Origin of the sequence: Hoeflea sp. TYP-13 (genome assembly GCF_040932035.1) — a bacterium.
Taxonomy (GTDB): Bacteria; Pseudomonadota; Alphaproteobacteria; order Rhizobiales; family Rhizobiaceae; genus Hoeflea_A.
This window is the reverse complement of sequence record NZ_JBFRBB010000002.1, coordinates 397074-512416: the sequence shown is the minus strand read 5'-3', so window position 1 is coordinate 512416 and position 115343 is coordinate 397074. Positions and strand designations below refer to the sequence as shown.

The following is a 115343-nucleotide window of genomic DNA, read 5'->3' as shown; positions in this document are numbered from 1 at the left end:
CACACGGTGTTCTGCGTCTTGTGCTCGAACTTGACGGCGAAGTGGTTGAGCGCGTCGATCCGCATATCGGCCTGTTGCATCGCGGCACCGAAAAGCTCATCGAAACAAAGACCTATCTTCAGGCGGTTCCTTATTTCGACCGGTTGGACTATGTCGCGCCGATGAATCAGGAACATGCTTTTGCGTTGGCGGTCGAGCGCCTTGCAGATGTTGAAGTGCCGATGCGCGGCCAATTGGTCCGGGTGCTCTATTCAGAAATCGGCCGTATCCTGTCGCATCTGTTGAACGTAACGACTCAAGCCATGGACGTCGGCGCCCTTACACCGCCGCTTTGGGGCTTCGAAGAGCGCGAAAAGCTGATGGTGTTCTATGAGCGGGCCTGTGGTGCTCGCATGCACGCTGCCTATGTGCGCCCCGGTGGCGTCCACCAGGACCTGCCACCGGAACTCGTCGAGGATATCGGCAAGTGGTGTGATCCCTTCTTGAAGGTCTGTGACGATCTCGAAGGCCTTTTGACCGACAACCGCATCTTCAAGCAACGCAATGTCGATATCGGCGTTGTCAGCCAGGACGATGCCTGGGCATTGGGATTTTCCGGTGTTGTGTTGCGCAGTACGGGGGCGGCCTGGGATTTGCGCCGTGCGCAACCCTATGAATGTTACAGCGACCTCGATTTCGACATTCCGGTTGGCAAGAACGGCGATTGCTATGATCGCTACGTAATGCGCATGGAGGAAATGCGGCAGTCGGTTCGCATCATGAAACAGTGTGTCGAGCTGCTGCTGGGTTCCCATAAGACTGGACCAGTCTCGTCTATCGACGGCAAAATCGTGCCGCCCAAGCGTGGCGAGATGAAGCGCTCCATGGAAGCGCTTATCCATCACTTCAAATTGTATACCGAGGGTTACCACGTGCCGGAGGGCGAGGTTTACGCTGCGGTGGAGGCGCCGAAAGGGGAGTTTGGCGTCTATCTGGTTTCCGATGGAAGCAACAAGCCGTATCGCTGCAAAATCAAGGCCCCGGGCTATGCCCATCTTCAGGCCATGGACTACATCTGCCGCAACCACATGCTGGCAGACGTTTCCGCGGTGCTCGGTTCGCTCGACATCGTTTTTGGGGAGGTAGACCGCTAATGACCAGGACAATCGTGACCGCAGCCATGTCAATTGCCGCCGTATTCGGCGGTATCCAGTCCGCGGGCGCCCAGTCTTCAGGCGGATCTGGTGCAACCATGAAGTCCCTGCTTCAGCAGGGTTATGAGATCAAGGCAGCCGCCCCGAACGGCAGTAAATACGTTGTATTTATGCAAAAGGACAATTCGGCCTATGCCTGTGAGTTTGTAACCGTGACCTCTTCGCGTTGCGGTGCCATCAATAGTGAGGCCAATTAAGCATGTCCGTTCGCCGTCTTGCAGAAGATGCTGTTCAGCCCTCAGAATTCCGGTTTAGCCGCGACAATGCCGCCTGGGCCAAGGCGACGATCAAGAAGTATCCAAAAGGCCGGCAGCAGTCTGCCGTAATTCCCCTTTTGATGCGGGCGCAGGAACAGGACGGCTGGGTAACGCGGGCGGCTATCGAATCGATCGCCGACATGTTGAGCATGCCCTATATTCGCGCGCTCGAGGTGGCGACCTTTTACACGCAGTTTCAGCTCAAGCCCGTGGGCACGAAAGCGCACGTTCAGGTTTGCGGCACCACGCCATGCATGCTGCGTGGCTCCGAAGAGCTGATCAAGGTCTGCAAGAACAAGATCAATTCAAGCCAATTCGAAACCAATGAAGCCGGCACACTTTCCTGGGAAGAGGTCGAGTGCCAGGGCGCATGCGTCAATGCGCCGATGGTAATGATATTCAAAGATGCCTATGAGGACCTGACGCCCGAGCAGTTAGCCGACATTATCGACAGGTTCGAGGCGGGCGACGGTGACAATGTGACACCGGGACCGCAAAACGGCCGCCATCTTTCAGCTCCGGTCGGCGGACTTACCACACTTACGGATGAGCCGGCTGCTCAGCCGGCGAAGCCGGCCAGTGCACCCGCAACGGCAAAAGACAGCGAAGCTGCGGATGATGGCCGCCCGGCAGCCATGGACGAGCCGGACGAAAAGGATGACCTGAAACTCCTTTCCGGCGTCGGGCCGAAAATCGAGAGCCTGCTCAACTCCATCGGCGTTTTCAAATGGGAGCAGATTGCCGGATGGAAAGAGGCCGAGCGCGCCTGGGTCGACGGCTTCCTTAAATTCAAGGGCCGCATTGAACGCGAGGACTGGGTTAAGCAGGCCAACGCGCTGGCCAAGGGCGGTGTCGAGGAATATGTGCGTGTCTTCGGCAAGAAGCCGCGGTGAAGGGGTAAATAATGCTGCAGGATAAAGACCGCATCTTTACCAATATCTACGGCCTGAAGGACAAGAGCCTTAAGGGTGCGATGGGGCGCGGCCACTGGGACAATACCAAGGGTCTGATAGAAAAGGGCCGCGACTGGATCATCGACGAGATGAAGACTTCCGGTCTTCGCGGCCGCGGCGGCGCGGGCTTTCCGACCGGCCTCAAGTGGTCGTTCATGCCAAAGGAGCCCGGTGAGCGGCCGCATTATCTGGTAGTCAATGCCGATGAGTCGGAACCCGGCACCTGCAAGGACCGCGACATCATGCGCAACGATCCGCATACGCTGATCGAGGGCTGCGTGGTTGCCGGTTTCGCGATGGGTGCCCATACGGCATACATTTACATTCGCGGCGAATATATGCGCGAACGCGAGGCCCTGCAGGCTGCAATCGACGAATGCTACGACGCGGGTCTTCTTGGCAAGAACAACAAGTGCGGCTGGGACTTTGACGTATTCCTCCACCACGGTGCCGGCGCCTATATCTGCGGCGAGGAGACCGCACTGCTGGAAAGCCTTGAAGGCAAAAAGGGCCAGCCGCGGCTGAAACCGCCATTTCCTGCCAATGTCGGCCTCTATGGTTGTCCGACCACGGTCAACAATGTCGAATCCATTGCGGTTGCGCCCACGATCCTGCGGCGCGGCGGGGCATGGTTTGCCGGCTTTGGACGTCAGAACAACCATGGCACCAAGCTCTTCTGCGTATCCGGTCACGTCAATCAGCCGGCGACCTTCGAAGAGGAAATGTCCATTCCGTTCCGCGAAATGATCGACCGCCACTGCGGCGGTATTCGCGGCGGCTGGGATAATCTGCTTGCCGTCATTCCGGGCGGATCGTCCGTTCCGTGCGTACCCGCGGACCAGATTATCGATTGCCCGATGGATTTCGATGCTCTGCGCGATCTCAAATCCGGCCTCGGCACCGCAGCCGTGATCGTCATGGACCGGTCGACCGACATTATCAAGGCCATTGCCCGGCTAGCCTATTTCTACAAGCACGAAAGCTGCGGACAGTGCACGCCGTGCCGTGAGGGGACCGGATGGATGTGGCGCGTCATGGAACGCATGGCCACGGGCAATGCCCATAAAAAAGAGATCGATATGCTCTTCGACGTAACCAAGCAGGTCGAGGGCCACACGATCTGTGCACTGGGGGATGCAGCAGCCTGGCCGATCCAGGGTCTGATCCGGCACTTCCGTCCGGAGATCGAAAAGCGGATCGACGAATATACGCACAATGCCGGCAACGCACCGGCACTCGAGGCGGCAGAGTAATCAGGCTTCGGGCCGAAGAATAAGGTGGGGCGGGCAACCGCAGAACTGGACGAATAATGGCAAAGATCAAGGTTGACGGAAACGAGATTGAAGTGCCCGATCACTACACGCTGCTTCAGGCGTGTGAGGAAGCCGGCGCACAGGTTCCACGTTTCTGTTTTCACGAGCGGCTCTCGATCGCCGGCAACTGCCGTATGTGCCTGGTTGAGGTCAAGGGCGGTCCCCCGAAGCCGGCGGCTTCGTGTGCCATGGGCGTTCGCGATCTTCGTCCCGGTCCTGAAGGCGAGCCGCCTGAGGTTTTTACCAACACGCCGATGGTCAAGAAGGCCCGCGAAGGGGTCATGGAATTCCTGCTGATCAACCATCCGCTCGATTGCCCGATCTGCGACCAGGGCGGCGAGTGCGACCTGCAGGATCAGGCGATGGCATTTGGCGTCGATTCCTCGCGCTATCAGGAAAACAAGCGCGCTGTCGAAGACAAATATATCGGACCGCTGGTCAAGACCATCATGACCCGCTGCATCCACTGCACGCGTTGCGTCCGGTTTACGACTGAAGTTGCCGGGATTTCCGAGCTGGGGCTGATCGGCCGTGGCGAGGACGCCGAAATCACCACCTATCTCGAGCAGGCGATGACATCCGAACTGCAGGGCAATGTCATTGATCTGTGTCCGGTCGGCGCACTGACATCCAAACCCTATGCCTTCCAGGCAAGGCCGTGGGAGTTGAACAAGACAGAAACCATCGATGTGATGGATGCCTGCGGGTCGGCGATCCGCGTTGACACGCGCGGCCGTGAAGTCATGCGCATCATGCCGCGTATCAATGAGGCGATCAACGAGGAGTGGATTTCCGACAAGACCCGCTTTGTCTGGGACGGCCTCAAGACCCAGCGTCTCGACCGGCCGTTCGTCAAGCGCGACGGCAAGTTGCAGTCCGCCAGCTGGCAGGAAGCGTTTGCAGCCATCAAAAAGGCCATCGACGGCACGTCGGGCGAACGCATCGGTGCGATTGCCGGCGATATGGCAACGGTCGAAGAAATGTTTGCGCTCAAGCAACTCATGGCTTCGCTCGGATCGCAAAATGTCGACTGCCGTCAGGATGGAACCGCGCTTGATCCATCGCTCGGACGGGCAAGTTATCTGTTCAATCCGACGATCGATGGTATCGAGGACGCAGACGCGCTGCTGATTATCGGCGCCAATCCGCGTTTCGAGGCTTCGGTGCTGAACGCACGCATTCGCAAACGCTGGCGCATGGAAGACTTCCCGATCGGGGTCATCGGCGAAAACGCCGACTTGCGCTACAAGTACGAATATCTGGGCGCCGGCCCCGAGACGTTATCTGATGTTGTCAGCGGCAAAAACAAGTTTGCCGCCAAACTCAAGCGTGCAAAAAGGCCGATCATCCTGATCGGACAGGGCGCGCTTGCGCGTGCCGACGGTGCTGCAGTTCTTGCGCAGGCCGCAAAACTTGCAGTCGATGTCAAGGCGGTGACCGGTGAGTGGAACGGTTTTGCGGTTCTTCATACGGCGGCAAGCCGTGTTGGTGGGCTGGACCTTGGATTTGTCCCGGGTGAGGGCGGCAAGAACGCCGCGGCCATGCTGAACGATGCGGACGTTCTGTTTCTGCTTGGAGCAGACGAGCTCAACATGCCAGAGCGCACCAGCGGCTTTACTGTCTATATCGGCAGCCATGGCGACGTGGGCGCCCACCATGCCGACGTTATCCTGCCGGCTGCCACCTACACGGAAAAATCCGGCACCTACGTAAACACGGAAGGCCGCGTACAGCTCGGCATGCGTGCCGCATTTGCGCCGGGCGAAGCAAAAGAAGACTGGGCGATCCTCCGGGCGTTGTCGGATGTCCTGGGCCACAAACTGCCTTTCGATTCGCTGCTGCAGCTGCGCACGGCACTTTATGAAGTCCACCCGCACTTTGCGGAAACCGATGAAATAACGCCAGCCGATGCATCCGCCATCGAAAAGGTCGCTGCCCTTGGTGGAGAGCCAAGCGCGGCGGGCTTCGAATCGACGGTATCCGATTTCTACCTGACCAACCCCATCGCCCGTGCCTCGGCGGTCATGGCCGAGTGCTCGTCGCTCGCGCGTGACGCGGGCAAGATCGCAGCCGAGTGAGGATAAAGACAAAATGACATTGGACGCCTTTGTCACAACCTATGTTTGGCCGGCCGTGATCATGATCGCACAGTCGCTGTTGCTGCTGGTCGCGCTGCTGATTTTCATAGCCTACATCCTTTATGCCGACCGCAAGATCTGGGCGGCTGTCCAGATGCGGCGCGGACCGAATGTGGTCGGGCCGTGGGGACTTTTTCAGTCTTTTGCGGACCTTTTGAAGTTCGTCTTCAAGGAGCCGGTCATTCCGGCGGGCGCCAACAAGGGTGTGTTCCTGCTGGCGCCGCTGGTGTCTGTGACGCTGGCGCTTGCCGCCTGGGCGGTGATCCCGGTTGCCGAGGGCTGGTCGGTCGCGTCGATCAATGTCGGCATTCTTTATGTCTTTGCGATTTCGTCACTCGAGGTCTATGGCGTGATCATGGGCGGTTGGGCGTCCAACTCCAAATATCCGTTCCTCGGCGCGCTTCGCTCGGCTGCACAGATGGTCTCCTACGAAGTTTCTATCGGTTTCGTCATCATTACGGTCCTGTTGTGCGTCGGATCTCTGAATCTTACCGATATCGTGCTTTCACAGCAGGTGGGACTCGGCACCAAGCTTGGGCTGCCAAACAGCTTCCTCGACTGGCACTGGCTTGCATTGTTCCCGATGTTCATAGTCTTTTTTATCTCGGCGCTTGCCGAGACGAACCGGCCGCCATTTGATTTGCCCGAAGCCGAATCCGAACTCGTTGCAGGTTTTATGGTCGAGTACGGCTCTACGCCGTATATGATGTTCATGCTCGGCGAATACGCCGCCATCTGTCTGATGTGTGCGCTGACGACGATCCTCTTCCTCGGCGGCTGGCTGCCGCCTGTGGATGTGTGGTTCCTCAACTGGGTGCCGGGCATCATCTGGTTCGTGCTGAAAGCGTGTTTCGTCTTTTTCATGTTCTCCATGGTGAAGGCATTCGTGCCGCGTTATCGCTACGACCAACTCATGCGTCTTGGCTGGAAGGTGTTCCTGCCCATCTCATTGGCGATGGTCGTCATCGTCGCTTTTGTCCTCAAACTGACCGGCTGGTCCGCCTAAAGCGGGAGATAGAAGAACATGTCACTTGCACAAGCGGCCAAGTCGGTTTTCCTGAAGGAGTTCGTCGAGGCGTTTATCCTATCGATGCGCTATTTCTTCGCGCCCAAATCCACGGTCAACTATCCGTACGAAAAGGGACCTGTCAGCCCGCGCTTTCGTGGTGAGCATGCGCTGCGCCGCTACCCCAATGGCGAAGAGCGCTGCATTGCCTGCAAGCTGTGCGAAGCGATCTGCCCGGCACAGGCCATCACTATCGAGGCCGGTCCGCGCCGCAATGACGGGACACGCCGGACCGTGCGCTACGACATAGACATGGTCAAATGCATCTATTGCGGCTTCTGCCAGGAAGCTTGTCCCGTCGATGCGATTGTCGAGGGGCCGAACTTTGAATTTGCCGCCGAAACCCGTGAAGAGCTGTACTACGACAAGGACAAACTGCTCGACAACGGAGACCGGTGGGAGCGGGAAATAGCCCGCAACATGTCAATGGACGCACCGTACCGGTGATGTCTGGCGTGGATGGCCTGATGGTCGTCCGTATCAGGTCACGAGAGGTGGTGATCTGAAATTCGATCAGCCCTTCCGGCAACGGCGGGACTGAAACTTGAAATCTCGCGCCGGTCCTTGCCGGCGGCTCATTTTCGAAGATCCGTGCATTCTGCGCGGGTTTCGGGGGAAAGACAAAAAGGCACAGATCATGGGTCTCCAGGCTCTGTTTTTCTATCTGTTCTCGGCGATAGCCGTTGCTGCAGCGTTCATGGTGATATCGGCGCGCAACCCTGTGCATTCGGTGTTGTACCTGATCCTGACGTTTTTCAACGCGGCCGCGCTGTTCCTTCTGACCGGTGCCGAGTTTCTGGCGCTGATCCTGGTGGTGGTTTATGTCGGGGCGGTTGCCGTTCTGTTCCTGTTCGTTGTCATGATGCTTGATATCGACTTTACGGAGCTGCGGTCGGGCGTCATGGAATATGCTCCGGTCGGAGCATTGATAGGTCTCATCCTGGCGGCGGAACTCATTCTGGTTCTTGCCGGAAACGCATTTACCGTTGAGCCCGTCGCCAACGCGACCCAGCCCATACCGGATCTCAATCAGGTTCCGAATATTCAGGCTCTCGGCGACATTCTCTACACGGACTACGTTCACTTCTTCCAGGCTGCCGGCATGATCCTGCTGGTCGCCATGATCGGCGCGATCGTTCTGACCTTGCGGCACAAGGAAAACGTCAAGCGCCAGGATGTCAACAAACAGGTTGCCCGCACACCTGAGACGGCTGTTGAAGTCGTCAAGGTCAAGCCCGGGCAGGGCATATAGGCGGGGGTAGGAAAAAGGCATGGAAATCGGACTTTCCCACTATTTGACGGTCGGCGCCATTTTGTTCACGCTTGGCGTGTTCGGCATTTTTCTGAACCGCAAGAACGTGATTGTCATCCTGATGTCGGTGGAGTTGATCCTGCTTGCCGTCAATCTGAACTTCGTGGCGTTTTCCGAGCACCTCGGCGATCTGGTCGGGCAGGTGTTCGCGCTGTTCGTTCTGACGGTTGCGGCGGCCGAGGCGGCCATCGGACTTGCGATCCTCGTCGTCTTTTACCGCAACCGCGGCTCCATCGCGGTTGAAGACGTCAACATGATGAAGGGCTGACCGGACCATGTATCACGCAATTGTTTTCTTCCCGCTCCTGGGGGCCATAATTGCCGGACTGTTCGGCCGTTCCATCGGTTCGAAGGCGTCCGAATACATCACCTGCGGCCTTATGGTGATTGCGGCTTTCCTGTCCTGGATTTCGTTCTTCCAGGTCGCGCTCGGTCATGGTGAACTCATTCAGATACCAGTTATGCCCTGGATCGAAGCGGGCAGGCTGTCGGTTGAATGGGCCTTCCGCATAGACCCGCTGACGGCCGTCATGCTGGTCGTCGTCAATACGGTCTCCAGCCTGGTGCATATCTACTCCATCGGATATATGCACCACGATCCGCACCGGCCGCGCTTCTTTTCGTACCTCTCGCTGTTCACCTTCGCCATGCTGATGCTGGTGACCTCGGACAATCTGGTGCAGATGTTCTTTGGCTGGGAGGGCGTTGGCCTTGCTTCTTACCTGCTGATCGGTTTCTGGTTCAAAAAACCGTCCGCCAATGCGGCGGCCATCAAGGCATTCGTCGTCAACCGCGTCGGCGACTTCGGTTTCTCTCTGGGTATCTTCGGTCTTTTCGTTCTCTTCGGCTCCGTTTCCATGGACGTGATCTTTGCCGGCACTGCCGATTTCATGCCGACTGCGGAAGCGCGCAATGCCGATGCTCTGTTTGAGTTCATGGGCATAGAGATGAACCGCGCCGATGCGCTGACCACGGTGTGCCTGCTTTTGTTCATGGGGGCGATGGGCAAGTCAGCCCAGTTCCTGCTGCACACCTGGCTGCCTGACGCCATGGAAGGCCCGACGCCGGTTTCGGCATTGATCCATGCGGCAACCATGGTGACCGCCGGCGTGTTTCTCGTTGCACGCATGTCGCCGATTTTCGAATTGTCGACCGATGCGCTGACATTCGTAACGCTCATCGGTGCGGTGACGGCGTTCTTTGCCGCAACCGTTGGCCTGGTTCAGAACGACATCAAGCGGGTGATCGCCTACTCCACCTGTTCGCAGCTCGGATATATGTTTGTCGCGCTCGGCGTTGGCGCCTACGGCGCCGGCATATTCCATCTGTTCACCCACGCCTTTTTCAAGGCGCTCTTGTTCCTTGGTGCCGGATCGGTCATCCACGCCGTTTCAGACGAGCAGGATATGCGCCGCATGGGGGGGCTGCGCAAGCACATCCCGACAACCTACTGGCTGATGATCATTGGAACGCTGGCGCTGACCGGCTTTGGCATTCCGTTCACCGGAATCGGCACGGCCGGCTTTATTTCCAAGGATGCGATCATTGAATCCGCATTTGTGGGGCACAATGCTGCAGCCGGATTTGCCTTTGCCCTGCTGGTCATCGCGGCGACGTTTACAAGCTTCTATTCGTGGCGGCTGATCTTCATGACCTTCCACGGCAAGCCGCGGGCTTCATCGGATGTCATGCATCACGTGCATGAATCGCCGATGGTCATGCTGGCCCCGCTGTTCATATTGGCTGCAGGCGCGCTTTTGGCCGGCATGCTGTTTGTCGGTGATTTCTTTGGTCACCACTACGAAGAATTCTGGAAGGGCGCACTGTTTACGCTTCCGAGTAACCAGATCCTGGAAGAGTTTCACCATGTGCCAACCTGGGTGAAGCTGAGCCCGTTCATTGCCATGGTTGTCGGATTTGCCTTTGCCTGGCTCTTTTATATCCGCTCGCCTGAAATTCCGAAGAGGCTGGCTGCCCAGCACCATGGCCTCTACCAATTCCTTTTGAACAAATGGTATTTCGACGAGCTCTACGACCTGATATTCGTCCGCTTCTCCAAGTGGCTCGGACACTTCCTCTGGAAGCGCGGTGACGGTTGGCTTATCGACGGTTTTGGACCTGACGGTATCGCCGCTCGCGTTCATCAGATTACCAACCGGATGGTCCGTCTCCAGACCGGATATCTTTATCACTATGCCTTTGCGATGTTGATTGGTGTTGCTGCACTTGTCACCTGGATGATGCTCGGGAGTGCCGTGTAATGACCGACTGGCCGATCCTTTCTACGGTCACCTTTGTGCCGCTTGTCGGCGTGTTGCTGATATTGCTTATCCGCGATGACAGCGAGACGGGCCGGCGCAACATCCGAAACGTGTCATTGATCGTAACTTCGTTCAATTTCCTGTTCTCGCTCTATATCTGGGCTGAGTTCGATGATGCCGAGTCCGGCTTCCAGTTCGTCGAAAAGGCACAGTGGCTGGGCGAGGGGATTGCCTATCACATGGGCGTCGACGGCATATCGGTGCTGTTTGTCGTGCTGACGGCCTTCCTCATGCCGATCTGTATCCTGGCAAGCTGGGAATCCGTCCAGCACCGGGTCAAGGATTACATGATCGCCTTCCTGATCCTGGAAACGCTGGTCATCGGCGCCTTCTGTGCCCTGGATATCGTGCTCTTCTATGTCTTCTTCGAAGGCGGGCTTATTCCGATGTATCTCATCATCGGCGTATGGGGCGGAAAGAACCGTATCTATGCGGCCTTCAAATTCTTTCTGTACACTCTGGTTGGTTCGGTGCTGATGCTGCTGGCCATCATGGCGATGTACTGGAATGCAGGCACTACCTCCATTCCGTTCATGCTTACCGAGCACCATTTCCCGGAACACATGCAAATATGGCTGTGGCTCGCCTTCTTCGCATCGTTCGCGGTCAAGCTGCCGCTCTGGCCGGTCCATACCTGGCTGCCGGACGCGCACGTTGAAGCGCCGACGGCGGGGTCAGTGGTGCTGGCGGGTATTCTCCTGAAGCTCGGCGGTTACGGATTTATCCGCTTTTCACTGCCGATGTTCCCGATCGCGTCGGTTGATCTCGCGCCGTTGATTTTTACACTCTCGGTCGTTGCCGTCATCTGGGCTTCTCTCGTCGCGCTGATGCAGGATGACGTGAAGAAGCTGATCGCCTATTCGTCGGTTGCCCATATGGGCTACGTGAAGATGGGTATCTTCTCGGCCAATGCGCAGGGTGTTCAGGGCGCTATCTTCCAGATGCTGTCGCACGGGTTGGTGTCAGCCGCATTGTTCCTGTGCGTCGGCGTCATCTACGACCGGGTGCACACCCGCGAGATTGCGGCCTATGGCGGGCTGGTCAACAACATGCCGAAATACGCCGCCGCATTCATGGTCTTTTCCATGGCAAATATCGGGCTGCCGGGCACTTCAGGGTTCGTTGGCGAATTCCTCGTTCTAATCGGGGTTTTCCAGGTCAACAGCTGGATTGCAATCCTGGCGACGCTCGGTGTCATCCTGTCGGCCGCCTATATGTTATGGCTCTATCGGCGGGTCATATTCGGTGCGCTTGAAAAGGAGAGCCTCAAATCGCTGCTCGACCTGTCACGGCGCGAAAAGATCATCCTTTACCCGCTGGTCGCGCTGATCATCTTCTTCGGCGTTTATCCGCTGCCGGTATTCGACGTGACAACCGCCACCGTCGATGCGCTGATCATCAATTATAATGCCGCACTCGAAGCCGCCAGCGGGCTGGCGTCTGCGAACTGACGAAGGATTGTCACGACATGACAGTTGAACTCCTCGTATCAAGCCTGCAGCTCTCCATGCCGGAGGTCATTCTGGCCGTCGGCTCCATGGTGCTGCTGATGATCGGTGTGTTTTCCGGCAGCAAGTCATCCTCGTTGGTGACCGGCCTTGCGGTTGCGCTGCTGATCATTTCAGGGCTCTGGCTGGTTCTGGTTTCGGGAGAGGGGCTCGCCTATGGCGGTTCGTTCCTGCAGGATTCCTTTGCACGCTTCATGAAGGTCCTGACATTGATCGGCTCGATAACCGCGATGGTCATGGCCGTCGGCCACGCCCAGGAAGAGCAAATCGACCGTTTCGAGTTCCCGGTGCTTATCGTGCTGGCAACGCTCGGCATGATGCTGATGATTTCGGCCAATGACCTGATTGCGCTTTATCTCGGTATCGAGCTGCAGTCCTTGTCGCTCTATGTCGTTGCAGCAATCAATCGCGACAGCACACGCTCAACCGAGGCAGGCCTGAAATATTTCGTTCTCGGCGCGCTTTCCTCCGGCATGCTGCTATACGGCGCGTCGCTTATTTACGGCTTTACGGGCCATATCGGATTTGCGGAAATTGCCGACACGCTTGCCAGTGGCGACCGCTCGCTCGGCGTCATATTCGGCCTTGTGTTCCTGCTCGCCGGTATTGCGTTCAAGATCTCCGCCGTTCCGTTCCACATGTGGACCCCTGATGTCTATGAAGGCGCGCCGACACCGGTTACCGCTTTTTTTGCTGCTGCTCCGAAGATCGCGGCCATGGCAATGCTGGTGCGCATCGTAATCGAGGCATTTGAGCCGGTTGCTCCGGACTGGCAGCAAATCATCGTCTTTGTCGCGATTGCGTCAATGGTTCTTGGCGCGTTTTCAGCCATCGGCCAGCGCAACATCAAACGGCTGATGGCCTATTCGTCCATCGGTCACATGGGCTATGCGCTGGTAGGGCTTGCCGCGGGCTCGCAAGTGGGTGTTCGCGGTGTTGCCATATACATGCTGATCTATATGGTGACCACACTTGGCACCTTTGCCTGTATTCTCGCCATGCGCCGCAAGGAAGAAGGCAATGTCGAGCAGATCGATGATCTGTCGGGTCTTGCATCGACCAACCCGCTCATGGCGACGATCCTGACGATTTTCATGTTCTCGCTAGCCGGAATACCGCCCCTTGCAGGGTTCTTTGCCAAGTATTTCGTATTCGTTGCGGCTATCGAATCGGGCCTTTATGCCCTTGCCGTCATCGGCGTTCTGGCTTCTGTCGTCGGAGCCTACTATTATATCCGGATCGTCAAGATCATGTGGTTTGATGAGGCGAGTGCGGGTTTCGTGCCTGTTTCCGGCGAACTTCGCCTGGTGATGGGCGTTTCGGGCCTCTTTGTTTTGGGCTATGTGCTGATTGGCGGACCCATCGGTCAGGCTGCGGGCATTGCAGCGAAGACGCTTTTTGTAGCGGGGTAAATAGGTGAGCAGCCCATTTGCGGATTTCAGGCACATCGCACTTGGTGACGTTGATTCAACGAACCTTGAATGCCTGGATCGTGCGCGTGAGGGTGACGCCGGAAACCTCTGGATTACAGCCAATCGCCAGATGAAGGGGCGCGCCCGGCGCGGGCGAAGCTGGATTTCCGAGCCTGGAAATCTGTATGCGTCCCTGCTGTTGATCGATCCGGCGGCGCCGGCCGCCCTGGCCAGTCTGCCGCTTGCCGTTGCCGTTGCCGTGCATGGTGCAATTGCCCGTGTCATGCCGCAGGGCGCTGAGCGGCCAACAATCAAGTGGCCGAATGATGTACTGATCGGCGGCGCAAAGGTGTCAGGCATACTGCTTGAAAGCGAGAACCTGCCAGACGGGCGTTCGGCAGTTGTCATCGGGTGCGGGGTCAATGTGACGCACGCTCCAGACGAGGTCATGTATCCGGCAACGACGCTGCATGCGAAAGGTTCGTCGGTTTCGGCCGAGGAGCTGTTCGCCCGGCTTTGCCAGACGATGGCGGACGCCTTGGAACGCTGGGATGAGGGGCGCGGAATTTCCGCGATCCGGCAGACCTGGCTGGACAATGCGGAAGGCCTGGGCAAGGCGATCACCGTGAAATTGCCCGACCAGACGATTTCGGGAACGTTCAAGGATATCGATCAGTCCGGTTGCCTTGTCGTTGTCGACGAAGACAAAACTGTCCGAACCATTGCCGCCGGCGATGTGTTCTTCGGGCAGCCCTGAGTTCCGGGCAAGCGTCCCGAAAAAACGGCTTTACAAATAATGGCAAAAACCGACGAACTGGTATTCCTGCCCCTGGGCGGTGTTGGCGAAATTGGCATGAACCTCGCGCTGTATGGTTATGGTCCCGCAGGCCATCGCGAGTGGATCATGGTGGATTGCGGCGTAACATTTCCGGGACCGGAACTGCCGGGCGTTGATCTGGTTCTTCCCGAAATTCGCTATATCGAAGACGAGAAGATCAATCTCAGGGCAATCATCATCACGCATGCGCATGAAGACCACTACGGTGCCCTGGCGGATCTATGGCCGTATCTGGCAGTGCCGGTCTATGTGACGCCTTTCACCGCCGGCATGATGGAGGCCAAACGTGCCTACGAGCGCACGGCTGAGGAAGTGCCTGTCACCATTTTCAAGGCTGGCGAGACTTTCGAAGTCGGCCCGTTCGCTATCGAGGCGGTGCCGGTCAATCACTCCATCCCCGAGCCGGTCTCGCTGATCATAAACTCGCCGGCCGGACGTGTGGTGCACACCGGTGACTGGAAAATCGACGAAGCGCCGACGCTTGAGCCGCTCACTGATGAGAGCCGGTTCCGCAAAGCCGGCGATGACGGCGTTCTGGCGCTGATCTGCGATTCAACCAATGCCCTGCGCGATGGCGTGTCGCCGTCGGAAAAGGAAGTCAGCAAAAGCCTTGAGAAAATCATCACCGCGGCGAGGGGGCGTGTGGCAATCACGACATTCTCGTCGAATGTCGGGCGCATCCGTTCCGTCGCCGAGGCTGCGAGGGATGCCGGCCGGAAGGTTCTGCTGCTTGGAAGCTCCATCAAGCGCGTGGTCGATGTCGCAACGGATCTCGGCATTATGGAAGGGCTGCCGCCGTTCATCGACGAAGACGAATTCGGGTATATTCAACGTGACAAGATCGTCATCATACTGACCGGCAGTCAGGGCGAAAACCGCGCTGCACTTGCCAAGCTTGCACGTGATGAGATGCGCAACATCGCTCTAAGCGCTGGCGATACGGTGGTTTTTTCGTCGCGAACAATTCCCGGCAACGAAAAACCTATCCTTGATATCAAGAATGGTTTGATAGAGCAGGGCGTTCATATCATCACCGACGATGAGGCGCTTGTGCACGTTTCCGGGCACCCGCGTCGTAATGAACTCAAGCGTATGTATGAATGGGTCCGTCCTGAAATTCTCGTACCGGTTCACGGCGAGGCTGCTCATTTGAGCGGACATGCGGATTTTGCCGAGCAATGCGGGATTAAGACCGTACCGCGGGTTCGAAATGGTGACGTTTTGCGCCTGGCACCCGGACCGGCCGAGATCATTGACGAGGCGCCCCATGGCCGCATCTTCAAGGACGGCAACCTGATCGGCGACTTCGACGAAATGGGAATTGGCGAGCGGCGCAAACTGGCCTATGTGGGCCACATTGCCGTCAATGTGCTGCTTAACGGCAAAAACGAGCTGGTGCGTGATCCGGTGGTCAAGGCAAACGGTCTTCCCGAAGCCGACGACAATGGTGAGCTGTTGAGCTATCAGCTTGAAGAGGCCGCGGTGAGCGCCGTGGAGAGTATTCCGCGCGTGCGCCGCAAGGATCTCGGTATCGTGCAGGAATCGGTGCGCCGTGCCGTTCGCTCGACTGCGCGCGACATATGGGGCAAGAAGCCTGTCATGACGGTGTTCGTGACCCGCGTGTGAGACGCTGCACAAATAGGATGGAACGAAAATGATAGGCAAGTTGAACCATGTTGCGATTGCAGTGCCGGAGCTCGATGCTGCTGCGGCCCAGTACCGCGATATGCTCGGCGCAAGGGTTTCGCAGCCGCAGGCGCTGCCGGAGCATGGTGTGACCGTGGTCTTCGTTGAACTCGACAATACCAAGGTCGAATTGCTTGAGCCGCTGGGCGTGGGATCGCCAATCGCCTCATTCCTGGAAAAGAGCCCGGCAGGCGGTATGCACCACATCTGTTACGAGGTGGATGACATACTGGCGGCGCGTGACAGGCTGCAGGCCGGCGGTGCGCGGGTGCTCGGCGATGGCGAGCCGAAGACCGGGGCGCACGGCAAGCCGGTGCTGTTTTTGCATCCGAAGGATTTTTGCGGCACGCTTGTCGAACTGGAACAGGTATGAGCGACCAAATCGGGTTGCACCTGACAGGAAATAGCCAATGACATTCCTGACGGCATTTGCGGTCTATTTCATTATCTGGTGGATCACGCTGTTTGCGATCCTGCCGATCGGCGTTCGCACGCAGGCGGAGGAAAGCGACGTAACCCTCGGCACTGCCGAAAGCGCTCCTCTCAAACTGCAGATGCGCAAGAAACTGATCCTGACCAGCCTGGTAGCAGCCGCGATCTTTGGCGTTTATTACGCAGCCACGGTGTTTTTCGGATTTACCGTCGACTCCATTCCGCGCATCGTTCCGGATTTCTCGAAAGACTAGGGTTTGGCCGTGGTGCCTGAAGAACGACTTCAGTGGAGTACGAAGCACGGAAAGTGGCGGCGGGAATGCGAATGGGACGGGCCGGCTGAATGTGGCTTTCAGACCGAAGCCGCCGCTTATGGATGCCGCAGCAAAGGTCGACTCCGAGCCCTTCCATGCCGCTCGGATGGTATCGCAATCTGAGCAGCCAGATGATTCTTCAATTACCGAAGATGACCCATAGCCGACATTCAACAAGCCAGCCGTTCTAATTGCTCGCTACAATTAGATCTCAAGTACACATCAGTTTTGTCCATACCTCGTTTTGAGCTAATGTTTGTTCCATCGGGAGATTTTGGACAACACTGGTCAATGCCTCCCTTCGGGGCCGGAGGGAACAAATTGTCAGATATTGAGCGTTGGCTCGCAGAGCTTGGATTGGATAAGTACGTTTCTGCTTTTGCGGAAGCCGAAATTGAGTTCGCCGATCTAGCGCATCTTACCGATGAAGACTTGAAGGAACTTGGATTGCCCCTTGGTCCTCGCCGCCGCGTGAAAGCTGCAATCAAGAACTTTGACATCGGCTTTAAGACACATACCTCAGCACCCAAGAACATTGCACCCAAGCAACAGGAATCTGCCGGAACGCCGTCTGCATCGTCCTCCGAGGCTGAACGACGTCATCTGACGGTAATGTTCGTCGATCTCGTGGGATCCACGGAAATGGCGAGCAAGACCGACCCTGAAGACATGCGCACTGTCATTACCAATTATCAAGATACTGTAACTGGGATTGTCTCTCGTTTTGAAGGATTTGTAGCCAAGTTCATGGGTGACGGTGTGCTGTGCTACTTTGGCTGGCCACGCGCCAACGAGGATGATGCTGAGCGCGCCGTCCGCGCGGGCCTTTCGATCATTGACACTGTCAGGACATCACAGGCAACTGACGGTACGCCCCTTGGTACCCGGGTTGGCATTGCTACCGGCGTTGTCATTGTCGGCGACCTGATAGGCAGTGGAGCAACACAAGAGGCGGCAGTTGTGGGCGAGACCCCCAACCTGGCCGCGCGCTTGCAGGCAATTGCGGAACCAAACCAGTTGGTTTTACCAATTGAAACCCAGCGTTTGCTGGGTAACGCCTTTGATTTGATATCCATCGGCGCCCAGGAGCTGAAAGGTGTCGCTGCGTCAGTCGAGGCTTTTGTCGTTAAAGGTGAGATATCTGTCGAGAGTCGGTTCGCCGCGCACCAGTCTGGGACGCTGACGCCCATCGTTGGCCGGGACCGGGAGATCGAGTTGATGCTCGAACGCTGGGCGCTAGCCCGTTCTGGTCATGGGCAGATAGTCCTTGTGAGCGGTGAGGCCGGCATCGGCAAGTCTCGCATCACCCGCGCTGTGATCGACGAGATTGCGCAGGATGATCACATCCGCATGACCTATCAATGTTCGCCCTATCATGCAGACAGTGCATTTTATCCTGTCATTCAGCAGCTGTCATTTGCCGCCGGGTTCCTGCCTTCAGACGGTCCCGACGCTCGGCTGGACAAGCTGGAGGACCTGCTTGGAGAAGATCACGCCATACTAAAGCTCGTGGCCCCGATGATGGGGCTGGACGGAACTGAGAGATATGGCGCGCTTGACCTGACGCCCCCACAGCAACGCGCACAAACGATGCAGGCGTTGACCCGATTGTTGGTTCAGCAAGTTGAACAAAAGCCTTTACTGCTGGTTTATGAAGACCTGCACTGGATTGATCCAACATCGCTTGAATTGTTGGAAATCTCGCTGGATGCGATAACTGATCAGCAGATCATGATCCTCGCTACTGCCCGTCCCAGCTTTGACTACGGCTTTGGCGGGCACCCCATCGTCACGCGATTTGCGCTGAACCGGTTGGGCAAGGAAATGATCGGGGCCATTACCTCCAAACTGGCTGGGGGCAAGGCATTACCCGATGAGATCATGGAGGTTATCGCTCAGCGCACCGATGGCGTGCCACTGTTTGTCGAGGAACTCACCAAGACGATCCTTGAATCCGGCGCCCTTAAAGAGGACGGCAACCGTCTCGTTTTGAACGGCCCGCTGAGTACAATCGCCATCCCCACCACGCTGCATGACAGCCTGATGGCGCGGCTGGATCGGCTTCAGCCTATCAAGGAGGTGGCGCAGACTGCCGCATGTATCGGACGCGAGTTCAGCCACGGCCTGCTGGCTCAAATCTCCCGTTTGCCAGACACCGAACTGGCCGCGGCTCTGGACGGTCTGATCGAAGCGGAACTGATCTACCGGCGCGGCCTGCCGCCCGAGGCGACATATCTCTTCAAGCACGCGTTGGTCCGTGACGCTGCTTATGAAAGCCTGCTGAAAGAACGGCGGCGGGCGGTCCACACCCGGATTTTGGCGGCGTTGGAAAATGACCCAGACGTTGCACCAGAAGTGCTCGCTGTACATGCCGAAGTGGCCGGACTCACCGACAGGGCTATCGACCTGTGGGAGGCGGCCAGCAAGGCAGCCCTCGCACGGCCTGCATATGACGAAGCCATCTCGCATCTAGGACGCGCCATAGCGTTGATCTCTCCCCAGCTGGAGGACGATGCCTCCCTGTCAACTGAACGTGCGTTGTCTTTGCAGGTCCCGCTGGGCATGGCGTTGCTTGCCCGAAAAGGTTACGGCGCAGATGAAACCGTGGCCGCGTTCCAAAAGGCGCTCGCTCTGGCGGACAGGATTGGCGAAACCCCGATGCGATACTCAATCCTTTATGGCCTATGGGTCAGCACTGCAATCAGGGGCCAGCACGCCGACGCTTTGCTGATCGCAAGAGCGCTTGTTGAGCAGGCGGACAAGTCGCCGGATTCTGTGTCTCTTGTCGTCGCCAATCGTGTTACCGGCCTTTCGCACTGGTTCATAGGCGATTTCATGGAGGCAGATCGATATCTCGATGCCGCGCTGGCACACTTTGACCCGGTCGCGCATGCGGGCCTCGCCCATCGGTTTGGGCAGGATATTGGCGTCGCAATTCACATTTTCAAGGCATGCAACTTGTTGGTACTTGGCGAAACGAAACGCGCCTTGGAGCACGCAGAGGAATGCGAGCGTCTCGCTAAATCGACAGGCCATGTCCAGACGGTTTGCTATGCGTTTGTCGTGCGGTCCATTTTCGATCTGATGGCCGATGACCAGGCCGGCGTCCGGCGTTGTTTGTCCGAAATTGCACCAATTGCCCAGGAGCATAGTCTTACACTCTGGCTCGCCTATGTATCAGTGATCACCGAGATCACCGCGGCTCAAGATGGTGATAGAACCAGCGTACAGAGATACAAAATGGCCGATGCAGCCATAGTCGCGGAAAAGTGCACGTTCTTCGTATCTCAGTTTCGCATCAATGTCGGCTGGTCGGCCTTGGCCATGGGACTCAAGGAGGAAGCGGCTGAACTTGCCAGCATGGCTCACGACATCATCGAGCAGACGGGTGAGACTTACGCGTTGGCGGATCTACACCGTTTGAATGCGGCTTTGGCAAATGCGGATGGCGACAGTGTAGCCGCCGAAAGTCACCTCAGTTCCGCGCTTGACGTCGCCCGAAAGCAGGGTGCCAAACTCTGGGAATTGCGCGCGGCCATTGACCTTGCGCGCCTTTGGCAGGAACAGGGCCGCGCAGATGAGGCCATTGCGTTGCTAGATCCAGTTTATGACAGCATCGCAGACGGCGACTGCCCCGATGATCGGACCGCTGCCAAAGAATTTCTTGCAGTTTTGAAGGGTTGAACGAAGCGCCAAATAACCAGGAGCCGAAGGTCAGCCATTGGCACATTGCGCCACTCTAATCGCGTCGTTTGCGGAACAACAAACTAAGCAAACTGATGTCGGTTTGTCCGCACAGCGGCCATTGTCGCTGACACAGTATCGACTTTTGTCTCACGTCCGCTTTGGAGAAACACGCCGGAACACTTCGCAGTCGCAGCGAATGTCCCGCTGCGAAGCCTGACCGCTGGACATGTTTTTAGCGGTCTACGGCCTTCTCAAAATAGACCCGTTCGAATCCGTCTTCGCGGCGGCGTCCGGTCTCGCGATATCCGAGCGCCGGGTAGAGCGACAGGTTTTCGTGCATATGAATGTTCGTGTAGAGCCGAACGGTGTCCATGCCTTCGTTGCGGGCATATTCCTCAACAAAGGAAACGAGCTGGCGACCGTAGCCCATACCGTGGTGATCCGGGTGAACGGCGACATTTTCAAGAAGCACCGACCTGCCGGATTTGTAAAAGACGACGTAACCGCGAATGACCTGCACAGTGTCTGAATGCACAAAGACCTTGTGTTGACGGATTTGCTCCTCGAAGTCCGCGATCATCGGTGCGGGTGCACGGCCGATGCGGCTGACATAGATTTCATATGCCGCGTGTGCACAGTCGATGATCCGTTCGAGGTCATGCGCAGTTGCGCGGCGTATGTGATTATTTTGCTTGGCCATGTTTCCTGCAGAGCCATCGTGATAACGAAATATTGAACTACCAAAGCGTGCAAATCCAGCCGATTCAGGAAGTCGCAAGACTTGCCTGGTAGGGTTAATTGCCTGGATTTCTTAAATGAGCAGAGGTGTTGCTCAATTTTATCGGGGGCGGGATTTCCTCCCAGTATTTCAAATGGCCTTTCGTATTTTGGAAGTTTTTCGGCAATTCCTTACCGGCAACAGGATGCTTCCACGTGCAGGCTTTGCCAGGAAAATCTCCCTATTTGTCGCGGTTTTGGCAAGCACTGTACTCTTTTCATTTGTGACGGCGAGTGTCGTTCATTCGTTGCGCGAAAGTCAAAACCGCGAACGCCTGCAGGAACTTGCAGCTTCGACACTGCATCGGGCGGAACTTGGAGCCGACTATGCTTTCATTGCACTGACGGAACTGTCGGAAAGGTCTGATATTGTCTGCGGCCAAAATACGATCGAGCTGTTCCGAAAACAGATCCATCAGCGGGCGATCGTAAAAGACATCCGGATTGTCGACGCCCAGGGCATAACACAGTGTGCGGCCTTTCCGGATGTATTGGGCGCGGATCAGAAGCACCTTGATATGACTGCGCTGCAGAGTTCCCGGAACGATCATATCAAATTCATGCCTTTGACGCTGAACGGCCAACCGGCACTTGGCGTTCATTGGACGATCGACACCGACAGGGGCCTGGTCGCCATCGTCAATACCGATACCCTGGTATTCGATGTCCTTCCGAGTGCACTTCGAACGGGCAATGAGGTTCGGGTCATGCTGACCGACGGCGCTCTTATCGCATCTCACGCAGGCGGTAATCCGGGAGCGCAATCCTGCGCGGACCACATGGCTGAACCGCAGGTCTTTAGTGCCGCTTCCCGGCGCTATCCCCTACGGGCGCAAATCTGCATTGACCGTCAGCTCGTGGCCATGTGGAACAATCAGGTCAGCGCCGCCTATCCGGTTGGCGGCGGATTGCTTGGCCTGATTTTCGGCCTGTTGGCCGTGCGGGCCGTCACAGGTCACCGCAGCCTGACCTCTGAGATCGACGATGCACTGGCGGGCCGCGAATTCAAAGCCTACGCCCAGCCGATCTTTTGCCTGAAGAGTGGAGAAATCACCGGATGCGAGATATTGGCGCGTCGTGTATTGCGCGACGGCACCGTTATTTTGCCCGGTGACTTTATTCCGCTTGCCGAACGCACCGGCAGGATCGCGCCGATTACCTGGCAGATCATGGATGATGCACTGAACCAGTTAAGGCCGCTTCTGCGCTCAAACAAAAGATTTACGGTAGCGTTCAACATCTGCGCGCATCATATGATGCAGCCGTCCTTTACGGCTGACTTGCGCGCTCACGTGAGCGGTTCGCGGGTTGGTTCGCGCCAGGTCGTCATTGAACTGACGGAGCGCCATGAAATCAGCGACTTTGACCAAGCTTCGGCAACGATCGCCGAACTCAAGAAGATAGGCTATCGCGTCGCCATTGACGATGCCGGAACGGGGCATAGCGGATTGAGCTACATCCAGAAGCTCGGCGCCGATACGATCAAGATCGACAAGTTCTTCGTCGATCCGGTCATTGATGATCCGAGTGCGCGCTCGCTTATCAATATGCTTGTACGTCTGGCGCATGACCTTGGCATGTCGACTGTCGCCGAGGGTATCGAAACCCGGGAGCAGGCCGTTGCTCTTGCCGAGCTCGGCGTTGAAAGGGGGCAGGGCTATCTCGTTTCCAGGCCGCTGCCGCTGGATGCGTTTTTGCGCTTTGTTGCCGAACGCGACAATGGGCACCGTCGGTCGGCGGCCTAGACTGTTTCCTGATAAATTTGAAGCGTATCACTGTGGGAACGGACGCGGCATATAAAACCATGCCGAAAGTTTGGATTGCGCAAAAAAAAACAAGGCACGGAGCCTTGTATTAAAGTATCGCGTTGATCGTTTACCGGTGTTACTCGGCGGCTGCAGGTCAACCCGCGCCTTAGATCCATCCTCCCAAGACTTTGACCGCGGAACGGGCAAAGATCTTTTGTCTTTGCCTCATTGGTGCTGGAAACTAGCCGATTGTTTGGCTGCTGTCACCTGAAAAGTGACATTTTTATCGCTGTCGAGATATTTTTTTGTATCTGATGCGATTTACTGCCGCGACCGTTGATAGATGGCGTGTGTGCGGGGGCCGATCAATTGCGTTGCCGCCTTTCATTCTGATCGCCAAGCGGTTATGAGAACTGACGTTTTACCGCTATTTTGCCTGATTCCTGAATTAGGCGGAGCATTGCAACCGGACAACACGATGCGCCTTTCCCGCTATTTCCTTCCAATACTGAAAGAAAACCCCAAAGAGGCGGAAATCGTCTCGCACCGTCTCATGCTTCGGGCCGGAATGATCCGCCAGCAGTCCGCCGGTATTTACTCCTGGCTGCCACTCGGCAAGAAGGTGCTCGAAAAGGTCAACGACATCATTCGTGACGAGCAGAACCGCACCGGCGCAATTGAAATCCTTATGCCGACTATTCAGTCTGCGGAGCTGTGGCAGGAAAGCGGACGCTACGACGATTACGGCCGCGAAATGCTGCGCATTTCGGACCGACAGGACCGTCCGATGCTATACGGTCCAACGAACGAGGAAATGGTCACCGACATCTTCCGCAGCTATGTGCGTTCGTACAAGGACCTGCCGCTGAACCTCTATCATATTCAGCTGAAGTTTCGTGATGAGATCCGTCCGCGCTTCGGCACCATGCGTTCGCGCGAGTTTCTGATGAAGGATGCCTATTCGTTCGATATCGATCAGGACGCAGCGCGCCACGCCTACAACAAGATGTTTGTGGCTTACCTTCGCACATTCGCCCGCATGGGGCTGTCGGCCGTGCCGATGCGTGCCGATACGGGGCCGATCGGCGGTGATCTCAGCCATGAGTTCATCATCCTTGCCGATACCGGTGAATCCGAGGTCTATTGCCACAGCGATTATCTCGGTTTCGACATTCCGGGCGAGGAAACTGATTTCGAAGACAAAAATGCGCTTCAGTCAATCGTCGACAAATGGACATCGCTTTATGCTGCGACGTCCGAAATGCACGATGCCGATGCCTTTGCCCGGGTCAGTGAAGAGGCGAGACTTTCGGCGCGCGGTATCGAAGTGGGTCATATCTTTTATTTCGGCACGAAATACTCAGAGCCGATGGGCGCAAAGGTTATGGGGCCTGACGGCAAGGAACATCCCGTCCACATGGGCTCTTACGGCATCGGTCCGACGCGACTGGTGCCTGCCATCATCGAGGCTTCTCACGATGAAAACGGTATCATCTGGCCCGAGAGCGTAACGCCTTTCGATGCCTGCATTATCAATATGAAGGTCGGCGACGGTGCATGCGACAGCGCAAGCGAGAAGCTCTACAGCGAGTTGACAGCCGCCGGCCGGGACGTTGCTTATGACGACCGCGATGAGCGTGCGGGCGCGAAATTCGCGACTGCCGATCTGATCGGTGTGCCGTGGCAGATCGTTGTCGGTCCGCGGTCGATCGCCAATGGTGAAGTCGAGGTCAAAGACAGAAAAACCGGTGCCCGTGAAAATATGTCTCTGGAGGCTGCTGTTAACCGGTTTACCAGCGCCAGCTAAGGAGAAGCGATGAGCGGCGACATCGCGCAGATGACCGAAACGTCCAAGGCCAAGGGCGACAAGCCCCCATTTGCGGGTGCCTTCTGCGCTTATGAGCGCATGGTGGCATGGCGCTATTTGCGTTCGCGGCGCAAAGAAGCGTTCATCTCGGTCATTGCGGGTTTTTCCTTCGTTGGCATTATGCTCGGCGTTGCGACGCTGATCATCGTGATGGCGGTTATGAACGGGTTTCGCGGCGAACTCATTGACCGCATTCTCGGCGTCAACGGACACATGATTGTCCAGCCGATTGACGAGCCTTTTAAAGACTATGCCGGTCTTGCTAACCGGTTGGCGGCGGTCGAGGGTGTGCGCTCCGCTGTGCCATTTATCGATGGCCAGGCGCTTGTTTCCGGTTACAGAGATGTCGGAACAGGCGCGCTTGTGCGCGGTATACGTGCCGACGATCTGTCAAAGCTGGGCGGGGTCACCGAAAATATCAGGGCTGGAGATCTCGTTGGATTTGCAGCGGGCGAGGGGCTTCTTCTGGGCTCGCGTCTTGCGACAAATCTTGGCGTGAGCGTTGGCGATACGATCAAGCTGATATCTCCGGAAGGCGATGTAACCCCGCTGGGCGTCACGCCCCGCATCAAAACCTATCCCGTGTCGGGAGTCTTCGAAATCGGCATGTCGGAATACGACGCGTCGATGATCTTCATGCCGCTCGGTGAGGCACAGCTTTATTTCAATTCCGACGGCCTGGTGCAGTCGATTGAGCTGTTCGTCGACGATCCCGATCAGGTGGATTTACTGCGGCCGCTGATCGAGCAGGCTGCCGGCCGACAGATATTTATTTCCGACTGGCGCATGCAAAACAGAACGTTCTTCTCGGCACTTGAAGTCGAGCGCAACGTCATGTTCATGATCCTGACGCTGATTGTCCTTGTGGCGGCGCTGAACATCATTTCCGGGCTGATTATGCTTGTGAAGGACAAGGGGCACGACATTGCCATCCTGCGCACCATGGGTGCGACGTCCGGCGCGATCCTGCGGATTTTCTTCATGACTGGTGCGGCAATCGGGGTGACCGGAACAATTGCCGGATTTATCCTCGGCGTTGTGGTGTGCTGGAACATCGAGAGCATCCGGCAGTTTTTCTCCTGGCTGTCCGGGACGACTCTGTTCAATCCGGAACTCTATTTCCTCAGCCAGCTCCCGGCGGACATGAATGCCGGTGAAACGGTTTCCGTCCTGCTGATGGCAATCGGGCTTTCCTTCCTGGCAACGCTGTTTCCGGCCTGGCGCGCCTCGCGGCTCGATCCTGTCGATGCACTGCGTTACGAATAGGTATTATTGATGGGCGAAGCTGTTCTTCAGATCGAGGCCGTGCAGCGTCACTACGAGCAGGGCGACAATATTCTATCCATCCTGAAGGATGCGAATTTCTCGCTTAACCCCGGGGAGACGGTGGCGCTTGTTGCGCCGTCCGGTGCGGGCAAGTCGACGCTTTTGCATGTCGCCGGTCTGCTTGAGCATCCGAGTGCGGGAGAAGTTTATATCGGTGGGCGTGCGACAACCAAGCTTGACGACGACACCCGCACGGCGATGCGTCGGTCCGATATCGGTTTCGTCTACCAGTTCCACCATCTGCTGCCGGAGTTCACGGCGCTGGAAAATGTGATGATGCCGCAGATGATCGGCGGGCTTTCCTATAAGGAGGCGTCAGAGCGGGCCCAGCAACTGCTCGACTATCTGCGCGTTGGTCACCGCTCAGGTCACCGGCCGGCGGAGCTTTCCGGCGGCGAACAGCAGCGTGTGGCCATTGCAAGGTCCGTTGCGAATGCGCCGCTTATCCTCCTGGCAGACGAGCCGACGGGCAATCTCGATCCGACGACGGCAGGCTATGTGTTCGAGGCGCTTGATGCATTGGTGCGCCAGTCCGGCCTGTCAGCGCTGATTGCAACACACAATCACGAGATCGCTTCCCTGATGGACAGGCGGGTGACACTGGAAGACGGCAAGGTCGTCGAGTGTTGAATTGGCTTCCCCAAATAGTCATCCAGCGGGCTGAGCCGCCGCGCGCGTAGCGCCCGCAGCCCGCAATCTCGCATTGAAATAAGCCATCATTGGTTAACGGTGGCGGCGGCGCTTGCCCGTGTATTTAAGGCTTCCTTAAACACAATGCGCTATTCGCTTGACATGAGAACAAGATAAGAACAAAATAAAAACATAGACGGAATAAGGAGGAACATATGTTCGATTTTGCAAAAGACTGCGCTGCCTTCGCCTCCATGGTCATGTTTGTAACGAGCCTCACCGTTGTCATGATGGCGCTTTGATCCGGAGCGCCACCTTGGTAGAGATCACGCTCTGAAAAGCTTGTAGAGCCGGTCGAGGCCGAGGATGAACAGGCCCGCCACCAATCCCCAAAATGCCGACCCGATACCGAATGCGGACATGCCTGAGGCGGTCACCGCAAAGGTGGCGATGGCGGCTATGTGGTTGTCACTTTCCGCCATGCTGCGGCCGAGCGATGCAGCAAGTGCGCTCACCAGTGCCAAACCGGCGACAGTTGTGATGAGCGCCTTGTCGAAACTTCCGAATAGAGCAACAAGTGATGCGGCAAAAAGGGCGATCGCAACATTGCCCGCCGCATAAAGCGGTCCGCAGAGCCAGCGCTTGTCCTTGTCGGGATGGGCGTCGGGACCGGAGCAGACCGATGCTGTGATGGCGGCAAGGTTGGAGGCATGGGCGCCAAAGCCGGCCGTCGCCAGAGAAGCGAAACCGGTGACAAACAGGACAGGCCGCAGCGGCATTTCATAACCTGCGGCCTTCAATACGGCAAAGCCCGGCAGGTTCTGCGACGCCATCGTTACAATGTAGAGGGGAAGGCCGAGGCCGATCAGCGCATGAAATTCGAAGCGCGGCGTTATCCAGACGAGCCGCGATAAATGCAGGTCGCCGACCGGACCGGCCAACCCAAGGAGGTGGGCAAGAACAATACCGCCGCACAGAACAGCCAGCACCGCCCAGATGGGAGAGAATAGTCGCACGACGGCAAATATTATCAGCAGCGGAACGACGAGTTCGGGTGCCGATTTGAGATGTTCGAATACCGCCACCACGAAGGTGAACAGGATGCCGGCCAGCATTGCCGAGGCGATTGTCGTCGGGATACGCTCGATCAACGCGCCGAGCGGCCGGAAGGCGGCAGTCATCAGCGTCAGCACGGCAGCGAAGAAGAATGCACCGACCGCTGTCTCAACCGTTTCGCCCGATGTTGCCGCAATCAGAGCTGCGCCGACGGTGGAACTGGCGGCGATAACCGGTGCCCGAAACCGCAAACTCAGGATTAAGGTAATAGCGGCTTTTGCCAGACACAGAGATGCAACCCAGGAGGCGGTTTGCGCTGCGTCGGCACCGACAGCGGCAGCCGCCGCGAGCACGATGGCGATGGAACTGCCGAAACTGATGAACACCGCCACCAGCGCCGATATCACTATCGAAGCGCGCATCGATTCCCTCTTTTGCAACGTGCCAAAGTTACTGTGACAAGGCCTGCCGCGCCATCCGTTTTCTGCCCGGGCCGGGACATGAGAATCACTGCTGGCTGTTTCTGTCAGGCGTTGGCGCAGCGTTTTGGCGACGACGATAGATGGCCTCGAGAATATCACGCCCTGAAGCGTGCGCGGAGCTGGTCGACGCCGAGGATGAATAGACCCGCTACCAGACCCCAGAAAGCCGACCCGATACCGAATGCGGACATGCCTGATGCCGTCACCGCAAAAGTGCCGACGGCGATAAACCGGTCTTCGTCCTTTGCCATGCTGCCGCTGAGCGACGAGGCGAGGGCGCCGATCAGGGCGATGCCGGCGACCGTGGTGATGAGTGCTTTGGGAAAGCTTGCAAAAAGCGCAACCAGTGACGCGCCGAAAATTGCAATGACCACATAACCGGCCGCATAGAATGGACCGCAAAGCCAGCGTTTGTCCTTGTCCGGGTGAGCGTCCGGTCCGGTGCAGATCGACGCGGTGATAGCGGCAAGGTTTGTTGCATGGGCGCCGAAGCCGGCGGAAGCGAGGGACGCGATGCCCGTCACCGACAAAACGGGGCGCGAGGGCACGGTATAGCCGGAAGCCTTCAGCACCGCGAATCCGGGCAGGTTCTGCGAGGCCATGGTGACGAGATAGAGAGGCAAGCCGAGGCCGATGAGCGCCTCGAATTCGAAGCGCGGTTCTATCCATACGAGCCGTGATACGTGCAGATCGTCCAGGGGGCTGGTGAGGCCCAGGATGTAGGCCAGGGCGATGCCGCAGAACAACACGGCCAGCACCGCCCAGATGGGCGAGAATATCCGCACGACAACGAACAGGATGAGCAGCGGGACGACAAGTTCCGGTGCCGATTTGAGATGTTCGAACACCGCCAGGACAAAGCTGAAGAGAATGCCTGCCAGCATCGCCGAGGCGACGGAGGTGGGGATGCGTTCGATCAATGCACCGAGCGGGCGAAAGGCCGCTGTCAAAAGCGTCAGTATAGCGGCAAAAAAGAATGCGCCGACGGCGGTTTCGATCGATTCTCCGGAGGACGACGCGATCAGAGCGGCGCCGGGTGTGGACCAGGCGGCAACAATCGGTGCGCGGTATCGCAGGCTCAGGACAAGGGTGACGGCGGCTGTGGCAAGACAGATGGACGCGACCCAGGAGGATGTCTGTTCCGCATTCGCGCCGACCGCAGCCGCGGCGGCAAGCACGATGGCGACAGAACTGCCAAATCCGACAAGGACAGCCACCAGTGCCGATATCACCACAGATGCGCGCATCGTTCCCCCCTGTTTCGAAACGTGCTGAGGCTACTGGGATTTGGACCATCGCGCCAGTTGAATCGCGCTTGATATGTAACTGCTAAAGGGAGTACCGATATCGATTGCCACCGCTATAGTGATGAGCTGCCGGCAGCGATTCCATGTGGATTGGGACCACTGCCCGAGGGCCAGGCGGGAATTGATGCTAAGATCGAAGTTCAGCCGCGCCTTGTCCGGAAGCGCGCAACATCCGCAACGTAACGGGAATGCAGCATGTCCGAATCAGGTGAAACCGAATCCGCCATCCACCCAGCAGGGCCGCAATTCGTTCACCTGCGGGTTCACTCCGCCTATTCGCTGCTGGAAGGCGCGTTGCCACTGAAAACCATCATCTCGATGGCCGCGGCAGACAGGCAACCGGCAATCGGTATTGCCGACAGCAACAATCTTTTCGGTGCGCTGGAATTTTCGGTCAAGGCTGCAGGTGAGGGGCTCCAGCCCATCCTTGGCTGCCAGCTTGATATCGATATGGAGGACGGCGGCGGTGAGGAGCGTCGCGGTCACAAGGAACATCTGGCCGACCGGCCGTCTGTCGTCCTTATCGCCATGAACGCGGACGGATACACCCGTCTGGTCGATCTGGTCAGCCGGGCCTATCTTGACGGGTCGGGTGCCGAAGCGGTGCATATCTGCGCCTCGTGGCTGGAGGAAGGAACCGAAGGCCTTATCTGTCTGACCGGCGGGCAGACGGGACCGATCGACAAGGCGTTGTCCGACGAGCAGCCGCAGGTCGCAGCTACCCGCCTTGACTGGTTCAAGACGCATTTTCCCGGACGCTTATATATGGAACTGCAGCGCCAGAGCGGGTTTGACCGGGGACACGAGAACCGGGTACTGGGCCTTGCCTATGAACAGGCCGTGCCGATCGTTGCCACCAACGAGGCGTTTTTTCCCTCGCCTGATGATTTTGATGCCCACGATGCTTTGATGGCCGTTGCGCACAACGCCATGGTTTCGGATGACAGCCGCTTTCAACTGACACCCGATCACTATCTCAAGAGTCGTGCCGAGATGGTGGCGCTGTTCGAGGATCTGCCGGAAGCCCTTGAGAATTCTGTCGAAATCGCACGCCGCTGTTCCTTCCTTCTGGACACCCGCGCACCGATTTTGCCGCGCTTTACCGGAGCGACGGACGATCCGGAGGAAGCGCTGCGGGCAGAGGCCGCGGAACTGCGCCGACAGGCCGAGGAGGGGCTGGATCTACGTCTCGCCGAACTCGGCTTTGCGGAAGGGTTTGCCGAGAGCGATTACCGCGAACGTCTGGAAGTCGAACTCGGAATCATCGAGCGCATGGGGTTCCCAGGCTACTTTCTCATTGTTGCCGACTTCATCAAATGGGCTAAGGCGCATGACATACCGGTCGGCCCTGGCCGCGGGTCTGGCGCGGGATCGCTTGTCGCCTATGCGCTAACGGTGACGGATGTTGACCCGCTGCGTTTTTCACTGCTGTTCGAACGTTTTCTTAATCCGGAACGCGTGTCGATGCCGGACTTCGATATCGACTTCTGCCAGGATCGGCGAGACGAAGTGATCCGTTACGTTCAGGAAAAATACGGCAGACAACAGGTGGCGCAAATCATCACTTTCGGATCGCTGCAGGCGCGCGCCGCACTGCGCGATGTCGGCCGGGTGCTCGAAATGCCCTACGGTCAGGTCGACCGGATCTGCAAACTGGTTCCGAACAATCCCGCCAATCCAACGCCGCTGCACAAGGCCATCGAGGAAGAGCCGAAGCTTCGTGAGGAGGCGCAAAAGGAGCCTGTTGTCGGGCGTCTGCTGGACATTGCGCAAAAGATCGAGGGCCTCTACCGGCATGCATCGACACACGCCGCCGGCATCGTCATCGGTGACCGGCCGCTGTCGAAACTTGTGCCGATGTATCGCGATCCGCGCTCGGACATGCCGGTCACGCAGTTCAATATGAAATGGGTTGAGCAGGCGGGACTGGTGAAGTTCGACTTCCTCGGCCTCAAAACGCTGACGGTTTTGAAGACCGCAGTCGATTTCCTGCGCGATCGCGATATCGAGGTCAATCTGGGTGCGCTGCCGCTGGATGATCCGCAAACCTATGACATGCTGTCACGCGGCGAGACGGTCGGCGTATTCCAGGTGGAAAGTGCCGGCATGCGCAAGGCCCTGATCGGCATGCGACCCGACAGGATCGAAGACATCATTGCGCTGGTCGCGCTCTACCGCCCGGGACCGATGGAAAACATTCCGGTCTACAATGCCCGCAAGCATGGCGAGGAGGAAGTCGCCTCCATCCATCCGAAGATCGACTATCTGCTTGAAGAAACGCAAGGTGTGATTGTCTACCAGGAACAGGTGATGCAGATCGCCCAGGTCCTGTCCGGCTACTCACTTGGCGAAGCCGACATGCTGCGCCGCGCGATGGGCAAGAAGATCAAGGAGGAAATGGATAAACAGCGCAGCCGTTTTGTGAGCGGCGCGGTCGATAACGGCGTAACAAAACCGCAGGCCGATCTGATCTTCGACCTGCTTGCCAAATTCGCCAATTACGGCTTCAACAAGTCGCACGCCGCAGCCTATGGCATTGTTTCCTATCAGACGGCCTATCTGAAAGCGCATTATCCGGTCGAGTTCCTGGCGGCCTCCATGACGCTCGACATGTCGAATACCGACAAGATCAACGATTTCCGCCAGGACGCCGCCCGGCTGGGCATCGAGGTAGTGCCACCCTCGGTTCAAACGTCCTACAGGATCTTCAAAACCGGTGAAAACCGGATTTACTATTCGCTTGCGGCCATCAAAGGTGTCGGAGAGGCTGCTGTCGATCACATTGTTGAAGTCAGGGGCGGGCAACCTTTTGCAAATATTGAGGACTTTTTCCTGAGGGTGGATTCTAAACTGATCAACCGGCGGGTACTGGAGCACCTCATCTGTGCCGGTGCATTTGATTGTTTCGGCCGGGAAAGAGCTGAACTTGTCGGTGGCATCGACAGACTGCTTGGGCTTTCGCAGCGGGCGACCGAGGACCGGGTCAGCGGTCAATCCGATATTTTCGGCACGGGCGCGGCAACCGGACCGGAGGTGGTTCAATTTCCCAGCGTAACACCCTGGGTTCCTTCAGAAAAACTTCACCGGGAATATCAATCTCTCGGCTTTTATCTTTCAGCCCATCCGCTGGATACATACCAACAGCTTCTGGAAAAAATGCGGGTTCAGACCATTGGGGAATTTTCCAATGCGGTCAAACAGGGCGCGACGGCGGGGCGTCTCGCCGGTACCGTGACATCCAAACAGGAGCGCAAGACCCGCACCGGCAACAAGATGGGGATCATCGTTTTTTCCGATTCTTCCGGGCAGTATGAGGCCGTGCTGTTTTCCGAGGGGCTTGCGCAATACCGGGACCTGCTAGAACCGGGGAAATCGCTGGTGGTCACGGTCGACGCGGAGGAAAGACCCGAGGGAATCAGCCTGCGAATTCAGACTGTTCAGTCGCTTGAAGAACGCGCTGTTCAAACTCAGAAAGCCCTCAGGATCTTTGTGCGCGACAGCACGTCGCTGCAGCAGATTGCAGGTCACCTCAACACCAAGGGAGACGGCCAGGTCTCGTTTGTGGTGATCAAGGAGGACGGCAGGCGCGAGATCGAGGTTGAACTGCCTCAGCGCTACAGGATTTCGCCGCAAATCGCCTCCGCTCTAAAGACTGCGAAGGGCATTGTCGATGTTGAGCTTGTATAGGAGGCGTTTTCATGTCCACTGTTCCGCTGCAGGAAAATCCGGAATCCGATCCGCTGGTCAGGCAGGTCTTTGACGACATTCGTGCGACTCGCGGCAGCGATTTCATCAATCTTTTGTGGAAATATCTGGCCTTCGACCCACCTTTGTTGAAGCAGACATGGGAAGATGTGAAGTCGGTCATGGCGGAACCGTCAGCACTCGATCCGAAAACCAAGGAAATGATCTATGTGGCGGTTTCAATCGCCAATTCCTGTCGGTATTGCGTCCATTCTCACACAGCAGCGGCGCGTGCAAAGGGCATGGATGATGAGGAATATGCGGATCTGCTGAGGGTGATATCCACGGCTTCACGAACCAACGCTCTGCTCAACGGTTTGCAAATTCCGGTCGATCCGGAGTTCAACAGGGAGAATGATTAGTGGCCTATTCTATCGTCGCACCACATACCGGCGGCAGTGATGTATTGCGTGTGCAGGAGATCGAAATACCAACGCCAGGAGCAGGTGAGGTGCTGCTGCGCCACACCGCGATTGGCGTCAATTTCATTGATACATATTTTCGGACCGGGCTCTATCCGTGGAGTGTCGACAGCGATCTGGTGCTCGGATCGGAAGCGGCAGGCGTAGTCGAAGCGATCGGGGACGGCGTCAGTGGCCTGTCGGTGGGCGACCGCGTCGCCTATACGCTCGCCAACGGTGCCTACACGACCCACAGGACTGTGGCCGCGCAGCATCTGGTGAATATTCCCGACGGCGTCTCGGACGAAACGGCTGCGGGTTCCATTTTGAAGGGACTGACGGCGCGTTATCTGCTGCACGACAGCTATCCGGTTCAAAGAGGTCAGCATGTGCTGTTTCACGCTGCGGCCGGCGGTGTCGGGCTCATTGCGGGGCAATGGCTTGCTACCATGGGGGTCAGGGCGACCGGAACTGCAGGCGGTCCGGAAAAATGCGCCCTGGCAGGACAATACGGATATTCAGACGTCATCGACTATCGCTCTGAAAATTTTGTCGAAAAGCTCCGCGCTCTTGCCCCGAGCGGCGTCGATGTTGTCTACGATTCGGTTGGTAAGGACACTTATCCAGGTTCTCTGCAGTGCCTTAAGACACACGGCACTCTGGTCAGCTTCGGACAATCATCCGGGCCGGCGACCGAGTTCAAACTGTCGGATCTTGCCGCCGGCTCCTTCCATGTCACGCGGCCGATCCTCTTCCACTTCACGGCGCTGCCCGGATGGCTTGAAAAGGCCGCATCGGAACTGTTTTCGCTGATTGCCGATGGCTCGATCAAAATCAACGTGAATCAGACCTTTGATCTGCGCGACGCCGCCAAAGCCCATGATGCCCTCGAAGGGCGGCAGACGACCGGCTGCACGGTCTTGATACCCTAGCGGCCCTGTCTGTCTTTGGGATCGGGCGCGTCCCGGTCCCTTTGCGGACGGGCGCTTTTATGGCGGCCGAATGTATACCCCGTTTCGACAGCACCGCGGCCGAAGCGGTCGACAACCTTGTCGATCGCCCGTTCGGCCACTGCACGTTGCGTTGCCTTCTTGTCGACGAGGTCCGGCGGGTCTGCCAGATCCGCATTGGTCAGATCCGACACGCCTATGCCCAAGAGACGGTACTGCGTGCCGTCGAGTTCCTTTTCCAGAAGCGCTAGGCCGGTGTGAAAAATCCGGTCGGCCAGGCAGGTCGGATCGTCGAGACGGCGATTCCGTGTCCTGATCCTGAAATCCTTGCTTTTCAGTTTCAAAACAACCGTGTGACCGGCAATCTCGCTTTTCTTCAGCCGGCGCGCGACCTTTTCCGACAGAGACCGTAGCACGGCGACAAGGGTTTCGCGGTCCGAATGGTCGCTGTTGAACGTGGTCTCGGACGACACGCTTTTTGCGCTGTCACGCGTGTGGACCTGCCGTGCATCAAGCCCGCGGGAAAGGCGGTAGAGTCGCTGGCCTATGGCACCGTAACGGCGCATCAGGTCGCCTTCCTCCATTTTCTGAAGCTGACCGATCATGGTGATGCCGTCTTTTTCAAGCGTCGCCGCAAATGCCTTGCCGACGCCCCATATCGTGGTGACCGGCATATCCCGCAAAAACCCAACGGCTTCAGCCTCACCAATGACGGAGAAGCCGCGAGGCTTTTCCAGGTCGGAAGCGACCTTGGCAAGAAATTTGCAGTACGAAAGGCCAACGGAGACGGTTATGCCGATTTCCTTTTCCACACGCTCGGCGAATGCCGCCAGCGTACGGGCAGGGGGATTACGGTGCAGCGCTTCGGTTCCGGCAAGTTCGAGAAACGCTTCGTCGATCGAGATTGGCTGAACAAGCGGCGTCAGTTCCTCCATCATTTTGCGTACTTCACGGCCGATGCGGCTGTATTTCTCCATGTTCGGCTTGACCACTATCGCCTGGGGACAGGCCTCAAGCGCCTTGAACATCGGCATTGCGGATCTGACGCCGTGAATGCGTGCGAGATAGCAGGCCGTGGACACCACGCCGCGTTTTCCGCCCCCGATTATTACCGGTTTGTCGGCCAATTCCGGATTGTCGCGTTTTTCGACTGTTGCGTAAAATGCGTCACAGTCGATATGGGCAACAGTCAGCTTATAGAGTTCGTCATGACTCAAAATGCGCGGGCTGCCGCAGCCGGCACAGCGGCGAACCTTCTTGTCCTGATAGGCCAGGCAGTCACGGCAAAAGCCGAGATTTGGATCGGGATTGCTGACCGACATTGCTGCACCGGTGTAGAACAAAAGTTGAACGTATTCGGTTTACGCCGCATTGGGCTGTCGATCAAGCACCCATGTGATCGCGGATGATTTGCTCAATTTCATTCCAGTCTGCAGCCTGGGTGACATCATCGCCCGGGTGCGGCGCCATGGCGCGGAAATGGTCGTTGCTCATGTAGCAAATGGTGTGTGCATCCGGCGCGTGTTTTTTGACCGAGTGGAGATTGTAGATCATGTCGTCAATAAAGATCAGCGGATGATCGCGGTCGGCGTGTATTTCGTTTATGAGCGGCCCTTTGTCCTTTTCCGTGGCGATCAGCGGGTAGGTGAGGCCGTGCCTGTTGAGCAGCGAACGCCGAACCTCGTAATGGCGGGGCGGCATCGCGGTCAGGAATACGACGTCGGCAATGCGTGACAGGTTGGAAAGTGCTTTGTCTACACCGCCCGCCGGGGTCTGCCAGTCGATCTGTCTGGCGAAAAATTCGTCGAGGAGAGCGGCGACCGTCTCACCGGCCGCCGCCGTTCCATCATCCAGCGAGACGATGTTTCCGGTAAGGCGGAACGACCGTGGCAGCAGTTCGAATCCGCTGGCTTTCAAGAAGCCGTTGAACGGTGTCAGAAATTCCAGCACCACTTCATCGACGTCACACACAATCAGCGCGCGGTTTTTGAGCTCGATGTCGTCATGTCCCAGCGTTGGCCCGATATCGCTCATATGCTTGACTCGAATGGTGATTCACCGCCAAGGGCATGCCAGGCGCGGACAACCTGTTCGGGATCAACCTCGCGATCATCGCAATAGGCCATGAGTGTCGGTTCGTGTCCCATGAGGAAGCCGACTACACCGGCAAGGAAACCCGGCTCCGTGGCTGCTTCGCGCAGATTGTCCGCGCTGAGACCGGAAAGCGCAAGAAACCGCATCATCAGATCGTCATTACTGGCGATCCAGGTCAGAATATCGATGCCGAGCGCATTCGTTTCGATATTCTTTTCCGATTTACTTCGATTTAATTCCACGAATTTGCTTTTCTTCAACCAAATTGAACTAGCATGACTTTGGAGCAGATTGAGATTCTGTCTGCCGGCAGCATAATGTCTGGCGGCAGGAGAGCAAGTTTGAAAGCGGGCGGAGCGCGGGATATGCCTAAGCGTGTCATGATCGTCGAGGATAACGAGCTGAACATGAAGTTGTTCCGCGACCTCATCGAGGCGTCCGGCTATGAGACAGTGCAGACCAGGAATGGGCTGGAGGCACTTGACCTTGCTCGGGAACACAAGCCTGACCTTATTCTCATGGACATTCAGCTGCCGGAAGTCTCGGGGCTTGAAGTCACGAAGTGGCTCAAAGAGGACGACGAACTGCATACTATTCCGATCATCGCGGTGACGGCCTTCGCTATGAAGGGCGATGAGGAAAGAATACGACAGGGTGGCTGCGAGGCTTATATGTCGAAGCCAATTTCAGTTCCCAAATTTGTTGAAACCATAAAGAACTATCTGGGCGACGGATAAATCGAGGAAATACAGTAATGACTGCCCGCATTCTGGTCGTGGACGATATCCCGGCAAACGTGAAATTGCTGGAAGCGCGTCTCCTGGCTGAGTATTTTGACGTCGTGACCGCCACAAATGGCGAGGAAGCCCTTGCTATTTGCGCCAACGGGCAGGTGGACCTTGTACTTCTGGATATCATGATGCCTGGAATGGATGGCTTCGAGGTGTGCGAGCGCCTGAAGGCGGACAAGGCAACCATGCATATTCCGGTTGTTATCGTAACAGCGCTGGACCAGCCATCGGACCGCGTTCGCGGACTTCGTGCAGGCGCGGACGACTTTTTGACGAAACCGGTCAACGATCAGCAGCTCCTGGCGCGGGTCAAAAGCCTGGTGCGGCTGAAAGCGCTTACGGACGAGCTTCGCATTCGCGCGCAGGCCGCTCAGGATATCGGTCTGGATTTTCTGCTCAGTGACGGGATCGGCGGATGCAAGGGAAAGGCGTTGCTGGTTGACGAGCGGCGCAACTCACAGGATCGCATTGCGCAGATTCTTCGGAAAACGGCAGATCTGACAGTCGTGTCCGATCCGCAAAAGGCCCTATTCGAGGCCGCCGAGAACAATTACGAACTCGTGCTCGTCAGTACCAATTTCGCCGACTACGATCCGCTACGGCTTTGTTCACAGCTTCGCTCGCTGGAAAGAACACGATTTGTGCCGCTGCTGCTTGTATGTGATCAGGGTGAAGAAAATACCGTCAATCGCGCCCTTGAACTGGGCGTCAACGACTACATTATCAGGCCGGTGGACCCCAATGAGCTGATCGCGCGCTGCAACACCCAATTCCGCCGCAAGCGATATAACGACCATCTGCGCACCAGTGTTCAAAATTCAATTGAGCTTGCAGTCGCCGACCCTCTCACGGGCCTCTACAACCGGCGCTATCTCGATACACACATGCAGCTCCTGATCGAGCGCTCCATTGCCAGGGACCGCCTGCTGTCGGTGCTGGCTGTCGACCTGGACCGTTTCAAGTCAGTGAACGACACCTACGGGCATGATGTTGGCGACGAGGTGCTAAAGGAGTTTGCCAGGCGCATCCGCCAGACGATACGCGGTATCGATTTGGCGTGTCGGCATGGCGGCGAGGAGTTTATCATCGTCCTTCCGGACACCGAGGGTGCCATCGCTGAAAAAGTTGCCGAGCGTTTGCGGCGCGAGATTGCAGACGTTCCATTCACCGTCGGCGTGGATGAGCAGCAACTCAACATTACTGCGTCCATGGGTGTGGCATCGCTGTCAGGATCACAGGAAACGCCGGCCACGCTCCTTAAGAGGGCGGATGTTGCGCTGTATGAAGCCAAGGCAAGAGGCCGCAACCGAGTCGTTGCCAGAGCCGCCTGATCGTGTCGAAAGTCCAAATGAGGCTCGGACACGCTTATACCGGCTGCTGAACGTCAGATCACAGACAGTTATCACAATAGACTGATTCTTAAGATTTATCGCAGTTTATTTTGTCGGCGCTGTTTACCATGCGGCGAGATGCGGCGGCAAAACGGTTAAGAAAACGTTGATTTTTTTGTTTCGATGAGCAAATGTTGTGGATAGGGGTAAGTGCAGGGCGGTCATCGTTCTGCGCACAACCTATCGAATCGTCTACCCCATGGTGCTCAGGTCCGCCGCATCTCCTGGGTCGTGGGGTCGGCTGGTCGGCGCAAGGAAATGTGGCCTCCTCGTACCGCAACCTGTGCTGACCAGCCCCCAATTACAAAAAAAAGGCCGCTTCGTTATGAAGCGGCCTTTGTTCATTCCAGCAGGTCACCAATTACTTGATCTTGGTTTCCTTGAATTCGACATGCTTTTTGACGACCGGGTCATATTTGGTTTTGACCATTTTTTCCGTCATCGTGCGGCTGTTCTTTTTTGTCACATAAAAGTAGCCGGTATCCGCAGTTGACTGCAGCTTGATTTTGATTGTGGTGGCTTTAGCCATTGTTCTACCTGCCTTGCAAAAACGAAGCCGTGGCAAGCTCGAAGGCCTCCACGGCAAAATTCTGGGCGGAAACTACAAATCACAGTGAAAAAGTCAAGTCCAATCGTCGACGACATTCACCTGATGGGGCAGAAGGTCTACAGGACCTCGCGCGTAAAGCGTCCGTAGCGAGCCTGATAGAAGGGAACGGGCCTGCCAAAGGGCAGAGACGGATCGTTTTCCAGTTCATATGCCAGGTCGGTGATGATTGCCTGGGTGATGCGCGGCATGTTGACGCCACCGGCTTCGGACAGTTTGACCCACTTGAGATCCAGGAGCTCATTGCTTGATTCGGCCTCGACCTCACCGATCTCGTCGCGAAAACAGGCAAAGAACCGCGTGTCGAATCTTCGCTTCTGCCGAGGCGGCGTGATTGCACGCGCGATGTAGCGAAGCGGTGACAGCCGGGGGGCAATTTTGCGTTCCGCAAATGCCCGCCAGGCATCCTGCCTGCTCGCCTGTCCAGGCCCCGCGATAAATATGCCAACCTCTTCATGGGTCTCGCGGACAGCGGCAATCGCCAGCGCCTGCGCACGGTGGGCGCTGGCCGGATTTGCCATCTTCTTGAGCAGCTTTTCCTCGACAGCCGGCTGCAGCCGGTCGGCGACCGGAACGCGCCCGTCATCTCGGTCGCGCCGGCCGCCCGGAAACACATATGTGTCCGGCATAAAAGCGTGTGCTGTATGCCGTTTGCCCATCAGCAGGGCTGGCTCGCTGCCGGAACGGTCGATCAGTATCAGGGTAGACGCGTCCTTTGGCCGCAAGAGAGGGTAGTTTCCCATACGGCCCCGTGCTTCTGCCTGGAGTTCGGCTTCGGGATGGTGTTGCGCGGTGTTGCTGTTTTCGGTCATTTGCGCGTTCTATATCCTCCCGGCGGCTGTGGCGACCTATTTGCCGCCAAAAATCTCGACGGCGTCATCTTCCTGGCCGCCGAATCCATGCATGTAATTCGCCCACTGAAGTCCGATGACGGCTCCCTTGACCGGCTGCATCATGGCGAGCCCCATTGCTAGCGTTATCGGCACCCACAGAGCCAGATGCTGCCAGCTGTTCCAGTCCAGGTAAGGCTCCGCGAGCAGGTAGCCGGCAACGACGATATGACCGACAACGAAGATAACGAGATAGGGCGGCAGGTCGTCAGCACGATGGTGGTGCATTTCCTCGCCGCAACTTTCGCAGCTGTGAACCGACTTCAAGAAGCCGCCAAAGAGCTTCCCGCTTCCGCAATGCGGGCAACGGCCAAGCCAGCCCTTTGTGAGCGCACGCCAAAGATCGCGCGGTTGGCGAACAGGCGCGGATCGACCGGAATAGGTCTCTTGATTTGCCATAGTCAGTATCCTCTGCGTCTTCTTTTTCGGGCGCCGTTTGATTTGGAGGCGCCTCGTTTTGACTTATGAAACGATCGTGTGGCTGTGGGCAGTTTTCGCCCCTCACTCAGCATTTCAAACCGCAAAGACCCGGCAAGCGGTATGGCTTCTGCCAACCGGACCTCAACGCTGTCGCCCAACCGGTACCCTTTGCCGGTTTTTTCACCGACCAGTGCCTGATGTGCTTCGTCGTAGATATAGTAGTCCAGCCCCAGCGTTGAAACAGGGATAAAGCCATCTGCGCCAAATTGTTGCAGGGAGACAAACAGGCCGGCCTTGGTAACGCCGGATACGCGACCATCAAAATCTTCACCGATACGTTCCGCCAGATGGTGGGCGATCAGCCGGTCGACCGTTTCGCGTTCGGCCGCCATGGCGCGGCGTTCGAAGGTTGAAATTTCCGCGGCAATCTCCTCAAGCGCATCCTCCTCCTTAGGGGTTATACCGCCTTCGCCAAGTCCCAGGCTGCCGATCAAGGCACGATGGACGATGAGATCGGCATAGCGCCGGATCGGTGAGGTGAAATGCGCATATTTCATCAGGTTGAGGCCGAAATGGCCGAGATTATCGGGGCTGTAAACCGCCTGGCTCTGCGACCGCAGAACCATTTCGCTGACCATTATTTCGTATGGCTTGTCTCTGGCCTTTGACAGCACGCCGTTGAAACTGTTGGCTCGTAACTGTCCAGCCCGGGCAAACGGTATGTTCAGAGTTTTCAGGAATTCCCGCAATGTTTCCTGCTTGGCAAGCGAGGGCGCATCGTGAACGCGGTATATGAGTGCCTGACGCTTTTTCTCGAGTGTTTCGGCAGCGGCAACATTTGCCTGGATCATGAACTCTTCGATTAGCCGGTGGGCATCGAGCCGATCCGGTATCACAACCTTGTCGACCGTTCCGTCTTCCTTGAGCCGCAGTTTTTTCTCCGGAATATCAAGTTCGAGCGGCTGGCGCCTGTCGCGGCCGCGGCCAAGAACGGCGTAAGCCTCCCACAACGGGCGAAGAACGCCGTCCAACAGCGTTTCCGTCTTATCGTCCGGTGCACCGTCGATGGCTGCCTGCGCCTGCGCATAATTGAGGCGCGCAAGGCTTTTCATCATCACCCGGTGGAACGTATGGCCGATCTTGCGGCCCTGAGCCGAATACACCATGCGAACGGCAAGGGCAGGGCGGTCGACGCCTTCCTTCAAGGAGCACAGATCGTTGGAAATGCGCTCGGGAAGCATTGGAACGACGCGGTCCGGGAAATAGACCGAGTTGCCGCGCTTGAGGGCTTCGCCGTCGAGCGCGGATCCGGGGCGCACATAGTGTGAAACATCGGCAATGGCGACATAAACCACAACACCGCCCGGATTTTCGGGATTGTCGTCCGGTTCGGCATAAACGGCATCGTCATGGTCTTTGGCATCAAAGGGATCGATCGTGACCAGCGGGATTTTACGCCAGTCTTCGCGCTTGCCGAGCGAGACCGGCTTTGCTTTTTCAGCTTCTGAAAGGACGGCGGCGGGAAAAGTGTACGGTATCCCGTGGGCGTGAATGGCAATCATCGATATTGCCTTTTCACTTGCGACCGATCCCATAACGGAAAGCACCTTTCCGCGAAGCATGCCGTAGCGGCCGCTCCTTGCCGTCTCGACTTCCACAAGATCGCCGTCTTCGGCCTTGCCGACGCCGTCAATATCGATGGTGATTTCCTTGCCGCGCCGCTCAATGGGCTCCATGCGGCCACCGCCACCGGGTGTTGCACGAAATACGCCGAGCAATGCGCCGCGCTGCTTTTCCAGCACTTTCATGACGCGTGCGGAATAGGCAGGCCCAACATCGTTGTCGGACGGGAATATGCGGGCAAGCACACGGTCACCTATACCGGCGGACGGCGCTTTTGCCTTGCCCTTTGCCTGGCGATTATGACGCATCAGCACCGCTGGGGGCACGGATCCGTCCTCGGGCCATTCGGCCGGCCTTGCAATCAGATATCCGTCGTCGTCGCGGGATGTTATGTCGAGCACGGTGACCGGCGGGAGCGATCCCGGGCGGACAAGCTGCTTGCGACGGCGGGCCAACAGGCCTTCGTCTTCCAGATCGCGTAAAATGCCTTTGAGCAGGACACGGTCATGACCGCGCACTGAAAATGCCTTTGCAATATCGCGCTTTGATGAGCGCGCCGGATGTTCGGCGACAAATCGAAGTATCGTCTCCCGGTCAGGCATTCCGCCGTCTGGCTGCTTCCGTCCACCGGGAGCCGATTTTTTTGTCAATTTCAATCCTCAGCCTGGACCGTTTTCGTCTTTTTCGCTGCTGCGGTTTTCTTGGTCGTTTTCTTTTTCGTGGTCTTGGCTTTTGTCTTGCCGCCCTTGGCGGCTTTGGCTGCAATCAGCTCAAGTGCCTTTTCGACTGTTATTGACTGCGGGTCGGCGTCCTTCGGCAGCGTGGCGTTTATCTTGCCCCAGTTGACATAGGGTCCGTAACGCCCGTCGCGAACGGTTATCGGTCCACCATCGGGATGATCGCCCAGTTCTTTGAGGGCCGCCGGCTTGGCGCGGCGGCCAGGGCCTTTTGCCTGTTTTTCGGCAAGGACCGTAACCGCCCGGTTAAGGCCGACGGAGAAGACATCCTCAATGGTCTCCAGATTTGCGTAAGCACCGTCATGCAGCAGGAACGGGCCGTAGCGGCCAAGGCCGGCTGAGATCATCTTGCCGGTTTCGGGATGCATGCCGACATCGCGCGGCAGGGACAGAAGGGCTATGGCCTTTTCATGGTCAATATCTTCCGGCTTCCAGGTTTTCGGCAGGCTCGAGCGCTTCGCGCCCTTGCCTTCACCGCGCTGGACATAGGGTCCGAAGCGGCCGGTGCGCAGTGTGATCGGCTCATCCGTCAGCGGATCCTTGCCAAGGTCCTGCGGTTCATTGTTGGCGTTGGCGTCGTCGGCGGCGGAATCGGCAGATAGCTGCCGGGTGTAGCCGCATTCGGGATAGTTGGAGCATCCAACGAATGCGCCGTAGCGGCTCAGCTTCAGCGACAGGTTGCCGGTTCCGCATTTCGGGCAGATACGTGGATCCGATCCGTCTTCCCTTTGCGGGAATACGAGAGGCGCCAGCTCTTCGTTCAATGCATCGAGCACATTGGTGACGCGCAGTTCCTTGGTGCCCTCAATGTGGTTCAGGAAGTCCTTCCAGAAATCGCGCAGAACATCCTTCCACACCAGTTCGCCGGCGGAAATTCTGTCGAGCTTTTCTTCCAGACCAGCGGTGAAATCATATTCCACATAGCGGTCGAAGAAATTTTCAAGAAACGCCGTTACCAGCCGGCCCTTAGCCTCGGGAATGAGCTTGCGTTTGTCGATCGTGACATATTCGCGGTCACGCAGGGTCGCCAGCGTCGCCGCATAGGTGGACGGGCGGCCAATGCCAAGCTCTTCCATCTTCTTGATCAGCGAAGCTTCCGAATAACGGGGCGGCGGCTCGGTGAAGTGCTGCGTTGCATCGATCTTTTCGCGCGCAAGGTCCTCTTGCGCATTGATCAACGGCAACCGGCGGCTGTCCTCGTTGTCATCCGACTGGTCGGCATCGTCTTTCTGGTCGGTATAGGCGGCGATGAAGCCGTCAAAACGGATGACGGAACCGGTCGCGCGCAGCCCTGCGATTTCGCCGTCATTGTGGGCGGAGATATCAACCGTCGTGCGTTCGATCTCGGCCGGGGCCATCTGGCTGGCGATGGCGCGCTTCCAAACCAGTTCATAGAGCCGGTACTGGTCGCCGTCGAGATATTGCTTCATGCTGTCGGGTGTGCGGCTGAAGTCGGTCGGGCGGATCGCTTCGTGGGCTTCCTGGGCGTTTTTTGCCTTGGTCGCGTAGTGGCGCGGTTTTTCCGGACAGTAGCGTTCGCCAAAATGTGAAGCGATGACGACGCGCGCGCCGTCGATAGCCTCGGACGCCATCTGCACGCCGTCGGTACGCATATAGGTGATAAGTCCTACGGTTTCCCCGCCGATATCCAGACCTTCATAAAGACGCTGGGCGACCTGCATCGTGCGTGAGGCGTTGAAGCTGAGCTTGGAAGACGCGGCCTGCTGCAGTGTGGACGTCGTAAAGGGAGGGGCGGGATTGCGGCGGGTCGGCTTTGCCTCGACGCTATCAGCAAGGAAGCTTGCGCCCTCGAGCAGCTTCTTCAGGCGTTCGGCATGTTCCGCGTCGGCGATGGACAGCTTTTGCAGCCTCTTGCCGTCGGCCAGGACCAGCCGCGCTTCGAAGCTGTCGCCGCGCGGCGTTTGGAGCTGGGCGACCAGCTGCCAGTATTCCTCGCTGACGAAGCGCTCGATTTCACTTTCGCGGTCGCATACGAGCCGCAGCGCCACCGATTGCACCCGGCCTGCCGAGCGTGCACCCGGCAGCTTACGCCACAGCACCGGCGACAGGTTGAAGCCGACGAGATAGTCGAGGGCACGGCGGGCGAGATAAGCATCGACCAGCGGTTCATCGATATCGCGCGGGTTTGCCATCGCGTCCAGAACGGCCTTTTTTGTAATGGCGTTGAAGACAACGCGCTTGACCGGCTTGTCACCCAAGACGCCGCGCTTGTTGCGCAGAACTTCAAGGACATGCCAGGAGATTGCCTCGCCTTCACGGTCGGGGTCAGTTGCCAGGATAAGGCCGTCCGACGCCTTTACGGCATCCGAGATTTCTTTCAACCGCTTGTTGGAGGCTGCATCGACCTGCCAAGTCATATCGAAGTCTTCGTCCGGCTTTACGGACCCGTCCTTAGCCGGCAAATCGCGCACATGGCCGAAGGACGCCAGGACCTTGTAGTCCGATCCCAGATACCTGTTGATGGTCTTTGCTTTGGCAGGTGACTCAACGACGACAACGTTCATATAACAACTCTAATGTGGTGCCCCGAGGGCAAATTCTATTGCCGGTATTCAATCCGAAACAGCAATCTCTGGTCCCCGAAATGAACACCGAATTGCCGCGGGTCAAGGGCCAATGAGCGAATTTTTGCTCGGATTACCCGTTTGCAACACCTGGCAAACCGGTTCATCGTTCGCTCTTTTGGGGTGGATGAAGGCCGACTTAATATAACAAGCCGCAGTGAATTCAATCCATTTTTCTGCTTATGGTTTCCGCCGATCTCATCGGGCTGACCCTGGTAAAAGCGAAACCGATCCACCCGGATGACGCGCCAGCCTGCCGGCCAGATCGAGTTCCAGCAGCACGACGTAAATTTCAGCGGGCGGCAGGTCTGTATGCCGCACGAGGTCATCAATACCGACCGGTGCGGGCCCCAGTGCCTGGGCAACGCGAGTGCGGTCCGAATCTGTCGGAGCAATTTGCGCGGAAGGCGCAATTTCCTCCTCCTCGCGGAACAACGGCAGTTGATCGAGTGGTCCGGTCTTGCCGCTGAGTGGAGCTAATGCCTGCAGAACATCATCGGCGTCGCTGGTCAAAATGGCGCCGTCCTTTATCAGGTCATTGGTGCCCCTGGCGCGGGGATCAAGCGGCGAGCCGGGTACCGCAAAGACAAGCCGGCCGAGTTCACCGGCAATCCGTGCGGAAATCAGCGATCCGGATTTTTTGGCAGCCTCAACGACGATCAGACCGAGACCGATGCCTGCGATGATTCGATTTCGGCGGGGGAAATCGCGCGCACGCGGCTCCCAGTCCAAGGGCATTTCACTGACCGCAATGCCGCTGTCACTCTCGCATATGGACTGCAGCAATGGGATATTCTGTGGCGGATAGGGCCGGTCCAACCCGCCGGCCATAACCGCAATGGTTCCGCTCCCAAGCGCAGCTTCGTGGGCGGCCGCGTCGATACCGCGAGCAAGACCGGACGTGATCGTGTAACCCGCCCGACCTATTCCCGCTGCAAGGCTGCGTGCGATCTTGCCGCCAACCGCCGAGGCATTGCGCGAGCCGACAATTGCTACGGATGGGCGCGTCAAGGCCGATGGGCTGCCTTTGACGGTTAGCAGTGGCGGTGCACCGTCGGCTGCGCGAAGGGCTGATGGATAGTCCGGCTCTTCAAGGCCGATCATTCTACATCCAAGACGCTCGGCATCGGCCATTTCGCGTTCGGCCGCCTCGTAGCTGCAAATTCGTAAAGTCTTTGCGGAGCCGCCCCTGCGCGACATCTCAGGCAGCATATCCAGCGCCTGTTGAGCCGAGCCGAACCTTCGCACCAGCTTCCTGAAGGTGACCGGGCCGACATTTTCACTGCGGACAAGGCGCAACCAGGCGATACGGTCTTCCTGTGACAGAGATTTGCGGTCCATACCGCGCTCGGCCATCAGCCTTTTTCCCCGATGCGGCTTTCTTCGCCCGAAAGCAGGCGGGAAATGTTGGCACGGTGCTTGACGATGGTGATCGCGCTCATGACGGTGAACAGTTCGGCAACCTGGATATGCCCCAGAAGATACATGGCAACGGGCACCACGATCGCGGAGATGAGAGCTGCAAGGGACGAATAGCGGGTGAGGGCGGCTGTCGCGAGCCAGACCACAGCGAATACGGCGACACCGAGCGGCAGGAGACCGAGCAGGACACCGATATAGGTCGCGATCCCTTTGCCGCCGCTGAACTTCAGCCAGACCGGAAACAGGTGCCCCAAAAAGGCGCCGAAGCCGGCAATGACAGCCGCATCCTGGCCCCAGAGCGTAAAAAATATGAGAACGGCGGCGGTACCTTTGAGGGCATCCAGAAGCAACGTTGCCGCGGCGAGGAACTTGTTGCCAGTTCGAAGGACGTTTGTGGCGCCGATGTTTCCGGAACCTATCTTGCGAACATCCCCGAGACCTGCCAGCCGCGTAAGTATCAGACCAAACGGGATCGATCCCAGAAGGTAGCCGATTATCAGTGCGGTAGCGAAATAGGGCAGGCTGGCCTGCCAACTGATCGGATCGGGCATACTGCTCATCCCATGAATTCAGTCACAATTGCTGACAGTAGATCGTTGTGCCGGCAACCTTACACAACGGCAAACTGAAAATCGACAGTGCGGCCAGCGTACGCACAGTTTGCGCTATTTGCTTTCGAAAACAAACTTTCCGGCAACCATTGTGGCGGTTACGCGGCCCTGAAAACGGGCATCCTCGAACGGCGTGTTTTTGGACCGGGAGTGCAATTCATCCTTGGCGACCAGCCACGGTTCGTCGAGATCGACAATGGCAAGATCAGCGCGGCTGTCCGGTTTCAATGAGCCCGCATCGAGGCCGAATATCCGGGCCGGGCGGGTGGACATGGCATCGATCAGTCTCATGAGCGGCACGTCGCCGCTGTGGTGGAGCCGCAGGGCCGCCGCCAGCAGTGTTTCCAGTCCGATCGCGCCGTCGGCGGCATCGGCAAAGGGAAGTCTTTTGGTGTCGACGTCCTGCGGATCGTGGGATGAAACGATGATGTCGATGTCACCGCTCTCAAGCGCTTCAACCATCGCCCGCCGGTCGTCTTCGCTGCGAAGCGGCGGAGACAATCTGAAGAAGGTCCGGTACTCGCCGATATCGTTTTCGTTCAGGCTGATGTGGTTGATCGAAACGCCACAGGTGACCGAGGTGCCGCGCGCCCTTGCGCTACGGATCGCCTCGACCGATTCGGACGTGGAAATCTTGGCCGCGTGATAACGGGCGCCGGTTAGCTCCGCGAGCCTCAAATCGCGCTCCAGCGGGATGATCTCGGCTTCTCTGGGAATGCCCTCAAGGCCAAGCCAGCTTGCAAAAAGGCCCTCGTTCATGACGCCTTGGGCGGCTAGGTATTCGTCCTGTGTTTCACAGGCGACGACAAGTCCGAAGTCCCGTGCATAGGTGAGGGCGCGGCGCAGAACTAGTGTATTGCCGACGGTGTTGCGGCCGTTTGTCAGCATCACGGCACCGGCATCCCGCAGCAGACCGAACTCGGTAAGTTCGCTACCGTTCAAGCCCTTTGTCATGGCGGCGGACGGATAAATATTGACACTGGCCTGTTCCCGCGCGGTGCGCAGCACAAATTCCACCAGTGCAACATCGTCAATGGCCGGCGAGGTATCCGGCATCATTATAAGCGACGTAACACCGCCGGCAGCGGCGGCATGGCTGACGGAGGCGATGGTTTCTCGGTGTTCGGCACCCGGTTCGCCGACAAAAACGCGGGCATCGACAAGACCGGGTATGATCAATTTGCCGCCGCAGTCGATCTCGTCAGCGCCCTTTGGCATGCTTGCGTCACCGCAGGCTGTTATGCGTCCATTTTCGACAACGACCTGGCCCGTTGTGTCCATATCCTGCGACGGATCGATGATGCGGGCGTTTTTAAGGACGGTGATTGTCACAGTGCCGGCCCTCCGTTGCCTGACAGCACCAGGGTCTCCATAACAGCCATGCGCACCGCCAATCCCATCTCTACCTGTGCCTCGATCACGCTTTGCGGTCCGTCGGCGATTTCTGAAGCGATTTCGACGCCCCGGTTCATGGGGCCGGGATGCATGACAAGAGCATCCGGACGGGCGAGCGCCAGTTTTTGTGCATCGAGGCCGAAGTAGCGGAAATATTCACGAACCGAAGGCACGAAGGAACCTGTCATCCGTTCGCGCTGCAGCCGAAGCATCATGACAACGTCCGCGTCGCGCAGACCCTCTTCCATGCGGTGGAACACCTCGACACCCATCTGCGCGATCCCGGTGGGCAAAAGCGTCGATGGAGCAATGACGCGTATGGTTGCGCCGAGTGCATTTAACAAAATTATGTTCGACCGAGCGACACGGCTGTGGAGCACGTCGCCACAAATGGTAACGACAAGGCCTGAAATGCGGCCCTTCTCACGGCGGATTGTCAGTGCGTCGAGCAGCGCCTGCGTCGGGTGTTCATGGGCACCGTCGCCGGCATTGATAACCGAGCAGCCGACCTTTTGTGCCAGAAGCGCAGCTGCGCCGGCGGAGGCATGGCGCACGACCAATATGTCCGGATGCATGGCGTTGAGGGTCATCGCCGTGTCGATCAGCGTCTCACCCTTTTTGACCGACGAGTTTCCGACAGACATATTCATGACATCTGCGCCGAGGCGTTTGCCGGCGAGTTCGAAAGAGGCCTGGGTGCGGGTTGACGCCTCGAAAAAGAGATTTATCTGTGTGAGGCCCCGCAAGGTTGAGGTTTTCTTTTCCCGTTGCCTGCTCAGCTTGACAGCTTCGTCCGCCTTGTCGAGAAGAAACGAGATATCCAATTCCGAGAGCCCGTTGATGCCAAGCAGGTGGCGATGGGGAAAAACCATGGATAGTACTCGCAAATTTTGTCGATTGGCGCTTCTATAGGCGTCATATTCGAAATGGGCAAGAAATCGACGCAACAGTAATGGATGATCCCCGTCCAATCGTATCCAACAGCAATTCCGGGAAAGACCGAGTAAAAACGTGACCCATATGTCAAAACCGACCGTGAACCGTGTAACGCATGAGGTTCTCAATCAGCCCAAGCCCTTTTCGGGGATCAACGCCTACAAGTCCGACCCGATGATTTGCGAAGTCGCGAATCAGATGCCCAAGGAACTGCGCGATGAGTTCTCAGCCATCGGACGATTCGTAACGACATCCGAGGCCCAGGACCTTGCGCGGATTGCCAATCAGTCGACACCGGAACTCAAGACTTTCGATTTGTCCGGGAACCGGATCGATCAGGTGGAGTTCCACCCCGCCTATCACGCGCTCATGCGCCGCTCCTCCAGCAACGGTCTTCATTGCTCGATCTGGGAAAAAAGGCCTCAGGAAAAAGGCATTGCCCATCAGGCGCGTGGCATACGGTTTTTCCTGACGGCGGGAATGGAGTGCGGTCATCTTTGTCCGATCACCATGACCAGCGCTTCAATGGCTGCTATTCAGACGAACCCATCTGTCCACAAGATATGGGCGCCGAAAATCCTGTCGCGCACCTATGATTCGTCACAGCGGCCGATCGCTCGGAAAAACAGTGCAACGGTCGGCATGGGAATGACCGAGAAACAGGGCGGTACTGATGTCAGGGCCAATACCAGCTCCGCCGAGAAGGTCGGTGAGGGCGTCTATCGCCTGACCGGCCACAAGTGGTTCATGTCAGCTCCAATGAGCGATGCTTTTTTGATGCTGGCGCAGATGCCTGAAGGGCTCGGCTGTTTTCTGGTTCCACGTTTTCTGGAAGACGGCAAGGCCAACGGTCTTCAGTTCCAGAGACTGAAGGACAAGCTCGGGAACCGCTCGAATGCCTCAAGCGAGGTCGAATTCGCAAACTCCTATGGCTACCTGCTTGGCGATCCGGGCAAGGGTGTTCGCACGATCCTTGAAATGGTGACGCTGACCCGGCTCGACTGTGCGCTTGCCTCGGCCGGAATCATGCGTGCGTCGCTTGCCGAGGCGGTCCATTACTGCAGGCAAAGAAGGGCATTCGGCAAGCCGCTTGCCGACCAGCCACTCATGTCACGCGTGATGGCAGATATGGCGCTGGATGTGGCTGCGGTGACCGCCCTCGTAATGCGCCTTGCCCGGGCCTTCGACAACGCAGCGACGGACGAGCAGGAGGCAGCCTATGCCCGGGTGATGACCCCGGTGGTCAAGTACTGGGTCTGCAAGCTGGCGCCGCCTTTGATCTATGAAGCAATGGAATGCATGGGCGGCAACGGCTACGTGGAAGACAGAGCCCTGGCACGGCATTACCGCGAGGCGCCGGTCAATGCGATCTGGGAAGGTTCAGGCAATGTTATGGCGCTCGATCTCCTGCGTGCGCTTGGCCAGGACCCGAAACAGCTGGAGGCGGTTATCACTGCGATTGCCGCCGATCTCGGTCCGTTCTCAAAACGCACGGTGGATGTGTTGACAGCGGCAACGGCCCTTTGTCAGCGCGATGAGGGCGCGGCTCGAATGCTGGCCGAGCAACTTGCCTATTCAGCGGCGGCGGCTGAACTTTATCGCATGGGAGCCGGGCGCATCGCCGACGCCTTTGCCGAATCGCGGCTGGCGGGCGCGTGGCGCACGACATACGGCATGCTCGATATGCGATTTGACGCAGCGCAGATCGTCTCGCTGCTCTACCCGGAAGCTGTATAGCCGGCGATGTAAATGATCAGCGGTATTGTGAAAAACGATGCCGCCGTCTGCAGGGTGGCGATGGTCGCGTAAAGCGGTGCATCGCCACCCATTTGCCTCGCAAGCAGATAGCCGTTCATGGCGGCCGGCACGCTGCCGCATATGGCCAGGATCATCAGTGTTTCGCCGCGGGCGCCGACAAGCCACGACATGGCCGTGAGCACGGCAGGAAAGACAAAAAGCTTCAGGACCACCGGAAGAATTGCGATCGGCGGCGGTTTGATGGTGTCGCGAATGCGAAGACCGGCACCCACCATGAGCAAGCCCATGCCGAGGGCCGCGCTGGCGACGAGGTCGATAGCCTGTTCGACCGGTGCATAGACCGGAATTGCCAGCAGATTGAAGGCGATGCCTGCGGCTGACGCGAGAATGAGCGGATTTGTCACCAGCCGCCATGCCAGTCTTCGCATGTCGCGATCGGGACTGACGAACCAGATGAGCATGGCGACGTTGCCGAAATTGATGGGAATGACAATGATCGCCATGACGAGGGCGGTCAGAGCGAGGCCCGTCTCGCCGTAGATCTTGTTTGCTATCGCCAGAGCGACAAAACCGTTCCAGCGCGTAGCTGTTTGAAAAACCGTGGAGTAGGCGGCGCCCGACACGCCGTTTTGGCGTATCAGCGGCCACAGGGCGAGCATCAATGCAAACATGACGGCGACGGTGAGAAGCGTGCCGACGCTGACTTCGGTCAGTTCAAGGCCACTGAAATCAGCGCGATAAAGGGTCAGAAAAAGAAGGGCAGGGAAGAGGACGTAATATCCGACTTCCTCGAGACCGTGCCAGACATTGCGGTCGACAATCGGCAGCCGCTTGAGGATTACGCCCAACAGCACAATCAGAAATATGGGCAGAATGCTCTCAAATATCGGTAACATGGGAAAAACCGCAGACTTGCAAAAGACACAGTGTCATAGCGCCCGGTACGGCCCTGCACAAGCAGCGCCGGATGTGGCGGCCCTGTGAATATTAACCTTAATAAATAGTTTACGTTGCGCGGTGCGGCGAATGGGATCAATCTTTTGACAGCCGTACCGCGCCCGATAGCGCCGCGGCTGCATATACGATGCATTTTCAAGCTGCTCCGGCGGAAAACGGGGCCGACTGCCGAGGAGGGCAGGTCGCATGAAGTGGTTCCTGATATTGTGGTTTGCACCGATCCTGTTTTTGGGGTCCTGGTATGGCTTGTCTTACCACGACATCAATTTCGGCTTCATCATGCTTTCCCGTCAGGTTCACGATCTGGTGTTCCAGATCTATGGCGACATGCTTGGCATGCGGCCGGAAAGCATTCCACCGCTGCTGCTCAAAGCCATCATAGTCGACAGCTTCATTGTGCTCGGTATTGCTTGCTTCCGCTGGCGCAAAAAGATCATTGCGTGGGTAAAGGCGCGTTACGCAGCTTATTTCGCAGTGCCGGAAGAAACCGCCTATGCGGCGGTGCCATCAGACACGGTTTACTCCGCATTGCCGGCGGACAGCGAAGAAAGCCTGTCCAAAGCCCCCTGAAGGATGAATGCGGCGGCCGCCGCATCGATACGGCCGGCGCGTTTTTTTCGCGAAACATCCATCTCAAGAAGCGCCCGTTCGGCAGCGACGGTCGATAGGCGTTCGTCCCAGAACGCAAAGTCCATGTCGGCCTTGGCTTCAAGGTTGCGGACAAAGGCGCGCGTTGCCTGGGCTCTCGGGCCTTCGCTTCCGTCCATATTGACCGGCAGGCCGATTACGCAGGCACCAACGTGTTCCGCCCGGAGCAGCGCGAGGAGCTTTTCCGCGTCTTTGGTGAACTTTGTCCGCCGCAGCACTTCTCTCGGCGTGGCAAGGGAGAGTCCGAGATCGCTGACAGCAATTCCGATCGTCTTTGTTCCGAGATCAAGACCAGCCAATACCTTTCCATCCGGCAGTTCGGCGGCAAGCTCTTCCAGCGATTTGATACTCATGGGTACAATTCCTTTTAGGGACCGGGTTGGTGCTTTTCATGATTGCTGTCAAGCTCTAAGCTCCCTTTACGAACCTTCGATCTGACTGAAAAACAACAAATCTGGTGAGGCGATCCGATGAAAATTCAGTGGCTGGGACATTCGGCGTTCCGTGTGGAAACTGCTAAGGCGACGATCCTGATCGACCCGTTCTTTACCGGCAATCCCAGTTTTGAAGGGCTGGATATGAAAGATGCGGCGAAGGATGTGACTCACATCGTCCTGACCCATGGCCACGGAGATCATGTGGGCGACACGGTCGAGGTCGCCAAGCAGACCGGTGCGACGGTGATCACCAACTATGATCTGTGCATGTGGCTCGGACATCATGGTGGCCTGGAAAAGCTGGACCCGACCAATACCGGCGGCACGGTCAGCCATGACGGGTTTTCCGTAACCTTCGTCGACGCACTCCATTCGTCGGCTCACATCACCAGTGACGGCGTGTCCCATTGTCTCGGCAATCCCAACGGGGTCGTTCTGCATTTCGACGATGAGGCGACGCTCCTTCACATGGGCGACACCGATATCTTTTCCGACATGGCGCTGATTAACGAACTGCACCGGCCTGATATCGGCATCGTGCCCATTGGCGACCGTTTCACCATGGGCGGAGCTGTAGCCGCGCTGGCCTGTCGCCGGTATTTCAATTTCTCTAGCGTCATTCCGTGCCATTACGGAACGTTTCCGATCATTGACCAGACAGCGGACAAATTCATCGCTGCCATGGAAGACGGTGCCGGTGCGGTCAAAACCCCTGACGTCGGCGGTCTGCTCGATCTTTGACAAAATATGGCGGGCCAGCGGCTTTTCCTTGCCCTTCGAGGGCGGCGCGGTTATAGCGACGATCAAACAATCATCATCTGGAGCTGAACCCCGATGTCTGTCGATCTTGCAACGGTCAAACGCGTTGCCCACCTTGCCCGCATTGCCGTGAGCGATGAAGAAGCGGCGAGAATGGAAGGCGAACTCAACACCATTTTGGGTTTTGTTGAGCAACTCAATGAAGTCGATGTCGAGGGCGTTGAGGCCATGACGTCCGTCATGCCGATGCCGATGAAAAAGAGAGACGACGTCGTAAATGACGGCGGCAAGGCGAGCGACATTGTTGCCAATGCGCCGGAAAGCGACGAGAACTTCTTCCTTGTTCCCAAGGTTGTCGAATAGAACTGACGAAGCGGACGGCCCGGCGGGATACGGCATTACATGCGCAAGCAGCCAGCCCCAAGGCCGAATTGCCTGTTGCCTGAAGAGTGACTACGAAACATGAGCGATCTGACACGCCTGACAATTGCCGAAGCGCGCGAAAAACTGCGCAACAAGGACATCACCTCAACAGAGCTGACGGGTGCCTATCTTACGGCAATCGAGGCTGCCAATCCGTCCCTCAATGCCTATGTGGCGGTGACCGCCGACAAAGCACGCGACCAGGCAGCGCGCTCAGACCAAAAGCTGGCAAAAGGCGAGGGCGGCGCGCTGGAAGGCATTCCGCTTGGTATCAAGGATCTGTTCGGCACCGAGGGTGTCCACACTCAGGCCTGCAGCCATATCCTCGACGGCTTCAAGCCGCGCTATGAATCGACCGTAACGTCCAATCTGTGGGCGGACGGCGCGGTGATGCTCGGCAAGCTCAACATGGACGAGTTCGCCATGGGCTCGTCCAACGAAACCTCCTACTATGGCCCGGTGACCAATCCGTGGCGCGGCAAGGACAACAACAAGGCGCTGGTGCCGGGCGGATCGTCCGGTGGCTCGGCCGCCGCCGTATCGGCGCATCTTTGCGCCGGCGCGACAGCAACTGACACTGGTGGTTCGATCCGCCAGCCCGCCGCCTTTACCGGAACCGTCGGCATCAAGCCGACCTATGGCCGTTGTTCACGCTGGGGCATCGTTGCCTTTGCGTCATCACTCGATCAGGCAGGGCCGATCACCCGCGATGTGCGTGATTCCGCGATCATGCTCAAATCCATGGCATCGAGCGATCCGAAGGACACCACTTCCGTCGACATGCCGGTTCCCGATTACGAGGCCGCGATCGGCCAGTCGATCAAGGGCATGCGTATCGGCATTCCGAAGGAATACCGTCTCGACGGCATGCCGGAGGAAATCGAGACCCTCTGGCAAAAGGGCATTGCATGGATGAAGGATGCCGGCGCCGAGATCGTTGAGATTTCGCTGCCGCACACCCATTACGCCCTGCCGGCCTACTATATTGTCGCGCCAGCAGAGGCCTCATCGAACCTTGCCCGCTATGACGGTGTTCGCTATGGCCTTCGAAAGCCCGGCAACGATATTGTCGAAATGTATGAAAAGACCCGCGCGGCCGGTTTCGGCCCCGAGGTCAAACGGCGCGTCATGATCGGTACCTACGTGCTGTCGGCGGGCTATTATGACGCCTATTACCTGCGCGCCCAGAAAGTCCGCACGCTGATCAAGCGTGACTTCGAGACGGTTTTCCATGACGGTGTCGATGCCATCCTGACGCCGGCGACACCGTCTGCCGCTTTCGGGATCGCCGATCAGGACATGGCTGCCGATCCGGTCAAGATGTACCTCAACGACATTTTTACGGTGACTGTGAACATGGCCGGGCTTCCGGGCATTGCCGTTCCTGCCGGTCTTGACGATAGCGGTCTGCCGCTTGGCCTGCAGCTGATCGGCAAGCCTTTCGATGAGGAAACGCTCTTCCGCCTTGCCAATGTGGTTGAAAAGGCGGCCGGACGCTTCGAAGCCGATAAATGGTGGTAGCCGCAAAGCACTGCCGTATCCTGACATTCACCGACAAACAGCTGGCGGCTTGCAACTCTTCTTAAGCCGGTTGAAGATGTCGGCGCCTCAACCTTTGTTGACGTGCCGCAGCCATTCAACCCGTTCTTCGAGGAATTGCGATGTCCGAAATACCAGCCGGTTTTGAAGTTGTGTCCCGCAGCAGCCCCTATATCGATATGGTCGGGCCGCTTTACTACAAGCTGACCGACGAAGGGCTGCAGATCGGCTTCTTTGCGGAAGAAAAACACTGCAATTCCAGAGGTTTCGTGCATGGCGGTTTCTTAAGCACCGTCGCCGATATTGCGCTCGGTTACGGCGCCGGCGGCTTTCCCGACATTAACCGGCCGATGGTCACGACGAGCATCACCATCGATTTTGCCGGCAGCGCCCAAAAGGGTGACTGGGTCGTCTACAAGACAGATGTGCAGAAAGTCGGCCGCATGGCCGCTTTCGCCAACACCTATGCGCATGTCGGCGAAAAGCGCATCGTCAGGGCAAGCGGGATATTCACTGTTCTGGATGGGAGAGGGTGAGCGGCCCTGGCAGTGGGTGACTTAGGCTCACCGCCAGCGTTCTATAGGAATGCTGACATTTGGGCGTTGCAGCGCTCTGACGATCGTTGCATTGAAGTTCGCCCAATGAGAGATTGGCATTAGAAGAAACTATGCCGGCAAGGGAAAAATTTGACGGTGTTAAAGCGGATTCGTGCCTGGTATGCATATGTGCCAACAGACTTGCCGGCCGGCGAAGCCCGCATCTTTGCGGGCGCCAAGATTGGCTATAGCGCCTGGATGGTCGTCCAGGGTTTATCGGCATATATCTTTCTGCAGCTCGATCAAAACGTTCTCGCCGCTTACAACGGGGCCGGCGTGCTTCTCACAGCCTTCTGTTTTTACTGTCTCGTTTCCGGTCGGCCTGACATCGGTTTCCACCTTGTAAATGGCCAGAACATTGTCGGTGTCATCCTCGTCACGCTTTTTATCGGGCTGAAGCCGGCATTCTTTTTGTTTGGTTTGGTTGGACTGGTCTATAGCCCCTTGAGCGAATGGGTGAGCCGGCGGACTCAAGCGGTCCTCATGAGCGCCAACGCTGCAGCGTTCATCGGCGCAATCGCTCTCGGCCTGACGGTGCCCCCCGTCGCTGAACTGCCGCCTTTGTGGAATTTGATCTTTGCGACGGTCAACGGTGCAGCGACGGCAGCATTGTTGCTGATGGTGGTGCTTACTTATCGTCATGCTGTGGATGTGGCGGAAGCTGCTCTGGAATCGGAGTTTCGCAAATCAGAGGCGCTTCTGCACAATATAATGCCACCGGCGGTAGCCGAACGGCTGAAACAGAACCCGAAAGTCATTGCCGACAGTCACAAGCAGGTGACGATCCTGTTTGCCGACATTGTTGGATTTACCGTGATGGCCGGACGATCCTCACCAGAGGCGCTGGTGACCCTGCTGAACAGGATATTCAGCCGGTTCGATGCTTTGGTTGACAGCTTGGATCTTGAAAAAATAAAGACGATCGGCGACGCCTATATGGTGGTGGCCGGGCTTCCGGCTGCGCGGCACGACCACGCTGAAGCAATCGCAAGACTGGCCCTGAAAATGATGGTGGCAGCCGAACAGGTATCGCAGGAAACGGGCAAGCGCCTGCAGATCCGCGTCGGCATTCACTCCGGACCTGTTGTGGCTGGCGTGATCGGACAGAAAAAGTTTGCCTACGATCTATGGGGCGACACCGTAAACATCGCCGCACGAATGGAAAGCCACGGCGAAACCGGGAAAATACAAATCAGTGCCGACACCGCTAAACTGTTGGACGAAAGATTTGAGCTGGAACCGCGCGGCACGATCGAGATCAAAGGGAAGGGGCAGATGGCAACGTACTTCCTGATCGGTGAGCGAACAGTAACACAACCCGACGTACAAAATATTCAGTGACCTGCCGGAAATAGTCAGGATCCCAACGGTTCCGTGGCAAATGGCGGTGTTGCTTCAGTTCGTTTGCGTGGCGGCGGCATGGTTCGACCGGACTCTGTTAGCGAGCCCCCTCAGATTGCCGTCGAAAGTATCCCGGCCTATGACGCAGGTAGACCGCGACCCGCCCATTCGGCGGGTGGAATAGGTGCCCCGACATCGTATTCAAAGGAAACGACCCTGGTTGCGGCCTCATCGACTTCACACCGGAATTTTAAATTAAACCACCGGGTGTTGGACCGGAATGCCCCCTTTTGCACCTGCAACACTGTTCCCTCATCCAGCCGATAGGCTGGCAGAATGTCCGGCCAGTAAGCCTGAGGGGAGTCCAGGAGCTGACGACGCAACTCCGTGGCGCAAAGGTCACCGGCACGGATTCCGCGCGGGAGGTCCGCCATCGCGGTTGTCGCAACCGGGCTCTTGTCATCGTGCAACGAACGCACTGTTTCGGTCGTTTCCGCCGGTTTTTGCGGTTCATCCCCGGCCTCCGGCACTGCTGTCGCCTCTAGGCTTGGCGCTTCGCGCACGTCGACAGTGTGCTCCGGTGTAGCGGCCTCTTGCAGCGGCTCCTCGGAGGGTGGCGTCTCGGTTGTCGGTGAACCGCTCAGTGCATCGCCATCTGCAGTTTCGCTGGGGCCCGCATTCTTTTCGCCGAACTGATACACGGGACGAAGTGCCGGGAGAGCTTGCACTTCCGCCTGATCGACCGAAGCGGTTTCTTCCATGCCGGACGTTGGCTCGGTCGCCGGTTCGGCGTTCTGCTGCTCTTCCCCGAGCGCGTCTTCCTCGGGATGCACCAATTGAATCTGGATCGCTTCCGGTCCTTCAGCTTCCATCCTCGCCTGCGGCAGGCCAAAAATCAGCAGGGTCAATATGATCGCATGCATGATGGCCGAGGCGACGGCACCGGGCGTAATTTTCTGCGAGAATCTCTTGACCGTCCGCAACATGGCAAAATCAATATAGTGCGGCTTGCCGGAAATAACACCGCACCAGGTCGCGGCCCGATTTACGGTCACCTTCCGACTGATGCTTAGTGGACAAAGCGCGGTTGGCCAGATGCGCTTTTTTACCTCCGGCCGGCTGTGGTCATTCTGGCAGGCCAGCCTTTCGCAGACCGTCGAAGTAACGTTCACCACCTGCGGAGCCGCCGTAATCATTCATGGTCCTCCAGGAGGAGATCGTTCGGTCGGGCACCAATTCCCGATAGGCGGACAATGCGGCAGCGGCCTTTTCAGGTTTGCCGGAGTTCGCATACGCTGCTGCCAGCACCGAATATAGCGATGCATAGGTGCTGGATAGTTCGAGCCCCTCATTGGCCATCCTGATTGCTGTGGCATCGTCGCCCAACTGGAGGGATGCAATCGCCGCACCGCCCTTTGCTGGCGCTGAAAACGGATGGGCTTTACCGAAACGTTCGAATTTTCTGAAGCAATCCAGGGCAGTCGAAGTCTCTCCGCACCAGAGGGAGCACCAGGCCGCATAATGCAGGACGTGCGCATCAGACGCCGACACGCGCAGAGCATCTGTTATTGCGTTACGCAATGGCGCTGCATCCGAACTCGATTTGAAATTGGCGAGTGCAATACCGATACCAAGAATGGGACTGCGGCCGGTCAGACGACTGCCCTGGGCGACCCAATCGGGAAAATACTCCTCGTAGAAGGGCAAAACGCTCTTAAGGCCGATTGACATCCCCGCACAGGTTGTCCAGATCGCCTCACCATAGGCGTCCGCCAGATCCGCGTCTTTTTCGATCGCCTGCATATAGCTGGTCAACGAGTCCACAAATGATTGTGAATCGCCAAGCCGAAGTTGCATGAAACCCTGGACCAGACATTCCTCCGCCGTCCGGTCTTCCAGTCGGATGCGCGACATGCGATCTCTCTCCGCATCGAGCATCCTGGTGATGACATCCAATGCCGCCGCCTCGGCCGTTCTGTCCTGCCAGTCGAAACAATTCGCCAGATCCCCGTCGAACTTGCGTGCCCAGATCTGCGTACCGCCCGGCTCGAACAAACGAGCCTCCAACCGCAGGCGGTCGCCATGGCTTCGGAGCGTGCATTTCAGTACGTAGTCTCTTGCGTGCTGCAGCTCGCTCACCGCAACGACCAGCCAGCGCACTGCAGTGAGCGTCGCATCCAAATCGCCCGTCAGACCTTCCGCCAATTCGCGGACGTCTGTCCGTTCGTCTGAAGTTGCGACAGGCAGAATCGCAAGGTGTGGATAGCCGGTAGAGCGGCCGCGCGTTGGGGCGTTCGAAGCCTCAGAGGGCGTCGTTGTCTTTACCCACACACGCATTGGCTTTGCTACGTTCTTTAACGTTTGCTCACCTGTGTCGGCAAAGGATGGAGTCAGGGTGCCGTCCAGGCTTGAATATGCCGAGTCTGAGACGGCGATACCACCAGGCTCGGCCAAAGCCTCCAGCCTCGCGGCGACGTTAACGCCGTCGCCGAATATATCCTCATCCTCATGAACCACATCGCCTATGTGTACCCCAATTCGCAGTGCGATGAGTGGATGCCCGGTCAGACGATCTTGCACTTGTATGGCACAATTCACCGCCTCGACGACAGAGCTGAATTCCACCAGCCACCCATCGCCCATCGATTTGACGATCCTGCCGTGATGCCCGGCCACCGTCGGTCCGAACACCTCTGCCCGAAATGCGCGCAAAGCAGCGAGCGCGCCGGCCTCATCGGCGCCAATCATGCGCGTATAACCCACAACATCGGCTGCAAGGACCGCTGCCAAGTGACGTTCCATATATGACCTCAGAGACGATGCTTTTCGACCGCAACTGTATCACCGATATACAATAGCCTTTCGGTCATGACTACCTGCTGCAATAAGCGAAAGTGCTGCAGAGGCAACTGAGGTATTGGAACTCGGAGCTCTCCACGCAGTACAGAGGGACCGGACTCAGGTTGCAGGCTTGCGGCCGTCACTCACGGTCCATAGCGGATGTTCGCAAGCGTCCCGGCGGATGTTGCCGGCGCCAATCACAACATTCCCATCCCGTCGTCTTTGCTATCGCCTCCGCGCCCATCGCAGCAATGAGAGTATCGCGATCCCCATCCATAACAGCTCGATCAAAATCGCACCCGCGTTGGGGCGGTACCAAAGCGAAACGAGGATCATAAAAGCGCCTCCCAAATTGATCAGATGAAACGCAGGACGTTCGGCACTTACCCATGCACGCGAAACGGCGAGATAGGCGCCGGCGATAAGAAACGAACCGACGATGCCGACCCAATCGATGAATGTGAGGTCAAAAAGCATGGGAAGGAGACTATGCAAATGCTGAAGATGAGGAAAGTATGCTACCAACGGCCTTGCAAGAAGGTGCTGCGCCGCAGCTTATTGCGGCTTCGTTCGCGGAGCGACCATTCGCGTTCATATATTTCGTGCTTTTATCAGTGTGCATCGCGGCGAACGTCCGCTTCGAGCCCGAAGCTGACGCGTCCGGAGTTGACCAGTAATTCACTTTTGGCGCGAAATGGTTTTCATTTGGCGTAATATGATTTCGAATCTTGCGCTCCCCCGCCTATCTCCGAGACCAGCAAGAGGAGATCACCCATGGCAGACTCTCAAATCATACTCATCACGGGCGCGTCGGATGGCTTCGGGCACCTCGTAGCGGAAAAGCTGCTCGCCAAAGGCCACACTGTTTACGCAACTGCTCGGCGCACCGACAGAATGTGCGACTTGCAAGACAAGGGCGCCCACGTCTTGCATCTGGACGTGACGAATACGGAAGAAGTACAGAAGGTCGTCGACCAGCTCATAGCCGAACAAGGGCGCATCGACGTGTTGGTTAATAATGCCGGTTTCGGTCAATACGGCGTTGTCGAGGCGGTGAGCGAAGAACAACTCAAATATCAGTTCGACGTCAACGTGTTTGGCATGCACCGCCTGCAGCAAGCTGTTCTGCCGCACATGCGCAAAGCCCGCTCGGGCAAGATCATCAACCTTGGGTCGATTGTCAGCCATGTCTCGGCACCTATCCTTGGCTGGTATGCCTCGACCAAACACGCAATCAAGGGCATGACTGAGGCGCTGCGCATGGAAGTCCGCGACTTGGGCATCGATGTAGTCGAAATCGAACCGGGTGCGGTGCGCACAGGCTTCGAAGAGGTTGCTTTCGACGCGTTGGACAAGGTCCAAGCGCCGAGTGACTATGACACCGTGGTTAAGGGTATGACCAACGCGTCGCGGAACATGTACAAGTCCGCTCCTGGTCCGGAAAGAACGGCCAACGCCATCGTCACTGCGATCGAAGCGAGCCGCCCTCGGGCCGTGTACAAGACCACAACGGATTCTCACATTCTGCCGCTCATAAAGCGCTTAATCGGTGACCATCGCTATGGTGCGATGAACCTCTGGATGGCTCGGAGAACGCTCTGAATGCCGCGCCGCTTCAAACTTGATCCGGGCTTCCGAGTGATCCTTGCGGAGTTGAAAGTGGACCCGCGAGAGATGATATCGCGTGCAGGCCTCCCGCCCATCTTTCTGCACTACGATCCCGCCGCATTGACCGGTCCCGAATACTTGCGGCTCTGGGAAGCCCTCTGCGAGATGTGCGATCCGGTCGATCTTGCACTAACTGCCGCGAAACTGGCGGCGTTGACGGGATTCAGCCCATCACTCTTCGCCGCCACCTGCAGCCCAACCTATGAAATTGCGGTGGATCGGCTGCGGGCATACAAGTCCCTGCTTGGTCCATTTACGCTGCGTCTTGAAAGAACCGAGGACGTGCTTTCGATCACACCTGAGCCAGCACCCGAACTTGATTACCTGCCCGGCAGCTTGGCTGCCGCTGAGGTAGCCTTTCAGCAAGCGCTTATCACACATGCTCTCCGAGAGGCGGTCAATCCAGTCCGCGTTGTTATGCCACCCGAGTTCGCCAGCGACACAAGGGTAAAGGTGTTTTTCGGTGTGTTGCCACATGCCGGGACCGAGGCCAGCATCTCCTACAGTTTGAGGGATGCCAGGAAGCCGTTTCTGACTCACGATTCATCCATGTGGGACTTTTTTGAGCCCGAGCTTCAGCGCCGCTTGAGCGCGGTGAATGCGCACAGTTCTGCGGTCGAAATGACGCGTGCGGCGCTGATCGAGCTGCTGCCATCGGGCGAAAGCGCGATTGGAGCAGTCGCAAAACGCATAGCGCACAGCCCGCGGACACTGCAACGCCGATTGGACGAAGAGGGAGCCACCTTCAAACAAATTCTGGGTGAGGTGCGCAGAGACCTTGCTTTAGCGTATATCGAGAAAGACACGGCCACGCCAGACATCGCCTTCCTGTTGGCATACAACGAGATCAACTCCTTCACGCGTGCCTTCAAAGGCTGGGAGGGAATGACGCCCGATGCCTACAGAGCGCGGCATCGATGAAATCGAGCAACGTCCGCTTGGTCCGCACAGCCGACCTTCGCCACTTTATTATTCCCGGTTGAACCGTTTGCATTGCGGTGAAGGTCGGCTCTAAGCCCAAGGCAGACACAGCATTTGTTGATAGAACAACTGTGATTATCACGGCAGCAATCAATCTGCCTTCGGGTGAACCCAAACCTCAGCATCTGGTTCGTGGTCAGTACGAGTGCCATCAGTCACGGCTCCAAGACGTTTTGCGACTGCCCGCGAACGATGGTTTTCGTGATGAATGTAGCTCACTAACTGATTGAACCCATGGCACCGTTGCGCCCAGCTACGAACGGCCTGCGCGGCTTCGGTTGCGTATCCATTGCCTTCCGCCCCATCAAAGAGATGCCATGCCAACTCTACTTGCGGCCAGCCGGAATGCTTGAGCAGCCCCACCCGACCTAGTGGAGAGCTGCCATTACGCGGAACCAATGTAAAAAACCCGAATCCGTGCCAGTGCCAATGGCCGATACCCGTTAGAAAACCGAACCAAGCTTGTTCCTTGCTGACTGTTTCGTCTTGCGCCTGCATTCTTGGAGAACTTGTCATGAAGCGCGTGAAGTCAGGCAGATCGCTTCTTCGTGGGCCGCGCAATGTTAACCTTTCCGTTTGCAGGATTGGCGCAGACGTTAAAGGTTCGGGCATGGCGGACTCCATTCTGACCAACCTGTTGGTTCCCATGTGACGTGACGACTAGATTAACACGCAAATTTCGGTTTCTAAGCGAATGACCGCTTTCTCCCAAACGCTGCCAATCGTTATGGCGGCCCGATATCTGCTCCGGTGAAAAGCAGCGGCGATTTGACGGTGATACGGTTTGCCTATCGCAACACCCGTCTCAGCCCGTAGGTGACGGCCTCTATGGCGATAACCATGACGAGGATGACGATCGTCAGTGTGGCGACCTTCTGATACTGGAAGGAGCGGATATAGGTCTGGATATAGAAGCCGATGCCGCCGGCGCCGACAAGACCCAGGACCAGGCTTTCGCGCAAATTCAGCTCGAAGCGGAACATGACGTCGCGCAGAAGATCGGGCGCGATTTGGGGCAGGGTCCCGAACCAGTGAATCTGGAAGGCCGACGCACCCGAACTGCTGAGTGCCGCGAGCGGTCTGGTGTCGACGGATTCAAACGCCTCGGCGAAGAATTTTGCCAGCATGCCTGTTGAATGGAAGGCGATCGCCAGGACACCCGGCAGCGGGCCAAGGCCAACCGCGCCGACCATGATCATGGCAACCAGGATGAGCGGAATGCCGCGAATGGCGGCAAGCAGCCATTTGACGCTCACATGGACCCAGGCGGGCGTCACCGTTCCGGCGGCGAGAAGACCGAGCGGGATCGAGGCGGCGATGCTGAGCGCGGTTCCGATGAGGGCGATTTCAACGGTCTCGATTGCAGCTTCAGTAACGATGCCAAGCACGCTGAGGTCGGGCGGTACCATACGCTGCAGGAAGTCCAGCAACCTGCCGCCGCTGGTGCCGAGCCGGGCCGTGTCGAGGCCGAGATGGTTCCAGGCGAGAACCACGGCAAGGCCGATGGCGGCGGTCATCAGAAATCCGTAGCGGCCGCTGCCGCCTGTTGGTTGCGTGACCATGGACGTACTCAGACCGATGCAGGTTTGTTGTGGGCGGCCAATGGGTCGGCCATCTCTTCGTAGACCGCCATGACCTGTGCGGCGCTCGCCGGAGAACTTTCTTCATCCAGAATGACAGAACCCTCCGACAGGGCGATGATCCGGTCCACATAGGTGCGCACCAGCATCGGCTGGTGGGTGGTGATGATCAGCGTTGCCTGCCGCAATTCGCAGACCTTTACCAGAAGATCGAGGATTTCGCGGGCGCGGACCGGGTCGAGATTGCTGATCGGCTCGTCGGCGAGGATCATGCCCGGCTGCTGTGCAAGGCAGCGGGCTATAGCAACACGCTGGCGCTGTCCGCCGCTGAGTTCGTCGGCGCGCCGGTGCATCAATTCCTGCAGGCCGGTTTCCTCGATCGCGGTGAGGATCTGCTTGTAGTCTTCCGGCGTTAGCCGGCCGAAGACCGAGCGGGCCGTGGAAAGATGGCCGAGGCGGCCGTTGCGGACATTCTCAAACACGGTCTGGCGCTCGATGAGGGCAAACTCCTGAAAGACAAAGCCGATCTTGCGCGAAAATGTGCGGCCCGGCGTCCTGCGGCTGCTGATCGTCTCGCCAAGAACGACGGCCTTGCCCGACCAGTTCCTCAGCCGCCCGTCGATCAGCTTCAGCAGTGTCGATTTGCCGGCACCCGAAGGGCCGATGAGTGCGACGCGCTCGCCGGATCCGATTTCAAGGCGCCCGATATCCAGTGCCGGCTCGTCACCGGACTTGTAACCGAAATGGATATTTTCAAGCGACAGCGCCTGCACGGTTCAATCCTTCAGTCGATAAATCCGTAGTCCCTGGCCAGGGCCTCCAGATTGGTGAAAGCCGAGTTATCGGCAACAACGTAGCCGTCGGGGCCATAAACATATTTCAGATAAACACGGTAGTCGGGCTCGTTGAGCTTCATCATGGCGGCGATGAAGCGGGTCTTGAGGTCGTCATCAAGACCTTTTCGGGCAATGACTGTGTGCGAGGGGATTTGCTCGCTTTCCGCAATCCAGCGGATTTCGGCCTGCTGGTCGGGGGTCAGAAGAAGATCGGCATACTGGCTGACGCCGGCCGCATCGACGAGGCCGTTGGCCATCGCCTGGATGGCCTGCTGATAACCGCCGGCAAAATAGACCTCGCCGAAAAAGCCCTTGGGATCCGCTCCCTTTTCCAAGAGGCCTTCATCGACAAATGTCTTCAGCGGAAAGAGGTAGCCGGATTCGGAGATCGGATCGGCAAAGGCGATTGTCTTTCCCTTCAGATCCGCGAGGGTCTCGATTGCACTGTCGCGGCGCACGAAAACGCGGCCGCGATAGGTCGGCTTGCCGCGATAGACTTCAAGCAGAATGGGCTCGGCGCCGATGCGGTGTTTTGCAATAACCGAGGGCAGGGCGCCCATAAAGGAAATATCGGCATCGCCGTTGCGCAACGCCTCGACGGCAGCTGCGTGATCCGACGTCACGAACCCCTTGACCGGAACGCCTGTCTCTTTGCTCAGATAAGCGGTGATCTGCTCGATGTCGCCGAGCAGCTTGTCAGGGTTCTCCTGTGGCACGAAGGCCATGGTGATTGAAGGCTCGGCAGCGGTCAGCGGCTGCGCAACGAGCAAGGCTGCAGCTGTAAATGCGAGAACGGCCGATCTGATGATGTTTCTGCGTTTCATGATACCGGTCATTCCTCAGTACATCGCTTCTTCATAGGCGGTTTTTTTGGTCTTGAAGGCCAGCCACTCCGAACTGGCCGTTACCCAGCCGTCCTTGTTGATGGCGCTCTGAACGGCGCTCAGCCCGTCAGCAAGCTCAATGACCTGATCAATCCTGTCGCGGTTCGCCATGGCGCTGATGTCCTGGCGCAGATCGGTAATGACCGTGTCCAGCATCAGATTGGCATGGAATTTGTCGCGTGCGGGGATCAGGGCTTCGAGTGTCGTTGCGAAGGTGGTGAGTTCGGCAAAGGCCAGCGCAAACGGCGTTGCCTTGCCGTCGAACACCTCATAGGGCTCGTCCGCGCCGCCGATCGTTTCCACATAAGCGGTGAGGTCGGCGCGCTGGCTTTCGTTGAGATCAAGCGCATAGGTGTCGTTGAACCAGTCGACAACGGAACCGAGCGTCGGCAGCGAACCGTCGTGGAAATAGGGCGCGGTGTATTTCACGTTGATCAGCGTCGGTGTATCGAACTGGCCGCCACGGCTGCCATCGTAGTTGCCTTTGACCGAGCCGATGTCGTAGCGGCGGTTATCGGTGAAGTTCGTTGCCGGAACATGGCAGGAGGCGCAGGATTTTCCGGCCATGCCGTCAAAGGGCGTGTTGAACAGCGTCTCGCCGCGCACGACGGATGCATCGCTGCGGTCGGTAAGTTCGCCGAAACGGTCGATCTTGGAATTGGGCAGGAAATCGAACTCATTCATATAGGCGATCAGCGCATCGAGCATGAAGGGCGTCGGCTCGTTGCCGCCGAACTCGCTGACGATCACGTTGCGGGTGAATTCGCGCAGGCTGGCGATCCGCCCGTCGCGGCCATAGGGCGCTGTAAGCCGGATGCCGCGCAGAGAGGGCGTGTCGAGCGCATCGTCCTGGAAATCATTGAAAATCGCATTGAAGAAGCCGCCATCGACATCCGCGCCGCCCGGCCGGTGGCTGACGCCGGGAATGAAGAAGCGGTTGTTGATGTCGCTGCGGTTGTGGCAGGTGGAACAGGTGATGCCGAGCGTACGGGCAGGTTCACCGAAGATTTCAGGGCTGTCGAAGAGCATGTCACCATAGGCAACCAGCGGAAGGTCGGCCTCGTCGATGCCCTTTTCCTCAAAGTTCAGCACCAGCAGCGGCAGCGGATCCTGATCGGCAATGTCCGTTCCGGGCGGGAACCAGGGCCGGATCGGATTTTCTGCCAGCTTTGGCAGTGCGCCTTCCGGTGCGGGCGCCAGCGATACGCGTTCGGTAAATCGCACCGGCGAATAGTTCTCGTGCATATAGGTGAGGATCGTGCGGCCTGCATCAAGATAGCGCTCTGTGTCCGCCTCCTGACTGCCGATGCCGAACACCCCGGACGAGCCGGTGGTTGTCGTCAATGTCAGCCAGGCGCGGCCAATGGCACGTGCATTGTCGGGGTCCGACTGCCGTACGAAAGGATCGACGGCGCGATAGAGCTGTTGGGCATTGAGAAGTTCGAGCTGCGCTGATGCAGGATCGGAAAGGGCTTCGGCGGCGCGGTCCAGCGATGCCGTCAATGATGCGGCAAGGGCGCGCGAGGCCGCTTCGTATAGCGCCTGCCGGTCCTCGCTCGCAATGGCTGCGGAAATGGCTGCCGACAGCGCTTCCCCGTTACCCGGAACAAGGCCCTCAAGACGCTCTTTACCGGAAACCGGGATTTCGGCGGCAGAAAGCGGTTCCTCGAATGCAATCCTGATCTTTTCCCATGGAACAGGTTTCAGATCCGCCATGAAAAGCATGGTCTGGAACGACCCGGCAAAGGGGTCCCATTTCTTTTCGGCAATCACCGTAGCAAGGCTCACGCTCACCAACAGGATTGTGGCAATGAGCACGGCGAGTGCCGGTGCGAACAATCGAATAAACGCCATTTCCGGATCCCATCAAAATTCCTCATTAATTAATAATGAGAATGATTTGCAATAGCAAGAGTGTAATATTCTGAGACGCGTATTCAGATCAAACGGGAAATTTATTTACCGGTGCCGTCAGCCGGTCGCCGGATCCGCATTTTCCGGAGAGAAGATTTCGGCCTCCGTTTCAAACCCTTTCAGGTTTTCTTTGGAAACGAGCGTCGATGGTTCGTGCAACAGATTTGCGAACTCCTTGGAAAAAAGGATCGGCTTGTGGTGTTCGCCGCAAAGCCCTTCAATTCGGGCCGCGATATTCACCGCTTGTCCCAGCACCGTGAAATCGATGCGGTTCTGCGATCCGACATTGCCGTAGAGTACCTCGCCGAAATGCATACCCATTCCGAAGTCCAGGTCGAGTGGCGGATCCAGCTTACCTGCAACGTGAAAGGCCTGCTGTGCGGCGGCGAGTGCTCTGCCGCATGCAGGTGCGGCGTCCACATCATCGTTGCCGGTCGGAAAGATGGCCAGGACGCCATCTCCGATGAACTTGAGTATTTCGCCGTCATTGGATTCGACGGCAGTTGCAATAACCTCAAAATAGCGGTTGGCGAGCGTGACCGCTTCTTCGGCCGCAACACGATTGTTAAGACCGGTCCAGTCGCGGATGTCGCTGACGAGGATTGCAGCGTTGATTTTCTCGATATGGCCCCTGGTGATCTGTCCTTCCAGGACACGCCGACCGGTTCGCTGACCAAGATAGGCTTCGGTAACGGCGAGCGAAATGCGCTTCAGCCGATAAGCTTCTGCTATTGGTGCGAGGACTGATGCGATTTTCTCAAACTGCACAATGTCGCGGTCAAGGAAGCCGCCGGTAATATCGGTCGTGAAAACCAAAATTGCAGCTGCCCCGTCCGAAAACGGCATCGGCAGGCCCAAATAGTCCGTACCGCCACGGGCCGCCAGTTCGTGCAGCACTTCATGGTCGTCAGCGGTCAGCGTTTCCGTGAGTTTCCTGCGGTAGGGCGCGCCGGTCCGGCCGATGATCTCAAACGGGCTGCCGATGTAACTTGCCCGGCCCTCAAGACCGTGCGGTGTATCGATATGCTGTGTGGTCCCGCTTTCCCTTTCCCACACCGCTGTGGTGGCGGTGACAAGCGGGTGCAGGGTCCGCATTGAAAGGCGAAGTCTCCATAGTGGCGCACCCGCTGCCAGCATTCGCTCCCCGAGCTGCCTTGTGAAGTCGTCGATATCGGCAATCAGGCGCCCCTCGGCCAGCATCCATTCGATGATAGGTGCCGGTTTCCAGTTTGAGTGTGATGTTTTTCTCGAATTGTCTGACATGACGCCGGTGTTGAATGCCTGTTGAGTTAAACGCGTATGGTGGTTGACCGCCTGCAGCACATTTATACCGGTGTGAGCTGTTGCAGCACACGGTCCTTAATGGACATCACTACAGCATATCTGTTGTTGCCAGAGAAATTTGGCAATAGTGTTGGCACGCATACTTTCAGAATGATGCGGCGGATCTTGAGGACGCGGATATCAGGAATCTGGCGCTGTGGTACTCGCTGATCAAGGTCGTGGCGACCCCGCCGTGCCAGAGTGATGGAGCCAACCGGCTTCCATTGTCATTGGTACAGAAGACAAGCAACGGAAACTGGTAGTTATCAGTTTGTGTGTTGCTGCCCTTAAATCATCGGATCGTATGACCATTGCAGCAGAGCCTGGCGCTGGCGCCGTCTGCAAAATATGTCGCCCGGTTCGCAATTGGCGCGGATTTGTCCGGCATGCCGGGCGAATGCTTTCCAGCGCTTGATCTGGATATCATCGATTTCAGGCAGGCGCCGACCGAGATAGTATCGGCAATACCATTGAAACCAGCCGCGGGGATCGGGTCCATGGATCCAGTTTTTCTGGCGCCATACATTTAATGGCTGGCGGCTTTTGATGCCAAAATAGTTGAGGGCGGGGTCCGGTGTCCTGCTTATCCTTGCGTTTTCAAACCAATCCGATGGAAATTCCCCGGTACAGTCATTGCAGTATTTGCCTTCGAATACGCCCATTTCGAGCATCTGCCGGGGCGAATAGACCGGCGTGAAGTCATCACGAAATTCGCTGCCGGCTGGTGCCACCAGCTGATAGCGATAACCGGATTGCATTTTGTCACTGACGTCGATGATATCGCCGATTGCCATGACCATGGCATTTAGCACTCGTGTGCGTTCTGTCAAAGACAGCAATGCAAACCTCCTCGGGGGACAAGGACAGATTTGCGGGATCAGTCTGTATCCTTAAACCAGATGCCGGATCGCATTGGCATAATAGGTGACAAGCGGCTCGTCGCCTTGTGTGATGCGCAATAGGCCGTCATCGGTTTCAGAAACGATATTGCGCAAGGTCAGCATACGCAGCCCGACTGTGACCTCGTAATCGCGGTCGGTGCGGGGTATGTGCACATGGGCACCGTTGGCAATAAGCCGGTCGATCAGCGCATCGACGCGGGCTTTCAGCGTCAGCCTGTCCAGCTGTTCTTTACCTGCATCATCGAGAACCATGGCGACGAGAGAGACCGGCAGGGCAGGAATAAGCCGGCCGACATCGCCCATGAGTCGTTCGCCCAATTCCTGGGTGAGCGCTGTGTGTTCCGCCTCGTCGAGCGCCGCCCATTGCGTGACACTTTTTTCCGCGAGAAACGCGTTAAGTGAGACGGGCCGGCCGAAGGACACGCTTGCATAGCCGAAACGATGCCAGCGGCCTGCCAGCCGCAGCCGCAGGTTCTTCCACAAAAAAGCGATCGTCTTTGCCGTTTTCTGCCTGGTGGATTGCGGTGCAGTTCCGTCGTCCGCTGCGATAAGCGAACGGTCTTCCAGTACCCGGTCGTAATTCAGTCCAACCGGAATGAAAACAGTATCGCGAGCGCCGTGTTCGTGTGCCGACAATATGTAGGACAAAAGGCCGAGTTTGACCGGGCGCAACCGCCCATCGCGCGAAAGGCCGCCTTCCGGAAAGATCGCCTGGGTCACGCCGGATTCGGTCGCCATGCGTACATAGCTGGCAAGAACCCGCCGGTAGAGCCGGTTGCGCGCATTGCGCCGGATGAAATAGGCCCCCGTGGCGCGGATCAGGGTCTGCAGGACAGGCAGCCGCGCCCATTCTCCGACCGCGTAGGACAGGGCCGTCGATGCCGAGGCGAGGTAGGTCACCAGCACATAATCCATATTGGAGCGGTGGTTCATGACAAAGACGACGGAAGAATCGGGCGGGACTTTCGACAATGCTTCTGAATCGGAATAGCCGAGCCGTACACGATAGGTTGCCGTTGACAGCCACCTGGCCAGGCGCGTGCCGATGCGAAAATAAACATAGGCACTGAATGCCGGGACGATCTCCCGTGCATAGCGTTCCGCCATTTCCATGGCGACTTCCACCGGCATGCCTTCTTCGCGCGCATGCTCTTCGGCAGCGGCCATGACATCCGGATCGTGGGCCACCCTGTCGATAATGATGCGACGGCCCGTTACACCGAAGGGCCGGATTTTCAGCTGCAGGCGGACATTGAGCTCGTCAATCGCGCGGTTGGCGCGGCGCCGCAGGAACCAGCGGACCGACGGCGTCAACAGGCGGTCAACGAGCGCAATCAGCGCCAGAACCCCGACAAGCACCACCAACCAGACAGGCAGTTCGATTGATCCTGACATCCGTCCCCCTTCGGCGTGAACAGTAACTTTGCAGCAGGCGGACTGTCACGCAAGAAATCTGTTGGGGCACAGACCCGCATCTGAACAATGATCCGCACGCAAAGTGGCTTAGTGCGACGGTTGGAAAGACTGACACCCGTGCCGTTGGCTCAGCGTTTTAACAGCTTGTCGACATAGGCGGGAACAACCTCCGTCGCCTTGCCGTGAATTGCCTCATCAAACATGGATATGCCCTCGGACGGCTCCAGATTGAGCTCGACCGTATGGGCACCGGCAGCACCGGCCTCGGCAACGAAACCCGCCGCAGGATAGACATTGCCGCTGGTGCCGATCGACAGAAACAGATCGCACTTGCCGAGTGCGGCATAGATCCGCTCCATCTGATAGGGCATTTCACCGAACCAGACGACATCGGGGCGCATGCCACCGCTGTTGCCGCAACGGCTGCAGGCGAGATCCACCGTCAGGTTCTCTTCCACTGCGGTGCGCGCGCCGCAATGGGCGCAAAGCGCCTTGAGGATTTCACCATGCATGTGGATAAGATTCATCGTCCCGGCCCGTTCGTGCAGCGGGTCGATATTCTGGGTAACGGTCATCACGGAACCGGGATGTTCGGCCTCCAGCCGCGCTAGCGCTTCATGCGCTGCGTTTGGCCGGACATCATGCGCGCCGGAGCGGCGAGTGTTGTAAAAATCCAAAACCATTTCCGGATTGCGGGCAAAAGCCTCGGGTGTTGCCACGTCCTCGATCCGGTATTTCGACCAGATGCCGTCCTTGTCGCGAAACGTGCTGAGGCCGGATTCGGCAGACAGCCCCGCGCCGGTGAGTATCACGATGCGCTCATAATTGTTCGTCATGGGCGCGATGTTAGACGATCGCCCGCCTGCGATCATCACTTAGGTGGCAAATAAATCGTGTGCGGCTTGTTTTACGCAGCGGTGCCGCGGCCTGCCTATCCGAGCACGCGGTCGAGATCGGCGATCAGATCCTCGGCGTCCTCTAGACCAACCGACAGGCGGAAGATGCCGTCGCCGGCAAATTCGCGATAGCTGTCAAGCTGATTTCCGGTCAGCCGGAAAGATGTATCCATCATGCCCGCAGTCGGCATCCACCAGATGAGCGAGCGATGGTGGCCGAGCGAAACGGCGTAGTGGATCACTTGCAGGTCTTCGGCCATGCGGACTGCCAGTGCCTCGCCGGTTGCCTCGTCGCCGACCTGGAAGGCCAGCATGCCTGAGAAATTGCGCATCTGGCCTTTTGCCAGCGCGTGCTGCGGGTGGCTCTCAAGACCCGGATAAAGAACCCGCGTGACCTTCGGGTGGTTTTCCAGGAACTGCGCAACGGCCATGGCGCCCTCCTGATGGGCGCGCATGCGCAGCGGCAGTGTCGCCGTGCCGCGGGCGATCAGCCAGGCATTGAAGGGGGAGAGAATGCCGCCATGGTGGATGGCAGCCTCAACACTGAGGGCCTTGATGTCTTCGGCGGTCCCGCAGATTGCGCCGCCGATCGCATCGCCATGGCCGCCGATATATTTGGTAATCGAATGCATGACATAGTCGACGCCGAGCTCGGCGCTCTTCTGGCCGACGGGCGATGCAAATGTGGCGTCGCAGGAGTGCTTTGCTCCGGCATTGCGGGCGATCTCGGAAATGGCCGCGAGGTCGGTCAGCCGCATGATCGGATTGGCCGGGCTTTCCGTGTGGATCAGCCTTGTATTCGGCCGCACCGCTGCCTCGACTGCTGCGATATCCGTCATGTCAACAAGCGAGACTTCGATGCCGAGCCGTGGCAGCGTATCGCGGGCAAGCTCTGCTACGCCGGCATAGGAAACGTCCGATATCACTGCGTGGTCTCCGGCTGAAAGCACCGTGAGGAAGATGGCGCTTGCCGCCGCCATGCCGGAGGCAAGGCAAAGGCAGCTCTGCGTGCCTTCGAGTGCCGCGATCTTGTTTTCCAGCGCACGCACAGACGGATTGGCCCAGCGGCCATAAAGAAAGGGGCTGTCATCGCTCAGTTCATGGGCCGAAAAGCCCGCCACTTCCTCCGCGACATAGGTCGACGACATGACGATATTGGGCGCCGAAGCACCGGTCACCGGATCCGGACCTTCGCCAGCATGAATCGCCGTTGTTGAAAGTCCTTTATAGGCGTTGGAATTTGCCACGGTCTGCACCTCGCGCGGTTGTTATGAGATGCAAGAAGTAGCACGAATTGGCAATGGGGCACTGTCCGTGTGCGGCACAAATGCGGCGTATTCGCGCGTGTTCATGCCAGCCAGGCAACGGTTCGCGTCGAATACCCAATACGGTCCAAACGGCGGGGTGTGGAGCCGGCGGCCGACTATTTCAGTTCGGCCCAGCCTTTTGTACCCAGTTTCCAGCGCGGCAGGCCGCCGTCGGCGTTTTCCAGCTTGCGGACATAGCCGGCGCTGGCCAGCCGGTACAGCCGGCCCCTGACCGAACTGTATGTCTCATTGGCGTGGTTCTGGCTGGACTTCAAGATGGTGTCGGTGCGAATGCCTTTGACCGAGCGGCGAGTGTTCGGTTTGGCGGCGAGGGCCTGTAGAATGAGCCTGTCGAGTTCGCTCAGCCTGAAACCATGCACGCTATCGGCGTTTTTCTGGGCCTCTTCGGCCATCTGCTCGGCTGCCTTTTCTTCCGCGGTCGGCTCCTCACCGGCAGGCGCATCATCGTCAGGGTCCTCGGGCACGCCTTGGCCCTGCGTCAGCTCATTGCGGAGCGCCTCAAGCCGGGCGTCAATCTCGGGTTCCCTTGCCTTTTCAAGCAGTTGAGTACGCTGCTGGGCGGCTTCCGCCTCTGACCGGGCCTGCTTGGCCTCGGTCGACGCCTGTTGCGCCTGTTGCAGTATCTTCGCCGAGAGGTTTTGCAGGAAGGTCGGGGAGGAGATGGCCGCCAGCACGCAAAAACCGCCAATGAGAGCAAGACTGGTATAGGCTTGGGCGAGGTCCTCCAGACTGTGCGAATTGCCGGCGTTGATCAGAAAGTTCGTCAGTATGTTCTTGTCGACCCCGAGCGCTGCGATTTGCAGGAAGACCGGGATCACGAACGAGGCTGCTATGCCCATCAGGAGGCATTGGTGCAGCAGCCTGTTGCCCCGAAACCGCTTCCACCAACCCTCACTGTCTTCGGCGTTCTTTTCGGGCACCCGCAGAAAATAGTTTACTGTGCCACCCAAAAGGCCTGCGAGCAGCATGACGAGAACAAGCAGGGCCAGGTTGGCGCCGATGTTGCCGGCATTGGATGCGATTTCACTCATTTCGTCCTCCAAACGGCCAGCGCCACTGGCGCGCGTGCGATCCTGCACTTGATCATCTTCGATCTGCGGGGCAATGGGAAGCCGTTTCAACCTGACGTCGTGTTTTTCGCGAGCGCCGGGAACCGGGCAAGCGTCAGCAGTGCCGGTCACGAGCAGTTTGACCGGAACAAACGGGCATTCTAGTATTTTCCGAACGCCGCCTGCAGATTGATTTCAAAGATGATCACCGACTTCATCCGCATCGGCCATACGTCCGATGACGATTTCGCGACCCGGCGACTGAAAACCGTGCTGACCATCATCATTCTGGTCATCATGACCATGTCATTGTCGTTCTTCTTCTTCGAGCCCGACCGGTCAGTGTTGCTTCGAACCTTCGATGTGGCGGCGCTTGTCACCGAGGTTACGGCATTGCTGGTGCTTCATGTGACCCGCAGCGTGAAGGCGCTTTTTTACTTTTTCTGCCCCGCACTCATGGCCATACAATTCGGATTTACGCTTCTCAACGGCAATCGCGAAGGCGACATACTTCCCTTCATCGTTATTCCCGCGGCTGCGGTGGTGGTCATGGGGCCGGCTAGGTCGCGGCCTTGGTTCGCGGTGTGTTTCCTCATCATGCTTCTGTTGCCCTTTATCGAGATCGCCTTGCCGGACATCTCGATGGCTGCCCATCAAACACCGCTCAATCCCACCGGCTCCCTGTTCGATTCGCCCAACCGCAGGCCCGTCGAGATCGGCGAGGGACTTGCCATGACCATTGGGGTGTTTTTTGTCTATTTCCTGACCTATTCCGGTTACAAGCAACTGGAAGACGCCAACGCGCTGATACGGGTTCAAAAGGAACAGATTGAGCGCGAACATGAGCGTTCCGAACGGCTCCTGGAAAACATTCTGCCCATGCCGATTGCCGAGCGGTTGAAGCGCGAGCCGGACCAGATTATCGCCGACGATTTGTTACAGGTGACGATCCTGTTTGCGGATATCGTTGATTTCACGCCTCGGGCTTCCAAAATGACAGCGGCCGGAACGGTGGCGTTTCTCAACAGGGTTTTCTCCCGGTTCGACGAATTGGCAGATGAATTCGGGCTGGAGAAAATCAAAACGATTGGCGATGCCTATATGGTGGCGGGCGGCATGCCGGAACCGAGGTCGGACCACGCTACCGCGGTCGCAAATATGGCGCTGCGGATGATTGACGTCACCCGCGAGATTGGCGAGGAAATGGGTGAAGCGGTTTCGGTCAGGGTCGGCATTCACACCGGACCTGCCGTTGCCGGTGTCATCGGCACCAGGAAGTTCTTTTACGATGTGTGGGGCGACACGGTGAATATGGCGTCCAGACTGGAATCCCACGGCGTGCCGGGGCGTATTCAGGTCAGCGAGGACACTTTCAGGAAACTGTCGGACGATTTCACTTTCGAAAAACGCGGCCCGGTGGAAATAAAGGGCAAAGGCGACATCGATGTCTATTTCCTGACCGGAACGGCTTCACGTTCCTCATGGGTTGCGTCTTGCTGATTGTACATGTCTGCCTCCGTAGCCAATGCGGCGATTTCCACTTCGAAGACCGCAGCGAGTGCACTGAGCGATTCCAGGCTTGCCTTGCCGCCGCGTTCAATCCGCTGGATTGTGCGCACGCTCAAGCCGGTCAACTCCGCAAGGGTTTCCTGTGACCAGCCTCTATCGATCCGCATTTTGCGAACTAGCATCTGAAATACTCCTGCTGCACTCGGCCTCGAGTATGGCTCCCATTCAATCGGCAATTGGTGTGGACCACCACGACATGAACCCGCCACTGACCTGCCAGAGCCAGGCCATCGCGGGCGCAATGAGGCGACGTGATTCTGTCGCGTTGGCGGGGCTGAGGCAATTGCCAAAGCCGCGACTTATCCCGCACTGCCAAAAGCAGGGACGGAACGCGCCAGGCCGTCGTAAAGATCAAGCATGCGATCCCGCCAGGTCCGCAGTGCGTCATCTTCTGCCGGTATCATGTCTTGCGGATCCGTGCAGCGCGCCCACTGGAAGACCCCGAAAATCAGATAGTCGCCATAGGCCGGTGCGTCGCCGCAGATGTAGGGCGCCTCGGCGAGCCTCAGGCGCAGCGGCTCGAAGACAGTGTGGGCTGCGGCAAGATAAGTTTCGCGTTCGTCGCGCATGCTTTCAAACGTGCGGCCCCAGCGGGCTTCGCGGGTTTTCCGGTAATAGGCCTGATCCGCCGGCTCGAGGATATCGTAAAGCGCGGGCGCGAGGATGCCGGCAAGGCTCGTCTGAAGCGTGGCGTCAACCCAGTGGTTGAGCGTGCGGGCGAGCGCCTTGCCGCCTTCGCCGCCGAAGAGCGATGGTTGTTGCGGGTAGGCATCTTCCAGATAACAGGCGATAGACCAGCTGTCCGAAACGACCCGGTCACCGTCAACGAGGACCGGGACCATTGCCTGACCACTGAAGGCAACGCGGTCGGCTTCGGTGAACCTGATCGCCACGACCTCCGGCGTCAGCCCCTTGTGGGCAAGGGCAAACCGGGTGCGCCAGCAAAAGGGGCTTGGCCGGTGGTCATGCGCGGCAAGTCTTTCGTAAAGCGTTAGAGACATCGGCGGTTTCCTCTGGATGGCCGGTCGTCCGGGACCGGCAAAAACGGTAACAAATACAATATTTCAGGTCCATTTGCAGTATAAGCCCGAAATGCTCACGGACGAATGTCCGATGCTGCCGGTCATTGTATTTGGCCTTGTATGCTGTCACGGCAATTTGATTTCAGTTCCCGATCCTGCCTTTAAAATAGGCGATGTGTACCGGATGACGGAGCCATCAGGAGAAGACCATGGCAGACTTGATCACGCTGGTTGGGGCGCTCTATGCCTGCAACATCATGGCCGAACAGAGCCCGGTATCGCTGCGGCAGGCGTATTTGTGCGTCCAGTCACAGGAGGCGGTCAAGCTGAGATTGCTGTCTGCTGACGAGATCAGCGATCTGGAAGGGCTGAGCCTGGCTGAGCGGAACAGGATCAAACTCAGGGGCTATCGGCGGTTCAAGACCTGGGAGGCGGAAAACCCGGATCTGGTGAGGCAGATCCGCCGGGAGGAGAAGCAAAAACTGTTATTTGACGGCTAGGCAAGGCAGGCAGTGATCTGCCTTGCGGCAAGGGAGTGCATAATGGTGGGCAGGTTGCTCATCTGGATCGTTGTCCTCATATTATCAAGTCACGCTGCAGGTGCGGCAGAGACCCTGCAGATGTACCGTGATGCTGAAGGAAATGTGCATTACGGAACGTTCGGCAATCCGAATTTGTGCTGCATGTGTCAACCGGCGCTGCGCTATACAGCGAATGACCGCTTTACCCGCTTCTTCCTGCAGTACGGTATCGAGCGTGATGTTTCCAATAAGCGGGTCTTCCTTTCAGGCGACAGCAGGGCCTGGTATTGCGAAGGCAGCCGCGAGATGGGGCAGGGCGGCCAGAAATGCGGCCTGATACCGCCGGTCATGTAAAGCCGTAATACGGCTGCGTCTTTGGTTCGGTGGTAGAAGACCGGAACATCGAAGTTCAGGAATTGCACAACCTTTAACAGCAAATACCGACAGGAATCCGGTATGGCGCTACAAACCGTTCACTACGTAATCGGCGACATCCACGGCCGGCCGGACATGCTGGAAAAGCTGCTGGCCAAGATCGAATATCACCGAGGCCGGTATCATGCTGATGGTCCGGCTGTGCTGGTGTTCGTTGGTGACTATGTGGACCGCGGACCGGATGGCGCCGGGGTAATTTCTCGTCTTATTTCCGGCTTTAGCGGCTTTGATACGGTTTGCCTGAAGGGCAACCACGAGGCGATGCTGATCAAATGCCTCCAGTCGGACCGCCGTGATCTTTGGGCGCACTGGATGCTGAATGGCGGAGACGCAACGTTGCGGTCGTTCAACTACGATGCCGCCGAAAAGCGTAGTCCAGAGGCGTTGCGCAGGTGTCTTGGCGGCGAAGCGGTTGAATGGCTTCATTCCCTCAAGCTGTTTCATAGGGTTGACGATTTCCTGTTCGTTCATGCGGGTGTGCAGCCGGGAGTCGCCCTTGAAAAGCAGGACGAAGACGATCTGCTCTGGATCAGGAGTGCGTTCCTGATGTCGCAGGAGGATTTCGGGTTTGGTGTGATTCACGGTCATACCCCGGCAGACCGGCCGGAAGTGCGCCGCAACAGGATCAATATCGACACGGGCGCCGTCTTCGGCGGCACGCTGACGGCCCTTGTGGTCGACAGGCCGTGGAATGAGCTGCGTGAAAACCCGGTCTTCCTGCAGGTGAGCTGATCTTGATTGGTGACCGGTCATCAACTATTGATTGCGACAACAGCCATGCGGGCGGACGGGGAGACTGGCATGATGATTTCCACAAGGGCGAAAGCACAGTTTGCAGCCTTGATCTGGGTGATGGTTGTTGTCGGCCCGGTTCGTGCATTTGCTGCCGAGGAGCCGGCCTGGGTGAAGGACTGGACGGTTCTCCTTCCCGAATTTTCGACGGCGATCGGTGCCTGTGTTGAAGCGGCGCAGGCGAAACCCGGATGGGTGAACACCCACTGGGTGCGCCGGGTCGGGCCGATGAATCGCGGGCTTGGCCTGGTGGCGCTGCAGACTGCCGACGGGAAAATCGTCGAATGCGCCGCGGATCTTACAACCGGCCAGATCCAGCGGCTGGAAGTGTCCGGCGATCCGGCATGGGCTGAGGCGGGCGGCAAGGCGCTTTATGTCGTTCCGCCAAGTGACACAAACGACGCCTGTGATGCCGAACCCATTGATGAAGGCAATTGGATCGGCTGGCTGATTGACCGGAATTGCTGACTGTCGGTGAAGTGCCGGGCCGCTTTTCAACATGTCGCTGAGTTTCACCATGGGGACCGGGCAGTCCGTCACCGCAATTCCGGCGTGGCGGACCCGTTGCCACCACGCCGCCAAAGCGGCATGTGCGCTACCGTCCGCGGTTATCGAGGAGCGTAGCGAAATCCCGCACGGTCAGGGAGCGCCCCAATTCTTCCACGGTCAGGTTGTGGCCGATCATATCCTGTATCATGAGAACAAGGGTCATATGCACGATATGGTCCCATCCCCTGAGGCTGCGAACGGGAACATCGCAGCTGATCTGCTCTGCCGGCACCTGGAGAATTTCGGCAACCATCTTTTGCACGGAAACAACGTTATCTTCCCTAATCATTATTGACCTCGTCTTTGCCGCCATCGGCGCGGTAGTCGTCATTTGAATTTTGTTGGACGGTGTGAATCGCTCGCTTCACGGATACAGCGCAGATGCCCTTGATCGGTCATGCGTTCCATTGCACATACGTTTATTGCGCGCAAATTAGCCTCAGGTTTAAGGCGGAATCCAGGGTGGATTATCCCGGCGGCGGCATTCCGTTTCGAGCGCCATAGCTGTTTCCTGAAGGGGCGCCCAGGCGGGGGTGATGCGAAAACATTGCCGCCTGTTTGACACTCTGTCAGGATGCGTCGGTGACCGGCGGTCCGCTGTCAGCAGATCGCCAAATTCGTGGCACCGGACGCAGCGGAGCGACGGGCTATGACCGATAGGGAACAGTTTTTTCGCGCTGCCAAAACCAGGTCACGATACGCGAGCACCTCGAAACGGCGGGTTGGATGTGTATTGACGACAGGAAGGAAGACAATGAGAGCTTTAGTGCTTACTTCAACAGTCTCGATGTGCGTTTTCATTGCAATTGCGGCTTCTGAACGGGCTGCGGCCCAGCAACTCACCAATTCGATGACATGCGCACAGGCGAAAAGCCTCTATCAGAAACAGGGCCGTGTCTATACCAGGACCCGGAACGGCACGGTTCTGCCGATTTACGGCGGCGTGCCAGAAGCGCAGGGCCGCAATCTGCTGTGTGGCCGTGACAGGTCGCAGCGGCCGGTGCGGGTCATCACCAGGGACAACAGGCGCTGCACGATCGCCTATAAATGCTGATAACCCGGCCGCATCTGCGCATGATCCGGCAAATCGGCTATACTGGGCCATCTTTGATCGTCTGGAGGATGCCATGCTCTATTCGCTTGCGACGCTCGAAACCGACAAACTCAACGCGATTCAGAACCTTGAAAAGGAAATCGGCGGCCCGGTGGTGGCGCTTGCCGGAGTCGAGGCCGAGACCGCCGCGCTGCCCAAGGACCAGCTCAAGAAGCTGCAGGACCTCGAATCGCAGCTCGGTGTCGTTCTCGTTGCGGTGAAGCCGAACTGAGACAGCGTTGGGACTTGCGCGCGCGATCTGTACCATTCCGCAGCGCACGCAATCCCTCGCAAATATTTGATCGCGAAGCACGCAGTTTCAGGCTTCGAGCCGGCGGGCTTCACCTATACTCCCGGCGTACCGCGTGCGGCTGGTGGCCGATGCGCCATGGCGGCTTTCCGGCAAGGCCGGTTTTTTTTAAAGGTGAGAAAATGCGTTTTGTGATCTCCGGCCTGATCGCCCTTATCCTGACTTCGACGCTTGCCGTTGCCCAGCCCCTCGCGCCGAGGGCTGGCTGGCAGGTCTTCAACACGGAAATTGCCTATTCCGATCTCGTCAGCCGCCTTGAAGCGGCGATCAGTGAAGAGAAGATGGGTCTGGTGACGCAGGCGAGCGCCTCTGCGGGCGCAAAGGCGCAAGGGTTCGATATTCCCGGCAACCGGGTGGTGGGCGTCTACCGCAATGATTATGCAAGGCGCATGCTCGAGGCCAGCATCGCCGCCGGCATCGAAGCGCCCATCCGCTTCTACATCATCCAGAACGAAAACGGCGCGACGTTATCCTGGAAGACCCCAAGCTTCGTTTTCGCGCCTTACATGGAAGAGGGCGGCGACAAGCTTGAAGCGCTGGCGGCTGAGCTGGACGAGGTGTTCGCGAAGATTGCAGCGCGGGCATTGGCGGAGTAGGGGGCCTGGCAATCAGGAATTGCGTGATCCGTCGCAGTGGTTTCCACACGCAAAAACGGATTACGTCGAGATCGTTATAGTGTTACTGCCGTTTCCGGGTTTACTATTTTTGCTGAGGGCGGCACGCGTTTGGTGGCTCCCGCGATTGTTAAACAGCAGGAGCAGCGAAGATGAAGGACATCGTCAATCACTTGCGTAACATTAGCGAGATCACTGGTCTCGACTGGCAGCATCATATCACGATGGCACGATCGGCAGCGGACGCAATCGAGAAACTGGATGCGGATCTCGAAGGCGCTATTGAGGTCGCGTTTGATCATGGCGCCACGGAGTGGGTAAAGCTGAACCACCCGGACCACTATGCGCGTCTCAGCAAAAAATCCGAAGGTTGATCGGCGGAGCCGCAAAGTCGGTAACGATGTCCCGTTGCTCGCCGGCAATGGCGGCAATAGATTACTCAGTGTCTTTTTGAAAAGTCTTTGTTCGCTGCCTGTCCGACGCTGGAACCCGTTCCGGGCAAGCGGGCGCGCAAACACAAACAAAGGGGGATTTAGTAAACTGTCACCGTAATTCCACCGTAATTCAATCCGGCTGCAGCCGTTAGACGTTTGTGAAACATTTGCTTACTCTGGCCCGGTCACATGAGGGGAACCACGGATGTTACAGATTGTCGTTTCAGTTCTGGTCGGCGCGGCCTTTTGGTATGGCGCTAAATACGGGCCCGGCGTCGAATGGGTGCTGGCCGTTCTGGCCTTTGGTCTGACCTATCAGGCAATGCAGAATGAGAAGACCCTGAAAGACATCCGCAACGAACTGCAAAAGCATGCGCAGAAGCTGTTCCCGGAAGACCGTGATGAGGAGGAATGAGGAATTACGGTGACATTTCGCACTATTCCTGTTTGATGCAACTCTCCGGCCCATGGAACCACGGGCGCGCCCCTCTGTTCCAGATCTTTCGCCTCTGAAGCGGCAAGCGAGGGAAGAAAGGCGGACGAAAAACGGGATCGAGTAAACTGTTGCCGAATTTCTAAGCTCCAACATAGACGTCAACGCTCTGGATTGCTTTAACACAAGCCCAGTGTGGTTCATTGCCAAGCTGGTGGAGAGGTGTCCGTCGCGCGCCTCGGTTCCAACCGCTAACAGGGCGCGCGCTTGCGCCGGGAGGGCGGGGCGCAAACTCAAATAGAAGGTGGATTTAGTAAACCGTCACCGTAATTCATCCGCATTTACATCACCAAGAATAAGTACGGCGCCCTCTGAGTGAGTCTGGCAGCTTTTTTCCGGTGAACGGACAGTAATAAATGTTGCGGATTGTATGGCCTCTTTCACATCAAACATTAGCTCTTCCGAAAGGGGTGAATGATCGTCATACCGTCTTCGTCGTAAATCTCCATGACTGAGATGCTGAGAACGCGCCCTTTGAACACCCATATTTGCGCGCCCAATGAGTCAATTTCATAAACGTCTTGATCTCCGTCTTCAAACCAGACCGTATCGTCAACAGTTTTGTTTCGATCACAACCAAGTAGTTCCAGACAATCTTCTATTGGTAAGCCCACGAGATTTACTCCCTCGTAGAAGCATTTGCGGAAGCAATCTATTGCAGAAATATACCCATTTTCTGCGCTAATCATCCATTCATCATTAGCGTCACAAAAAGTCTCATCTTCAGGCTCTTGGTCAAAGTTTTTACGTTCAATTGTCAGAAATGAAGAAACAGACTTGACAGGACTCCCAAACACAATTGGTCCGACCGATTCTCCTGGTATCCAGGTTGCGTCCATTTCGTTGAAGGCTTTTTTTACCGCCAATGGGTTTCTCCTTTTCCCGACCAGTAGCGGCATCAATCGCGGCGTCAAGCTCCTCCAATTACGGTGACAGCTTACTTAACCCCAAAACGAAACAGGGTCAGCCCTGGTAGCGTAGAAATGCGGTCAGGAGGCTCTCCTGTGCCGTTCACGTGCGGATCCACGTTTTAAGGGACTAAGTAAACTGTCACCGTAATGCCACCTCAAGCCCCCGTGTCGTCGATGAACAGGTTGCCGTTGGTGGTGCGGGATTTTTCCGGTTCGGTGTTGTGGGCGTGGATGCGGATCATATTGCCGTCTTCGTAATGATCGACGTCGCCGGTGCGCGTATAGGAACCGGTATAGCGGCGCCCGTCGGCGGGCGAGACGTAGCGGTAGGTAACGCTGGCACGCTTCTTGATGGCCGAGTCCTCGTAGTCGTATTTGGCCGCGACGATCGGCGCGATTTTGCAGTCCATATAGGCGAGCTTGTTGGTGTCCTTTTCGACAATCTTCCTCTTGCCCTTCCTGATGAAGCAGTCGAACGTCACCGATGAAATCCTGGCATCAACAAGCGTGTAGTTCTTTTTCAGGTCATTGGCCTGCATCAGCATACCGCCGCCGCCGACAAGCAGCGCACCGCCCAACACCGCGCCGTAAATCTTCAATTTGAAAAGCATATTCACTCCCCGGAGAAAACCACTAGTGGTTGCAGAACCTAAGGCGATTGTGTGTATTCCGGGTAAAAGAACACCGTTAACAAATGCACTCTCCACGACTGCAATTTGCCAACAAAAAGCCCCCCACACAGCTGCGAGGGGCTCTTGGGTCCACATGGTGTTGCGTCCAGCTACACCCGCCCGTCGAGCCGCACGTGTCGCACGTCAGGCAGGCGCCGTTTCTCACCATGGCGAAGTTGGAGCATTCGGAACAGGCGTCGCCCATGTAGCCCTGCATGATCGCCCTAGCGCGGCGGTCGGCTTGCCCTGCGGAACCTGTGCGGAATTTCGAGGATGAAGCGATCTGAGCGCATCGTCGCTAAGATTGACCCGTGCACTCGTTTCTGCTTTTGCCGTGTTCGATGTGGCAGACCATGTCACAGGAGAGTTGTCTGACGCCGTGTTGGCTGATGGTGTCGTCGCCGGTCGTGTCCCGCTTGTAGAAGCCCTGGCGGAAGGAATAAAGAAGCTCTGTCGTCTTCGGATTCTGCGTGCTGAGGCCGGCCGTGTTTCGGTGAATCCACTGGCTGCCGGCGAGAATTTCGCCGGACTCGCTGATCCTGTAGATTTCCATTCCCTGGCGGTTGTCCTCATTTTTGTCGGCACCGAAGCTGCGATGGTCTACCACCGGCGAAGATGCAAAGGCGTAAACTTTTGTCACGCCGGCGGAGGCATATCCGGCATGCTGGGCCAGTCCGCCGCCAAGCGAATGACCGACGGCAATGATTTCAACATCAGGACCGAATTTGCGCTGCAGTTCCGGAACCAACTGCTCAACGAGTGTTCCGGTTTGCTGGTACTGATCCACAGTTAGCGGGTTGAACCGGGTGATCCAGCGCGCATTTGAATACCAATCGCCCCAGTCAGTGAAATTCGTGCCGCGCAGCACGATCGCCACCCGGTCGGGAGCGGACCGGCTCATGTCGCGCCAGACGCTGTAGTTGAAACCCGGTATCTTGAGGCCGGGGGGCAGATTATTGATCGTGTGCCCATCATCCGAAAACTGCGGCAGGCGCCGCCACCGACGGGCATATTTTGTCGGGTGGTCGCATTGGGGCCGCAAATGAATATCGGTGCTGACGTTGTCATCGTAGGATTGCGCCGCCAGAAGGCCGTATTGCCAAACGCCCTTCAGTGCCGCGCCGTGTATGCCCGCCTCGACATCTTGCGTCTTGACGTATTTCTCGCTGGAGGGGCGGAGGAGGACATGATTGGCATCGTTTTTTTTTGATGAGTCGGCTTTCCGCGTGTCCGAGGTCTGACATCCGGTCAGGAATGCCATGGCGAGCGCTATGCCCAAGCCGCCGATGAGATTTGCCGCCGGATGTCCCATGCATCTCCCCACAGCCCGTCTGAAACGGCTAAAAACACGGTCGCATTGTGCGTTGTACAGCCGAGCGTTGCAACTCCAACGTTCTTATCCGGCTTATCCGGGCTACAGATTTCCGACACCCGCAACCAAAAACCCCCGCATCACTGCGGGGGCCTTTTGGTCCGCCATAGTGTTCCGTCTAGCTGCACCCGCTCGTCGACCCACACGTATCGCACTTCAAACACGTCCCGTTCCTGACCATCGTGAAGTTGGAGCATTCCGAGCAGGCGTCGCCTGTGTAGCCCTGCATGATCGCCTTGGCGCGGCGGTCGGCTTCGACCTTGTTGGCGTCGGCCTTGGCTTCTTCCGCCGCCTTGCCGTCGAAGAGCTCGTCGGTGGCGGCTTCCTCTTCCGCGATTTCTTCCGAAAGCTGCCTGGCGCGCTCCTCGTAGTCGCGCTTGAAGGCGGTGACTTCCTCGGCGTTCTGTGCCGCGACGGCTTCGGAGACGACGGCCGCGCCGCCGGAGATTGCCGTCACATTGGTGCCCGCGGGCGCTGAGCCCATGGGTTGTCCGCCGGGCGCGACGAGTTCGAGCTTGTGGCCGCGGGTCCAGCCCTTGGAGACGGGCGCGGTCTTGCCCTCCTTGATGCCCTTGCCGAGCGCCGTGTTGGAAAAGTCGGACGTGTCGACATGGGCAAGGTCGTGGCGCTCCAGATAGGAGACGGCAAGCTCGCGGAACACATAGTCGAGGATCGACGTTGCATTCTTGATGGCGTCATTGCCCTGGACCATGCCGGCCGGCTCGAACTTGGTGAAGGTGAAGGCCTCCACATATTCCTCCAGCGGCACGCCGTATTGCAGGCCGAGCGAGATGGCGATGGCAAAGTTGTTCATCATGGCGCGGAAGGCGGCGCCTTCCTTGTGCATGTCGATGAAGATCTCGCCAATGCGTCCGTCGTCGAACTCGCCGGTTCTAAGATAGACCTTGTGGCCGCCGACAACCGCCTTTTGGGTGTAGCCCTTGCGCCGGTTGGGCAGTTTCTCGCGCTCGCGCACGACCTTTTCGACAACCCGCTCGACAATCTTTTCGGTGACCGTTACGGCCTTTGCGGCAGCGGGGGCCTCGATCAGCTCCTCGAGCGCATCCTCGTCCTCGTCGTCCTCGATGAGCGAGGCATTGAGCGGCTGCGAAAGCTTCGAGCCGTCGCGGTAGAGCGCGTTGGCCTTGAGCCCCAGCTTCCAGGAAAGCATGTAGGCCGACTTGCAGTCCTCGATCACCGCATCGTTCGGCATGTTGATCGTCTTGGAGATCGCACCGGATATGAAGGGCTGGGCAGCCGCCATCATGCGGATGTGGCTGTCGGTCGAAAGGTAGCGCTTGCCGATCTTGCCGCACGGATTGGCGCAATCGAAGACCGGCAGGTGCTCGTCTTTCAGCTCCGGCGCGCCTTCCAGTGTCATCGCACCGCAGATGTGGATATTGGCAGCGTCAACGTCCCGTCTGGAAAAGCCGAGGAATTCCAGCATGTTGAACTCGAAATCGTTCAGCTGCTCTTCGCTGATGCCGAGTGTTTCCCTGCAGAAATCGGCACCGAGGGTCCACTGGTTGAAGACGAACTTGATGTCGAAAGCCGATGCGAGCGCTGCGTTCAGCGCCTCGATCTTTTCGTCGGTAAAGCCCCTGGTCTTCAGCGAGCCGGGGTTGATTGCCGGCGCCTGGTTGAGATTGCCGTGGCCGACCGCATAGGCCTCCATCTCGGCGATCTGGCTTTCCGAATAGCCGAGCGTGCGCAGGGCTTCGGGAACGGCGCGGTTGATGATCTTGAAATAGCCGCCGCCGGCAAGCTTCTTGAATTTCACCAGCGCGAAGTCCGGTTCGATACCGGTGGTGTCGCAGTCCATGACAAGGCCGATCGTGCCGGTCGGCGCGATCACCGTTGCCTGGGCGTTACGGAAGCCGTTCTTCTCGCCAAGCTCGACAGCCTTGTCCCAGGCGGCGCGGGCATGGTCGATCATGGCTTCGTCCGGGCAGTCGTCATGAATGAGCGCGACCGGGTTGGTCGACAGTTTCTCATAGCCCGAGGTCTCGCCATAGGCGGCGCGGCGGTGGTTGCGCATGACGCGCAGCATGTTGGCCCTGTTCGGCTTGAAGCCGGGGAAGGGGCCGAGCTCGCCGGCCATCTCGGCCGATGTGGCGTAGGAGACGCCGGTCATGATCGACGTGATGGCGCCACAGATGGCGCGGCCCGCATCCGAATCGTAAGGAATGCCGGAGGTCATCAGGAGGCCGCCGATATTGGCGTAGCCAAGGCCGAGCGTGCGGTACTTGTAGGAAAGTTCCGCGATCTGCTTCGACGGGAACTGCGCCATCATGACCGAGACTTCCAGAACGATGGTCCACAGCCGCGTTGCGTGTTCGAACTCGTCGATACGGAACTTGTTGGTCTTGCGCTCCATGAACTGCAGAAGGTTGAGCGAGGCAAGGTTGCAGGCCGTATCGTCCAGGAACATGTATTCCGAGCACGGGTTCGACGCGCGGATCGGGCCGGCGGCCGGGCAGGTGTGCCAGTCGTTCATGGTGGTGTTGAAGTGAAGGCCCGGATCGGCGGACGCCCAGGCGGCGTGGCCGATGCTGTCCCAAAGCTCGCCGGCATCGATGGTCTTTTGAACCTTGCCGTCAATGCGGCCGATGAGATCCCAGCTCTTGCCTTCCTCGACGGCGTGGAGGAAATCGTCCTTCACCGACACCGAGTTGTTGGAGTTCTGGCCGGAGACGGTGAGATACGCTTCCGAATCCCAGTCCGTGTCGTAGGTGGTGAACTGGATGTCCTTGTAGCCCTGGCGGGCGAACTGGATGACGCGCTTGACGTAGTTTTCCGGAACCTGCGACTTCTTGGCGGCGCGGATTTCGCGCTTCAAGGCCGGGTTCTTTTTCGGATCGAAGCAGTCGCCTTCGGGGCCTTCGCAATTGACGCAGGCCTTCATGATGGCCGTCAGATGCGCGGAGACCACCTTGGAGCCGGTGACGAGCGCCGCCACCTTCTGCTCTTCCTTGACCTTCCAGTTGATGTAGGCCTCGATATCGGGGTGGTCGATGTCGACGACCACCATTTTGGCGGCGCGGCGGGTGGTGCCGCCCGACTTGATGGCGCCGGCAGCGCGGTCGCCGATCTTCAGGAACGACATGAGGCCGGACGAGCGGCCGCCGCCCGAAAGGCTTTCGCCTTCACCGCGCAGATGCGAGAAGTTGGAGCCGGTGCCGGAGCCGTACTTAAAGAGACGCGCCTCGCGAACCCAAAGGTCCATGATGCCGTTTTCGTTGACGAGGTCGTCCTCGACCGACTGGATGAAGCAGGCGTGCGGCTGCGGGTGCTCGTAAGCCGACTTGGATTTCACCAGCTTGTTGGTGAACGGATCGACATAGAAGTGGCCCTGACCGGGGCCGTCAATTCCATAAGCCCAGTTGAGGCCGGTGTTGAACCATTGCGGGCTGTTCGGCGCGACGCGCTGGGTGGCGAGCATATAGGCAAGCTCGTCATAAAAGGCGAGGGCATCTTCTTCGGCGTCGAAATAGCCGCCTTTCCAGCCCCAATAGGCCCATGTGCCCGCAAGGCGGGAAAATACTTGCCGGGCGTCGGTTTCCGAGCCGTAGCGCTCTTCCTCGGGCAGCTCTTCCAGCGCCTCGAGATCGGCCGTGGACCGCCACAGCCAGGACGGAACGGAGTTTTCCTCAACTTTTTTCAGGCGCGCGGGAACGCCTGCCTTGCGGAAATATTTTTGCGCAAGGATATCACTTGCCACCTGTGAGAATTGCGTCGGCACGTCGATGTTATCCAGGCGGAAGACAACAGATCCGTCCGGGTTCTTGATTTCGCTTGTTGCTTTGCGGAACTTGATGTCCGCGTATGGCGATTGACCCGCTTTTGTAAATTGACGCTCAATGCGCATATTTTATCCTCGTCATAGCTGTCTTGCTGCCGCCCTTTGTCAGCAAGACACAATTTCCCCTTCCTGCTAGCAGTTGATTGCAGCAGGTCTCGAACTATAGAAGCGTGTTTCGCGAAGTCCCCCCTCGCTAAAGACGCTATATCTTGTGTCGATATGAGCTGCAAATACTAAACATAGTATTAACAGCTTCTTTACGCCAATCACATTTTTCCAACGGACCGGAAGTAAAAGCGCACAGAAACCCCCACCGTCCTGACCCGAAATATGCTCGCCAGGGACGTTATGTCCTTACACTTTACCACTGGATGTGATCTGCCTTTTAACGCGCAGACCGCGTTGTTGGAACAACGTTAGTGCAGTAGAACGCGACTCGTTTTCAACCGTCAAGGGATAGTTTGCGTCAGAATTGTGAACACCAGATGTTGTGGGTGAAGCATGTGGAAAGCGGGGAAAGCGCAAGGCCTTGAAAACGCCGGGCTTGGCCGCTCGTCAAGCGGTTTTTACGGAAATTATGTTCGTTCAAAAAAAATTGTGATGCACCGCGTGCGCATGCGCAGTTGACAGAATGTCGTGGTTTGGCCGGCGAATCAGTGGCCGGCCAAAACCCGTATCATTTGAGGATTCGGCTTTACTTACCGTCATTTGCGGTTGCAAAGGCGATCAGTTTTTCGGCCAGCAGCGGGCCGGCGTCCTCCTGAAGGAAATGCGATGCGTTCTCGGTAATGAAGTGTTCCTGACCGGCGGCGCCGGGAATCAGTTTCTTGAAGACGGCTTCGCCGCCGCGCATGATCATGTCCTTGTCCGAAAAACACGTCAGGAAGGGTTTTTCGAATTTGCGCAGACTTTCCCATGCGGCTCTTTGCGCGGGCGCTGCCGGATCGTCGGGGCTCGCCGGCACGAGCATCGGGAATGCGCGCGCCCCGGCCTTGAAATCTTCTTCCGGGAAGGGGGCGTCATAGGCTGCGATCACGTCGTCGCCCATGCCGCGAGCAGTGCCGCGCGAAACGATGCCGCCAATGTTGAAGGTCGGCGTTGTCTGGCTGAATTCGCGCCACTGCTTGAAGGCTTCACCGAGATCCTGATCGCCGGTCGGCAGTCCGGTGTTGCCGATCATGACGCGGGCGAAGAGTTCCGGCATTTCGGCAACGAGCCTGAGGCCGATCAGCCCGCCCCAGTCCTGGCCGAAGAAGGTGATGTCGCGAAGGCCCAGCTTGCCGGTCCATTCCTTCATCCAGTCGACATGACCGAGATAGGAATAGGCGTTTCTGTCGGAGATCTTGTCGGACTTGCCGAAGCCGATGAAATCCGGAGCCAGCACACGAAAGCCGCTTTGCGCCAGCGGCGGTATCATCTTGCGATAAAGATACGACCAGGTGGGCTCGCCATGCAAAAGCAGCACAACCGGTCCGTCCCTCGGGCCTTCATCGACATAGTGCATGCGCAGGGGACCGAGCGCTCCGCCGTCGATTTCGAGATAGTTGGGTGAGAACGGATAGTCCGGCAGGTTTTCGAATCGGTCTTCCGGTGTACGCCGAACGTGTGTCGTGCCCATGATTGGCCTCCCTTTGCAACATAGCCCACAACACACATAGGGTGAGGGTGCGGTCAATGCCAGATTGCAATCAGGGTTCTGCGCTGTCGCCACTCACCTGTGTCTGTTCGAGTACGACGCGGCGGGCCACCGAGACAAGCGCCACCACGAACAGGAACGATCCGAACAGGAACCAGATGCCCGGCAGGTCGATGATGGGCGAGGGGCCCGACACATTGGACAGCATGATCGAGGCGGTAATCGGTCCGACGATAATGGCAATCGAACCGATGCTGGCGAAGACGCCCTGAAGCAGGCCCTGCCGGTCATCGGGCACCGAGCGCGAGCAGATGGCCTTCAGCGCCGGTTCGGCGAGCGCGGCGCCCACTATGTAAAGACCTGTCAGCGGAAACAGCATCCAGCCCCTGTCGGCGATGCCGAACAGGAACAGCGCGACGATGGCGACGACATAGCCGAAGAGGACCACCTTGCGTTCGCCGAGAATGCGCACCGACGGGCCGACAAGAAGACCCTGCACGATAATGAACATGACACCGACAAAGGCCAGCGACAGGGCCGAGTCCCGCAGCGTCCAGCCAAAGCGGAAATCGGTGTAGAGCACCCAGATGGATTCCAGCCCGCGCCCGGAGAGCGAAGTGACAAACAGGGCGACGAACATCGGCAGCAGGACCGGAAACTGCGCCATGTTGCTCAAGGCCGTGACTGGGTTGCTATTCCACAGGCGTCCGACCGGCCGGCGCTTTTCGGGCGGCAGCGATTCGGGCAGCAGGAAATATCCATAGGCGGTGTTGAGCGCCGTCAGCGCGGCGGCGGCATAAAACGGCAGGCGGATATCGATTTCGCCGAGCAGGCCGCCGATCGCCGGACCGGCAATGAAGCCCATGCCGAAGGCAACGCCCATGAAGCCGAAATTGCGGGCACGGTTTTCCGGCGTTGAAATGTCCGCCATATAGGCGTTGGCCGTCGAGATCGTTGCGCCGAGCATGCCGGATACCAGGCGTGCTGCGAAGAGCCACCAGTAATTCGGCGCGACGGCCAGGATGACGTAATCCACTGCTAGCCCCGCCTGCGAGGCCAGCAGCACGGGCCTGCGGCCATAGGCATCGGACAGGTTGCCGAGTAGCGGCGAAAACAAGAACTGGGTCAGCGCGTAGGCGCTCGCGACGAGACCGTACTGGAATGCCGCGCTGGAAATATTGCCGCCTTCGAAGACCTGGATAAGCTTGGGCAGGATGGGCCATGCCAAGCCGACGCCCAGCATGTTGATGACAACGACAGTAAAGATGAAGGCGACCGGGGCCCTGTCCTTGGACAAGTCGGGTCAGCTCTAGCCGGCGTGGTCTTTGGCTATCGGCTCCTGATAGGTGAAACCCATATCCCAAGGGAAATAGATCCAGGTGTCCTGGCTGACCTCGGTCACGAAGGTGTCGACCATGGGGCGGCCCTTCGGCTTGGCATAGACAGTGGCAAAATGCGCCTTCGGCAGCATCGAACGAACTATTTCGGCGGTCTTGCCAGTGTCGGTCAGGTCGTCGACGATCAGGACATCTTCACCGCCGGATTCCAGAAGATCGCTGCTGACTTCCTTCAGGACGCTCATTTCGCCCTGGCTGGTGTAGTCGTGATAGGAGGCGACGCACACGGTCTCGATGAGACGGATGTTCAATTCCCTGGAAACGATCGCCGCAGGCACAAGCCCGCCGCGGGTGATGCAGACAATGCCGCGCCATTTCCTTTCGGCACCCGATATGCGCCAGGCGAGCGCGCGCGCATCGCGATGAAATTGATCCCACGACACCGGGAATGCTTTTTCTGGAAGGGACATGGGCAGGTACACTCCTTGCAGCCGTTCGAGCGGCGTTATCCTCCTGCGGCACGGTTACGTGCCAAAGTGCATGCGGATTTACCTGTTCTTGCAGTAACAATGCAAGAGGGCGGCCAAAAATGGCCGCCCTCTACAAGTATAATTTCGATTTCGACGTTAGCGTGACATGAGCGTGAGGTTCGGCATGGACTTCAGCATTGTCCTTGTAACCCCGCCGAAAAGATATTCACGCAATCTGGATTTGCTGTAGGCGCCCATGACCAGAAGGTCGGCTCCGGTATCGGCGAGCCGGTTCTGGATTATGGCAGCCGCCGGAAGACCGTCGGAGATTTCCGTCTTGGTCGACACATTAACGCCGTGGCGCGTCAGAGTTGCGGCTATCTCGGCGCCCGCAAGTGCCTTGCTCTGCTCGGCATTTTCTTCCGGATCGACGCTCAGTATCTCGACACTCTCGGCCGTGGTGAGCAGGGGCAGGGCGTCGTAAACCGCACGGGCGGATTCGCGAGAACCGTTCCAGGCGACAATGGCGCTCTTTACCGCGACCGCCTTTCGCGCGACATAAGGCACGAACATGATCGGGCGTCCGCTTTCCAGAACCAGAGCCTCAAGATCGGCGAAATCCTCTTCCTTTTCTTCTTCGTGCTGCCGCGCGACCACAAGATCGGCGCAACGGGCGCTGGACAGTGCAGAAAGGGCGTTGTCTCCCGACAGCGAGCGGATCGGACGCCATTCCCACGATACGCCCTCGCGCTCACAACGGGCTTTGAACGCGGCGCCGAGGCTGTCCATGCGCTCGTCGATTTCGCCCTGATCGACATTAAAAACGCTTGCATCCGGGATCTCGATCGGAGCGGCGTAGGATACCTTCACCGCCGCTTCGGCGTGGAGCCCGATCAAATGGCTGCCGAAGCGGCTGGTCAGATGGATGGCCGTCTCCAGAACGTGTTCACAATCCTCCAGGCTGCGCAGGATCACCAGGATGGTCTTATAGGACATGGTCGTCTCCATCGGGTCGGTACAGTTAATTCAACAATGCCGGGCGGACCGGCGTGCTGCGATGACGATACTATGCACAATATAGGTCCGCTCCGGGTTGATTTCAGTCAATCGCCCCCGCGCTTGCATGTTCGTCTTTCGTAGGGTGCCGTCGGTGGTGGGGCCATTGTCGCCGATTGTTTTTGTGCATTGCAAAATTGCAATGCTCCTCTGCGTATATTTCACTGCAATATCAGCGGGTAGTTCCTATATGCTGTGCACAAGAAAACAAGATACATACGAACCTTCTTGGATTAGGAGCAAGACAATGAGATCAATGATGAAAGCAATGCAGCAGCGCCGTGCCCAAAGCCGTGCATGCAGCGAACTCAACCGCCTTTCGGACCGCGAACTTGCCGATCTCGGCATCTACCGTGCCGATATCCCGAGCGTTGTTGCAGGCAACCGCCATCTCGACTAAGCACGCCCTTCCTGATGGGAATTAGGCCACTCGCGAAGATGAGTGGCCTGGGCGTCTCAGCCCTTGGCGGCCTTTTCGGCCTTGATGTCCGACAACATTGCATTTACCGCCACCACCGCCCGGTCGATCGCGTCGATTTCGCGACTGCGCACCACGATCTGGGTTGAATAGGTTTCGCCGTCAAAGCGCGGATAGGAACCGATGACCGTGTCCCTGTGCTCTTCCTGAATCAGCTCAAGCCCTTCGCCGATCGTGCCTTCTCCATAGGGGCAATCGACTATTTTCGAATGGATGACCGATCCGGTCTCCAGCGTCGGCAAAAGCCAGTCAAGCATCGCCTGAAATATCGACGGCACACCAGCCATCACATGGACGTTGCCGATGGTGAATCCAGGGGCAACAGAGACACGGTTTTTGATGTGTTCGGCACCGTGGGGCATGCGCGCCATCCGCTTTCTTGCCTCGGTGAATTCCAGGTTACGCGCCTCGTATACAGCCCCCATCATTTCAAGCGTCTTTTGATCGTACTCACAGGGCAGATCAAAGGCCTTCGAAACTGCCTGCGCTGTGATGTCGTCATGCGTGGGGCCGATCCCGCCTGAAGTAAATATGTATGTGTAGCGGGGCCGCAGTTCGTTGATCGCCGAAACAATGGCGTCTTCGTCGTCGCCGACAATCCGAACTTCTTTAAGATCGATGCCTGCGGTCGTCAGCATGTCGGCAAGGTGCGCGATGTTCTTGTCCTTTGTCTTGCCCGATAACAATTCATCGCCAATTGCGACCATCGCCGCGGTTACGATCTTAGCTGACATATTTTTTCCTTACCCGGTCCAGCCATCACAGGTAGCGCGCATCGGCGCGGGTCGCAAGGCGGGCTGGCCGAACGATGCGGAGTGTGTATTTTGACGGCAAGATATACATTACTCGGACCAGCTCATGACCTTCGAACAGCTACGAACATTTTTCTGGGTGGCGAGGCTTGGTGGCGTCCGCCGGGCCGCAGAGCAGATGCACCTGTCGCAGCCGGCTGTTTCCGCCCGTATTGCCGCGCTTGAAACTGCGCTTGGTGTCGAGCTTTTCGAAAGGGCGCAAAGCGGCATGCGACTGACCAAGCGCGGTGAAAAACTGCTTGGTTATGCCGAACAGATCCATCGCATACAGGAAGACATCAAAGCCAACATTGTCGATCCTGCCGGGCTTGAAGCACAGTTGCGCGTCGGTGTTTCGGAAACGGTCGTACAATCCTGGCTTCCCGAATTCGTTGCCGGTTTGCGTTCCGAATATCCGATGGTGGATGTTGAAATTACGGTGGATGTTTCGCAGAACCTGCGCGACTCGCTTCTCAACCGGTCTCTTGATCTGGCGATCCTCATGGGACCGATATCGGAATTCAGCGTCAACAATATTGAGCTGCCGGAATTCGAACTGATCTGGATCCGCTCACCGGAACTTCAATTTGAAGGTGACGACAAAACGATATTGCGCAAAACACCCGTCATATCCTATGCGCGCAACACGCGGCCCTATCAGGACCTGAAGATCAAGCTGCTTGAACATTATGGCGGTGATGCAAGACTGTTTCCGTCTTCGTCGCTGTCGGCCTGTATTCGCATGGTGGCGACCGGGCTCGGCGTCGGCGCATTCCCGCTGCATCTCATCAAGGACCAGTTGGAGAGCGGCGCGCTGGAGGCATTCGATCCGGGATGGCGGCCTGACACGCTCCGTTTTACCGCATCCTTCCTTGGAGAGCCGATGAGCCACCTTGCCGAACGGGCAGCGCATATCGCCAGGGATGTGGCGACCGCATATATGCGGTGATCACCTTTTTCTATCAAAAGTGAAAGAAATATACAATTTGACGTGATCACTCGGATTGCGAATGATTTGTGGCAATTGAAGCTGGTGAAGACGGACGCCGCGAATGTCGCAAATTCTGCAAGAAAATGACTATCCGCAAATGCGGACCCTTCCGACACAAGCGGTGCGCGAGATTGTGCGGGCAGGAGACTACCGCGGCCATACGGCGGGTCTGGCCGCCGGACGCCTGCAGGCCAATGTCGTCATCCTGCCCGAAGGCCATGCGGTCGATTTTATGCGGTTTTGTCAGCGCAATGCCAAGGCATGTCCTCTGGTCGGCGTTTCCGACCGGGCAAGCCCGATGTTGCATACGCTGGGATCAGATATCGATATCCGAACGGATGTTCCGTCCTATCGGATATACCGCCACGGAGTGGCCGAAGAGGAGGTCACTGACATTCGCGATCTCTGGCGAGACGACCTGGTTGCCTTTGCGCTGGGTTGTTCGTTTACGTTTGAGCGGGCGCTCATGGATGACGGAATCCGGCTGCAGCATATCGATCGCAATTTCACGGTCCCCATGTTCAAGACGTCCATTCCGACGGAGCCGGCAGGGCCTTTTTCTGGCGGTGTTGTCGTCTCCATGCGCCCGATCGCTCGCGCCGACGTGGAAAGGGCAACCTCCATATCAGCACGGTATCCGTTTGCCCACGGCGCTCCGGTCCATATCGGCAATCCCGAGGCGATCGGCATTGTCTCATTGGATCAGCCGGACTGGGGCGATGCCTGCGCAATTGGTGAAGACGAGGTTCCCGTATTCTGGGCTTGCGGGGTAACGCCGCAAAATGCGGTTTTGAACGCAAAGCCCGAAATCTGCATCACGCATACGCCCGGGTGCATGCTGATCACCGACATTGATGAAAACCAGGAGGTGCCGGTCTACAACGCCGCCGGGCGGCAGGCCCAACCTGGTTCGAATTCCTGACCGATAATCTATAATGAGTGGAGGAGAAGAACTCATGAAACTTTTGAAATCATTGGCCATTGGTGCGGGACTTGCCGCCCTGATGGCGACAGGCGTTCAGGCCGCCGACAAGCCGGTGACGGTCAAGGCCGTTGGAACCTGGGGAAGTCTGACCAACTATCAAAAGCACGAAGGACCTTTCTGGAACGACCACATCGGCGAAGCATCGGGCGGTCAGATTGTCGGCGAGATCAGGCCGCAGACCGAGCTTGGTCTCAAGGGTTTCGAGATCATGCGTCTCGTCAAGAACGGGGTCTTCGACTACGCCTTTGGACTGCCGGGATATGTGGCCGCCGAAAACCCGGTCTTTGAGGGCGCGGACCTTTCCTCGCTGACACAGGACATCGAAACGCAGCGCAAAGTCGCCGAGGCCTATTTCCCGATCCTCGAAAAGGCATTTGCAGAAATCTACAATGCCAAGCTGCTGCAGCTCTATCCCTTCCCGAGTCAGACACTCTGGTGCAACGCCGAGATTTCCGGGCTTGACGATCTGAACGGCAAGAAGATCCGCGTCTATGCAACGACACTGGGTGATTTTGTCGAAGGGGTCGGCGGCACGTCCGTAACGGTTCCTTTTGCCGAGGTCATTCCGGCGCTTGAAAAGGGCGTCGTCGATTGCGGCATCACCGGAACAATGTCTGCCTACAAGGCCAAGTGGCACCAGGTTGCCACCCATGCCTATACGCTTCGCGTCGGCTGGGGGCTCGCTTTCGGTGCGATGAACATGGACAAGTGGAACTCGATGTCCGCGGACCAGCAGGCAATGCTCAAGAAGGAGCTCGATGCACTGACTGACGCGATGTGGAAGGAAACCGCGACGGAAGACGAAGTCGCCATTTCCTGTATCACAGGCGGTAACTGCGAAATTGGCGAGCCAGGTGAAATGACACTGGTGCCTCCGAGCGACGCAGACCTGAAGAGACGCGACCAGGTCGCCACCGATGTGGTGCTGGCCCGGTGGGCCGAGCGCTGCGGCGCCGATTGCGCCAACACCTGGAACGAAACGGTCGGTCCGATCCTCGGCCTGAAAGCTGAAGCGAAATAATATTTAAAAACAATATCATGGCCGGCCAACTAAAAGCCGGCCATGTGTTCCGGGAGGGGCGAAATGCTGGAGAAGACACTGCTGCTTTCCGAGCGGCTGAGCAGGGCGCTTGTCTGGGCAGGCGGTGTCCTGATCATCGGATCGGCACTGCTGGTGACGCTCGAAGTCATCTTGAGAAAGCTCTTTAATATCAGTCTTGGCGGAGCGGACGAGATATCCGGCTATGCCTTCGGTGTTGCGACCGCGCTTGGATTGTCGTTTGCCCTATTCGAACGCGCCCACATAAGAGTTGATGCGCTGTTTCCGTTCTTTCCCCGCTGGCTGCGGATTTTTTCGAACTATCTCGGCCTGGTGCTTCTGGTCGGTTTCGCCGGTGTGATTGCATCCATGGCCTGGTCGCTGGTTGGCGACACGATCAGCCATGGTTCGCGTTCGATCACGCCGCTTAGAACGCCATTGGTCTTGCCGCAGATACCCTGGCTGTTCGGATGGTTGTTCTTTGTTTTTTGCGGCGTGTTGATCGGCGTTGTTGCATTGGTACGGCAGATCGGTGGCGATGCGGCCGGTGCCGACAGACTTATCGGCGTGAAATCCGTCGAAGAGCAGATCGAAGACGAGGCCGTCTGAGATGCTGGTCAAAACACTCCTTATCCTGCTTGCGCTGATTTTCCTTGCGGTGCCGGTTGCTGCCTCTCTCGGCTGGCTGGGGCTGACGCTGCAGTATCTGGAAAGCCCGATGCCGCTGCACCGCGCGCTGGGTGACATGGTTTGGCAGACGGGAACCGATTTCCTTCTCGTTGCCATTCCGATGTTCGTGCTTTTGGGCGAGATCCTGCTACGCGCCGGAATTACAGAGCGCATGTATGAAGGGATCGTGCGCTGGGTCGGCTGGCTGCCGGGCGGCCTGATGCATTCAAACATCGGCTCCAGCGCGCTGTTTGCAGCGACCTCCGGATCGTCCGTGGCAACGGCGGCGACGATTGGAACGGTGGCCGTGCCGCAAATCGAAAAGCGCGGTTACAACGAGCCGCTGTTTTTGGGCACCATCGCGGCCGGCGGCACGCTTGGGATCCTCATACCGCCGTCGATCAACCTCATCCTTTATGGCTTGCTGACCGACACTTCCGTGCCGGAACTCTATCTTGCCGGTTTCATTCCGGGATTTCTGCTCGCCAGCCTGTTCATGGGCACGATTGTGCTGCTTTGCGTATTGCGGCGCAGTTGGGGCGGGGAGGCGATACGCACCGACTGGGCATCGCGCTTTGCAGCTCTTCCGGCCCTGGTGCCGCCGATCGGCATCTTCCTGGTGGTGGTCGGCTCCATCTATGCGGGGCTGGCGACGCCGACCGAGGCCGCATCGCTGGGTGTTGTCGCAGCGATGATCCTTGCTGCCTTCAACGGCAAACTCAATTTGACCATGTTGCGCCATGCCGTCGAGGGCACGATGCGCACCACCTCGATGATCATGCTGATCATTCTGGCTGCGGTGTTTCTCAATTTCGTCCTGTCCGTGATCGGACTGACGACCGCACTGACGGATTTCGTATCGGGTCTCGGTCTGACACCGTTTCAGACGATGCTCCTGATCATCGGCGTTCTGGTAATCCTGGGCTGTTTCATGGAAACGCTGTCAATGCTGCTGACCACGGCGCCGATCATAACACCGATCGTGATTGCGCTCGGCTATGATGCGGTCTGGTTCGGCATATTGCTGATGGTGCTTCTCGAAACCGCGCTGATCACGCCGCCGATCGGCATCAACCTTTATGTCGTGCAGGGCATTCGCTCAAAAGGCGACATTGTCGATGTGATGAAGGGCGCTGCGCCCTTCGTGCTGACGATGTTTGCGATGATTGCCCTGCTGCTTGCCTTTCCGCAACTCGCTCTTTGGCTGCCGTCGCTGGTCTACTAGCACCGGAGCGACAACCGGGCATTTGCCGAAATGCTTGATCGAAACCTGAAAAATGCAGACGGTGGACGTTTGGGTCCATTGAAGAATGGAGTTATGCCTCATGTGGCAGTTTTGGATAGATCGTGGTGGAACATTCACCGACATAGTCGCCCGCAAGCCCGATGGAAGGCTGATTACCCACAAGCTGCTGTCGGAAAATCCCGAGCAGTATAAGGATGCTGCAGTTCAGGGCGTGCGCGAAATGATCGGCGCGGGCCAGAACAGTACTCTGCCGCAATCGACCATTTCGGCCGTCAAAATGGGCACTACCGTGGCTACGAATGCGCTTCTCGAGCGCAAGGGCGATCCGACATTGCTTCTGGTCACAGAAGGCCTTGGTGACCTGCTGCGCATTGGCTATCAGAACCGGCCGCGCCTCTTTGATCTCAATATCGTGCTTCCTGAACTGCTTTATTGCGATGTGGGCGAGGTGCGCGAAAGGCTCGACGCCGAAGGGAAGATCGTCACGCCGCTGGATCTTGATTCAGCCCGCGCAGCGCTGGTACGCGCCCATGCGAACGGCGTGCGCGGTGTCGCCATCGCATTCATGCACGGCTATCTCAATCCGGACCATGAAAACGCTGTTGCTGAACTTGCGCGGGAAATGGGCTTTACCCAGGTTTCGACCAGCCACGCGACCAGTAAGTTGATCAAACTTGTCTCTCGTGGGGATACGACCGTTGTCGATGCCTATCTCACTCCGATTCTGCGCCGCTATGTCGATCAGGTGGCCGATGCGCTGGACGTCAAGGGCGGAGCCTGTGAGAGACTGATGTTCATGCAATCGAATGGCGGGCTGACGGACGCCAGGCTGTTTCAGGGAAAAGACGCTATTTTGTCAGGGCCTGCGGGCGGGGTCGTCGGCATGGTCAAGACTGCGGAGCTCGCCGGATTCGACAAGCTGATCGGTTTCGACATGGGCGGCACATCAACCGATGTGTGCCACTACGCCGATGAATATGAGCGCAGCTTCGAGACGGAAGTTGCCGGCGTGCGCATGCGCGCGCCGATGATGAATATCCACACCGTGGCGGCCGGTGGCGGATCGATCCTGACGTTCAGGGGCGGACGTTATCAGGTGGGTCCCGAAAGCGCCGGCGCCAATCCGGGCCCGGCCTGCTACCGGCGTGGCGGGCCGCTGACGGTGACGGACTGCAATGTCATGCTCGGCAAGCTCAATCCCGATCATTTTCCAAATGTGTTTGGGCCCCATGCCGACCAGCCGCTGGACACACAGATTGTGCGGCTGAAATTCGAAGAACTGGCGCAGGAGGTGGCCAACCAGACCGGACTGCCGGCGTTGTCGCCCGAAGAAACCGCGGAAGGTTTCCTCAGGGTTGCGGTTGAAAACATGGCGAACGCCATAAAGAAGATCTCGGTACAGCGCGGTTACAACGTCACAGCCTATACGCTCAACTGCTTCGGTGGAGCCGGCGGGCAGCATGCGTGTCTCGTCGCCGACGCGTTGGGTATGACCTCTGTCTTCATTCATCCGTTTGCCGGCGTCTTGTCGGCTTACGGCATGGGGCTTGCGGAAATCAGGGCACTTCGCGAAGAGCAATTCGACGGCGGCGTTGAGAAGGCCGAAAGGGCGCAGGCCGTGCTGGCGCGGATGGAAGCGGAAGCGCGCACGGAAGTTGCCGGGCAGGGGGTTGCCGATGATCAGATCGAATCCGAATTGCGGGCGCATCTGCGCTATGCCGGCTCCCACCAGACACTGGAAGTGCAGTTTGGAACACCGGCAGAGATGCAGGAGCGTTTCGATATCGCACATCAGGCGCGCTACGGTTTTGCATCGCCCAGCCGCGAACTGATCATTGATATGCTGGCGGCGGAAGCGATCGGAAAGTCCGAAGCAGCGTCTGCCGCACTTGCTCCGCAAGGTGCTGTCGAAGCAAAGCCGCTGGCCCATGTGCGAATGCGTAGCGACGGCGAATGGGCGAACTCTCCGCTTTATGACCGTGACGAACTGGCTGTCGGTCAGGCTGTTGCGGGACCTGCAATCATAACGGAGCGCACCGGCACCAATATTGTCGAAGCCGGCTGGCAGGCGAAACTCGATCCTTTAGGAAACCTGGTTCTGACCCGAATCGTTACCAAGAGCCGGCAGGCGGCGCTCGGAACCGAAGCCGATCCGATCATGCTCGAGGTCTTCAACAACCTGTTTATGTCGATCGCGGAGCAAATGGGCGCAACGCTTGCCAACACGGCCTATTCGGTCAACATCAAGGAGCGGCTCGATTTTTCCTGTGCGTTGTTCGACGGTACCGGCGGGCTGGTCGCCAACGCGCCGCATGTACCAGTGCATCTCGGCTCGATGAGTCAGAGTGTGCGAACGGTTCTGAACGAGAACCGGGGCAAGATTCGCCCGGGTGACAGCTACATGCTGAACAACCCCTTCGAAGGCGGTACGCACCTTCCAGACGTTACGGTCATTACACCCGTCTTTGACGACGCGGGCGATAATATTCTGTTTTTTGTCGGCTCACGTGGCCACCACGCGGATATTGGCGGGCGCACCCCGGGATCGGCTCCACCCGACAGTCGCCATATCGATGAAGAGGGCGTTTTAATAAGTAATTTCAAGCTGGTGGAAGGCGGCAAGCTTCGCGATGCCGAGACCCGGGCACTCCTCGGTTCGGGCCAATATCCGTGCCGCAACATCAACGAGAACATGGCCGACCTGGAAGCTCAGATTGCCGCCAACGAAACGGGCGTGCGTGAAGTCAGACGCATGATTGGCACCTACGGCCAGCAAGCCGTCATCGCCTATATGGGCCATGTCCAGGACAATGCCGAAGAATCGGTTCGCCGGGTGATTACGCGGCTGGAGAACGGCACGTTCACCTATCCGCTGGACAGCGGCGCGCGGATCAGCGTCAATATCACCGTCGATCCGGATGCGCGCGAAGCGGTCATCGACTTTACCGGCACATCCGAGCAGGACAGCGGCAACTACAACGCTCCGGCTTCGGTGTGTACCGCCGTTGTGCTCTATGTCTTCCGCACGCTCGTCGGCGCGGAAATTCCAATGAACGAGGGATGTTTGAAACCGTTGAAGATCATCGCGCCGGTCGGCTCGATGATCAATCCGGTTTACCCTGCGGCGGTCATAGCGGGCAATACCGAGGTCAGCCAGTCTATCGCCGATTGTCTTTATGGCGCGCTCGGCGTGATTGCCGGTTCGCAAGGCACCATGAACAATTTCGTCTGGGGCAACGACCATCTGCAGAACTATGAAACGATCTGCGGCGGGACCGGGGCAGGGCCCGATTTTTCGGGTGCGAGCGCGGTTCATTCCCACATGACCAACACACGCATGACGGATCCGGAAGTGCTGGAAAAACGGTTTCCGGTGCGCGTTGCCGAATTTTCCATCCGCCGCGGTTCGGGCGGCAGCGGCGCCAATGCGGGCGGCGACGGTATTGTGCGTAAACTGCAATTCCTCGAAGCCATGACCGTGACGACGCTGACGTCGCACCGGCAAACAAGACCGTTCGGTAAACGGGGCGGAGAAGACGGCGCTTGTGGCGAAAACAGCGTTCTGCGCCAGGATGGGTCAATTGAGCATCTTGCGGGCAACGACCATACCGATGTTAATCCGGGCGATGTGTTTTGCATGAAAACACCGGGCGGCGGCGGCTGGGGTGTCGGATAAACGAACCACCGGTTTATCGTGGGAGGCAAGCGCGGAGCTTCCGGCAGGCCCGTCATGGACATGGAGGTGTCATTGCTATTGACAACTCCGGGTTGCAGGCGCATAAATTTCTCACCACGGATTTCCGTCTCGTGGTCCCAAGGCCGGGCGTGTCCCAACGCCCCGGAGCCGGCGGTCCCCCGCCGGCCATTATGATCCGCCCGGCCGCTTGCACTTCGCGCCCTGTTTTGTGTGCCTCTTCGCTGTATACGACTATTTTATGCCTTTGTTTCAACAGGGTGCGGTTAGCATTGTAACCTGCAATAGGCAGAACAGGCCCGGGAGACATCCCGAATATGCTAAGTCGCTGTCCGCAGCACCGTCCGCGTATCCAAAATGTTTGAAGCTGCACTAGCGTAGCCCAAACGGCTCATGGACGCTGACATCTCACGATTAACCCGCTCAATCATCTCAACTGACAAAGCGTGCCGATGGCCGCCGATCGTGCCGGATCTGGCATGGTTGAGCTTATGGAGTTCTCCGGTCTTGCGGTACCGGGATCTAGCAACTTCAAATGATTGATCATGCACCGCTGTCTTTAACTGTCGGAGGCAAAAATCAAGGCCTGCCCTGGTAAGCAGCCGGGCAAGCTCCTTTTCGGTGTTCAGCAGCAAATCTTCGTAGCGGACAATCGGGCAGCTGCTTGCTTGAAACTCGTCAACATATTGCTGCCAGCTGCGAAACCCCAGGCTGCCCTGCATCCGCCGTAGCATCTTTTTATCGGCATCCGGTTTACCCTTGAAGAAATAATGCATTCCCGAAACAAGAATGTCGCGCGGATCACGAACAATGGACACCAGTTTGATTCGCGACCTGTCCAAACGCTCGAAATCGCCAATCGGCTGGTGGGATTTCAAGACGACCAGATCCGGCCGGCCGGTGCGGTCGAGACCTTCAAGCGCTATTTCCGGCAGACTGTCATGTCGTCGCCTATAACCGGCAAAACCAATGGCAGGACAATCGAGTGCCTGCGCTATGAGGCGGCAAAGCCAGGAATTGCCGGATTTTTCGTAGCCGGCAACCAGGATGATTGTCTTGTCTGAGAGTGTTTTCAGATGTTTGTGCAAGCGATGTGTGCTGCGGAATTTTCTGCGAAGATTGCGATGCGGAATTATCTGCGTAATGGGATAAAAAAACATAGAAAGGGGTCCTGAAAAAGGCCCCCACGGGCTGCATAATCCAAGCGTCGAACCACTACAAGTGAATGATATTTAACTTGACAACCGCTGGGACATCGAAGGGAGGAATCCCGTGATGTGCTATGTCGAGCTGGTGTGACTGATGGTTGTTGTCCCGTTGCCTGCGCAGAGCTCGCGCCAAGTTGGGGCAAGAGCCAACGTGCTCTGTGACAGGCAACGGGAATGTGTCCTGACCGCGCTGGGCGGAGCTTGGTCAGGACACCCACCACGCATAGATCAGCGGGTTTTCTATCTCTATATGCAAAAGGTTTATTTCGCCGCCTGAGGGACATTTGTTGGGGGATATTCAACCCACACGAAGGTGCTCAGGCAGTCGTCGACTGTCGGGATTTGCATTGTGTCCATAGCTGCGATTTCGCTCCGGTGGGGAATCAACAACTGAGTCGGTTTGTCCGGACGGGATGAACGCAAAATGTTTACGGCTATAGCGAAGGAGAGAGCCTAGATACCGAGACAGTTGCCATGACTGTAAAATATCGTCTTGAGGGAAGGTGCGGAACCGCGTTGCACGGTTGCGCCACACGCAACTGCAACGGCCTGGCAGCGACGGCATGAAGATTGAAGCCGTGAATTGAACTGTCAAAATGGGGCACCCGTCCGTTCCAGCAGGCAGATGGGTGCCGCTCAGGTGTTTGTGAACGGACGGGCCGCGCCCCAACCGGATAAATTGTCACATTTCCAATGCACCTAAAGGGGTGATGGCATCGGAACAAACCGCTCCGGCGGGTCTAGCTGAACACAGGTTCTGGAAATTTGCCATTAAACGAAGGTTTATTTTAATGACGCGCGAAGCATTCCCGATGTCCAATTGTTCTGCAAGTCAGTCCAATTCCGCTTGCGCGGAATTTTCTGTGCAATTCACAAAAGCCTCGATGAGGAAACCGGACGCGTAAAAGTTATTGCCAATGTCAAATCCGGCACAGCATAAACTGAATTTGACGGCGGAAATCTGGTGCCCCCTGCCGGACTTGAACCGGCAAACCCATTCGGGTGACAGATTTTAAGTCTGTTGCGTATACCAATTTCGCCAAGGGGGCCCTTGCGTACTGGTAATTATCCAGCGCCGGATTGCAAGCCCAATTTGTGGAATGTGCGAATGCCGTGTTCCGTACGGGTCTTACGTTCGATGCTACCATCTACTCAAATATCGCCGCGGTAGAGAATATTCTGCGCCTGCGATGTCGCCGTTCCGCCAATTTGCTGTTACAGCTCCGGAACTATTTTAGATGGGCTGGCATCGTCGGGGAGCAACCCTTGGCATCGCGTTGGCCGAATGACACACCGGAAACAGCAATGAAACAGGACGTTGACAGTGCAAAGGCGGTAATGAGGGAGCTGTTCGCGCCGACGCCGCTGCAGCACAATCTGTTCCTGAGCGACAAATATGGCGCGCGGATTTTCCTCAAGCGTGAAGACCTTTCGCCGGTCCGGTCTTACAAAATCCGTGGTGCGTTTAACTTCTTCCGCAAGGCGCTCGCCGCGGATGATCCGGCTGAGCGGTTTGTCTGCGCGTCCGCCGGCAACCATGCCCAGGGCTTTGCCTTTGTGTGCAGGCATTTCAAAAAACCGGGCGTCGTCTTCATGCCGGTCACCACGCCGCCGCAGAAGATCGACAAGACCAAGGCTTTCGGAGGCGACTTTATCGATGTGCGGCTCCATGGCGATATTTTCGACGAGTGCTACGCCGCCGCAAAGGCGCATTCAAAGGAGACGGGCGCCCTGATGGTGCCGCCGTTTGACCATCCCGACATTATTGAGGGCCAGGCAACGGTCGCGGCGGAAATCCTCGATCAACTCCCGGGCGACGCCAACCCGGACCTTTTTATCATTCCGGTAGGCGGCGGTGGGCTTTCTGCGGGGATGACCGGATATCTCGGAGGCCGGATCGGCAACGAGTCCTTTGTCTTTTGCGAGCCGGAAGGCGCGCCGAGTCTGAAGGAGAGCCTGACAGCCGGCAAACGTATAAAGCTCGACCAGGTCGACAATTTTGTCGACGGTGCCGCTGTCGCCGAAATCGGCAGCCGGAATTTTGACGCACTCAAATCCTTCGCTGCGGACCAGGTGATGCTGATTGCGGAGAACGCCGTGTGCGTCACGATATCGGAACTGCTCAATGTCGAGGGTGTCGTGCTTGAGCCAGCGGGTGCGTTGGCTATCGCGGCGCTTGAGGAAATGGACCGCCAGTCGATCGCCGGAAAGACCGTCATCGTTATCGTGTCGGGCGGAAACTTCGACTTCGAGCGCCTGCCGGACGTTAAAGAGCGGGCGATGCGCCATTCGGGCCTGAAGAAATACTTCATTCTGCGCATGGCGCAGAGACCGGGAGCGCTTCGCGATTTCCTCAATATGCTCGGGCCGGAGGACGATATCGCACGGTTCGAATATCTGAAGAAGTCAGCCCGCAATTTCGGCTCTGTCCTTATCGGGATCGAAACCAAGCGTCCCGAAAACTTCGATGCGCTGACCGGTGCATTTGACGATGCGGGTTTGCGGTATGAGGACATAACGGATAATGAAGTTCTTGCCAGCCTGATCATCTGACCGGCGATTTTTCATTCATGGGGGAAGTGAATGCTCAGCATTGAAGATGCGGCGCAAAGCGCAATGGCTGACGAGATCCGGGATCGTGATGCGGCCCTGTTTCAACTTTGCCGGATCGGCGCCTGAATGGCCGGGATCGCCGCGCTGGCAGCGGCTTATGTCTTTTCCCAGTTCTATCGGTCCTTCCTTGCCGTATTGACGCCTGTGCTTATCGATGAGCTTGGTGCGGGCAAGGCCGAGCTGTCCCTGGCTTCGGGCGTATGGTTCCTGACATTTGCGCTCATGCAGTTCATCGTCGGCATCTCGCTCGACCGGTTCGGCCCGAAACGGACCGCGGCAATTCTCTTTGCGGCGGGCGCCGGCGGCGGCGCCTTCCTCTTTGCCGCCGCAACATCGCCCATTGAAATCATCATAGCCATGGGCATGATCGGCGTTGGCTGCTCGCCGGTTCTGATGGCGGCGTTTTTCATCTTTGCCTATGAGTTTTCGCCCGCCCGGTTTGCGGTGCTTTCGTCGTGGTTTGTCGCGCTGGGCACGGCAGGCAATGTCATCGGTGCCAAGCCGCTGGCAATTGCGGTCGACAGTGTTGGATGGCGTGAGACGATGCTGGGACTCGGCGTCATTTCGCTTGTGACGGCCATCGCTATCTACAGGCTGGTCAAGGACCCGCCGATCGAGCGCGAGGAGGGCAGCGGAACAGGCCTTTCGGGTTATCTGCACCTTCTTAAAATTCCCGCGCTTTGGCTCATCATACCGTTGATTGCGGTCAACTATGCACCGGCAGCCGGGATTCGGGGCCTGTGGGTCGGGCCCTATCTCGCTGATGTTTATGGCGCATCGACACAGGTAATCGGAAATGTTTCCCTGTTCATGGCCGTCTCGATGATCCTTGGCAGCGTGTTGTACGGGCCGCTCGATGCGCTGCTCAAGACGCGAAAATGGGTCTGCTTTGTCGGCAACTCAGGCAGTTTTCTCGCACTGGTGGCGCTCGCCGCATTTCCGATGCAGCCCCTGTGGCAGGTCACTATCCTCATGTTTGCCGTCGGCATATTCGGTGCGAGCTACGGCGTGCTCATGGCACATGCGCGCTCTTTCTTTCCGATGCATCTGACAGGGCGCGGCGTCACGCTGATGAATTTTTTTACCATCGGCGGGGTAGGGCTTATACAGTTTCTGACCGGGCAGATCGCCGACGCCAGTTTCGATCCGGCGCAGCCGCAGCAGACCTATTCCGTGCTCTTTGCCACCTACGGGGTACTTATCGGTGTAACCCTGGTGATTTACCTGTTTTCAGCGGACAGAAAGCCCGGTGAGCATCACTGAGTTCTGGTTACGAGCCGCCCGGAAGTTGCTGAATCCATCTGGTGATGATGTTCGCCGTTTGCTGCGTTGTTGAGGGCGATGTGGCGTTCCCGGCTAGGACATGATGGTTTTCGTCCTCATCACCTTCGATCAGTACAACCTCGGAATCGGCTCCCCATCGTTTCTCCACGACCTTTGTCCTTTCGGGGCGCACGACCTGATCCTTTTCCGAAAACACAAACAGCGCCGGGATCGTTATTTTCCCGAAATCGGCTTCGTTGGTGAGTTTGACGAGTTCGGCCATGGGCAGCACGGCCTCGCTGGGGTACTCATGGGTCCAGTTTTGCCTCACCAGATCGTTTTTCGGCTCGAAGGATCGGCGTTCGCCTTCGACCAGCCGCACGATCTGCCGCGCCCAGGGTATCGTCAGAAGCTGTGAGCCCGCGGCCTGAGGGCCAAAGTTGGGGGAAATGTTGACGATGCCGACGACGTCCTTCGAAAGGTCAGGTTGCGTTGCGGCCCAGGTAATCAAAGTGCCGCCGGTCGATGTCCCGACAAGCACGACCTTTTCGCCGATCCGGCGGCCGACGGCTATTGCTTCGGCGATGTCGTCGACCCAGCCGGCGACCGTTGCCTCTGCCATCGCATCGCCTGTCCTGCCATGTCCCTTGAGGCGGGTGTAGAAAAGATTGGCGCCGACATCCTTGGCTACGATGTCCATGACCGGCTTGATTTCTCCCGCCGAGGCGGAAAAGCCGTGGACATAGACGATGGCCAGCGGCGTTTTCGCGCGCGAGTTCGGATAGGCCCAGACGATATGCTTGTTGAGGCCGTCCCGGATATCGTCAAATCGGGCCTCTGCTTCCGAAAGATACGCTTCGACGTCTTCACCGATCGTTGCCGCATCGAAACTGATCTCAGTGCTCACTGGTGTTCGCGGTCCCATGAAAAATGCAATTGCGCCTGCGATGATCAGCACGGCAAGGCCGTAGAGGATCCTGGTCAGTCTGGATCGTTTTGCCATATTTGTTTCCCGGCTTTGCTGATCGTCGCCACACTCTATGCGTGAAAGTCAGCGCATATCAATGTCAATGTTAGGGCGGTCTATGATTTCGCGCAGCGCAAACGAGGAGTTGATGCGCACGACATGGGGCAGGGCTGAAAGCCACTCCTTGTGGATGCGTTCATAGTCCTGGAGGTCCTTTGCGGCGACGCGCAATATGTAATCGTATTCGCCGGACATCAGATAGCAAACCAGCACATTGGGGCAGCGTTTGACCGCCGCCTCGAATTCGCTGAGCGTTTTTTCAAACTGGCCGGACAGGGAGATGTGGACGATTGCCGTCATTGTATAATTAAGCGCCTTGTTGGATAGGCGTGCATGGTAGCCGCGAACGACGCCGGTTTTTTCAAGAACATCGAGCCTGCGCGAGCATGCAGAGGCCGAAAGTCCGACCTTGTCCGCAAGATTGGCGTTGGAGATTCGGCCGTCCTCCTGCAATGTCTTCAATATGGCGATATCAATTGCGTCTAGCTTATCCATTCGTGGAATCTTTCGGCAAATTACCCGTTTGTGCAATAATATTCGAAAACGCTGCCTATTTCAAACACACTTCGCAAGGACATTTCGCGCCCTATATGTTCGAATAACGCCACGATGAATAGCGCCCTGATGAGGCGCGGCTAAACTGTGGAGGATTCGAGATGCGAGTCGGTTGCCCAAAAGAAATCAAGAACAACGAATACCGTGTCGGTCTGACGCCGGGTTCGGTGCGTGAATATGTTGCCCATGGCCACGAAGTTATCGTGGAAACGAATGCGGGCGTTGCCATTGATGCCGATGACGGTGTCTATCAGGCTGCCGGCGCCAAGATCGTGCCGACGGCGAAGGATGTCTTCGACCAGTCCGACATGATCGTTAAGGTCAAGGAACCACAGCCGTCCGAATGGGCTATGCTGCGTGAAGGCCAGCTCCTTTACACCTATCTTCACCTTGCTCCGGATCCAGAGCAGACCAAGGGTCTTGTCGAATCCGGCTGCACGGCTGTTGCGTACGAGACGGTGACTGACGATCACGGCGGCCTGCCGCTGCTTGCGCCGATGTCCGAAGTTGCCGGACGTCTTGCCATCCAGGCCGGCGCCACGGCGCTGCAGAAGGCAAATGGCGGCCGCGGGGTGCTGCTCGGCGGCGTGCCGGGTGTGCTGCCGGGCAAGGTAACCGTCATCGGCGGCGGTGTCGTCGGTCTCAATGCTGCAAAAATGGCCGTCGGCCTTGGTGCGGATGTCACCATTCTCGACCGTTCGATCCCGCGCCTGCGTCAGCTTGACGATATCTTCAACGGCCGCGTCCACACGCGCTACTCGACCATTGAGGCGCTGGAACAGGAAGTCTTTTCCGCTGACGTTGTTGTCGGTGCCGTGCTCGTCGCCGGTGCCGCCGCGCCGAAGCTTGTTACCCGGGAAATGCTGTCCGGCATGAAAAAGGCCGCGGTGATCGTCGATGTCGCCATCGACCAGGGCGGATGCTTCGAAACCTCCCATGCGACCACCCATTCCGATCCGACCTATGAGGTCGACGGCATCATCCACTACTGCGTTGCCAACATGCCCGGCGCCGTTCCGGTCACTTCGGCCCACGCACTGAACAATGCGACGCTGCATTACGGCCTGCAGCTCGCTGACAAGGGTCTGCAGGCGATTGCCGAAGACCGGCACCTGCGTGCGGGGCTCAATGTCCACCGCGGTCGCATCACCAACGCACCGGTCGCAGAAGCGCTCGGTTACGATCTGGCTGAACCCGCCGCCGTCCTCCAGGTTGCGTAGGATACACAATCAGCCAGAAGCAAAGGCCGCGTTGCATCAAGCAGCGCGGCCTTTCTTGTTTTCGGACTATAGATTGCAACAGCGGTGAGCGATGCGAGTGTTTCTGTGCAGTCGCGAGATCACGCGGTTTAGCGATTGATATTTCTATATTTTTTCAGTTGGCATTTGAACTATTTCCTGAAGCGGAACTTAATTGTACCCGGCTACAATGATCCATGCAGCTAGATACCGGGGGGCACGTCTAGTGAATATTGGATCAATTATAGCCGTGGGTGTGTTTGGCGTTGTCTGCATTGCAGTCGCCGCCGATTTGCCGCCACGCACACTCAACGACAAAGATTACGAAGAGCTTGTTGCGTGGTCGGATGACCTTGAGAGATATGGAACATCCTTTGCCGGCGCTGCCCGCTGGCTGATAGAAGCCAGAATTTGCAGCGAGAGCGACTTGCGGGAAAACGGTGGCTGGGTGAAATCACAGACACACCGGGATATGCCGATCTATTTTTCCTATTGCGGAGGCTCGACCCTGCCATACAGGGTCTATTTCAACGCGGAGACCTTCGAATTCTACGGACGTGCAAGAGGCAATGCCGAGGCCGTCAGACTGGCAAGCTAGACCGATACGCAGTTACTGTTGTGCGGGCTGCGCTGCCAGTTGTCTGACGGTGGAGATTGATAGGGGCCTTCAAAATTGCCAATGCTCACTGATAGACAATATCGGTGATCCTGCGCAGGGTGACGCGCCGGTTGCGCCAATCGGCATAGGGTGTCGGGATAAGCAGGTCCTCTTCGCCATATCCGACGGTCTCGAGCGCATAGTGCGGTACGCCGAAATAGCCTGAGAGAACGCGCTGAAGCGAATTTGCCCTGCGTTCCGACAGACGCTGGTTGCTGGCGTAGGAGCCGACGGCATCGGTGTGTCCTTCGATCAGGAACAGTTCGTTGGGATTGTGCGCCAGCATATTGTGCATGGCGTTCGCGATCTGCTCCACTTTCCAATGCTGGCTGGACGGGATTTGCGGCGATCCGAATGCGAAATTGATTGCCTGGATCTCGATTGACGGCGCAACGTGGCGAAGGGCCTTGCGCCGTTTTATTTCCTTGACGGTTCCCTTCATCGACGGCTTGATTTTGACGGTTGGCGGTGCGCTCAGACTCTTTTCGATGGTCAGGGCCGAAGGTGCCTTCTTGTTGAACTTGTCATTTGCAATCAACAGCTTGGGTTTAACCTTGCCGTTGTCGATGGTGAGTTTGAGTGTTTCTGCGGATGCTGCTGCCGGTGCGACAATTGCCGTGGCAAGAGCGGTGATGAATGTGCGACGTTTCATGACTGTCGTCCTCCTGGTCGGTCGACCGGAACTGTGCCGGCCGTGTGTTTGATGGAGAAACGATAGGAAAGTGCGGCTGAAGCCACGATGAACGCGCCGTTCAGCCAAACGGCAGGTGCGCTGCGTCGCCTATCTCGATTGCGCGATGCGTATCAGATCCGCATCGGTTAACGGATGGATGAAGGTCTCGCTCTGGCCGATCGGATTGAAGCCGAGCTTCTGGTAAAGCGGCAGGGCCGCCGGGTGGTCAAGCGTGCAGGTGTTCACCGTCACCTTGAGCGGGCTGGGTTCCCACGCCGCCTCCAGGGCCTGCGACAGAAACCAGCGGCCAAGCCCGCGGCCATGGGCGTGGGGCATCATGCCGAAATACTCAAGATTGACGGTTTCCGGATCGCTCTGATGCAGTTCGAAAAACCCGGAAGGCGCACCGTTGAGGTAAAGCACGTGGATGGATGTCTTCGGATCGTGAATGATCTTGGACAGCGCATCATCGCTAAGGCGCAGCCGTGCAACCCAGTGCCACTCGCGGCCGATCTGAAACTGAAGATAGCGGTAGAAATGCAGCGGCATTTCCGACTGCTTCATGATTGCGACGTGCAGGTTCACCGGCATTGGCGACAACAATGTCGGCCGGCTAAGCTGCTCAAGATAGGTTACGACGGCTCGGAGCGGCGGGCTCGTCCTTGCCATTACGCGTCTCCGGTCGCAACGGGCGTGTCATCCCGGGCGCCCCATTCGGACCAGGAACCGTCATATAGCCGCGTTTGCTCGTTGCCGATGGACTGCAAAGCCAGTGTAATGACTGCGGCAGTAACGCCCGATCCGCAGGTGGTGACAACCGGTCCGGACGGAT

The 115343-nt window shown here is 57.7% G+C and carries 106 protein-coding genes and 1 tRNA gene (2 of these 107 cut by a window edge); 57 read left to right on the top strand and 50 right to left on the bottom strand.

The features are described 5' to 3' along the window. The 17 genes from ABVT35_RS12750 to ABVT35_RS12670 form a co-directional block, all read left to right on the top strand. Positions 1-1133, top strand: the 3' portion of a protein-coding gene (locus tag ABVT35_RS12750) for an NADH-quinone oxidoreductase subunit D (protein ID WP_368466926.1). It extends 58 nt beyond the left edge of the window; the window shows 1133 of its 1191 coding nt (coding positions 59-1191); its start codon lies beyond the left edge, outside the window; its stop codon occupies positions 1131-1133. Between the two features lie 26 nt (positions 1134-1159). Continuing rightward, positions 1160-1390, top strand: a complete 231-nt coding sequence (locus ABVT35_RS12745) for a hypothetical protein (RefSeq protein WP_368467861.1) — start codon at positions 1160-1162, stop codon at positions 1388-1390. 2 nt (positions 1391-1392) lie between these two features. Beyond that, positions 1393-2343 (top strand): NADH-quinone oxidoreductase subunit NuoE, encoded by a 951-nt coding sequence (gene nuoE / locus ABVT35_RS12740; protein WP_368466925.1) that lies wholly within the window; start codon positions 1393-1395, stop codon positions 2341-2343. A gap of 11 nt (positions 2344-2354) precedes the next feature. After that, on the top strand, positions 2355-3656 hold the full coding sequence (nuoF, locus tag ABVT35_RS12735) for an NADH-quinone oxidoreductase subunit NuoF (protein WP_368466924.1): 1302 nt from the start codon (positions 2355-2357) through the stop codon (positions 3654-3656). Between the two features lie 56 nt (positions 3657-3712). Continuing rightward, a complete protein-coding gene (gene nuoG, locus ABVT35_RS12730) occupies positions 3713-5794 on the top strand; it encodes an NADH-quinone oxidoreductase subunit NuoG (protein ID WP_368466923.1) in 2082 nt (693 codons plus the stop codon). A 19-nt stretch (positions 5795-5813) separates the two neighbouring features. After that, a complete protein-coding gene (gene nuoH, locus ABVT35_RS12725; RefSeq protein WP_368467859.1) occupies positions 5814-6860 on the top strand; it encodes an NADH-quinone oxidoreductase subunit NuoH in 1047 nt (348 codons plus the stop codon). 18 nt (positions 6861-6878) lie between these two features. Beyond that, positions 6879-7367 carry an NADH-quinone oxidoreductase subunit NuoI gene (gene nuoI, locus ABVT35_RS12720; RefSeq protein WP_368466922.1) on the top strand — a complete coding sequence of 163 codons (489 nt, stop codon included), beginning with the start codon at positions 6879-6881 and terminating at the stop codon, positions 7365-7367. Between the two features lie 190 nt (positions 7368-7557). Beyond that, positions 7558-8172: an NADH-quinone oxidoreductase subunit J gene (locus ABVT35_RS12715; protein WP_368466921.1), complete on the top strand. Its 615-nt coding sequence runs from the start codon at positions 7558-7560 to the stop codon at positions 8170-8172. 19 nt (positions 8173-8191) lie between these two features. Next, positions 8192-8500 (top strand): NADH-quinone oxidoreductase subunit NuoK, encoded by a 309-nt coding sequence (gene nuoK / locus ABVT35_RS12710; RefSeq protein ID WP_368466919.1) that lies wholly within the window; start codon positions 8192-8194, stop codon positions 8498-8500. Positions 8501-8507: 7 nt separating this feature from the next. After that, the gene (gene nuoL / locus ABVT35_RS12705) at positions 8508-10493 is read left to right on the top strand and encodes an NADH-quinone oxidoreductase subunit L (RefSeq protein WP_368466918.1); all 1986 of its coding nucleotides are present in this window, start codon (positions 8508-8510) and stop codon (positions 10491-10493) included. Beyond that, entirely contained in the window at positions 10493-12004 is a 1512-nt protein-coding gene (locus ABVT35_RS12700) for an NADH-quinone oxidoreductase subunit M (RefSeq protein WP_368466916.1), read from the top strand. Before nuoL ends, ABVT35_RS12700 begins: the two co-directional genes overlap by 1 nt. Before the next feature lie 17 nt (positions 12005-12021). Then, complete coding sequence (gene nuoN / locus ABVT35_RS12695) at positions 12022-13473, top strand: NADH-quinone oxidoreductase subunit NuoN (RefSeq protein ID WP_368466915.1); 1452 nt, start codon at positions 12022-12024, stop codon at positions 13471-13473. 4 nt (positions 13474-13477) lie between these two features. Then, the gene (locus ABVT35_RS12690) at positions 13478-14230 is read left to right on the top strand and encodes a biotin--[acetyl-CoA-carboxylase] ligase (protein WP_368466914.1); all 753 of its coding nucleotides are present in this window, start codon (positions 13478-13480) and stop codon (positions 14228-14230) included. Positions 14231-14269: 39 nt separating this feature from the next. After that, positions 14270-15937: a ribonuclease J gene (locus tag ABVT35_RS12685; RefSeq protein WP_368466912.1), complete on the top strand. Its 1668-nt coding sequence runs from the start codon at positions 14270-14272 to the stop codon at positions 15935-15937. Positions 15938-15965: 28 nt separating this feature from the next. After that, positions 15966-16370 (top strand): methylmalonyl-CoA epimerase, encoded by a 405-nt coding sequence (gene mce / locus ABVT35_RS12680; RefSeq protein WP_368466911.1) that lies wholly within the window; start codon positions 15966-15968, stop codon positions 16368-16370. Between the two features lie 37 nt (positions 16371-16407). Beyond that, entirely contained in the window at positions 16408-16683 is a 276-nt protein-coding gene (locus ABVT35_RS12675) for a DUF1467 family protein (RefSeq protein ID WP_368466910.1), read from the top strand. Between the two features lie 381 nt (positions 16684-17064). After that, positions 17065-20427 carry an adenylate/guanylate cyclase domain-containing protein gene (locus ABVT35_RS12670; RefSeq protein WP_368466909.1) on the top strand — a complete coding sequence of 1121 codons (3363 nt, stop codon included), beginning with the start codon at positions 17065-17067 and terminating at the stop codon, positions 20425-20427. A gap of 235 nt (positions 20428-20662) precedes the next feature. Here the strand turns inward: ABVT35_RS12670 and ABVT35_RS12665 are convergent, their stop codons facing one another. Next, entirely contained in the window at positions 20663-21130 is a 468-nt protein-coding gene (locus ABVT35_RS12665) for a GNAT family N-acetyltransferase (RefSeq protein ID WP_368466908.1), read from the bottom strand. Between the two features lie 223 nt (positions 21131-21353). Between ABVT35_RS12665 and ABVT35_RS12660 the strand changes: the two genes are divergently transcribed. The 4 genes from ABVT35_RS12660 to ABVT35_RS12645 all read left to right on the top strand — a co-directional run bounded on the left by ABVT35_RS12660 (position 21354) and on the right by ABVT35_RS12645 (position 26778). After that, positions 21354-22952: an EAL domain-containing protein gene (locus ABVT35_RS12660; protein ID WP_368466906.1), complete on the top strand. Its 1599-nt coding sequence runs from the start codon at positions 21354-21356 to the stop codon at positions 22950-22952. 481 nt (positions 22953-23433) lie between these two features. Then, entirely contained in the window at positions 23434-24762 is a 1329-nt protein-coding gene (proS, locus tag ABVT35_RS12655) for a proline--tRNA ligase (protein WP_368466904.1), read from the top strand. A gap of 30 nt (positions 24763-24792) precedes the next feature. Continuing rightward, the gene (locus ABVT35_RS12650) at positions 24793-26088 is read left to right on the top strand and encodes a lipoprotein-releasing ABC transporter permease subunit (protein WP_368467858.1); all 1296 of its coding nucleotides are present in this window, start codon (positions 24793-24795) and stop codon (positions 26086-26088) included. 9 nt (positions 26089-26097) lie between these two features. Beyond that, positions 26098-26778 (top strand): ABC transporter ATP-binding protein, encoded by a 681-nt coding sequence (locus tag ABVT35_RS12645; RefSeq protein ID WP_368466902.1) that lies wholly within the window; start codon positions 26098-26100, stop codon positions 26776-26778. 326 nt (positions 26779-27104) lie between these two features. Here the strand turns inward: ABVT35_RS12645 and ABVT35_RS12640 are convergent, their stop codons facing one another. Beyond that, on the bottom strand, positions 27105-28256 hold the full coding sequence (locus ABVT35_RS12640) for a benzoate/H(+) symporter BenE family transporter (protein WP_368466900.1): 1152 nt from the start codon (positions 28254-28256) through the stop codon (positions 27105-27107). 155 nt (positions 28257-28411) lie between these two features. Further along, positions 28412-29563 carry a benzoate/H(+) symporter BenE family transporter gene (locus tag ABVT35_RS12635; RefSeq protein WP_368466898.1) on the bottom strand — a complete coding sequence of 384 codons (1152 nt, stop codon included), beginning with the start codon at positions 29561-29563 and terminating at the stop codon, positions 28412-28414. Between the two features lie 255 nt (positions 29564-29818). Here ABVT35_RS12635 and dnaE point away from each other — a divergent pair, with 255 nt between their 5' ends. From dnaE to ABVT35_RS12620, 3 genes are read left to right on the top strand one after another with little or no spacing between them, the layout of a single operon-like run. Further along, complete coding sequence (dnaE, locus tag ABVT35_RS12630; RefSeq protein WP_368466896.1) at positions 29819-33310, top strand: DNA polymerase III subunit alpha; 3492 nt, start codon at positions 29819-29821, stop codon at positions 33308-33310. 11 nt (positions 33311-33321) lie between these two features. Next, on the top strand, positions 33322-33729 hold the full coding sequence (locus tag ABVT35_RS12625; protein ID WP_368466894.1) for a carboxymuconolactone decarboxylase family protein: 408 nt from the start codon (positions 33322-33324) through the stop codon (positions 33727-33729). Next, complete coding sequence (locus ABVT35_RS12620) at positions 33729-34700, top strand: quinone oxidoreductase (protein WP_368466892.1); 972 nt, start codon at positions 33729-33731, stop codon at positions 34698-34700. Before ABVT35_RS12625 ends, ABVT35_RS12620 begins: the two co-directional genes overlap by 1 nt. On the opposite strand, the gene ABVT35_RS12615 is transcribed toward ABVT35_RS12620, so the two are convergent. From ABVT35_RS12615 to ABVT35_RS12605, 3 genes are all read right to left on the bottom strand, one after another. After that, positions 34697-36040, bottom strand: a complete 1344-nt coding sequence (locus ABVT35_RS12615; protein ID WP_368466890.1) for a DNA polymerase IV — start codon at positions 36038-36040, stop codon at positions 34697-34699. The two genes, ABVT35_RS12620 and ABVT35_RS12615, sit on opposite strands and share 4 nt — an antisense overlap. A 61-nt stretch (positions 36041-36101) precedes the next feature. Further along, positions 36102-36752, bottom strand: a complete 651-nt coding sequence (locus ABVT35_RS12610) for a hypothetical protein (RefSeq protein ID WP_368466888.1) — start codon at positions 36750-36752, stop codon at positions 36102-36104. After that, complete coding sequence (locus ABVT35_RS12605; protein ID WP_368466886.1) at positions 36749-37054, bottom strand: DUF3572 domain-containing protein; 306 nt, start codon at positions 37052-37054, stop codon at positions 36749-36751. Before ABVT35_RS12605 ends, ABVT35_RS12610 begins: the two co-directional genes overlap by 4 nt. Positions 37055-37177: 123 nt before the next feature. On the opposite strand from ABVT35_RS12605, the gene ABVT35_RS12600 reads away from it, so the two are divergent. Further along, on the top strand, positions 37178-37549 hold the full coding sequence (locus ABVT35_RS12600; RefSeq protein ID WP_368466884.1) for a response regulator: 372 nt from the start codon (positions 37178-37180) through the stop codon (positions 37547-37549). Positions 37550-37566: 17 nt separating this feature from the next. Then, entirely contained in the window at positions 37567-38934 is a 1368-nt protein-coding gene (locus ABVT35_RS12595; RefSeq protein ID WP_368466882.1) for a PleD family two-component system response regulator, read from the top strand. Positions 38935-39355: 421 nt separating this feature from the next. On the opposite strand, the gene rpmG is transcribed toward ABVT35_RS12595, so the two are convergent. From rpmG to ABVT35_RS12550, 9 genes are all read right to left on the bottom strand, one after another. Then, positions 39356-39523, bottom strand: a complete 168-nt coding sequence (rpmG, locus tag ABVT35_RS12590; protein ID WP_368466880.1) for a 50S ribosomal protein L33 — start codon at positions 39521-39523, stop codon at positions 39356-39358. Positions 39524-39660: 137 nt separating this feature from the next. Then, positions 39661-40413, bottom strand: a complete 753-nt coding sequence (locus ABVT35_RS12585) for a hydrolase (RefSeq protein ID WP_368466878.1) — start codon at positions 40411-40413, stop codon at positions 39661-39663. A 36-nt stretch (positions 40414-40449) separates the two neighbouring features. Continuing rightward, positions 40450-40890, bottom strand: coding sequence for a DUF983 domain-containing protein (locus ABVT35_RS12580; protein ID WP_368466876.1), 441 nt, complete (start codon positions 40888-40890; stop codon positions 40450-40452). A 2-nt stretch (positions 40891-40892) separates the two neighbouring features. Continuing rightward, entirely contained in the window at positions 40893-43184 is a 2292-nt protein-coding gene (gene rnr / locus ABVT35_RS12575; RefSeq protein ID WP_368466874.1) for a ribonuclease R, read from the bottom strand. Positions 43185-43186: 2 nt separating this feature from the next. Next, positions 43187-45796, bottom strand: coding sequence for a type I DNA topoisomerase (topA, locus tag ABVT35_RS12570; RefSeq protein ID WP_368466871.1), 2610 nt, complete (start codon positions 45794-45796; stop codon positions 43187-43189). 258 nt (positions 45797-46054) lie between these two features. Continuing rightward, positions 46055-47212, bottom strand: coding sequence for a DNA-processing protein DprA (gene dprA / locus ABVT35_RS12565; RefSeq protein WP_368466869.1), 1158 nt, complete (start codon positions 47210-47212; stop codon positions 46055-46057). Next, a complete protein-coding gene (plsY, locus tag ABVT35_RS12560; RefSeq protein ID WP_368466867.1) occupies positions 47212-47829 on the bottom strand; it encodes a glycerol-3-phosphate 1-O-acyltransferase PlsY in 618 nt (205 codons plus the stop codon). The genes dprA and plsY overlap by 1 nt, the downstream gene beginning before the upstream one ends. Positions 47830-47943: 114 nt before the next feature. Beyond that, positions 47944-49221 carry a dihydroorotase gene (locus ABVT35_RS12555; RefSeq protein WP_368466865.1) on the bottom strand — a complete coding sequence of 426 codons (1278 nt, stop codon included), beginning with the start codon at positions 49219-49221 and terminating at the stop codon, positions 47944-47946. Then, the gene (locus ABVT35_RS12550) at positions 49218-50156 is read right to left on the bottom strand and encodes an aspartate carbamoyltransferase catalytic subunit (protein WP_368466863.1); all 939 of its coding nucleotides are present in this window, start codon (positions 50154-50156) and stop codon (positions 49218-49220) included. Before ABVT35_RS12550 ends, ABVT35_RS12555 begins: the two co-directional genes overlap by 4 nt. A 148-nt stretch (positions 50157-50304) precedes the next feature. On the opposite strand from ABVT35_RS12550, the gene ABVT35_RS12545 reads away from it, so the two are divergent. Next, positions 50305-51957, top strand: coding sequence for an acyl-CoA dehydrogenase family protein (locus ABVT35_RS12545; RefSeq protein WP_368466861.1), 1653 nt, complete (start codon positions 50305-50307; stop codon positions 51955-51957). On the opposite strand, the gene ABVT35_RS12540 is transcribed toward ABVT35_RS12545, so the two are convergent. Then, positions 51939-52874, bottom strand: coding sequence for an AEC family transporter (locus tag ABVT35_RS12540; RefSeq protein WP_368466859.1), 936 nt, complete (start codon positions 52872-52874; stop codon positions 51939-51941). The two genes, ABVT35_RS12545 and ABVT35_RS12540, sit on opposite strands and share 19 nt — an antisense overlap. Before the next feature lie 247 nt (positions 52875-53121). On the opposite strand from ABVT35_RS12540, the gene ABVT35_RS12535 reads away from it, so the two are divergent. After that, a complete protein-coding gene (locus ABVT35_RS12535) occupies positions 53122-53505 on the top strand; it encodes a DUF6105 family protein (RefSeq protein WP_368466857.1) in 384 nt (127 codons plus the stop codon). On the opposite strand, the gene ruvX is transcribed toward ABVT35_RS12535, so the two are convergent. After that, positions 53454-53936, bottom strand: coding sequence for a Holliday junction resolvase RuvX (gene ruvX, locus ABVT35_RS12530; protein ID WP_368466855.1), 483 nt, complete (start codon positions 53934-53936; stop codon positions 53454-53456). The two genes, ABVT35_RS12535 and ruvX, sit on opposite strands and share 52 nt — an antisense overlap. 117 nt (positions 53937-54053) lie before the next feature. On the opposite strand from ruvX, the gene ABVT35_RS12525 reads away from it, so the two are divergent. The 5 genes from ABVT35_RS12525 to ABVT35_RS12505 all read left to right on the top strand — a co-directional run bounded on the left by ABVT35_RS12525 (position 54054) and on the right by ABVT35_RS12505 (position 58678). Beyond that, positions 54054-54761 carry a metal-dependent hydrolase gene (locus ABVT35_RS12525; RefSeq protein ID WP_368466853.1) on the top strand — a complete coding sequence of 236 codons (708 nt, stop codon included), beginning with the start codon at positions 54054-54056 and terminating at the stop codon, positions 54759-54761. A 93-nt stretch (positions 54762-54854) separates the two neighbouring features. Beyond that, positions 54855-55142, top strand: a complete 288-nt coding sequence (gene gatC, locus ABVT35_RS12520) for an Asp-tRNA(Asn)/Glu-tRNA(Gln) amidotransferase subunit GatC (protein WP_368466851.1) — start codon at positions 54855-54857, stop codon at positions 55140-55142. Positions 55143-55241: 99 nt separating this feature from the next. Next, the gene (gene gatA / locus ABVT35_RS12515; RefSeq protein WP_368466849.1) at positions 55242-56723 is read left to right on the top strand and encodes an Asp-tRNA(Asn)/Glu-tRNA(Gln) amidotransferase subunit GatA; all 1482 of its coding nucleotides are present in this window, start codon (positions 55242-55244) and stop codon (positions 56721-56723) included. Between the two features lie 140 nt (positions 56724-56863). Next, on the top strand, positions 56864-57277 hold the full coding sequence (locus ABVT35_RS12510; protein WP_368466847.1) for a PaaI family thioesterase: 414 nt from the start codon (positions 56864-56866) through the stop codon (positions 57275-57277). Positions 57278-57433: 156 nt separating this feature from the next. Continuing rightward, positions 57434-58678, top strand: coding sequence for an adenylate/guanylate cyclase domain-containing protein (locus ABVT35_RS12505; protein ID WP_368467857.1), 1245 nt, complete (start codon positions 57434-57436; stop codon positions 58676-58678). 137 nt (positions 58679-58815) lie between these two features. Here the strand turns inward: ABVT35_RS12505 and ABVT35_RS12500 are convergent, their stop codons facing one another. The 3 genes from ABVT35_RS12500 to ABVT35_RS12490 all read right to left on the bottom strand — a co-directional run bounded on the left by ABVT35_RS12500 (position 58816) and on the right by ABVT35_RS12490 (position 61996). Beyond that, a complete protein-coding gene (locus ABVT35_RS12500) occupies positions 58816-59733 on the bottom strand; it encodes a DUF930 domain-containing protein (RefSeq protein ID WP_368466844.1) in 918 nt (305 codons plus the stop codon). A gap of 70 nt (positions 59734-59803) precedes the next feature. Beyond that, on the bottom strand, positions 59804-61480 hold the full coding sequence (locus ABVT35_RS12495) for an adenylate/guanylate cyclase domain-containing protein (protein WP_368466842.1): 1677 nt from the start codon (positions 61478-61480) through the stop codon (positions 59804-59806). 264 nt (positions 61481-61744) lie between these two features. Continuing rightward, the gene (locus ABVT35_RS12490; RefSeq protein WP_368466840.1) at positions 61745-61996 is read right to left on the bottom strand and encodes a hypothetical protein; all 252 of its coding nucleotides are present in this window, start codon (positions 61994-61996) and stop codon (positions 61745-61747) included. A gap of 297 nt (positions 61997-62293) precedes the next feature. On the opposite strand from ABVT35_RS12490, the gene ABVT35_RS12485 reads away from it, so the two are divergent. Further along, positions 62294-63121, top strand: coding sequence for an SDR family NAD(P)-dependent oxidoreductase (locus ABVT35_RS12485; RefSeq protein WP_368466838.1), 828 nt, complete (start codon positions 62294-62296; stop codon positions 63119-63121). Beyond that, positions 63122-64108 carry an AraC family transcriptional regulator ligand-binding domain-containing protein gene (locus ABVT35_RS12480; RefSeq protein ID WP_368466835.1) on the top strand — a complete coding sequence of 329 codons (987 nt, stop codon included), beginning with the start codon at positions 63122-63124 and terminating at the stop codon, positions 64106-64108. A gap of 150 nt (positions 64109-64258) precedes the next feature. On the opposite strand, the gene ABVT35_RS12475 is transcribed toward ABVT35_RS12480, so the two are convergent. The 11 genes from ABVT35_RS12475 to ABVT35_RS12425 form a co-directional block, all read right to left on the bottom strand. After that, positions 64259-64780: a GNAT family N-acetyltransferase gene (locus ABVT35_RS12475; protein ID WP_368466833.1), complete on the bottom strand. Its 522-nt coding sequence runs from the start codon at positions 64778-64780 to the stop codon at positions 64259-64261. A 176-nt stretch (positions 64781-64956) separates the two neighbouring features. Further along, entirely contained in the window at positions 64957-65730 is a 774-nt protein-coding gene (gene phnE, locus ABVT35_RS12470) for a phosphonate ABC transporter, permease protein PhnE (protein ID WP_368466831.1), read from the bottom strand. Between the two features lie 8 nt (positions 65731-65738). Then, on the bottom strand, positions 65739-66521 hold the full coding sequence (locus ABVT35_RS12465) for a phosphonate ABC transporter ATP-binding protein (RefSeq protein ID WP_368466829.1): 783 nt from the start codon (positions 66519-66521) through the stop codon (positions 65739-65741). Between the two features lie 11 nt (positions 66522-66532). Continuing rightward, on the bottom strand, positions 66533-67408 hold the full coding sequence (locus ABVT35_RS12460) for a phosphate/phosphite/phosphonate ABC transporter substrate-binding protein (RefSeq protein ID WP_368466827.1): 876 nt from the start codon (positions 67406-67408) through the stop codon (positions 66533-66535). Positions 67409-67423: 15 nt separating this feature from the next. Next, the gene (locus ABVT35_RS12455; protein ID WP_368466824.1) at positions 67424-69322 is read right to left on the bottom strand and encodes a cytochrome c peroxidase; all 1899 of its coding nucleotides are present in this window, start codon (positions 69320-69322) and stop codon (positions 67424-67426) included. A gap of 117 nt (positions 69323-69439) precedes the next feature. Next, positions 69440-70645, bottom strand: a complete 1206-nt coding sequence (locus ABVT35_RS12450) for an adenylate/guanylate cyclase domain-containing protein (protein ID WP_368466822.1) — start codon at positions 70643-70645, stop codon at positions 69440-69442. A 347-nt stretch (positions 70646-70992) separates the two neighbouring features. After that, complete coding sequence (locus ABVT35_RS12445; protein WP_368467856.1) at positions 70993-71499, bottom strand: hypothetical protein; 507 nt, start codon at positions 71497-71499, stop codon at positions 70993-70995. 96 nt (positions 71500-71595) lie between these two features. After that, the gene (locus ABVT35_RS12440; RefSeq protein ID WP_368466820.1) at positions 71596-73002 is read right to left on the bottom strand and encodes a 1-acyl-sn-glycerol-3-phosphate acyltransferase; all 1407 of its coding nucleotides are present in this window, start codon (positions 73000-73002) and stop codon (positions 71596-71598) included. Between the two features lie 149 nt (positions 73003-73151). After that, a complete protein-coding gene (locus tag ABVT35_RS12435) occupies positions 73152-73859 on the bottom strand; it encodes an NAD-dependent deacylase (RefSeq protein WP_368466818.1) in 708 nt (235 codons plus the stop codon). A gap of 95 nt (positions 73860-73954) precedes the next feature. Then, on the bottom strand, positions 73955-75166 hold the full coding sequence (locus ABVT35_RS12430; RefSeq protein ID WP_368466816.1) for a PLP-dependent aspartate aminotransferase family protein: 1212 nt from the start codon (positions 75164-75166) through the stop codon (positions 73955-73957). Between the two features lie 176 nt (positions 75167-75342). Further along, positions 75343-76278 (bottom strand): YEATS-associated helix-containing protein, encoded by a 936-nt coding sequence (locus tag ABVT35_RS12425; protein ID WP_368466814.1) that lies wholly within the window; start codon positions 76276-76278, stop codon positions 75343-75345. A 219-nt stretch (positions 76279-76497) separates the two neighbouring features. Here ABVT35_RS12425 and ABVT35_RS12420 point away from each other — a divergent pair, with 219 nt between their 5' ends. Beyond that, a complete protein-coding gene (locus ABVT35_RS12420; RefSeq protein ID WP_368466812.1) occupies positions 76498-77796 on the top strand; it encodes an adenylate/guanylate cyclase domain-containing protein in 1299 nt (432 codons plus the stop codon). On the opposite strand, the gene ABVT35_RS12415 is transcribed toward ABVT35_RS12420, so the two are convergent. Then, positions 77745-77987 (bottom strand): helix-turn-helix domain-containing protein, encoded by a 243-nt coding sequence (locus ABVT35_RS12415; protein WP_368466810.1) that lies wholly within the window; start codon positions 77985-77987, stop codon positions 77745-77747. The genes ABVT35_RS12420 and ABVT35_RS12415 overlap by 52 nt on opposite strands. Positions 77988-78164: 177 nt before the next feature. Beyond that, a complete protein-coding gene (locus ABVT35_RS12410; RefSeq protein WP_368466808.1) occupies positions 78165-78866 on the bottom strand; it encodes a glutathione S-transferase N-terminal domain-containing protein in 702 nt (233 codons plus the stop codon). Positions 78867-79096: 230 nt separating this feature from the next. Here ABVT35_RS12410 and ABVT35_RS12405 point away from each other — a divergent pair, with 230 nt between their 5' ends. The 4 genes from ABVT35_RS12405 to ABVT35_RS12390 all read left to right on the top strand — a co-directional run bounded on the left by ABVT35_RS12405 (position 79097) and on the right by ABVT35_RS12390 (position 81103). Then, entirely contained in the window at positions 79097-79387 is a 291-nt protein-coding gene (locus tag ABVT35_RS12405; protein ID WP_368466806.1) for a hypothetical protein, read from the top strand. Positions 79388-79429: 42 nt separating this feature from the next. After that, a complete protein-coding gene (locus ABVT35_RS12400) occupies positions 79430-79762 on the top strand; it encodes a hypothetical protein (RefSeq protein WP_368466804.1) in 333 nt (110 codons plus the stop codon). A 102-nt stretch (positions 79763-79864) separates the two neighbouring features. Beyond that, positions 79865-80575, top strand: coding sequence for a metallophosphoesterase family protein (locus tag ABVT35_RS12395; protein ID WP_368466802.1), 711 nt, complete (start codon positions 79865-79867; stop codon positions 80573-80575). A gap of 69 nt (positions 80576-80644) precedes the next feature. Then, a complete protein-coding gene (locus tag ABVT35_RS12390) occupies positions 80645-81103 on the top strand; it encodes a hypothetical protein (protein ID WP_368466800.1) in 459 nt (152 codons plus the stop codon). A gap of 127 nt (positions 81104-81230) precedes the next feature. Here ABVT35_RS12390 and ABVT35_RS12385 read toward each other — a convergent pair whose 3' ends face one another. Beyond that, the gene (locus ABVT35_RS12385; protein ID WP_368466798.1) at positions 81231-81473 is read right to left on the bottom strand and encodes an acyl carrier protein; all 243 of its coding nucleotides are present in this window, start codon (positions 81471-81473) and stop codon (positions 81231-81233) included. 465 nt (positions 81474-81938) lie between these two features. Here ABVT35_RS12385 and ABVT35_RS12380 point away from each other — a divergent pair, with 465 nt between their 5' ends. The 5 genes from ABVT35_RS12380 to ABVT35_RS12360 all read left to right on the top strand — a co-directional run bounded on the left by ABVT35_RS12380 (position 81939) and on the right by ABVT35_RS12360 (position 84050). Next, entirely contained in the window at positions 81939-82238 is a 300-nt protein-coding gene (locus ABVT35_RS12380; protein ID WP_368466797.1) for a hypothetical protein, read from the top strand. A gap of 73 nt (positions 82239-82311) precedes the next feature. Beyond that, complete coding sequence (locus ABVT35_RS12375) at positions 82312-82509, top strand: hypothetical protein (RefSeq protein ID WP_368466795.1); 198 nt, start codon at positions 82312-82314, stop codon at positions 82507-82509. Between the two features lie 200 nt (positions 82510-82709). Continuing rightward, on the top strand, positions 82710-83183 hold the full coding sequence (locus ABVT35_RS12370) for a DUF302 domain-containing protein (protein ID WP_368466793.1): 474 nt from the start codon (positions 82710-82712) through the stop codon (positions 83181-83183). A 170-nt stretch (positions 83184-83353) separates the two neighbouring features. After that, positions 83354-83575: a hypothetical protein gene (locus ABVT35_RS12365; RefSeq protein ID WP_368466791.1), complete on the top strand. Its 222-nt coding sequence runs from the start codon at positions 83354-83356 to the stop codon at positions 83573-83575. Between the two features lie 265 nt (positions 83576-83840). After that, a complete protein-coding gene (locus ABVT35_RS12360) occupies positions 83841-84050 on the top strand; it encodes a hypothetical protein (RefSeq protein ID WP_368466789.1) in 210 nt (69 codons plus the stop codon). A gap of 470 nt (positions 84051-84520) precedes the next feature. On the opposite strand, the gene ABVT35_RS12355 is transcribed toward ABVT35_RS12360, so the two are convergent. From ABVT35_RS12355 to ABVT35_RS12320, 8 genes are all read right to left on the bottom strand, one after another. Then, positions 84521-84994, bottom strand: a complete 474-nt coding sequence (locus tag ABVT35_RS12355; protein ID WP_368466787.1) for a hypothetical protein — start codon at positions 84992-84994, stop codon at positions 84521-84523. 200 nt (positions 84995-85194) lie between these two features. Next, positions 85195-85650: a hypothetical protein gene (locus ABVT35_RS12350; RefSeq protein ID WP_368466785.1), complete on the bottom strand. Its 456-nt coding sequence runs from the start codon at positions 85648-85650 to the stop codon at positions 85195-85197. A 358-nt stretch (positions 85651-86008) separates the two neighbouring features. Beyond that, complete coding sequence (locus ABVT35_RS12345) at positions 86009-87022, bottom strand: DUF6792 domain-containing protein (RefSeq protein WP_368466783.1); 1014 nt, start codon at positions 87020-87022, stop codon at positions 86009-86011. A gap of 178 nt (positions 87023-87200) precedes the next feature. Then, complete coding sequence (locus ABVT35_RS12340) at positions 87201-90950, bottom strand: vitamin B12-dependent ribonucleotide reductase (RefSeq protein ID WP_368466781.1); 3750 nt, start codon at positions 90948-90950, stop codon at positions 87201-87203. 628 nt (positions 90951-91578) lie between these two features. Next, entirely contained in the window at positions 91579-92502 is a 924-nt protein-coding gene (locus ABVT35_RS12335) for a haloalkane dehalogenase (RefSeq protein ID WP_368466779.1), read from the bottom strand. A gap of 70 nt (positions 92503-92572) precedes the next feature. After that, the gene (locus ABVT35_RS12330; protein ID WP_368466777.1) at positions 92573-93817 is read right to left on the bottom strand and encodes a TCR/Tet family MFS transporter; all 1245 of its coding nucleotides are present in this window, start codon (positions 93815-93817) and stop codon (positions 92573-92575) included. A 12-nt stretch (positions 93818-93829) separates the two neighbouring features. Next, positions 93830-94327, bottom strand: coding sequence for a xanthine phosphoribosyltransferase (gpt, locus tag ABVT35_RS12325; protein WP_368466775.1), 498 nt, complete (start codon positions 94325-94327; stop codon positions 93830-93832). A gap of 156 nt (positions 94328-94483) precedes the next feature. Beyond that, the gene (locus tag ABVT35_RS12320) at positions 94484-95323 is read right to left on the bottom strand and encodes a universal stress protein (protein ID WP_368466773.1); all 840 of its coding nucleotides are present in this window, start codon (positions 95321-95323) and stop codon (positions 94484-94486) included. Between the two features lie 307 nt (positions 95324-95630). Between ABVT35_RS12320 and ABVT35_RS12315 the strand changes: the two genes are divergently transcribed. Further along, complete coding sequence (locus ABVT35_RS12315; RefSeq protein ID WP_368466771.1) at positions 95631-95783, top strand: DUF1127 domain-containing protein; 153 nt, start codon at positions 95631-95633, stop codon at positions 95781-95783. A gap of 56 nt (positions 95784-95839) precedes the next feature. Here the strand turns inward: ABVT35_RS12315 and ABVT35_RS12310 are convergent, their stop codons facing one another. Then, positions 95840-96595, bottom strand: coding sequence for a competence/damage-inducible protein A (locus tag ABVT35_RS12310; protein WP_368466769.1), 756 nt, complete (start codon positions 96593-96595; stop codon positions 95840-95842). 124 nt (positions 96596-96719) lie between these two features. On the opposite strand from ABVT35_RS12310, the gene ABVT35_RS12305 reads away from it, so the two are divergent. The 6 genes from ABVT35_RS12305 (at position 96720) to ABVT35_RS12280 (ending at position 105258) form a co-directional block, all read left to right on the top strand. Beyond that, positions 96720-97601 (top strand): LysR family transcriptional regulator, encoded by an 882-nt coding sequence (locus ABVT35_RS12305; RefSeq protein ID WP_368466767.1) that lies wholly within the window; start codon positions 96720-96722, stop codon positions 97599-97601. Positions 97602-97704: 103 nt separating this feature from the next. Next, the gene (locus ABVT35_RS12300; RefSeq protein WP_368466765.1) at positions 97705-98565 is read left to right on the top strand and encodes a putative hydro-lyase; all 861 of its coding nucleotides are present in this window, start codon (positions 97705-97707) and stop codon (positions 98563-98565) included. A gap of 34 nt (positions 98566-98599) precedes the next feature. Continuing rightward, the gene (locus ABVT35_RS12295) at positions 98600-99649 is read left to right on the top strand and encodes a TRAP transporter substrate-binding protein (RefSeq protein WP_368466763.1); all 1050 of its coding nucleotides are present in this window, start codon (positions 98600-98602) and stop codon (positions 99647-99649) included. Between the two features lie 63 nt (positions 99650-99712). Then, entirely contained in the window at positions 99713-100276 is a 564-nt protein-coding gene (locus ABVT35_RS12290; protein WP_368466761.1) for a TRAP transporter small permease subunit, read from the top strand. 1 nt (position 100277) lies between these two features. Then, positions 100278-101561 carry a TRAP transporter large permease gene (locus ABVT35_RS12285; RefSeq protein WP_368466759.1) on the top strand — a complete coding sequence of 428 codons (1284 nt, stop codon included), beginning with the start codon at positions 100278-100280 and terminating at the stop codon, positions 101559-101561. Positions 101562-101661: 100 nt separating this feature from the next. Next, the gene (locus ABVT35_RS12280; protein WP_368466757.1) at positions 101662-105258 is read left to right on the top strand and encodes a hydantoinase B/oxoprolinase family protein; all 3597 of its coding nucleotides are present in this window, start codon (positions 101662-101664) and stop codon (positions 105256-105258) included. Positions 105259-105596: 338 nt separating this feature from the next. On the opposite strand, the gene ABVT35_RS12275 is transcribed toward ABVT35_RS12280, so the two are convergent. Continuing rightward, positions 105597-106274, bottom strand: a complete 678-nt coding sequence (locus tag ABVT35_RS12275; protein ID WP_368467855.1) for a sulfotransferase domain-containing protein — start codon at positions 106272-106274, stop codon at positions 105597-105599. Here ABVT35_RS12275 and ABVT35_RS12270 point away from each other — a divergent pair. After that, positions 106218-106340 carry a hypothetical protein gene (locus ABVT35_RS12270; RefSeq protein ID WP_368467916.1) on the top strand — a complete coding sequence of 41 codons (123 nt, stop codon included), beginning with the start codon at positions 106218-106220 and terminating at the stop codon, positions 106338-106340. The two genes, ABVT35_RS12275 and ABVT35_RS12270, sit on opposite strands and share 57 nt — an antisense overlap. 1106 nt (positions 106341-107446) lie before the next feature. On the opposite strand, the gene ABVT35_RS12265 is transcribed toward ABVT35_RS12270, so the two are convergent. Then, positions 107447-107533: transfer RNA gene (locus ABVT35_RS12265), tRNA-Leu, on the bottom strand. A 256-nt stretch (positions 107534-107789) separates the two neighbouring features. On the opposite strand from ABVT35_RS12265, the gene ilvA reads away from it, so the two are divergent. Together ilvA and ABVT35_RS12255 are read left to right on the top strand one after the other, a co-directional pair. Continuing rightward, positions 107790-109037 (top strand): threonine ammonia-lyase, encoded by a 1248-nt coding sequence (gene ilvA, locus ABVT35_RS12260; RefSeq protein WP_368466755.1) that lies wholly within the window; start codon positions 107790-107792, stop codon positions 109035-109037. 126 nt (positions 109038-109163) lie between these two features. Beyond that, positions 109164-110360, top strand: coding sequence for an MFS transporter (locus ABVT35_RS12255; protein ID WP_368466753.1), 1197 nt, complete (start codon positions 109164-109166; stop codon positions 110358-110360). Between the two features lie 7 nt (positions 110361-110367). Here ABVT35_RS12255 and ABVT35_RS12250 read toward each other — a convergent pair whose 3' ends face one another. Beyond that, entirely contained in the window at positions 110368-111363 is a 996-nt protein-coding gene (locus tag ABVT35_RS12250; protein WP_368466752.1) for an alpha/beta hydrolase, read from the bottom strand. A gap of 48 nt (positions 111364-111411) precedes the next feature. Further along, positions 111412-111882 carry an Lrp/AsnC family transcriptional regulator gene (locus tag ABVT35_RS12245; protein ID WP_368466751.1) on the bottom strand — a complete coding sequence of 157 codons (471 nt, stop codon included), beginning with the start codon at positions 111880-111882 and terminating at the stop codon, positions 111412-111414. Between the two features lie 161 nt (positions 111883-112043). On the opposite strand from ABVT35_RS12245, the gene ald reads away from it, so the two are divergent. Continuing rightward, positions 112044-113162 (top strand): alanine dehydrogenase, encoded by a 1119-nt coding sequence (gene ald, locus ABVT35_RS12240; RefSeq protein ID WP_368466749.1) that lies wholly within the window; start codon positions 112044-112046, stop codon positions 113160-113162. Between the two features lie 244 nt (positions 113163-113406). Beyond that, positions 113407-113778: a hypothetical protein gene (locus tag ABVT35_RS12235; protein ID WP_368466748.1), complete on the top strand. Its 372-nt coding sequence runs from the start codon at positions 113407-113409 to the stop codon at positions 113776-113778. Between the two features lie 85 nt (positions 113779-113863). Here ABVT35_RS12235 and ABVT35_RS12230 read toward each other — a convergent pair whose 3' ends face one another. From ABVT35_RS12230 to sseA, 3 genes are all read right to left on the bottom strand, one after another. Continuing rightward, positions 113864-114490, bottom strand: a complete 627-nt coding sequence (locus ABVT35_RS12230) for an OmpA family protein (protein ID WP_368466746.1) — start codon at positions 114488-114490, stop codon at positions 113864-113866. Between the two features lie 129 nt (positions 114491-114619). Next, positions 114620-115180 (bottom strand): GNAT family N-acetyltransferase, encoded by a 561-nt coding sequence (locus tag ABVT35_RS12225; protein WP_368466745.1) that lies wholly within the window; start codon positions 115178-115180, stop codon positions 114620-114622. Further along, positions 115180-115343: the final stretch of a 3-mercaptopyruvate sulfurtransferase gene (sseA, locus tag ABVT35_RS12220; RefSeq protein WP_368466744.1), read on the bottom strand. The gene runs 688 nt beyond the window's last position; only the last 164 of its 852 coding nucleotides appear in the window; its start codon lies off the right edge, out of view; it ends in the stop codon at positions 115180-115182. The genes ABVT35_RS12225 and sseA overlap by 1 nt, the downstream gene beginning before the upstream one ends.

Excerpts from the sequence above, each read along its gene's own strand:
- ABVT35_RS12745 (WP_368467861.1), top strand. The coding sequence starts at position 1,160 with ATGTCAATTGCCGCCGTATTCGGCGGTATCCAGTCCGCGGGCGCCCAG.
- nuoE (WP_368466925.1), top strand. The coding sequence starts at position 1,393 with ATGTCCGTTCGCCGTCTTGCAGAAGATGCTGTTCAGCCCTCAGAATTC.
- nuoF (WP_368466924.1), top strand. The coding sequence starts at position 2,355 with ATGCTGCAGGATAAAGACCGCATCTTTACCAATATCTACGGCCTGAAG.
- nuoG (WP_368466923.1), top strand. The coding sequence starts at position 3,713 with ATGGCAAAGATCAAGGTTGACGGAAACGAGATTGAAGTGCCCGATCAC.
- nuoI (WP_368466922.1), top strand. The coding sequence starts at position 6,879 with ATGTCACTTGCACAAGCGGCCAAGTCGGTTTTCCTGAAGGAGTTCGTC.
- ABVT35_RS12715 (WP_368466921.1), top strand. The coding sequence starts at position 7,558 with ATGGGTCTCCAGGCTCTGTTTTTCTATCTGTTCTCGGCGATAGCCGTT.
- nuoK (WP_368466919.1), top strand. The coding sequence starts at position 8,192 with ATGGAAATCGGACTTTCCCACTATTTGACGGTCGGCGCCATTTTGTTC.
- nuoL (WP_368466918.1), top strand. The coding sequence starts at position 8,508 with ATGTATCACGCAATTGTTTTCTTCCCGCTCCTGGGGGCCATAATTGCC.
- ABVT35_RS12700 (WP_368466916.1), top strand. The coding sequence starts at position 10,493 with ATGACCGACTGGCCGATCCTTTCTACGGTCACCTTTGTGCCGCTTGTC.
- nuoN (WP_368466915.1), top strand. The coding sequence starts at position 12,022 with ATGACAGTTGAACTCCTCGTATCAAGCCTGCAGCTCTCCATGCCGGAG.
- ABVT35_RS12685 (WP_368466912.1), top strand. The coding sequence starts at position 14,270 with ATGGCAAAAACCGACGAACTGGTATTCCTGCCCCTGGGCGGTGTTGGC.
- mce (WP_368466911.1), top strand. The coding sequence starts at position 15,966 with ATGATAGGCAAGTTGAACCATGTTGCGATTGCAGTGCCGGAGCTCGAT.
- ABVT35_RS12675 (WP_368466910.1), top strand. The coding sequence starts at position 16,408 with ATGACATTCCTGACGGCATTTGCGGTCTATTTCATTATCTGGTGGATC.
- ABVT35_RS12665 (WP_368466908.1), bottom strand. The coding sequence starts at position 21,130 with ATGGCCAAGCAAAATAATCACATACGCCGCGCAACTGCGCATGACCTC.
- ABVT35_RS12660 (WP_368466906.1), top strand. The coding sequence starts at position 21,354 with ATGCTTCCACGTGCAGGCTTTGCCAGGAAAATCTCCCTATTTGTCGCG.
- proS (WP_368466904.1), top strand. The coding sequence starts at position 23,434 with ATGCGCCTTTCCCGCTATTTCCTTCCAATACTGAAAGAAAACCCCAAA.
- ABVT35_RS12650 (WP_368467858.1), top strand. The coding sequence starts at position 24,793 with ATGACCGAAACGTCCAAGGCCAAGGGCGACAAGCCCCCATTTGCGGGT.
- ABVT35_RS12645 (WP_368466902.1), top strand. The coding sequence starts at position 26,098 with ATGGGCGAAGCTGTTCTTCAGATCGAGGCCGTGCAGCGTCACTACGAG.
- ABVT35_RS12640 (WP_368466900.1), bottom strand. The coding sequence starts at position 28,256 with ATGCGCGCTTCGATAGTGATATCGGCGCTGGTGGCGGTGTTCATCAGT.
- ABVT35_RS12635 (WP_368466898.1), bottom strand. The coding sequence starts at position 29,563 with ATGCGCGCATCTGTGGTGATATCGGCACTGGTGGCTGTCCTTGTCGGA.
- dnaE (WP_368466896.1), top strand. The coding sequence starts at position 29,819 with ATGTCCGAATCAGGTGAAACCGAATCCGCCATCCACCCAGCAGGGCCG.
- ABVT35_RS12625 (WP_368466894.1), top strand. The coding sequence starts at position 33,322 with ATGTCCACTGTTCCGCTGCAGGAAAATCCGGAATCCGATCCGCTGGTC.
- ABVT35_RS12615 (WP_368466890.1), bottom strand. The coding sequence starts at position 36,040 with ATGTCGGTCAGCAATCCCGATCCAAATCTCGGCTTTTGCCGTGACTGC.
- ABVT35_RS12610 (WP_368466888.1), bottom strand. The coding sequence starts at position 36,752 with ATGAGCGATATCGGGCCAACGCTGGGACATGACGACATCGAGCTCAAA.
- ABVT35_RS12600 (WP_368466884.1), top strand. The coding sequence starts at position 37,178 with ATGCCTAAGCGTGTCATGATCGTCGAGGATAACGAGCTGAACATGAAG.
- ABVT35_RS12595 (WP_368466882.1), top strand. The coding sequence starts at position 37,567 with ATGACTGCCCGCATTCTGGTCGTGGACGATATCCCGGCAAACGTGAAA.
- rpmG (WP_368466880.1), bottom strand. The coding sequence starts at position 39,523 with ATGGCTAAAGCCACCACAATCAAAATCAAGCTGCAGTCAACTGCGGAT.
- ABVT35_RS12585 (WP_368466878.1), bottom strand. The coding sequence starts at position 40,413 with ATGACCGAAAACAGCAACACCGCGCAACACCATCCCGAAGCCGAACTC.
- ABVT35_RS12580 (WP_368466876.1), bottom strand. The coding sequence starts at position 40,890 with ATGGCAAATCAAGAGACCTATTCCGGTCGATCCGCGCCTGTTCGCCAA.
- topA (WP_368466871.1), bottom strand. The coding sequence starts at position 45,796 with ATGAACGTTGTCGTCGTTGAGTCACCTGCCAAAGCAAAGACCATCAAC.
- dprA (WP_368466869.1), bottom strand. The coding sequence starts at position 47,212 with ATGGCCGAGCGCGGTATGGACCGCAAATCTCTGTCACAGGAAGACCGT.
- plsY (WP_368466867.1), bottom strand. The coding sequence starts at position 47,829 with ATGCCCGATCCGATCAGTTGGCAGGCCAGCCTGCCCTATTTCGCTACC.
- ABVT35_RS12550 (WP_368466863.1), bottom strand. The coding sequence starts at position 50,156 with ATGGTTTTTCCCCATCGCCACCTGCTTGGCATCAACGGGCTCTCGGAA.
- ABVT35_RS12545 (WP_368466861.1), top strand. The coding sequence starts at position 50,305 with ATGTCAAAACCGACCGTGAACCGTGTAACGCATGAGGTTCTCAATCAG.
- ABVT35_RS12540 (WP_368466859.1), bottom strand. The coding sequence starts at position 52,874 with ATGTTACCGATATTTGAGAGCATTCTGCCCATATTTCTGATTGTGCTG.
- ABVT35_RS12535 (WP_368466857.1), top strand. The coding sequence starts at position 53,122 with ATGAAGTGGTTCCTGATATTGTGGTTTGCACCGATCCTGTTTTTGGGG.
- ruvX (WP_368466855.1), bottom strand. The coding sequence starts at position 53,936 with ATGAGTATCAAATCGCTGGAAGAGCTTGCCGCCGAACTGCCGGATGGA.
- ABVT35_RS12525 (WP_368466853.1), top strand. The coding sequence starts at position 54,054 with ATGAAAATTCAGTGGCTGGGACATTCGGCGTTCCGTGTGGAAACTGCT.
- gatC (WP_368466851.1), top strand. The coding sequence starts at position 54,855 with ATGTCTGTCGATCTTGCAACGGTCAAACGCGTTGCCCACCTTGCCCGC.
- gatA (WP_368466849.1), top strand. The coding sequence starts at position 55,242 with ATGAGCGATCTGACACGCCTGACAATTGCCGAAGCGCGCGAAAAACTG.
- ABVT35_RS12510 (WP_368466847.1), top strand. The coding sequence starts at position 56,864 with ATGTCCGAAATACCAGCCGGTTTTGAAGTTGTGTCCCGCAGCAGCCCC.
- ABVT35_RS12495 (WP_368466842.1), bottom strand. The coding sequence starts at position 61,480 with ATGGAACGTCACTTGGCAGCGGTCCTTGCAGCCGATGTTGTGGGTTAT.
- ABVT35_RS12490 (WP_368466840.1), bottom strand. The coding sequence starts at position 61,996 with ATGCTTTTTGACCTCACATTCATCGATTGGGTCGGCATCGTCGGTTCG.
- ABVT35_RS12485 (WP_368466838.1), top strand. The coding sequence starts at position 62,294 with ATGGCAGACTCTCAAATCATACTCATCACGGGCGCGTCGGATGGCTTC.
- ABVT35_RS12480 (WP_368466835.1), top strand. The coding sequence starts at position 63,122 with ATGCCGCGCCGCTTCAAACTTGATCCGGGCTTCCGAGTGATCCTTGCG.
- ABVT35_RS12475 (WP_368466833.1), bottom strand. The coding sequence starts at position 64,780 with ATGCCCGAACCTTTAACGTCTGCGCCAATCCTGCAAACGGAAAGGTTA.
- phnE (WP_368466831.1), bottom strand. The coding sequence starts at position 65,730 with ATGGTCACGCAACCAACAGGCGGCAGCGGCCGCTACGGATTTCTGATG.
- ABVT35_RS12460 (WP_368466827.1), bottom strand. The coding sequence starts at position 67,408 with ATGAAACGCAGAAACATCATCAGATCGGCCGTTCTCGCATTTACAGCT.
- ABVT35_RS12455 (WP_368466824.1), bottom strand. The coding sequence starts at position 69,322 with ATGGCGTTTATTCGATTGTTCGCACCGGCACTCGCCGTGCTCATTGCC.
- ABVT35_RS12450 (WP_368466822.1), bottom strand. The coding sequence starts at position 70,645 with ATGTCAGACAATTCGAGAAAAACATCACACTCAAACTGGAAACCGGCA.
- ABVT35_RS12445 (WP_368467856.1), bottom strand. The coding sequence starts at position 71,499 with ATGGCAATCGGCGATATCATCGACGTCAGTGACAAAATGCAATCCGGT.
- ABVT35_RS12440 (WP_368466820.1), bottom strand. The coding sequence starts at position 73,002 with ATGTCAGGATCAATCGAACTGCCTGTCTGGTTGGTGGTGCTTGTCGGG.
- ABVT35_RS12435 (WP_368466818.1), bottom strand. The coding sequence starts at position 73,859 with ATGACGAACAATTATGAGCGCATCGTGATACTCACCGGCGCGGGGCTG.
- ABVT35_RS12425 (WP_368466814.1), bottom strand. The coding sequence starts at position 76,278 with ATGAGTGAAATCGCATCCAATGCCGGCAACATCGGCGCCAACCTGGCC.
- ABVT35_RS12420 (WP_368466812.1), top strand. The coding sequence starts at position 76,498 with ATGATCACCGACTTCATCCGCATCGGCCATACGTCCGATGACGATTTC.
- ABVT35_RS12415 (WP_368466810.1), bottom strand. The coding sequence starts at position 77,987 with ATGCTAGTTCGCAAAATGCGGATCGATAGAGGCTGGTCACAGGAAACC.
- ABVT35_RS12410 (WP_368466808.1), bottom strand. The coding sequence starts at position 78,866 with ATGTCTCTAACGCTTTACGAAAGACTTGCCGCGCATGACCACCGGCCA.
- ABVT35_RS12405 (WP_368466806.1), top strand. The coding sequence starts at position 79,097 with ATGGCAGACTTGATCACGCTGGTTGGGGCGCTCTATGCCTGCAACATC.
- ABVT35_RS12400 (WP_368466804.1), top strand. The coding sequence starts at position 79,430 with ATGGTGGGCAGGTTGCTCATCTGGATCGTTGTCCTCATATTATCAAGT.
- ABVT35_RS12395 (WP_368466802.1), top strand. The coding sequence starts at position 79,865 with ATGGCGCTACAAACCGTTCACTACGTAATCGGCGACATCCACGGCCGG.
- ABVT35_RS12390 (WP_368466800.1), top strand. The coding sequence starts at position 80,645 with ATGATGATTTCCACAAGGGCGAAAGCACAGTTTGCAGCCTTGATCTGG.
- ABVT35_RS12385 (WP_368466798.1), bottom strand. The coding sequence starts at position 81,473 with ATGATTAGGGAAGATAACGTTGTTTCCGTGCAAAAGATGGTTGCCGAA.
- ABVT35_RS12380 (WP_368466797.1), top strand. The coding sequence starts at position 81,939 with ATGAGAGCTTTAGTGCTTACTTCAACAGTCTCGATGTGCGTTTTCATT.
- ABVT35_RS12375 (WP_368466795.1), top strand. The coding sequence starts at position 82,312 with ATGCTCTATTCGCTTGCGACGCTCGAAACCGACAAACTCAACGCGATT.
- ABVT35_RS12370 (WP_368466793.1), top strand. The coding sequence starts at position 82,710 with ATGCGTTTTGTGATCTCCGGCCTGATCGCCCTTATCCTGACTTCGACG.
- ABVT35_RS12365 (WP_368466791.1), top strand. The coding sequence starts at position 83,354 with ATGAAGGACATCGTCAATCACTTGCGTAACATTAGCGAGATCACTGGT.
- ABVT35_RS12360 (WP_368466789.1), top strand. The coding sequence starts at position 83,841 with ATGTTACAGATTGTCGTTTCAGTTCTGGTCGGCGCGGCCTTTTGGTAT.
- ABVT35_RS12350 (WP_368466785.1), bottom strand. The coding sequence starts at position 85,650 with ATGCTTTTCAAATTGAAGATTTACGGCGCGGTGTTGGGCGGTGCGCTG.
- ABVT35_RS12345 (WP_368466783.1), bottom strand. The coding sequence starts at position 87,022 with ATGGGACATCCGGCGGCAAATCTCATCGGCGGCTTGGGCATAGCGCTC.
- ABVT35_RS12340 (WP_368466781.1), bottom strand. The coding sequence starts at position 90,950 with ATGCGCATTGAGCGTCAATTTACAAAAGCGGGTCAATCGCCATACGCG.
- ABVT35_RS12335 (WP_368466779.1), bottom strand. The coding sequence starts at position 92,502 with ATGGGCACGACACACGTTCGGCGTACACCGGAAGACCGATTCGAAAAC.
- gpt (WP_368466775.1), bottom strand. The coding sequence starts at position 94,327 with ATGTCCCTTCCAGAAAAAGCATTCCCGGTGTCGTGGGATCAATTTCAT.
- ABVT35_RS12320 (WP_368466773.1), bottom strand. The coding sequence starts at position 95,323 with ATGTCCTATAAGACCATCCTGGTGATCCTGCGCAGCCTGGAGGATTGT.
- ABVT35_RS12315 (WP_368466771.1), top strand. The coding sequence starts at position 95,631 with ATGAGATCAATGATGAAAGCAATGCAGCAGCGCCGTGCCCAAAGCCGT.
- ABVT35_RS12310 (WP_368466769.1), bottom strand. The coding sequence starts at position 96,595 with ATGTCAGCTAAGATCGTAACCGCGGCGATGGTCGCAATTGGCGATGAA.
- ABVT35_RS12305 (WP_368466767.1), top strand. The coding sequence starts at position 96,720 with ATGACCTTCGAACAGCTACGAACATTTTTCTGGGTGGCGAGGCTTGGT.
- ABVT35_RS12300 (WP_368466765.1), top strand. The coding sequence starts at position 97,705 with ATGTCGCAAATTCTGCAAGAAAATGACTATCCGCAAATGCGGACCCTT.
- ABVT35_RS12295 (WP_368466763.1), top strand. The coding sequence starts at position 98,600 with ATGAAACTTTTGAAATCATTGGCCATTGGTGCGGGACTTGCCGCCCTG.
- ABVT35_RS12290 (WP_368466761.1), top strand. The coding sequence starts at position 99,713 with ATGCTGGAGAAGACACTGCTGCTTTCCGAGCGGCTGAGCAGGGCGCTT.
- ABVT35_RS12285 (WP_368466759.1), top strand. The coding sequence starts at position 100,278 with ATGCTGGTCAAAACACTCCTTATCCTGCTTGCGCTGATTTTCCTTGCG.
- ABVT35_RS12280 (WP_368466757.1), top strand. The coding sequence starts at position 101,662 with ATGTGGCAGTTTTGGATAGATCGTGGTGGAACATTCACCGACATAGTC.
- ABVT35_RS12270 (WP_368467916.1), top strand. The coding sequence starts at position 106,218 with ATGTCGTCGCCTATAACCGGCAAAACCAATGGCAGGACAATCGAGTGC.
- ilvA (WP_368466755.1), top strand. The coding sequence starts at position 107,790 with ATGAAACAGGACGTTGACAGTGCAAAGGCGGTAATGAGGGAGCTGTTC.
- ABVT35_RS12255 (WP_368466753.1), top strand. The coding sequence starts at position 109,164 with ATGGCCGGGATCGCCGCGCTGGCAGCGGCTTATGTCTTTTCCCAGTTC.
- ABVT35_RS12250 (WP_368466752.1), bottom strand. The coding sequence starts at position 111,363 with ATGGCAAAACGATCCAGACTGACCAGGATCCTCTACGGCCTTGCCGTG.
- ABVT35_RS12245 (WP_368466751.1), bottom strand. The coding sequence starts at position 111,882 with ATGGATAAGCTAGACGCAATTGATATCGCCATATTGAAGACATTGCAG.
- ald (WP_368466749.1), top strand. The coding sequence starts at position 112,044 with ATGCGAGTCGGTTGCCCAAAAGAAATCAAGAACAACGAATACCGTGTC.
- ABVT35_RS12230 (WP_368466746.1), bottom strand. The coding sequence starts at position 114,490 with ATGAAACGTCGCACATTCATCACCGCTCTTGCCACGGCAATTGTCGCA.
- ABVT35_RS12225 (WP_368466745.1), bottom strand. The coding sequence starts at position 115,180 with ATGGCAAGGACGAGCCCGCCGCTCCGAGCCGTCGTAACCTATCTTGAG.